This is a genomic window from Roseibium sp. SCP14 (assembly GCF_040329475.1).
GTDB lineage: Bacteria > Pseudomonadota > Alphaproteobacteria > Rhizobiales > Stappiaceae > Roseibium.
Window position 1 is genome coordinate 228261 of sequence record NZ_JBDZYH010000001.1, and the last position, 115343, is coordinate 343603.

Here is a 115343-nt window from a genome sequence, read left to right on the forward strand (position 1 = left end):
AGCTGGATATCCTGAGTACAAACCGGCACTTGAAAACCGTTTTGCAGGCCAAAGGCTACGACGTGAAACTTCGCGAATATGCCGGTGCACACGACTACCTTGTCTGGCAGGGAGCTTTGTCGGACGGCCTGATTTCATTGTTTGGCGGCTCAGACAAAACAACCCCAAAGGACTGAAATCTCAGGAAAGTCGAGAGTTTGAAAACATCAGGAAATCTCAAGTATCGACCACCACCCGACAAGACGAGATTGCACCAAAAACAAAAGAATCAACCAAGACACAACTTTCAACCTGCTTGAGCTATTGATGCAAAATGAGATACACTCAACCATTCCCCTAGGGGAGATTGAGCATGTATTTCGCAGTTATACTTGTAATCCTTGTGTTGGGTTCGGTGGCATTTCACCTGCTAAGCCCATGGTGGATGACGCCGATTGCATCGAACTGGGGCTACATTGACGACACACTCGTCATCACCTTCTGGATCACGGGTGCAGTCTTTGCGGCAGTGACGCTGTTCATGGCCTATTGCCTCTTCCGCTTCCGGCACAAGGAAGGCTCGAAGGCGGCTTACGAGCCGGAAAACAAAAAGCTGGAAATCTGGCTGACCGCTGCAACGACCGTCGGCGTTGCGGCGTTGCTGGCGCCGGGGCTTTACGTCTGGTCCCAGTTCATCAACGTCCCGGACGATGCCGGCGAGATCGAAGTCGTCGGCCTGCAATGGCAATGGAACTTCCGGTTGCCGGGTGAAGATGGTGTCCTTGGCACTTCGGACACCCATCTGATCACGGCTGAGAATCCACTTGGTCTCAATCCGGATGACCCCAACAGTGCGGATGACGTCATCATCGAGGCTGACGACCTGCATCTCGAGATTGGAAAGCCAGTCAAGATCCTGCTGCGGTCGATTGATGTCCTGCATGACTTCTATGTTCCTGAATTCAGGGCGAAAATGGACCTCATTCCGGGAACCGTGACCTATTTCTGGATCACGCCGACAAGAACCGGGGAGTTCGAAATCCTGTGTGCCGAGCTTTGCGGTGTCGGTCACGCCTTCATGCGCGGACTCGTACTGGTCGACACAACAGACGATTATCAAACCTGGCTGGAGGAGCAGTCTACTTTTTCGGAATTGGCTGGGTACTCCGGCATCAAGACAGCCTCCAGGTCCAGGCCCTGAGAATATAGAAAACGACGCAGACAAAAGGAAAAGAAAACTGGAAGTTCCGGCGGGTTCTGCCAACCGGCGCTTCGCGAAACAAGGAGAGCGCAATGGTCGAGTTCACGCCCAAGGCAGCTGGTGCTGTTCCACCCGCGGAGGTCCCTGACGTTGAGCTTTACCATCCGAAAAGCTGGTGGACGAAATACGTCTTCTCGCAGGATGCCAAGATTATTGCCATTCAGTATTCCGGCACGGCAATATTGATCGGCCTCGTTGCGCTTGTTCTGTCCTGGCTTATGCGCCTTCAGCTCGGATTTCCCGACACGTTCTCCTTCATCACCGTAGAAGCCTATTACCAGTTCATCACCATGCACGGCATGATCATGGTGATCTACCTGCTCACAGCGCTTTTTCTGGGCGGTTTCGGGAACTACCTGATCCCGCTCATGATCGGCGCACGCGACATGGCTTTTCCATACGTCAACATGCTGAGCTTCTGGATCTACCTGCTTGCCGTGCTGGTGCTGGTCGCCAGCTTTTTCGCGCCGGGAGGTCCGACCGGAGCCGGATGGACGCTCTATCCACCGCAAGCGATCTTGTCGGGTACACCCGGTGGCCAGGAGGCCGGCATTCTGCTTATGCTGTCGTCGCTCGTGCTGTTCATTATCGGCTTCACCATGGGCGGCCTCAACTACGCGGTCACAGTTCTGCAATGCCGCACGCGCGGTATGACCTTGATGCGCATGCCCCTGACGATCTGGGGCATATTCACCGCTACCGTCATGGCGCTTTTGGCGTTCCCTGCCCTGTTCGTCGCCGGTGTCATGATGCTGTTCGACCGCCTCGTCGGCAGCAGTTTCTTCATGCCGGCACTCGTTGAGCTGGGAGAGCGGCTTGAATATGGCGGCGGCAGCCCGATCCTGTTCCAGCATCTGTTCTGGTTCTTTGGTCATCCGGAAGTCTACATCGTCGCCCTTCCGGCCTTCGGGATCGTCTCGGACCTGATCAGTGTTCATGCGCGCAAGAACATCTTCGGCTACCGGATGATGGTGTGGGCTATCGTGATTATCGGTGCGCTCAGCTTCATCGTGTGGGCACATCACATGTATGTCAGCGGCATGAACCCCTGGTTCGGTTTCTTCTTTGCAACGACCACGCTGATCATCGCCATACCCACAGCCATCAAGGTCTATAACTGGGTATTGACCCTCTGGCGTGGCGACATCCATTTCACCCTGCCCATGTTGTTTGCACTGGCCTTCATCGTCACCTTCCTCAATGGCGGGCTGAGCGGGCTCTTCCTCGGCAACGTGGTTGTCGACGTCCCGCTTTCGGACACCATGTTCGTGGTCGCGCATTTTCACATGGTGATGGGCGTTGCCCCCATCATGGTGATTTTTGGCGCGATCTATCACTGGTATCCGAAGATCACGGGAAGAATGCTGAACGAAACGATGGGACGGATCCATTTCTGGGTCACTTTCGTCGGGTCGTACGCGATCTTTTTCCCGATGCATTACGTCGGACTGGTGGGCGTGCCGCGCCGGTACAATGAACTGGGAGACCTGTTGTTCGTACCGCCATCGATCGCCGATCTGAACGCGTTCATTTCGATTGCGGCCCTGATTGTCGGCGCCGCACAGATGGTTTTCCTGTTCAATCTGCTGTGGAGCCTGCGTCACGGCGAAGAGGCCGGTGGCAATCCCTGGCGGGCGGCGTCCCTTGAATGGCAGACACCCGTGACCCCGCCGGAACATGGCAATTGGGGCAAATCTCTGCCTGTGGTGTACCGCTGGGCCTACGATTACAGCGTCCCCGGTGCCAAGGAAGACTTTATTGCGCAGAACGACCCGTGGCCTGAGGAACCTGCGAGGGCTCCGGCATGAGCGTCATCCTGAGCTTTATCTTTCTTGTCCTGTGCATTGCCGGCTGGTGGCTGGCCCGGCATCATCTGTTGTCCAAACCCTGGCTGGAACATGGCATTCCGGCAAGCGCCAGCGAGGGAGCGGCCCCGGGCAACAGGACCGCGAAAGTCGGACTCGGCGTATTCCTGGCTGTTGTCGGCGCCCTGTTTGCTCTGCTCGCCAGCGCTTATTTCGAACGAATGGGACTGCCCGACTGGCGCGATTTCCCACTACCTCGCCTGTTATGGGTGAATACCGGAATGCTGATCGCCTGCAGTGCTGCCCTGCACTGCGCCCTGATCGACGCCCGGAACGGAGCCTTGAGACCGGCAAGGAGCGGCCTCGTGATTGCGTCTCTTGCCGGTGTTGCCTTTGTTTTCGGTCAACTGGCGGTCTGGTTGCAGCTTGTTTCCGTCGGACTTGGTGTTGCCGCCAATCCCGCCGTCACCTTTTTCTATTTGCTGACGGGTCTGCACGGGCTGCACATCCTGGGCGGTCTGGTCGCATTGGCATTTGCGGTTTCAAGCGCCTTTCACAGCACCGATCCGCGCTCATTCACACCCAGACTGGAACTTTGCACGATCTATTGGCACTTCCTGCTGGCCATCTGGCTGGCAATTCTGGTCGTGATTGCAGGCTGGGCGGAAGAGATCGTCGTGACATGCAGCCAACTATTCAGCTGAGGGACCGGTTCAATGACTGATATGCCGCACACGAATGCAGCGCCGGAACGGCCGGCAGGCCTGAGCGGTATCACGACTGACTGGGCGTCCGACCAGACAGCCTTCAAAAACGTCTCCTGGGGAAAGGCCATGATGTGGATCTTCCTCCTGAGCGACACGTTCGTGTTCGGCAGTTTCCTTGTGGCCTACATGACGGCCAGAATGTCGACCGTCGTCCCATGGCCCAATCCCAGCGAGGTTTTCGCCCTTCATATCGGCGGCGTGGAAATGCCGCTACTGCTGATCGCGATCATGACCTTTGTCCTGATTTCAAGCAGCGGTACCATGGCCATGGCGGTGAACTTCGCCTATCGCCGGGACCGGAAGAAAACAGCGCTGCTCATGCTTGCGACTGCGGCGCTCGGAGCGCTCTTCGTCGGGATGCAGGCATTCGAATGGGCAACACTGATATCACAAGGTGTCCGCCCGTGGACGAACCCTTGGGGTGCTTCGCAATTCGGCGCCTCCTTTTTCATGATCACCGGTTTTCACGGAACCCATGTCACCTTCGGCGTGATCTTTCTCCTGATTGTCGTGCGAAAGGTCTTGCGGGGCGACTATGACTCCGGCAAACCCGGTTTCTTCACCAGTCGCAAGGGACGTTACGAATGCGTCGAGATCATGGGCCTTTACTGGCACTTCGTCGATCTGGTGTGGGTGTTCATCTTCGCATTCTTCTATCTTTGGTAGGGGGAACCAATGACACATTCAGAAGCTCAGACGCATGCATCAACACAACAGGTTCAAACCGATGAGGCGGACACGGACATGCATGTCGAAGGTCAGCAACATCCGATCAGGGTTTATCTTGTTGTCTGGGGGTGGCTCTTCGTACTGAGCCTGGCTTCCTATCTGGTCGATTATGCCGGACTGGAGGGTTATCTCCGATGGACCCTGATCCTGATTTTCATGCTGTTGAAGGCCGGACTTATCATTGCGTATTTCATGCACATGGCGTGGGAACGCCTGGCCTTCTCCTATGCGATCATACTGCCGCCAGCCGCCCTGCTCGTCTTCGTCTGGATCATGGCGATGGAGTCCGATTACACGCTGCTGACGCGGACGATCTTCTTTGCCACGGGAGAATGAAATTACGCCGTCATGTGTCCAAATCTTTTTCGCAAGATCGCTGCGGCGGGTCATCTGCGCACGTCAAGACGCATTGAAGGGGCGATCATCCCTGACCGCCCCCAAAGGGACCGGCGTCATTGATCTGGTTATGTAAACCGGCCCCAAAACCTGTAAGCCTGATCAAGCCTCTGTAGTGCATCCTCCTGTTGCCGGCTCAAACTACGTTCTTGCCTAACAAGAGGTTCAATCCGGGCATTGATGGCATTCTGCCGTTTCTCTGCGTATCTTTTCAACATTTTACACCTCCAAGTTTATGTATCCTTGAAGATAATTTGGTTATTTTTCTTGCATTTTTTAGATCACTTACTTTAAATTACATAAGTTTAATCTGGTATTCATAAACAAGTTACATTCCCTCACCTAACCATGCACAAACTTCCGGAAACGACCTCCGCAGAACGAAAAAACGCCTGCGATCTCATAGACCGCAGGCGCTTGTCAGACCCTGTGAGGTTTGAATGAGAACCTCAGTGCCCGGAGGTATCGATTACCTTGCGATACACATGCCATGTCGCGTGCGCGAGGATCGGCAGAACCACGGCAAGACCGAGCAGCAGTGGCAGAGACCCCAGAACCAGACCACCGGCAACAATTGCGCCCCAGGCCAGCATGGGAACCGGGTTCATCAGACAGGCCATGACAGATGTCTTCACGGCCACATAGGCTCCAACATCCTGATCAAGCAGCAATGGAAGAGAAATAACCGACGTCACGAGTGCCGCCAACGCGAACAGGAACCCAACAGCATTACCGACAATGATCAGCGCCCAACCATTTTGCGAGGTCAAGACATCCGCAAGGAAGGGGCCAAGCGCTTCGGGAGGCGTGGCACTGTAGATCCCCACATAAAGCATTTGCGCAACAAACAGCCAGGCAAGAAAGAGCACAATCAACATGCCACCGACGACGGCAATAGCCGGCAAAGCCGGCGTTTTCCAAACTGTCAGAGCGTGCTTCCAGGACGTGTCCATCTTCAGCTCACGCCTTCGACTGATCTCGTAGAACCCCAGCGCAGCAAACGGCCCGATCAATGCAAATCCGGTGACCAACGGATAAATCAATTGCAGATAATTCTGGCCGAACGCCCATCTGAACAAAATAAAACCGACAATCGGATAGATCACGCACAAGAAGACGTAGTGAGATGGCTTCTCCATGAAGTCATCAACACCCATCCTGAGCGCGTCGATAATATCCTGAATGTCCACGTGCCGGATCTTGATATGCTCGGCGGTGTCGTGAACGTCGGCAAATACATGAAAATGAGCCATAGTTTTCCCTCCAACGTCGGTCGGAACGGGTAGCGGCTGCGGGCGCTGCACTTTGTCGAACCTCTCGACCCCACGCCGCGACCTGTATCAAATAACTATACGCTGAAATGACGAGCTTGTCGCGCGAACAAGCAATAAACTCTAAACACTCATCAATAACCATCTCGTCAATCGACAATTAAATTATATGAATTCCTTACTACTTTGCTTTGCTCAAGTGTTTTTGAGTTGAATTTTCCAGACAATCGATAATTGTGAAACCAGATTCAACTAATCGTTTACGGAAGGCGTTGCCGCTCTCCAGCCAAGAGGAGAAGCGAAACCGCCACACAGCCCGGGCACGACGACACTCACGAGAAGAGCCTCGCCGCGAATTTTCAACAGCGCCGGACGGACACAACCGACAACGAGCTCATCGCGATCCGATCTGTTCCACAGAGATGTCCCGATCGAAGAAACGCTGAGCGTTCCTGAAAGCAATTTTTTCGGCCACCGGTCGCGGCAGCCGCGAAAGCCAGAGACGGTTGCTCGCCATGATCCGGGAATAGTTGTCCCACTGACTGTTGATCCAGGTGTCGCTGCCGATCATCAGCCGGTCCTGAAAGTCGAATATGATTTCCAGCCATTGCGGGTCGAGGTTTTCTCCATCTCCCAGAATGTCATGCTCGCGCAAGGATGTATCGGCGAGCAGTGCCGGAAACTCCTCCATCAAGGCATAAACGCGGTCAGCAGGCGTGCTCAACCCCGCATGCGCCCAGATGATCTTGACTTGCGGATCAAGACCGTAGAGCCAACGGACAGGTTCCGGTCCGGAATGAACATGGAGATAGATATCCCGCTCCCTGGCCATTTCGATGATCTTGCGGAACAGTGGCTCGTCCGCCGTATCCAGCCGGTGAATATGAAATTCGCCAATTCCCTGATGCGGATAAGTTTTTAGACGCCCCGTCAGGTAGTCTTCCATACCCTTCATCTTGGTCCAGTTCGATGAACCTGCGGCACCGTGATAGGGGCGCAACTCCGGAACAATGCGGTTTGGAGCATATTCCCAAAGTCTGATCGTGCCCTCGTCCGGCGTGGAGGACACCAGTGCCATTGCAACGCCGTTCAAGTCCATAAGTTCGACAACGCTTTGCACCGGATATTGATCCCAGGCTGGTTCCTTGTAGTGCATATGAGCGTCAAACAGCGGCAGGTCGTTTACCGCATCTCCAATCGGAGCCCCGGCCTCATCAGCGTGACCTGCATCAATTGAAAGCTGTGTTCCGAATAACAAGCACAAGACTGAGACGACCTTGAACATCGCTGTAGCTTTCAACTGTCCCTCCTTCTGCCTCCACGACGACACGCTTGCGGCCCTTTAGGGATCTTAAACTCGAGGGTCCGGCGACTTCCACCCGAGATCATCCTTTTGGATGTTGACACTCCGGCGGCTTGCCACAAGTTCCACACCCTCTCTCCCACCGGCCATACATGTTACACTTCCCGCCAAACGGGAGGAGGCAAGGCGATGAACGCTGGAGAACTGACCATCCTTGTCGGCACCACCAAGGGCGCCTTTCTGATTTCGGGCAAACAGGACAGATCGGGCTGGGAAGTCAGCGGCCCGCATTGCGATGGCTGGCCGATCAACCATGTGATCGGCGATGCCGCCTCAGGAAAGATCTGGGCCGGCGGCGGCGGGGACTGGCATGGCGCAGGTGTCTGGCGCTGCAAAGACGGCGGCGAGAACTGGAAACTCACCAGACTGACCAAAGGTTCCATGGATGACTGGGCGGCAAACGACCCGGATTTCGCCGCGCTGATCGGCTGGAGTGCACAGCCCTTGCCCCATGGCGACGCATTCTCGCAAATCTGGTCACTCGGATGCTCGAACGGCAGACTTTATGCGGGAACAAAACCTGCAAGGCTCCTGGCAAGTAGTGATGACGGCGAGAGCTTCTCGCATGTCGAGAGCCTGAACAACCACCCTTCCGCGGAAAGCTGGAACCCCGGCGCTGCAGGACTGGTGCTGCACACGATTGTCTTCGACCCCGAAAATTCCGAAAAAATCTGGCTCGGCATTTCCGCTGCGGGCGTCTTTGCCACGGAAGACGGCGGAAAGACCTGGGAAAGGCGCAACCGACTGTCAAATGCGGCTGCCTGCGAGGGACACGATCACCCGGCTGCACCGCGGGACGGTGAAACCGGCCATTGCGTCCACAACATGATGCGCGCTCCGGGCAACGGCGATCTGCTTTATCAACAGAACCACCACGGCGTCTGGCGCTCTGCAGACGGTGGACGAAGCTGGGACGACATCAATGACGGACTGCCCTCTACCTTCGGCTTTCCGATCCGCGTGCATCCGAGAGATCCGGATACGATCTGGACACTGCCACTCAACAGCGACGCAGGTGGACGATACCCGCCGGACGCAGCGGCAGCGGTCTGGAAATCATCGGATGGCGGTCAATCCTGGCAGGCAAAGCGTGAGGGACTTCCGCAAAAGGCCTGTTTCTTCACGGTCTTGCGCCAAGCGATGGCGGGTGATGACAGGGATCCGGCCGGACTCTACTTCGGCACAAACTCTGGTTCGGTCTTCGCCAGCCTGGATGAAGGCGAAAGCTGGAAGGAGATCGCCAGTCACCTGCCGACAGTGCTGTCGGTTGAGGTCATGGACAGGGAGTAAGGCGTGCCGCCAATTGCCGGGAGCAGGTTAAACCGATGTCCGTGGTTGCCCTCCGGAAAACTGGTGACAATCAATCAACTTACACTTATACAGTCATTATGCAGTCAATTTTCGAAAGATCGTATGCAGCATGACCGACTGGTGTCCGAACCTCTCTGAAAGCAACGCGCCGCGCTATATCGCCATTGCCGATTGTCTTGAGGATGATATTTCATCAGGCCGCCTGAGTGCGGGCGACAGACTTCCGGCACAGCGGCAACTTGCCGGTCAACTGGGCCTGGACTTCACGACGGTCGCACGCGGATATGCCGAAGCACGCCGACGTGGCATCATTTCCTCTCAGGTCGGCAGCGGGACATTCGTCACCAAACCGGGAGCTTCAAACGAGGCTGCACCGACAGGCGATCCAAGGCGCGCCTGCGTTCCGGATTTTTCCATGAACCTGCCCCCGGAACCCGCAGACCCGGCCCTGACCGCTAAGATGCAGGAAGGCGTCGCCAGCCTTTCTGCCGATCTCGTTTCGCTTCTGCGCTACCAGACCTTTGACACATCGGACCTGGACCTGCATGCCGCCCGGCTTTGGCTGGAAGGGGTTGACCTCGCACCAGAACCGGAAACGATCCTGTTTTCACCCGGCGCACAAGCCGCGCTGGTGAACGCTCTCGCCGCACTCACCTCTCCGGGCGACAAGGTCGCGTGCGAGGAAATCACTTATCCCGGCATCCGGTCGATCTGTGCCCAGTTAAATCTGCAGCTGACTGGACTGCCAATGGACGAAGACGGCATCGATCCGGACGCGTTTTCCACCGCCTGCCAGTCGGGAGATCTCAAGGCTCTTTATGTCAATCCGACGCTGCACAACCCAACTGCGCGAACGATCCCCTATCAGCGCCGCAAAGACCTCGCGACAATAGCGCAGCGTTACGGTGTTCCCATCCTTGAAGACGATGCCTATGGCCAGTTGAGCAGGAAAGCCCCTTTGCCTTTTGCGGCAATCGCTCCCGATGTTACGTGGTATATCGGCTCTCTTTCCAAATGCCTTGGCGCCGGCCTACGGCTCGCCCATGTCCTTGCTCCGAACAAGGGGGCGGCCTGGCAGTTCTCGCGCGCGGTACGCACATCGCAGGTCATGACCTCCCCGCTTTCCATCGCTCTTGCGACGCACTGGATCGAAGACGGCACGGCTCACGAGCTCCTCAACCGCATCCGGGTGGAAAGCTCCAATCGTCAGACCCTCGCTGCCAAATACCTCAAAAACCAGGAATTTTCGACTGATCCGGACGGTTTTCACATCTGGCTGCACCTACCCGAGGGCTGGAACAGATCCACCTTTGTCGCCCAAACGAGAAGCCTGCAGATCGGAGTTGTCGAGAGCGACGCCTTCACTGTCAAGGGTGAGGTACCCGAAGCGGTCCGCCTGAGCCTGGGAGGCCCCATTTCTCGCGATCAACTGGCAAATTCACTTGACGTCATCGCCCACACGCTGAACGCATCTCCGCTACGGGCCTCGGCATATTTCTAAGGCACCAAGACCAGAACAGCCAATTTGCCGCAGACAAATTTCTTGATTTGATCGTACGGTTCCATATTTTGACTGCAATCACTTCCTATCATTTTAGAAATGACAGGAACGCAAAACACCTGAGAAAGGGTGCGCCATGAGCACGACGCATGATTGGCCCAAACTCCCGCCAATCCAGACCGGCATCAGAGGCCGGTGCCCAAGATGCGGAGAAGGCAAGATATTTGACGGCTTCCTGACCCTGAAGAAGGGATGCAGCAATTGCGGCCTCGACTTCAGCTTCGCCGACCCGGCCGACGGCCCTGCATTCTTCGTCATCTGCTTTGGCTGTATTCCGGCGGTTGCTTTTGCAATCTGGCTCGAGGTTGCCTTTACGGCGCCCTATTGGGTTCACCTTGTCACAACCCTGCCCCTGATCCTGCTGACCTGCATACCCATGCTGCGGCCCCTCAAGGGCTGGCTTGTCTCAAGTCAGTACTTTTACAAGGCGGAAGAAGGCAGGCTGGAAACACCAGACACGGATACCTCAGAAAATCAGACCTGACTCCCGGGTGCCCCAACCTGGCACAGATCTGATCGTCACCTGAGGCGGGCGGTGCTATCGGACGGGCGATACGCCGCCCTTTCTTTTGCGGCCACGTCCGCGCCACCGTTTCCTATCTTTCACAAGCCGAGCGGCAGCCCCTTGAAAGGCTTGATTTCTTTGAGCGCAAAGTTGGTGGTCATGGTCTTGATACCGGGCAGCCTGCGCAAGATATTCATCGAAAACTCCGCATAGGAATCAAGATCCCGGCAGACGACCATCAGCATGAAATCGGCTCCACCCGAGACCGAATGACACGAGATAACCTCAGGAAGCTCCTGCACCTGCCGCTCAAACCGGGTCGCATCCTCTTCTGAATGATTGTCGATCTGGATGGTGACATAAACCAGAACACCCAGGCCGATCTGCCGTCGATCCAGATTGGCGCTGTATCCCTGGATCACCCCTTCTTCCTCAAGTTGCCGGACGCGGCGCCAGCAGGGCGACGCCGACATGGAAACAGCCTCAGCCAGCGCAGAATTGGTTATGCGCCCGTCCGACTGTAATCTTTCCAAAATCCTGACATCTTCCCGCATCAACTCCTTCATCGGTAACCTCTTTCAAAATTCTACCAGAATTAGATAGATTTCACCTGAAAACCATCAAACTTCAAGAGGATTAGACAACACCTTTCCAACGAACGCAGGCAATTTTGGTTCGAATTTTCAATTGATCTGAATGAAGAGACCCGTAAATGAGCCTGCAAGGAAAAGGTGACCTGAAAGTCGCCATCGTGATTGATCCGTCCCTGCCCGCCGGCCAACTGGCCAACACCGTCGCCACAATCGGAATTGGTCTCGGCGCCGGACAACCGGGGTTCGGCAATGTCAAACTCTGCGATCGACCCGGCATTGCCTTTTTGACAAGCGCGGACCGGCCAGTTCCTGTCCTGCAGGCAGCGGAAGAGAAAATGCAGGACCTGATGGCGAAAGCTCACATATCGAAACCGGACGCGGGTGAGCTAATCCTCTTCCCATCATTCGCGCGGCTTCTGCATGACTTCAACAACTACAGGAATGCGATCCCGATGCGCGATCTCACCGAAGAAAAGATTGACGGCATAGGGCTGTTCGGCCCGACCAAATGGGTTAATTCGCTGACCGGCAGCCTGAAGCTGCTGCGCTAAACCGCCCTCACCCAAACCGCCGTGTCATGGAAGGCCGCACCGCCATAAGGTGCGACCGGGTCAGCGCCTGTAAGCGTGTTGATACCGCGATCATCTTCGAAGGCATCGTTGGGCCAGATCCCCTCGGAGATGACGGTGCCGGGGGCCACGGTTGCAACATGGCGCGCATGCAGTGTCACCACACCGCGCCTGTTACCCATCTTCACCTTTGCACCATCCTCAATGCCGTAGCGCGTAGCCTCTTCCGGGCGCAACCAGACTTCCGGGCGACCTTCCTTCTTCTTCGAACTTTCCGTTTCGGCAAAAGAGGAGTTGAGGAATGACCGCGCCGGCGCCGTCACCAGCCGGAACGGATGCTGCTCATCTGCGAGCTCGATGCTGTCCCACTGGTCGGGAAGTTCCGGCATCTCTTCAGAAGGTCCGAACACCGTATCGCCATCGGGCTTGTTGGGTGCGTCAGAGCGCCCCCAATCCGGCCTGAAATGGAATTTTCCGTCCGCATGACCAAAGCCGTTCAGATAATGGGACGTCTCGAAATCAGGCTGAATGTCGCGCCATTTGTTCGCCTCCAGCTCCGCCAGCGTTCCGAACCCGGAATTCTTCAGCATCCAGTCGATATGATCGCGCGCGCTCATATCGAACCCTCCATGAGAATTCGATTCAAGACGTCTTGCGATCTCATTGATTACAAATATATTTTCCTTCGGCCCTTCAGGCGGCTCCACGGCCTTTGGTCCCAGAAGAAAATACTGGTGACCGCCACCTTTGTAGATATCGTCATGCTCCAGAAACTGGGTTGCCGGCAGGACAATATCGGCCATCTTGGCGGTGTCGGTCATGAACTGTTCGTGGACGACGGTGAACAGGTCCTCGCGGGCAAATCCCTGCCGAACGAGTTCCTGCTCGGGGGCGACCGACATCGGGTTGGTGTTCTGGATCAGCATGGCCTTCACGGGAGGGCCGCCAAGAAGCGCCGCTTCGTCACCGGTCAGGATCCGCCCGATCAGGCTCTGGTCAAGCGCACGCCTGGAAACATCTTTCAGTGAAGACGCTTCTATCATTTCCTTGTTGAACTTGAAGAGACCGCCGTTGTTGTGGAACGCGCCACCGCCTTCGTATTTGTAACTGCCGATGATCGCCGCAATGGAACATGCCGCATGCATGCCGACCGCACCATTCCGGGACCGGGTGAAGCCGTAACCAAGACGGAAAAAGGTCTTTTTGACCTCACCAATGAGCTTTGCCACCTCCTCGATCTGCGACACGTTCAGTCCGGTGATGCCGGCTGCCCATTCAGGCGTGCGCGCCAAAAGATGAGCCTCAAGCTCCTTCGGGCAATCGGTATATTTTTCAAGGTAGTCCCAGTCCGCGTAACCGTCGCGGAAGAGAACATGCATGATGGCACAAGCGAGCGCCGCGTCAGTGCCCGGCTTCAGGATCAGGCCGATATCGGCCTGTTTCATCGTCTCGGTCTCGTAAACATCGACAACAATGATCCTGGCACCGCGTTTCTTTCTGGCGGCGATTGCGTGGGTCATCACGTTGACCTGGGTGGCGACCGGGTTGGTGCCCCAGATGATCACCTGGTCCGACTTGGCCATTTCACGCGGATCGGGACCGGTCAGGCTTCCCGTACCGGCAACATATCCGGTCCAGGCCATGTTGGTGCAGAAGCTGTCGAACTGGCGCGAATATCCCTTGGCATGCCTTAGCCGGTGAATGCTGTCACGCTGCACCAGTCCCATGGTACCGGCGTAGTAATATGGCCAGATGCTCTCCGCCCCGAACTCCGCCTCCGCTTCCTGAAACTTTTCCGCAATCAGATCAAGCGCAGCATCCCAGGTAATTTCCTCAAACGTTGCCTCCCCTTTGGGGCCGACACGCCGCAAAGGCTTCAGCAGGCGTTCCGGGTGGTAAAGCCGCTCGGGATATCGCGCGACCTTGGCACAGATGACCCCCGCTGTGTAGTCATTGTCCTTCGCACCATTCAGGCGGCGAACGTCGCCGTGAGGGTAAAAATGTACCTCGAGCGCGCAGGATGACGGGCAATCGTGCGGACAGGCTGAAAAGGTACTTTTTGGCGGCTGCTGGTTCATTACGGTCCATTCTGCAGACTGGCTATTGTCATGCCTTATGAAGACCAAAAAGAGGCGCCGTCAAGCGCCTCTCGGTAAACTCCGGTTTCCCATGGATTTTTCAGCTGCCGCTGCACGGGGATCTGCTACCCGGGCGTCCACCGGCTTGAGGGCCCCGCCCCCTCCCCGGACCTCGACCGGCGCCAGGCGGCGGCCGTCCTCCCGGGTGGAGACGCGGTGGGTGTCCACCCTGTGATTGGATGAGATGAACAATTGCAGCACTGTTGTCGCTCATGGCGGTAAAGTCGATAGTGGGATGATTGTCCTCTGCATCAAGTTCCGCGCGTCGCCCACGTCCCTTCAAGCGAAGGAAGCTGCGGTCCGGGCTGCCCATCCAGCAGCGCGGAATGAAGGGAAAAGTGTCGGTCAGCACGTAATGATAGGTGCCATTCGGGTATTCGGGCGTCACGGCAAATCGGCCATTGCACTGGTCCAGATCACCCGCGCCCGCAACGTAGGTCCAATCCTGCGTGAACTTGCCGTCATACCGGCCACCGGGACCGCTTGGCCGGTTGCCATTCTTGACGCGATAGCTGCTCTTCAGCTTTTTCATGGCCGATTTTCCGCCAGGATCCGAATAGCCATACTGGCCATAGATCGGGAAGCCATCAGCTGCATATCCGATCATAGCCGGTACGGATTTGCCTCCGCTCGAAGCCACAACGCCCGTCGGGATGCCATGGTAGTGATAGGTTCCGTCCGGCTGCACATGGGCGTTGTAGCGATCGAGGCCAAGCTTGCACGCCCCACCCATCGCTTCATAGTTCCAGCCTGACCGGCGGTCGTTCTGCCAGAACTCCGCGGTTCCAGGATCCATCACCACGCCGTTGATGGCGATCCCGAACACGCCCCCCCGCGCCCTGGTCGCCTGGCTGTTCTTTCGCGGGTTGAGCGGAACTTTCAGGTTGTAGTTTTTCTTTGAGATGGCGCTGGGGTTGTTACGGTTGGGGAATTGTCCGGGGGGTTTTATCGGGTAGCCGTTTGCACGGATGCGCCGGGTGTTGCCGTTCACGGTGATATCGGCTGACGCCTCGGCCTGCGGTATCAGCAGATCCCAGATCTCTTCGCTTAAATGCTCATGTTCAACTGGATGTTCGCCGCTGAGCGGCGCAGAACTGTCATGCGCGACTGCGGGTGAGGCAATCAGCAGCCCCGCGAGCGCAACAAAGTAACGCATTCTCCATCTCCCAAATCAACACCCCGACACCGCCACTATCGCTTACGGAAAGTCAGAATGCTGTCGCCGTTTCGTGTGAAAATGTAACGACCTGTAACGGGAAAAGAATACAGGAAATAAGAAGAGCCGGCCCTGCGGGACCGGCTCTAATGACATCAATTGCCGTGCAATTTAGCCAACGAGTTCGGTTCCGGAGAACCAGAACGCGATTTCTTCAGCAGCAGTTTCCGGAGCGTCGGAACCGTGAACGGAGTTTTCGCCGATGGACAGAGCGAATTCCTTACGGATGGTGCCGTCAGCAGCTTCAGCCGGGTTGGTTGCGCCCATGACTTCACGGTTCTTTGCAATCGCGTCTTCGCCTTCCAGGACCTGAACAACGGTCGGGCCGGAAGACATGAATTCGGTCAGTTCGCCGAAGAACGGACGTTCCTTGTGAACAGCGTAGAATGCTTCTGCTTCGCGCAGGGACATCCACACGCGTCTGGAAGCAACAACACGCAGGCCGGCTTCTTCCAGCTTAGCGGTGATGGCACCGGTCAGGTTGCGCTTGGTTGCGTCCGGCTTGATCATGGAAAACGTGCGTTCAATCGCCATGGTTTCATCTTTCTGTTTTAGAAGCGGCCGGCGGGTTGCCAGTCCGTAATTCACAAAATTTCGCGGCCTTAATAACGGGGCACCGCTGCGCCTGCAAGAGGGCGCGCGCATGACATTTCCATGTCGCCTTCCCGCAAAAGCTGAATTGGCGCTGGTAAAACACGGTAAGATGAATAAATTTCGGCAGACAGACTTGGAAATACCTGTCTAGACAGGCGGGCATTCCCGTTGAGGAAAGATACATTGACCGCAATCTTTGCACTGTTTCCACCACTTCTTTTCAACGCGGTGACAGCGGTCTGGCTAATCCTTGCAGCCGCACCGACTGACGCGTTGGCACAGGCGGATGGTCAGAACAGTCCTTCCCTGGAGCAGCGCCTTGCCGGCCTGACTTCCGAAGAACGCGAAGAACTCTTCGTCTTCGTTGCGGGAAATGCTCTCTTCACGCTCTACCATGAAGGCGGGCACATGCTGGTCAGCGAGCTGGAGCTTCCGGTTCTCGCCCAGGAAGAAGATGCGGTCGACAATCTGGCAACGCTGTCGATGCTGGCAACCGATACCGACGACATGGATGTGTTGCTCACCAATGCCATGATCGGCTGGTTTCTGATTGCCGAGGAAAATTACGAAGATCTGATCTTCTACGATGAGCATGACCTCGATCAGCAACGCGGGTTTCGGATGCTGTGTCTCATGGTCGGCGCCGACGAAGATGCCTTTCTGGAGCTTGCGAAGGATCTTGGCCTGCCTGAGGAACGCATAGAGACCTGCGCCTTCGACTACGAGCAATCGGCCGACTCCTGGGAATACGTCACCGATCCCTTTGTCCGTGACAGCGATACGCCCGGTGGCCGGATCAAAGTGGTTCACGACGAGGCACCTGCCGATCTGGAACCCATGGCCTTGTTCCTGAAGGAAAGCAGGCTGATGGAGCAAGTCGCGGATGAACTCGATACCCTTTATGATTTGCCTGAAATGGTCACATTCCGTGCGGCGGCCTGTGACATGGAAAACGCCTTCTGGGATCCGGATACGCGCGAAGTCACCTTATGTCATGAACTGCTCGGCGGATTTGCGGAAATCTATCTTGAAATTCTGACAGGCGACGATTGAGCCGCCTTGCGGTAGGCGCCAGGCGTAACTCCAAAGCGTTTCTGAAATTCCTTGTAGAAATTCGAGCGGGTGAGAAATCCCACCTGTTCCTGAATGCTTGCTACCGGGGCATCCGTCGTCGATAGAAACCTCGCCGCCTCGGTCAATCGTATCTGGTTGACGAACTGGCTGACATTCTCTTCGGTCTGCTGGTTTATTGCGCGGGACAGGTCCCGGTCCGGAACCCCGACCCGGCGCGCCAATCGCGTCAGAGTTAAGCCAGGGTCCTTGTAGAGTTCCTTGTCGACCAGAAGGGTACGGGCCTGCTCGACCAGGTTCCGCTGGTTTTCCAGATCCTCCTCCGTCGCGATTTCCTGTTTGCTTGCAGGGCTCAAATGCCCCTTCAACGAGACAATCACGAGCGCAAACGCGACCAGCAGGAACAACAGGCTCGCAACGGAGATCGTTTTTGCTGCAGCATCGGTCATCTCATGTGCAAACAAAAGCGCGATAACCGCATCGATCACCAAGGTCGAAACCAGGACGAAAACGGCGAGACCCGACAATTTTCGCAAGATGGCGTGAAGATTTGTCGGAGCCTCGGAATACTGGTCCGGTCCGAGCCGCCATTGGCGAAAAAGAAGAGCTGCATACGCAGCGAAGCTTGCAGCAATCAGGATGTCGATAAAGCCGACAAAGCCGACCGGCAGGAACATTACTCCAGTCAAGGCCAGAGCGATGGCGCCATTGAGAATGATCAACCGATGGGCCTGCTTTTCCGGCATGGTCATGGCTGCAAAGGAAAGGTAAGCGGCCGGGGCAATCCAGACCGGAAGAACACGCTGGATAGCCAGATATTCCAGACTGCCGATTGCAAAACGCATACCGACAAGAATTGCCTCAATGGCCATCAGACAGAAAAGCACCAAAAACACCTGCCGGGACAACAACGGCAAGCGCTTCCACAAGAACACCGCCAGACCGAGGCAGAAGAATATGGCGGCAAGCAAAAAGGAAACGGGAATACTGATCATTTCAGTCCGAACTGGAAAACATGCTGTCTTTCCTGTCCTTTATCACGTTTGAGGACAGAAGTGAGAGCTCTGCCTCATTGCCAAATCAACAGCAGCATTCGCATCTCAGGACAGGTCCACGAACATTCTGGAGCATGCCTATGCCATATTGTAACAACTCTCTTCGAAACAAATTTCTCGGTTTCGTCGCTTCCGTTCTCTTGTCTGCAGCGCCGGCCTTGATCATCGGTGTTGTCCCGGCGCTGGCAGATGGTGCTGAAATTGAACGTTTCGGTCCGGGCGTCACCAAGCTGACGGTGGCAGATGAGAGGAGCGACCGACAGCTTGCCGGTGACATCTGGTATCCAACCCCTACTCCGAAGAAGTTCAGTCGCGCCGATAAAAGCAAAGTCTGGCAGATGGCTCTTGCTGATCCCGATGGCGAGCCGGCTGACGGTTCCTACCCGCTGCTGGTCGTGTCGCACGGGATGTATGGCAACACCTTCAATCAAGCCTGGCTCGGATCCGAACTCGCAAGACGCGGATTTGTCGTGGCAATGATCAACCACCCGGGAACAAGCTCGTTCCTGCGGGCCCCGGATCAGGCGCGTGAATTGTGGGAGCGCCCAAACGACCTTTCGCGATTGATCACCTATCTGATCGAAGACAGCCCTTTCAAGGATCGAATAGACAGCTCCCGGATTTATGCAGCCGGACACTCACTTGGCGGCTTTACCGTGATGCTGCTTGCGGGAGCTGAATTCGACACCAAACTCTACAGGTCTTCCTGCGATTTAGAAAAAGACGCGCCTCTCGCTTGCGAAGTGCTTTCGGGCTGGTCGGTCGCTGAGACGAAAAGCGACCAGAAAGAGATGGAGACCTCGCGCAAGGACCCGCGCGTATTGAAAGTCGTCAGCCTGGATCTTGGTGGCACGCCGGTTCTTTCCCGTGAAAGCCTGGCCTCGCTCGACATTCCGGTTCTTGTGCTCGGTTCGGAGCGCGCCGACATGTTGAATCAGGACGTTGAATCCAGAGCTCTCTCCGATGCGCTACCCAGCGACAAGGTTCGTCACATGGAACTGTCCGATGCCGGGCATTTTGATTTCATGGGCGTTTGCAAACCTGAAGGATACGAGATCCTGAAGGTCCATGAACCTGGTGACGAAATCGTCTGCATCAAGGGAACCTCGGAGAGAGAGCGCCAGCACCAGATCATTCTGAAAGAAGTTCTGAGTTTTCTAACTCCCTGACCTTCCCGGCTGTGGCAAACTGCGTGCAGCTTTGCCACAGCTTCACGATCGAACGTGGTTTGGCTCCGCTTTCCGCTTGCATCCTGAGTTCGGGTTCGCCAAACATCCGCTCATGTTACAGATTTCAGATCTCACCTATCGGATCGGGGACCGCCTCCTGATCGACAAAGCAAGCGTGACCCTGCCGGGCAAGGCCAAGACGGGGCTTGTCGGGCGAAACGGTGCCGGCAAATCAACGCTTTTCAAGATCATTACCGGCGATCTGGCCACCGAGACAGGCTCGGTGCAGATCCCGAAGCGTGCACGCATCGGCCAGGTTGCCCAGGAAGCACCGGGCACCGAAGACACCTTGATGGAAGTGGTTCTCGCCGCGGACAAGGAACGCAGCCGTCTTCTGGCGGAAGCCGAAACCGAAACCGACCCGGACCGGATCGCCGAAATACACACTCGACTGGCTGACATCAGCGCTCACACGGCAGAAGCCCGCGCGGGCGCCATCCTCTCCGGTCTCGGCTTCGATGCGGCAGCTCAGCAGCGGCCCTGCTCGTCGTTTTCCGGTGGCTGGCGCATGCGCGTTGCGCTTGCAGCAGTGCTCTTTTCCGAACCGGATCTTCTGTTGCTTGACGAGCCCACAAACTATCTCGACCTGGAAGGCACGTTGTGGCTTGAGAACTACGTCGCGCGTTATCCGCATCAGGTACTGCTGATCTCGCACGACCGCGATCTTCTCAACAATGCCGTCGACAGTATCGTGCACCTGGATCGCGGTAAGCTCACGTACTATTCAGGCGGGTATGACAGTTTCGACCGGCAACGGCGCGAAGCCATGATCCTGGCTGAAAAAGCCCGGGAAAAGCAGGACGCCCAGCGCAAGCACATGCAGGCTTTCGTCGACCGGTTCCGGTACAAGGCCAGCAAGGCGCGCCAGGCACAATCCCGGTTAAAGATGCTGGAGAAAATGCAGCCGATTGCCGCGCTTACCGAAGAAAGCGGCAAACCTATTCATTTTCCCGACCCGGAAAACCAGCTGGCACCGCCGATCATCAAGCTGGAAGGCGTTTCAACCGGATATGGCGATACCAAGATCCTGTCCCGGATCAACCTGAACATCGACACCGATGACCGGATTGCTCTTCTTGGAGCCAACGGTAACGGCAAGTCGACATTTGCCAAGTTGATTTCCGATCGTCTGGGAGCCATGGATGGCACCATCACCAAGGCGACAAAGCTGAAGATTGCGTTTTTCGCGCAACATCAGCTGGACGAACTGAAACCTGCAGAGAGCGCTGTCGCGCATGTGCGAGCACTCATGCCGGAAGCCCCGGAAGCAAAGGTGCGAGCCAGAGTTGCCCGCTTCGGCTTGCCGACCGATCGCATGGAAACGCCGGCAAAGGATCTGTCCGGTGGCGAGAAAGCACGATTGCTGTTGGGTCTGGCCACTTTTGAAGGTCCACATCTTCTGATCCTCGACGAACCGACAAACCACCTGGATATCGACAGCCGGGAAGCACTGGTCATGGCACTCAACGACTATCAGGGCGCAGTTGTGCTCATCAGCCATGACCGGCATCTGGTGGAGGCATGCGCCGACAGGCTCTGGTTGGTCGCCGAGGGCAGGGTCGAGCCCTATGATGGAGATATGGAGGATTACCGGCGCCTGATCCTGCAAGGACCCGATGCCGCTCAGAAGGCCAGGGAACGCGCCGCTGCGGCCGAAACTGAAAAGGCCTCAGCCCAGGTCAAGCGCCGGGAAGCTGCCCAAAAGCGCAGCCAGCTGAAACCGCTGAAGCAGAAAATCGATGCGGCCGAAAAGGAAATGACGCGCTTGCAGGACAAGATCGGCAAACTGGATGAAGCGCTGGCGGACCCGGAGTTTTTCGTCAAGGAACCGGAGCGGGCAACCAAGTTCGCCAAGGAACGCGCCTACTGCGAAAAGAAACTGGTGAAGACGGAAGAGGAATGGCTGGAGCTTTCGGCCGAATTTGAGGAAGCCAGTTGATGGCCACCATTACGACGCTCGGTTTCGACGCGGATGACACGCTCTGGCACAACGAGCGGGTCTTCCGGCTGACCGAAGAACGCTTTGCCGGCCTTCTCAGCAACTATACCGACAAGGACCGGTTGAACGAGCGGCTCCTGTCGGCCGAGCGGCGCAATGTGCTCCACTATGGATATGGCGTAAAGGGCTTTACGCTGTCCATGATCGAGACAGCCATCGAAGTGACCGGCGGACAGGTCCATGCGGATGTCATCGCCGAAATTCTCGAAGCCGGACGGGACATGCTCAACCATCCCGTCGAGCCCCTTCCCTATGTCGAAGAGACACTCAAGGCGGTGAAGGACGATTACCGGCTTGTTCTGATCACCAAGGGAGATCTGTTCGACCAGGAAAGAAAGATCACTGCCTCAGGTCTGGACATTCACTTCGACGGCATTGAAATCGTCTCGGAAAAATCTGTAGCCACTTACGAAACCCTGTTTGCTCGCCATGGCAGCGGTCCCCTTGAAGCGATGATGATCGGCAATTCGCTGAAGTCCGATATTCTTCCCGCCCTGGAAGCTGGTGCGTTCGGTGCTCACGTCCCCTACGACTTCACCTGGGCCCTTGAACAAGCAGAAGATCCATTCGGCGCTGACCGGTTTCACCGTCTCGATCACATCGGCAAGGTGCCGCATTTGCTTGCCAGATTGAAGTAACGCGGAAAAGTCGGTTTTCACCGGAATTGAATAAATTCTGACGGGTTGTGCCAAGGAAACATTCGGTTTCCTGGATCACACTAATATCTCCTTCGCGGTCAGACGCGTTGTCGATGAGATGTGGTTCAAGCCAAATATTCGCACGTGCCCAAAGGTCAAAACATGCCCCTCGCCAAATCCGTTGTCCTGTGTCTCGGAACTGCCGCATTCGTTCTGGTTCCGCCAATGTCGGCAGACATGAACGACCATCCATTTTCCGTCGACCAGGCATTTGCGAAAAACGGCAATGGCAATGGCAACGGTGGAGGCAACGGCAATGGCGGAGGCAACGGAGGCGGCAACGGTAACGGAGCCGGCAACTCCGGCGGTAAAGGAAATGGCTCCAACGCGAGCAACTCTTCGCCGAAAAACAACTCGAACAAAGGTGGAAACCTCTTCAAGAACTGGGGAGGAAACAAGCAGGCGAAACCCGGAAACGGAATAAACAATTTTTTGAATTCGGTGTTCGGCAACAACAAGGCAGCGACCTCCACTCGATCAAAGCATCACCATAACGCTTCCGCCACATCGAGAGCCAACTCTCACCGGCTTCCAAAGTCCGAAAGAGCAACACTGGCCTCCGTATCTGCGGTTCCAGAAGTCTGCCCAGGTTCGAAACAAAAGAACCTCAACGCGAAACTTGCCCGCTTGAACTCCTTAAAGCGGAACTACCGCGCTTACCTGAATTCCAACGACCCCAAGCTGGCAAGTGTGAAGGAATATATCGAAGCTTCGCTTGCCTATGAGCAGTTCTCGGAAGAGTTTGCAAAAACCGAAGAAAGTCTGGCGATCGCGAAAGCAGCTCTCAAAGAGATCCTGAACGATATCGTTGTGCACGATGATTTTTCCTACGATGATCTTACTTCGGAAGACTTGGAAGCGCGTCTTGCAGATCTGGAGGAAACCGACACCTCAGGATTTACGGAAGATCAGCTGGCGGCATTGGAAGCTGAAAAGCTTGCGCTCGGTGAAGCATTGGGAAGCGGAGATTTCAACTCATTCAAGGACGCTGAAGTCGCACTTCAAGAACAACAAAGTGAATTCGACACTCTTGCTGGATCAATCTCCGATGAGAGCCTCACCCACGCACTCGTCGACATGGCCAATGAAAACCGTATTCGGCAATACGGCGACGAATATGTAGATGAGGAAATGCTGGATTGGGCAAAGCAGGTTCTCGGGGTCGGCGACTACTATGGCAAAATCGATGAAATTCGCGAGGCGAGTGAAATTGCGGAAGATGACGGGGAAGACCCCACAGATGACAGCGACACAGACGAAGACATCGCGGGTGATACCTCAGATCCAGACACTGACGAACTCCGTCTGACACAAGCACCTGAGTAAATCCCAAGGAATTCGGTGTTCAGGAATCGCTTTCTACCGGCCCGCCCTGCTTCACCCAGTCGTTGTATCCATCTTTCAAATGGGCGGCTTCAAATCCCATTTCTTTCAGTGTCGCCACGGTCAGTGCTGAGCGCCAGCCTGAAGCACAATGAAAAACGAAGCGTCTGTCTTCGGCGAAAATTTCCTTGAAATACGGGCTTTCCGGATCAATCCAGAATTCGGCCATGCCGCGCGGGCAATGGAAGCTGCCAGGGATGAATCCGGATCTTTGACGCTCGCGGATATCCCTGAGATCGACAAACTGGACGCGGGGATCTTCAATAAGTGCAATCGCATCCGCCGTTTCGATCTCCTCGATCCTGGCGCGCGCCCCGGCAACCAGTTCCGCGGAAGATGTTTTCAGTTTTTTCATAGGTTCCTCCCCCTTCCGGATCAGGCAAAATCAGGCTTTGCGCTCCCAGCCTCCCGCCGGGGTCTGCTGCCAGTAGGCGATTTCGAAGTCTTCGGACTTGGCCTCCTTCCAGCGTTGCCGCGCTTCCAGAACCGCTTCCTGGTCATTGCCGTCGAACATGTAGATGGCTCTTTTGTATCCACCAAGCGGCGGAGGCACCGCCCTGTCGACAAGAAAGCGGACATCGGCTTCGTTCGGATTGTCCTGCTCCGGCGTCAGATAGATCGGTTGATGTTCGGCATAGCCGTCGGCTTTTGTGCCATGAGGCAGAAAGCTGTCGTCGGCAAACGTCCACAGATGTGCGTCCAACGCATTGCAGCGTTCCACAGTTCCGGTCTGCACCACCACTTTCCAGTCGCGTTCAAGGCATTTGTGCAGCAATTGAGGCAACGCAGTTTCAAGCGGCTTGTGCAAAAGGTGATAGAAAACAACTTCAACGCTCATTGTCGCTCCCTGCGCGTCGTCCCGATCCTGTTTCCCCCTCGTCTTGCCGAAAGGTTTTCCAGAGGTGCCGCCCAAAAGTGATGCCCATGTGCAACAGCGATACGGACAAATTCATTTTGCCGCAAAGCCAACATAGACAGGCCACAAGACTCGTATCATTAACCCTTCGCAAATGTCGATTGACTAGGCTTCGTTCCAGGGGACGATCCAAGGATCATTTATTCGTGGCTGGTGAACGGTATCCCGACCCAGTCCAAACGGGGAAACTTGTATGCTTGCACGTGTAGTTGTGTTCTGTGCACTGGTTGGGGTTGTTGCTGGTGCAACGCTTGGTATGGGACTTCTGGTCGAACCGGCCACTGCCTGTCAGGCTTACAAAACCTGCTGAGAAATCCGGACAGAATTCAAAAAAAACCCGCCAATCTGGCGGGTTTTTCTTTTTTTCTTTAGCTTCCCGGCGGCAGCGCCCCATCAAGCTTCGTAGTGATCGGCAACAAGCTGGTTGAGCAGACGAACACCGTAACCCGATGCCCAACTCTGGCAAATATCGTCTTTCGGCGCGCCGAATGCGGTTCCGGCAATATCCAGATGCGCCCACGGCACATCGTTGGCAAAACGCTGAAGGAACTGGGCGGCCGTGATGGAGCCGGCCCAGCGACCACCGGTGTTTTTCACATCTGCATTGGGCGTGTCGATGATCTTGTCATACTCCTTGGACAGAGGCAGACGCCAAAGCGGTTCTCCGCTCGACTTGGCTGAAGCCAGCAGATTTTCGGCAAGCTCGTCATTGTTCGAAAAGAGACCGGCATTGAGGTTACCCAGCGCGATCAACACCGCACCGGTCAAGGTCGCAAGGTCAATCATGATGGCGGGCTTGTACTTTTCCTGCGTGTACCAAAGCGCATCTGCCAGAACGAGACGGCCTTCGGCATCGGTGTTGAGGATCTCGATCGTCGTTCCGGACATGGCTGTGACGATATCACCCGGCCGCTGTGCGTTGCCGTCCGGCATGTTTTCGACCAGACCGATCACACCAACGACGTTGGCCTTGGCCTTCCTGCCTGCAATGGCGTGCATGGCACCAACAACCGCAGCAGCACCACCCATGTCGCCTTTCATTTCTTCCATTCCCGCGGCCGGTTTGATGGAAATGCCGCCGGTGTCAAAGACAACGCCCTTGCCGACCAGTGCGACCGGGGCAGCCCCTTTCTTGCCACCGTTCCAGCGCATGACGGCCAAACGCGGCGGGCGTACCGATCCTTGAGCCACGCCGAGCAAGGCCGCCATTTTCAGTTTTTTCATTTCCTTCTCGCCGAGGACTTCAACTTCCACACCGAGCTTCTCCAGCTCCTGCGCCTTTTTGGCAAACTCCACAGGGCCCAGAACGTTGGCAGGTTCGTTCACGAGGTTTCGGGCCACGATCACGCCATCAGCCACAGCTTCCGACACGGTCCAGGCCTTCCTTGCTGCCTTTGGATCGGCAACCTTCAAGGTCAGTTTCAGGTCCTTTGAATTTGCGTCGTCTTTTGGCTTTGTCTTGTAATTGTCAAAGGCATAAGCCCGCAGCTTGGCCCCCATGGCAAATTCAGCCGTTGCAGCCTCCGGCAACTCCGTTCCTTCCGGAGCTTCAAGAAGAACCGCCGCCGCATCTGTCTTCGCCTTCTGCAATTCGGCGAAGACAGCACCACCAAAGGCCCGCCAATCGTCCTGGGTGAGGTCTTCCGATTTGCCCAGTCCAAATACGATTAGTCTATCAACCGTCAATCCGGCAGGAGCCACGAGGTCCAGACTGGTTTTCTTCTTGCCGGAAAATCCCGCGATGTCAGCGGCCCGTTTCAAGCCCCCCTCAAGCCCCGACGCAAATTCATTGGCAATCGTTCCCAGGTTGAGGTCCTCACCGGCCAGAATTACGGCCACGCCTCCTTTCGGGGCCTCGGCTTTTGAAAAGGAAATTTTCGCAAGTTTTGTCATTCTTCGGTCCTTGTCGGTTTCCAAATTTTTTAAGCAGACGGTTGAGCGGAGAGGCCGCACATCTCTAGGCATGCCTATTTGCCGCCAAATCATGGGGTTTCAACAGCTTTTCGGCAAGAGAGGCGAAAATTAATGTATATTAACCATTCTTATTCATGGGCCATTCACCACATTACGTGTTATTCGGTCCTGGGCTGAATTTTCGTCTAATTGTAAGGGTCTCTTTCCGGCACAGCCATGAAAACGCTCGAACGTTATATAATTCGCCGGACCGCCTATGCATTCACCCTTACGATTGCAGCTATGACAGGCGTCGTTTGGGCAACCCAGGCGCTTCGTCAGCTCGACCTTGTGACGTCGAAAGGGCAAACGATTGTCCAATTCATCGGCATCACCATGCTTGCCCTGCCCTTTCTGATCGTAATCGTAGCGCCGTTCGCGCTGATGATCGCGCTGATCCTGGTTTTGAATTCCCTGTCCGGCGACAGCGAACTGATCGTGATCGATGCCAGCGGTGGCTCCCGCTTTCTTGTTCTCAAGCCGGTCATGCTGTTTTCTGTTATCGTTATGATTCTCACCGGCAGCATGTCACTTTATTTCGCCCCCATGGGCCTGGCCCAATTGAGAACCGAAATTACTCGTGTCCGAGCCGACCTTGTTGCCAACATTGTCAAACCCGGGCGCTTCATTAACGTTGAAAACGGCCTGACGTTTCACATCAGGAACAGGTCCGGTAAAGGCACGCTTGACGGTTTGCTCCTTCATGACACTCGTGATGAAGAGACGGCCTTTACCTATCAGGCCGATACCGGGCAGATCGTCGAGGCGGCGGACCGTACACTCCTTGTCATGCAGAACGGCACGATCCAGCGTCGTCCGAAACAGGAAGGTGACATCTCGATCGTCCGCTTCCAGTCGTATGCCTTCGATCTGTCCAATCTTATTCCGGAAGCGGGCGAACCGGTGTTCAAGGCGAGCGAGAGAACAACCGCCAACTTGATGTCACCCGGCCGCAATGATGCCTATGCTCTCAAGAATCCGGACAAGTTGACCGCGGAACTGCATGAGCGCTTCAGTCAGCCACTTTACTGTATTGCATTCGGACTAATCGTCTTTGCGTTTCTCGGCAAGGCACGGACGACCCGTCAGGGGCGCGGCCTCGCGGTTGTCGGGGCAATCGGCGCCTGCGTCCTCTTGAGAACGAGTGGTTTTGGCGTGACCGCAATTTCGGGAGGTGTCACTGCAATTCTGGTTCTGCTTTATGCAGTTCCGATCCTCGGTTCCGTACTTGCCCTTGTTTCGATCTTCCGTGAACAGGGCGGCGAGCAACCGAAGTGGATGAGCGAACTTCAGCTGTCTCTTCAAGACCGCATTGAAGCGGTTGGCAACTGGTTGAACAACAGGCGTGCCGGAGGAGTTTCATGATCCTCGGACGTACGCTGTCACTCTATTTTTCCGGCAGATTTCTGAAGGCAATCCTCGGCCTCTTCCTGTTTGCCGCGGTGCTTATCTATCTGTTTGACGTACTTGAACTCGTACGGCGTGGTGGCGATCGTGAAGGGTTTTCGGTACTTCGCGTCGCGTTGATTTCTGCGCTGCGAGTACCGCTACTTCTTGAACAGGTGATCCCTTTCACGGTTTTGTTCGGTTCGATAGCAGCATTCGTTACCCTGAGCCGGGCGCTGGAACTGGTTGTTACCCGGGCCTCGGGCATTTCCGTCTGGCAGTTTTCAATGCCAGCCATCGTTGTCGGACTTGTGCTCGGGGTTCTGTCTATCACGGTCTACAATCCGGCAGCCGTCTGGTTTCAGCACAAGTCGGACGAAGTCGCCTCCGGTCTCTTCGGAACGGAGCAGAGTTTTCTTCTGCAAGCTTCCAATGACGTTTGGGTGCGTCAGGACGGGCTTGATGGTGAATCTGTGTTGCTGGCCAAACAGCTGCTCGACGGCGGCACCCGCCTTCTCGGCGTGACGGTTTTCACTTTCGACAAGGACGGTACGTTCCGTGAACGCATCGAGGCGGCAGAGGCGACCCTTGGAGATGAAATCTGGTATCTGGACGATGCGATCGTCTATACGACGGAACAAGATCCACAACCTTATGGCCGATATCAGGTAAGCACTTTTTTGACCGCGACCGAAGTTCGCGAAAGCATCGGCTCACCCGAATCAATTTCATTCTGGAACCTGCCGCGGTTCATCGAATTGGCGAGAAACGCCGGATTGCCTGCGTATCGGTACAATTTGCAGTATCAGACTCTGCTCGCGCGACCGCTTCTTTTGGTCGCGATGATTTTGATTGCAGCGGCAGTTTCCCTTAAAGTTTCGAGGTTTGGCGGATTGGGAAGTATGATTCTGGGTGGAATCCTGTCCGGGTTCGTGCTTTACGTTCTAACCGAGCTTGCCAAGGACTTTGGAGGCGCGGGTATCGTCCCCCCCTTGGTGGCTGCGTGGGCCCCTGGAATTTTTGGAGTACTCATGGGTTTGACAATTCTCTTGCATCAGGAAGACGGTTAAGGGCTATGTCTTTTCCGGTTTCCCTGAACACAGAGATTTGGGCCAATAAGGGCAAGCTACTGGCGGCGGCAAGCGTTTTTGCCATCGCGGTCTCCCTTTGCCATGACGCTACCTCGCTGGCGGTAGCGCAAGACCTGACGAGCGACCTTGCTGCCGGAGTGGATCCGAACGCAAACCTGTTGCTTGAGTCCAACGAGATCACTTATGACTTCGATAATGACCTGATCGTTGCGACCGGCAATGTTCAGGTTTACTACGACGGCAACACAGTTCAGGCTCACGAAATAGTCTTCGACCGCAAAAGTGGTCAGCTGACCGCTCGCGGCAACGTCATCTTGATCGAAGCGGACGGAAATGTGGCCCGCACATCGGAAATGACGCTCTCGGAAGACTTTTCCGAAGGTTTTGCCAGAGCGCTCCAGATCGATACGACGAAACGCACGCGTTTCCTGGCTGAAGAAGCCCGGCGTGAAGGCAACAACGTCACAAGCATCGAAAACGGCATCTACACGGTTTACACGAAACCGACTATTCCTCCGAACAGGCCGCCGCTCTGGCGTGTCCGTGCCGAGAAGATCATTCACAACCAGCAGGAAAAGATCATCCGGTTTGAGAATGCCTCTTTCGAGGTCTACGGGAAGCCGATCGCCTACCTGCCCTATCTGAGCATGCCGGACCCGACAATTAAGCGGAAGTCAGGCTTTCTCATTCCAAGCGGTCTCGTGAATGACAAGCTCGGATATGGGGTCACTGTTCCTTATTATTGGGCGCTCAATCCGCATTACGATCTGACGACCGCTCTGACGCCACTGACCAAGCAGGGCTTGTTTGGCGATGTTCAGTACCGTCACCGGTTCGCACCCGGTCAGGTTACAGTATCCGCTGCGGGTCTTTTCCAGGCACAGCCGAGCCAGTTTACGACGTCCCGGGCGGATGAACGCTGGCGTGGAGCGATCAATTCGACAGGTTCCTTGAGCCTTGCAAGAGACTGGACGCTGGGTTGGAATGTCACCTACAAGAGCGACCGTCAGTTTTTCGGTGATTATTCATTCGCCAGCTTCGGTGACAATGGTGAGACTTCCGAAATCTACCTGGAAGGAAAAACTGATCGTAACGCCTTGTCTGTGAAGGCTTACGCCTACCAGCTTTCGCAGGAAGACTACACCGACAGTCAGTTCAACGCTGACGGATTTTCGCCGGTCGGCAGCTCGCTGCAAGACAAGCAACCTCTCGTATTGCCTGTCATCGACTATGATTACGTATTTGCCGATCCTGTTCTGGCTGGTGAACTTGCTCTTACGGCGAATTTTACCTCCCTCACCCGGGACGAAACAGACGCGTTTTCGATTAATGGCGGCTCGACTGCAAGGTTCCGCGGCGTGGATGGAACGTTCTCACGCCTCTCGCTGAAAGGGAACTGGCGCCGGACATTCATCGATCCGCTGGGTCAGTCGTTCACGCCATTTGCTTACATGCGCGGTGACTTGTTCTTCCTTGCCTCTCCCGATGCCGATGTAACCGCATTGTCAGGCGAGAGTTTCGTCGGCAGGGCAATGCCGGCCGTCGGTATGGAATACCGTTATCCCTTCATCGCAACATTCGATGGCGGCAACCAGATTCTTGAGCCGGTCGCGCAGATTGTAGCCCGCCCGGACGAGCAACGGATCGGCGAACTGCCCAACGATGACGCACAGAGCATCGTGTTCGACACAACAACACTGTTCGATTATGACAAGTTTTCCGGGTTCGACCGCGTTGAAGGCGGCACGCGTCTCAATCTCGGCCTGAACTACAAGCTACAGCTCGACAGCGGCTATTACCTGAGCGGATTGTTCGGCAGGTCCTACCACTTGGCCGGAGAGAATTCCTATGCCGTTCCCGATATTCTCGGCGCTACGCAGGATTCGGGCTTGGCTTCGGATCTTTCCGACTATGTCGGCAGCCTTTACCTGGACACGCAGTATGGCGTGAAGGTCGGGGCACAGGCACGGTTCGACAAGGACGACTTTTCCTTTAACCGCGTCCAAGCGCAGGCAAGCGCAATTTACGGGCCTGTTGTGTCGTCCCTCGCCTATGCATTTCTGAACGCTCAGCCTGATGTTGGTATCGATGCACCACGCGAAGAACTTCTCGGGTCGGCAAGTTTGAGACTTGAAGAAAACTGGCGTGTTTTCGGTTCCATGCGTTACGACCTGGAGAACCACAACCTCGTTCAGGACGGTGTTGGCATCGGCTACGATGACGAAGGCTTCTCATTGTCGGTCTCCTATGCTGAAGACCGGAGCCGGAATGACGGCGACAGTGTCAATCGCACTCTCTATTTCCGAATCGGCCTGAGAACCATCGGCAATACCCAGGTCTCGAGTGGTGTTCTGAACTAAATCAAGTTTTTGTGCTCATGAGGCTTGCTTCAAGTCATCATACCGCCATGAATTCGGGCAACATGCCTTTGAAACTTTGAATTTGCTGCCGTGATATGCGAAACATCATGGCACAACAAAACTAAACTTCGGTTCGGCCTCGGGCCAGCACGGATGGTTATTCAATGCGACTTCGTTTCGTTTCGATATTCCTTGGCCTTGCCTTAATCGTGGCTGCGCCGTTTTCAACACCGGCGAATGCTGCGATCAAGGTCATCGTCAACGACACTCCGATCACCGATTACGACATCAGTCAGCGCTCGCGGCTGATCACGATGACACAGCGCAAGTCCGGCGCTGCTGCCAAGCGCCAGGCGGAAGAAGAGTTGATTGATGATCAGATCAAACTCGCTGAGGCTGAGCGTGTCGGTGTAGAGGTCAGCCAGTCGGAAGTCGACAGCGCCTACAACAACATTGCACGTAACGTGAAAATGTCGCCGTCGCAGCTGTCAAAGGCACTGCGCAGCGGAGGCGTAAAACCGGAAACCCTGAAGTCGCGCCTGAAAGCACAACTTGCCTGGAACCAGGTGCTTCGCCGCCGTTTCAGCGGGCGGATTGAAGTCAATGAATCCGACATTATCGCTGCCCTGCAGAAGACTGATGAGGCCGACCGGCAGAAATCCGTCGAATACGACCTGAAGCGCATCATCGTCGTCGTTCCGAAAAACTCTTCTGGCGGTTTCAAATCCAAGCGCAAGCAGGAAAGCAACAAGATCCGCTCCACCTTCAATGGCTGCGAAAACATGGGCAATGTCCTCGGGCAGTACAGTGAAGTGGTGGTTCGTCCGATCGGTCGCCGCCTTGAAACCGAATTGCCGGGCAATATGCGCGATGAGATTCAGTCTCTCGGAGCGGGCAAGCTGACAAAACCATCGGCGACCGAAGTCGGCTATGAAATGATCGCCATTTGTGGCAAGCGGGAAATCGCTTCCGATATCGCCGTGCGCACAGAGTTGGAAAACGAGCTGAGGGCGAAAGAAGGTGAAAGCCAGTCTCGCCGTTATCTGATGGATATCCGCCGGCGCGCAACCATCATTTATCGTTGAGCCGTCATGGGGGCCGCTCGAACTCCGATCGCCGTCAGCATGGGGGAGCCTGCTGGCATCGGTCCCGACCTTGCGCTGCTTGCCTGGTCCAATCGAAAGTCGCTTGGCCTGCCGCCTTTCTATGTTCGAGGCGACCAGCATCTTCTTGTGGAACGTGCAGCTAGACTCAGGCTGAACCCACGTGTCGAGGCTTCCTCTCCCGAAGATGCGAGTGGACAATTCTCCAAGGCCCTGCCTGTGGTGCAGACCGGTCCTGCTCTCGAGGACCGCCCCGGCGAAGAACATCCGGACACTGCCCAGTCCGTCGTCGCCTCGATCGAAGCCTGTGTCGAGGATGTTGCCAAAGGTGCTGCGGGCGGTCTGGTGACCAACCCGATCAACAAGGCTGCTCTCTACAAAACCGGGTTCAGCTTTCCAGGACACACGGAGTTTCTGGGTAACCTTGCAGGCAAGCATTGGCCGCAGAAAACATCCAGACCTGTCATGATGATTGCCGGACCGGAATTGATGGTTGTACCGACGACTATTCATATTCCACTCAAGGATGTACCGCAGGCGTTAACCGAAGACCTAATTGTGGAAACAGCTGAAATTACCGCGACGGATCTCAAGAACCGGTTCGGTTACAGCAATCCAAGGCTGGCCTTGTGCGGTCTCAATCCGCATGCCGGTGAAAACGGCACGATGGGAACCGAGGACAGGGATATCATCGCCCCGGCAATCAAGCGGCTGACCGAGATGGGCATTGCCGCGACCGGTCCGCATCCGGCCGACACGTTGTTTCATCCGCCAGCAAGAACACAATACGACTGTGTTATCGGCATGTACCATGACCAGGTTCTGGTTCCTGCCAAGACGATCGGTTTTGACGACAGCGTGAATGTGACTTTGGGCCTTCCCTTTGTTCGAACCTCACCAGACCATGGAACCGCCTACAGCCTTGCGGGAACGGGAGAAGTCCGCATCGACAGTTTCGCAGCGGCAATTCGCATGGCATACGCGCTGGCCAATCCAGACCAGTTCTAATCGCGGTTTTACTTCAAATGGCACAAATCGACACCTTGCCCCCTTTGCGAGAAGTGATCGCAACGCACGGCCTGAATGCCAAGAAGTCATTGGGGCAGAACTTTCTCCTGGACCTTAATCTGACTTCACGCATCGCCCGGTCTGCAGGCAGTCTGGAAGATTGCACCGTGCTCGAAATCGGGCCGGGTCCTGGCGGCTTGACCAGAGCGCTTCTTGCCGCCGGTGCGAAAAAGGTGGTGGCAATCGAAAAGGACAATCGCTGCCTGCCGGCACTTCAAGAAATCTCGGCCCACTATCCAGGGCGGCTGGAAGTCATCGAAGGCGATGCTTTGAAACTCGATCCCGTCGCGTTGACAGGCGGCGACAAGGTTAGAATTGCGGCAAATCTTCCTTACAATGTGGGAACCCAACTCTTGCTCAACTGGATCACAACGCCGGAATGGCCACCTTTCTGGTCGTCATTGACGTTGATGTTCCAGAAGGAAGTTGGAGAACGGATTACCGCGGAGCAAGGATCCAAGGCTTATGGTCGTTTGGGAGTTCTGGCAGGCTGGCGGTGCAAGGGTGGCATCTTGTTCGATATCAGTCCGAAGGCCTTTACCCCACCGCCGAAGGTAACCTCCGCAGTTGTTCATCTGACACCGAACGACAATCCCCTTCCCTGCGATCTGAAGGCATTGGAAAGAGTGACCGCAGCCGCATTCGGCCAGCGCCGCAAGATGCTGCGTGCCAGCCTCAAGACACTGTCTCCAAACGCTGAAGATCTTATCGCTCAAGCCGGGATTAAGCCGACAGCACGCGCCGAAGAAATCGATGTCGCCGGTTTCGTTGGGTTGGCGACAACATTCAAATCTGCCGACGCCTTTTAAGGAAACTGACTTTCCGCCGGCTCTCCTTCTCTCTTTCCGTTTCTCCTGGCCGCGACCTACCATGTTCAGGGTCATCCAAACCGAGATCCCGGAGCATCCAGCAAGGTAATGCCGTGTGATCTGCGGACAGAAAGAGCCTTGCGGGAGCGATCTGTCCAGCTGGCCGAGCCAGACCTGGGCCGGATACTGCGGAACCCGCGCCCGGTTGAAGTCCTCACAGCTGTTGGCAGAAATTCTGCAAGGTCAACCATGCAAATATGCAGTCAACAGCTCGGTTTCCCTTCTTGGGCTGCTAAAAACCGGACAGGCGATAGGCGTTCTGCCGGACTGGATCGGTGACAGCGAAGGCCTGATCCGCCTTTCGAAAGCGCCATTGGCGACGAACCAGTCCTGGCTCAGTTTTCACGAACGGCTTCGGCACCATCCCCGTCTTTCACAGATCAAGGATCGGATTGCCGGAATTTACAAAAAGCGCTATGCCGACGGACAAATCCTGCGATTACCCTGAAGCCGGACCCGGCCAATTGCGCAACAAACGCCCTTGTTGAGAGCGTTCTCCATCTCGGCACGCCGCTGGGTTGGACCTCGATCGACATGGTTTTGAGACCGACCCTGCTTTATCGCAGATCGATTTGTAGCGGGCCCTAATTGCCGAAGAGGTTCAGTGCCGTGATACCTTCCAATTGCCAGGTCAGGCATCGGACTGAACCACCCAACTTGCACACTTTTTTGGCTGGAACTGGAAAGACCGCCTTGCTTGTATTGGCGCGAATGACCGCAAGGGCGGCGTCGCTGGCGGTATCGCCAAAATGCGGCATATAAATGTTGTTGGCCGTGACGGTTGCGTTGACATTGACCCCGCATGCGCTGCCCTCGTCATCGAGATCCCAGGCGGTTTCCACTTCGACAATCCTGATCCCTGGAAACGCTGCTTCCAGCTCTTCCAGAACCATGCTGCGCATCGGCTCGTCATAGTAATTGACGATAATCGTGTCTTCTTCGGCAAACATGACCATGCCGTCGCTGTGCGCCATGATTTCCTCGTCCGGCGGCAGAATGGCCACTTCCTTGGCATTCAGCAGCTTTTTCAGAACTGCCTTGCCTTCCTCACGGCTCAGGTCGTTGTCCTCCAGAAACCGATCCGTAGTGACAACTCGCCCGGCAAAATTGTCAACAATATTGCCGCCATCGAGGAGGTAGTCGGTCTTTGGGAATGTGACCCCGTGTTCAGCCATCAGGGCGTTGAAGCCGTCCTGCATGAAATCGGCTTCTCTCTGATCATCCTCGAACGTTGCAGGTGTATAGCGGAATTGAACCGGAGCAGCGGGATTGATTGTCGTATAGTCCCGCATCCAGATGTGAGGCAAATAGGCTTCCACCAGAATGTCATCGGGAACCTTGCCCTCAAAATACGGCCGCGTTGCTTCATCAACGAAAATCCGGACGTCGTCATGACCCATGACCACATTCGCATAGGCGATGTCGAAATCGACGATGTCCTGAAAAATTGCCTGATAGAGGGGATCTTCGCGGGCGTCGTCAATCGACGGCGCTGCTATGACGATCAGATGTTGCCCGGTATCAGCAACAGACTTTGCTGCAGCGAGCTCTCCGAATAATGGCGATGCAGCAATAGAACTGCCAATGCCGACGCTTCCAACTGCAGATGCCAACACAAGACCAAATGACAACTTCAAGGCTTTACTAGTCACGCTCTTTCTCTCTCATCTGCGAAACATTTTGCTTACCCCGATCACTACCATTCAAACGTTACTCAAAACACTTGGGAACACACCGTTGAGCAAAGATTTCTTTGCTTTCTCCAACCTGATTACTTGACGCAGCAAGTTCTAGGCCCAGCGAACGAGGCCGATGACGGCAGATGCGGCATAGAAAAATTGCAGCGAAAGAAACGCCCAGCGTTTGTCCAGAAGACCCCAGGCCGCAAATAAGCCGGCAGAAGCCAGCAACAGTGTGAAACCAAGGATTTCATTGCCGGTGTTTGAGGCGATCAACAGCGCATAGGCGATTGCCAATGCAGACCCGGTCACTTCAAATAAGGTTATCAACTTGCTTTGGCTCATAAGCTCAACCGACCTCTCAAGACACGGTGCACATGTCCCATGCACTTCTTTTCCGATTGAATGCCATCTGTTACAACATGACACAAATGGCAATTTTTCAAATATTGATCGAAAGTTGTCATGTCTTGTTGTTGAGGATATGAGCGTGAAACGATTGGACGTTGAAGCCCTGCGTGCCTTGTGCACTGTCGCTGATCAGGGCGGTGTAACCCGCGCGGCAGAGGTCTTGTCTCTGTCTCAATCTGCCATCAGCCACAAGATCAAGCGCTTGGAGGCAAATATCGGCTGTCAACTGCTGACAAGGCGCGCAGGAGCTCCCCTGCTCACCGACGATGGCGAACAGTTGCTTACCTATGCGCGTCGCATATGCGTGTTGCATGACGAGGCGGTGCTCAATCTGAGCAAGATGCCTCTGTCAGGCAGAATACGTCTCGGCATGACGGAAGATATCACCAGCAGCGATCTGTCGCGCATGCTGGGACGATTTACGCGCCGGCATCCGGATGTGGCGGTACGAACCAATGTCCGTCAAAGCCTGGTGCTTCAGCAGGAGCTTGATACAGGCAGGATCGATATTGCCGTGATGCAGCTTTTCGCCGATGAGGTACAGCCGTCCGACACGGTACTTTTCCGCGACAACCTGCATTGGGTAAAAGGCTCCGACACGGAGTTGACCTTCAACTCTCCCGTCCCGTTTCTCGCTTATGATGACGATTGTTTTTACAAGAACTGGGCATTGGAACTGGCTGAAGTTCCGCCCCCCGGTCTTGAAACGGTTCTCCAATGCGCAAGTTCTGCCGGAATTGCGTCTGCCGTGCGCGCAGGCCTCGGTGTTGCGCTGCTTCCAGGCCGTTACCTGACCGAAGAAATGCAGATTGTTGATGACCTGTTCCCGGCGACAGCAGACCTTGCCTATGTCTTGAGAATTGGCGCCGCTTCGCGCTCAACACCTGTTCTTTCACTTGCCCGGGAGATATCCGACGGTGTCAGCCTTCACGCCGTGTTGCAGGTGGCCTGAATGCATGACGGCTTTGGACAAAGAAGCCGGGAAAGTCGAATTGCCACGATAGCTTCAGTCGGTATCACCGAGATCGGACTTCAGATCATCGACCATGCCCTGAATGAGCGGCCCGATTTTCGGAGACCGGAACTGTTTCAGACGTTCTGCCTTCAGGATCGCCCGGACATTCTGGTACGCACGCTCCAGATCATCATTGACCACGACATAGTCATATTCAGACCAATGCCGCATTTCCCCGACCGCGGTTTTCATGCGCTTGGCAATGACTTCATCGGCGTCTTCTGCACGCCGGTTCAAACGCGATTTCATCTCGGCAATCGATGGCGGCAGAATGAAGATGGAGACCACATCGGAGCGCATCTTCTCGTAGAGCTGGAACGTGCCCTGAATATCAATGTCGAACAGGATGTCCCGTCCGTTTTCGATAGCATCTTCAACCGGACCGCGCGGCGTTGCGTAGTAATTGCCATGCACTTCGGCCCATTCAAGCAGTTCGTCATGCTCTCGCATCTGTTCGAAGCGCTTGGCATCGAGGAAATGATAGTGAACTCCGTCCACTTCACTGGAGCGACGCTGACGGGTGGTAACGGAAATCGACAGCGCCAGGTTCTCTTCCTGGTCCAGAAGAAGCCGCGCAATTGTTGACTTGCCGGCGCCTGACGGCGACGACAACACAAGCATCAGCCCGCGCCGTTGCTGTTCGGCCTGATCTGCACTGACGGTGGTGCCGGTAGGAGCTCCCGAAGGCGCGTCGGTCATTGTGGCTTACTCCAGATTTTGTATCTGCTCACGCATTTGATCGATAACGGCCTTCAAGTCCAGCCCGATTGCCGTCAGATCCACGTCATTGGATTTCGAGCACAAGGTATTTGCTTCCCTGTTGAACTCCTGAGCCAGGAAGTCCAGACGCCGGCCAATAGCTCCGCCGGTGTCCATCAGTTCGCGGACAGCAGCCACATGCGCGTGGAGCCTGTCCAGCTCTTCGCGGATATCGGCCTTGGTCGCCAGGAAAACCGCTTCCTGATGCAATCTCTGCGGATCGAGTTGCCCGTCGGAAGCGTCCATGAGCTCCGCGACCTGTTTTTTCAAACGAGCCTTGATTGCCTCGGGCTTGCGGGCGGGAAGATCTTCTGCGGCCTGAGTCAGTTCGGCGATCTTGTCGATCTGACCGCGCACGACGTTTCCAATCGCCTGCCCTTCCGTATGACGCATATCGACCAGATCGATCAGGGCACCGTCAAGGGATGTCAATAGTGCTTTGTGAAGAGCCGCCTGGACTTCTTCGTCTTCTTCAGGCTCTTTCAGCTCGAACACACCCTTTTGAGCCAGAATGCCATCAAGCGACGGCGGAGCCAGATCCGGCACACGGTTCTTCAAAAGGTCGATCGTCGACAGAACTGCTTCCAACGCGGATTCGTTGACCTGCAGCTGCTGTTCAGACTGATCCCGTTGCATGGCGAGGCCGATCGAAACATTACCGCGGCGTAGAAGCTTGCTGCAACGTTCCCGGATCCTGGGTTCAAGTGTCTCAAGACCTGTGGGAATGCGGATCCTCAGATCCAGCGACTTGCCGTTGACGGATCTGAGTTCCCAGGTCCAGCGAACCGGTCCGGCCTCTCCCAACGCGCGCGCAAATCCTGTCATGCTGGCAAGTGCCATTTGCCCCTCCGGAACTTTGCTGATCTACCCGCGCCGATTGTCCCGGGTGTATCAGTTTGATGTGGTCGGCTTCGCTTCCTGGTTTTTCTCCGCTTCGCGGCGTTCCCGCTCAATGCGACGCCACTTGCGAACGTTTTCCTGATGCTGCTCGTATGTTTCAGCGAAGATATGACCGCCGGTCCCGTCAGCAACAAAGAACAGGTCCTGAGTTCGCGACGGATTGGCGACAGCCTCCATCGCCGCTCGTCCCGGATTACCAATCGGCCCGGGTGGCAGACCGTCAATCTGATATGTGTTGTACTTGTTCTCGGCCTTGAGTTCGGACTGCTTGATCGCAGAACGGTCCTTCAGCCAGGCTTCGCCGCCATAAAGACCGTAGAGTATGGTCGGATCCGACTGGAGGCGCATGTTCTTGTTCAACCGGTTGACGAATACACCTGCAACCCGCGGGCGCTCGTCGGCAAGCGCAGTTTCCTTTTCAACGATCGATGCCAGGATCACGAGTTCTTCCGGTGTGCCGACCGGCAGGCCTTCCGTGCGACGTCCCCAGATTTCCGCCAGCAGCTTCTCCTGCGCGCCCTTCATCTGGTTCAGAACTTCCTGGCGGCTGGTGCCACGGGCGAAGGTATAGGTTTCAGGCAACAATGCACCTTCCACCGGCACTTCCGTGATTTCACCGACCAGAACCGGATGCTCCCGCACTCTTTCGATGATCTGAGCAGTGGTCCAGCCTTCCGGAATCGTGACCGAATGCGTGACAGCCTTACCCTCGACAAGATCCGTCATGATCTCTTGCATGGATACGCCGGGGGCAAAGGCATACTCGCCAGCCTTCAGCCTGGTGGCATTTTTGTAGAAACGAATGCCCAGATTGAAGACCCATTCGTCGAACATACTGTCGTTTATGACACCCTTGCCGGCCAGCCGGTCCGTGATGCCGGACAGTCCTGCCCCTGAGGAAATGACTACGGTCGCCTCTTGCTGAAGCGGACCGGCCTCCTCGAACTTCTGTTTGCCGAAATAAAGGGCTGCGCCGAGCGCTGCCAGTCCGAACACGGCCAGCGTAATGACCATGTTGATCAGGATGACCAGCGGATTGCGAACGTGGCGGGATCTTTGTGGCGGTGCAGGCGCCGGCTCCGGCTGCAAGGCTTCACGCGGGCTTTTGGGCTTAATGCGCATATTGGGTCGCACCTCCAAGATTGAACCTTGGCATCAATGGCCTGGCTCAAGCGGGCAAGTTGTCACAATCAAAGTCTCAAGCCGGAAATGAATCGTCCCCGGCTTGAGAGAACTTGAATGGGTTATGCGGCAACTTTGCGGAAGACGAGCGACGCGTTGGTGCCGCCGAAACCAAAGGAGTTGGACAGTGCAACGTTGATGTCCATGCTCTTTGGCTTGTGCGGAACCAGGTCGATCTCGGTCTCGACGGATGGATTGTCGAGGTTGATTGTCGGCGGCGCCATGCCGTCCCGAATTGCCAATACAGAGAAGATCGCTTCAACAGCGCCTGCTGCACCCAGCAGATGGCCGATAGAGGACTTGGTGGAAGACATCGTCAGCTTGGACGCATGCTCTCCTGCCAGTCTTGTAACCGCGCCGAGTTCGATCTCGTCACCCAATGGCGTCGAAGTGCCGTGAGCGTTGACGTAGTCGATATCGGCCGGAGTGATGTTTGCACGCTTCAGGGCAGCTTCCATGCAGCGGTAAGCTCCGTCACCGTCCGAAGAAGGCGCGGTTATATGGAATGCATCGCCAGACAGGCCATAGCCGATGACTTCAGCGTAGATGTTGGCACCACGGCGAACCGCATGCTCATATTCTTCAAGGACAACAACACCGGCGCCCTCGCCCATTACGAAGCCATCGCGAGCTTCGTCGTAGGGACGCGAGCCTCTTTCCGGCGCATCGTTAAATCCTGTGGACAATGCGCGGCAGGCGGCAAAACCTGCAAGGGCAAGACGGCACACGGGAGATTCAGCCCCACCAGCAACCATGACATCGGCATCGCCGAATGCAATCAGCCGGGAGGCATCGCCAATGGCATGGGCACCCGTGGAACATGCCGTCACTACGGCGTGGTTCGGTCCCTTCAATCCATGACGGATCGAAACGTAACCACCGGCCAGGTTGATCAGACGCCCGGGAATAAAGAACGGGCTGATACGCCGCGGGCCTTTTTCGGCCAGCAGATGTGCGCCCTGTTCGATGCCCTGGAGACCACCGATCCCCGAACCGATCAGCACGCCCGAACGGGTCTGCTGCTCGTAAGTTTCCGCCTTGTAGCCGGAATCGGCCATCGCCTGATCGGCAGCGGCCATCGCATAGACGATGAAATCATCGACCTTGCGCTGCTCTTTCACGTCCATCCAGTCGTCCGGATTGAACGCTCCTTCTTCGGCGGAATCGCGCGGGATCTGACAGGCGATCTGGCAGGCCAGATCGTCAACTTTGAAATTCGTGACCTTGTTGGCCCCGCTCTTTCCTTCGAGGATCTTCTTCCAAGAGACATCGGCGCTACCACCAAGTGGTGACACCATGCCTAGCCCAGTTACGACAACTCGCCTCATACACCCGCACTTACGTTTGAAGGGCCTGGCGGGGAAACCGCCCCGCCGGCCCGAACATCAAAAAACTCAGATAAGGACGTGACCGACCTTACTTGTTGGCTTCCAGGAACTTAACAGCATCGCCAACAGTCAGGATGGTTTCAGCTGCGGTATCCGGGATTTCTACGCCGAATTCTTCTTCAAATGCCATGACCAGCTCAACGGTGTCGAGGCTGTCTGCACCCAGATCGTCAATGAAGCTTGCGCCTTCCACAACCTTCTCAGCATCGACACCGAGGTGTTCAACGACGATTTTCTTTACCCGATCCGCGATATCGCTCATCTTTCACTTCCTTAGTTTTCGTCTATTCATCTCGCGAAACTGCCCCAGACCGGATTGCTAACAAGCGGCGGCGCGAAATCGCTGTCTTCAAGATGTCGTCGTGCACCCCAGCCTGACAATCGGGCCCGGCTGCACAATTCGTAACAATCGGCGGGTTGGTAACACACTTTGTTGACCATTACCAGCCGGTCCAGACCGCATCACAACAGCCCGGATTCTTTTCGCCTACTCGGCGAAACTCTCTTTTAAATCATAGCCATGCCGCCGTTGACGTGCAGAGTCTGCCCCGTCACGTACGCAGCTTCGTCGCTTGCAAGATAAAGCGCGGCGGAAGCGATCTCGGCAGAAGTGCCCAAGCGGCCCGCCGGAACGCTCGTCAAAATTGATTCTTTTTGCTTGTCATTCAGCGCATCGGTCATCGCCGTTTCAATGAAACCCGGCGCGATTGTGTTGACCGTGATGTTGCGGCTGGCAACTTCCCTCGCAAGCGACTTGTACATGCCGATCATACCAGCCTTGGCCGCGGCATAATTGACCTGGCCCGGATTACCCGTAACACCGACAACGGACGTAATGCCGATGATACGGCCGGAGCGCCGCTTCATCATGCCCTTGATCGCTGCGCGGCAGAGGTGGAAGCCCGATGTCAGGTTGACCTCGAGCACCTGGTCCCATTCTTCATCCTTCATACGCATGAAGATGTTGTCGCGAGTGATGCCGGCGTTGTTCACCAGAATATCGACCGATCCCATTTTTTCTTCTGCGGCCGGAAGCAGCGCGTTGACTGCCTCTCGGTCGGAAAGGTTTGCAGGAGTGACAAATGCCCGCTCGCCGAGATCCGCAGCAAGCGCTTCCAGCTTTTCGGCCCGCGTGCCGGACAGAGATACCGTCGCGCCCTGCGCATGCAATGCACGGGCAATAGCCTCGCCGATGCCGCCGGTCGCGCCGGTGACGAGTGCGTTTTTCCCTTCCAAGCTGAACATTTGGGGTCCTTCCCTCGTTATTTTCGGCCTTTTTCCAAGGCCATGATCAATTGCTGGCAATAAGGTGCGTTATCCGGAAATCTTTTCAAGAAGAGCATCGATGTCTTCTGGCGTATTCACTGCCAGACCGGCGGATTCCCTGCTGATCCGCTTGACCATGCCCGTGAGGACCTTGCCGGTCCCGACCTCGACAAAGGTGTCAACGCCATTTCCTGCAAGCCAGGTGATGCTTTCGCGCCATCGCACGGTTCCAGTTACCTGTTCAACGAGACGATCGCGAATTTCGGCCGGATCAGTGATTGGCGCAGCCAGGACGTTGGCAACAAGCGGAACGACCGGCTCGTTGATCTCTGCGCTTGCCAGAGCCTCTGCCATGGCATCAGCGGCGGGCGCCATAAGAGAACAATGGAACGGTGCGCTGACCGGCAGCATGACCGCGCGGCGCGCGCCCTTTGCCTTGGCGATTTCGACTGCCCGCTCAACAGCGGCAAGATGCCCGGAGACGACCACCTGCCCCGGGGCATTGTCATTTGCGGCCTGGCAGACTTCGCCCTGAGAAGCTTCCCTGGCGATTTCGACAGCAACGTCGAAGTCGAGCCCGAGAAGTGCAGCCATCGCTCCCTGCCCGACCGGCACCGCATTTTGCATGGCGTCGCCACGCACCCGAAGGAGACGGGCAGCGGTCTCGATTTTCAGACTACCGGCCGCCGCCAGCGCAGAATATTCGCCAAGCGAGTGTCCGGCGACAAAGGATGCGCTCGACTTTAGGTCCAGCCCCTTTGCTTCCAGCACGCGCATGGTTGCAAGGCTGACAGCCATCAGCGCCGGCTGGGCATTTGCCGTCAGCGTCAGATCATCTTCCGGGCCGTTCCACATCACGTCGGAAAGCTTTTGCCCCAGAGCCTCATCCACTTCATCGAAGACAGCCTTTGCTTCGGGGAAAGTCTCGGCAAGGACCTTGCCCATCCCAACGCTCTGGCTCCCCTGACCCGGGAATGTGAAAGCTATAGTCATCTGGAAAACGCCTCCGTGACACGTGCGCGGGCCGCACGCATCAGCGGCTGGCCTACGACTTTTAGAGAAAGCGGTGTTTCAGGCCCTGACCGGGACTGAAGATCGAACTTGGCGCGAGGCTATGATACGCCTTTGACCGTACTGTCAAGGCCCAGCAGTCAATCATTTTGAAAAATGAGCCTCTTTTCGAAGATTTCCCGGTGGCGCCGGATCACCAAAGCTGCTTTAACCGCCGACCTGCCCGGCCAGCTGAACTGCGGCACATCATGGCTCTTTATATCGTCGTCCGATCGTTTTTCCGTGAAAAATCCGTCTGGGACTGCGGCTTTGTCCTTGCATTTTCACAAAATCAGAGTATAGAGCGCGCTTCATCCGGGATTTGGCCGGGGGCTGAACGGAAGGGCATTTGCCAGGATCAATTCAAAAGGATCCGACTTCCCGTGTTCCCGCTCTCGTTAGATTTCTCGTGCCTTTCCGGGGTTACGAGGAGGCTTTGCGCCGGCGCCCGTGTTGTTAACCCGAAGAAAGGCTTGTTTCCATGCCTCTTTACGAGCACGTATTCCTGGCACGCCAGGACGTTTCGACCCAGCAGGTCGAACAACTCGTCGAACAGTTCAAGGGCCTCATCGAAGGCGCTGGTGGTACTGTCGGCAAAGTGGAAAGCTGGGGACTTCGTACCCTTGCATACCGCATCAAGAAGAACCGTAAGGCTCACTACACACTGATGAACATCGACGCACCGCATGCAGCTGTTGCCGAGATGGAGCGTCAGATGGGCCTGAACGAAGACGTTCTGCGCTTCATGACCTTCCGCGTTGACGAGCTGGACGAAGAGCAGTCCGCAATGATGCAGAAGCGTGACCGTGACGACCGCCGTGGCGGTGGACGTGGCGAACGCCCGGGTGGCGGCCGTCCTCCGCGCCGGGCTGAAGGGGAGTAAGAATAATGGTTGATATTGCACAGCTTCCGAGCCGTCGTCCGTTCTTCCGTCGCCGGAAGACCTGCCCGTTCTCCGGTTCCAACGCACCGAAGATCGATTACAAGGACATCCGTCTGCTGCAGCGCTACATCTCCGAGCGCGGCAAGATCGTACCGAGCCGCATCACCGCGGTTTCCGCGAAGAAGCAGCGTGAGCTGGCCCGCGCAATCAAGCGTGCCCGTCTGCTCGGCCTGCTGCCGTTCGTGATCAGCTAAGCGACTCTCTTCAAGAGAGCCCTTCTCCCGGGTCCGCCCGGGAGATCCGTATTGGGACCGCGGACATACGGTCTCTAACCACCAAGAGGTGGGACAGTAGGAGAAATAAAATGCAAGTTATCCTTCTTGAGCGTATCGCCAGACTCGGCCAGATGGGCGACACCGTCAAAGTACGTGACGGCTATGCCCGTAACTTCCTGCTGCCGCAAGGCAAGGCGCTGCGTGCCAACAAGGCGAACCTGGAGCGTTTCGAGCGTGAACGCGCTCAGCTCGAGGCACGCAACCTGGAGCGTAAGAGTGAAGCTGAAGCTGTCGCATCCAAGCTGGACGGCGAAGCGCTGGTCATGATCCGCTCTGCTGGCGAAACCGGTCAGCTCTACGGTTCCGTTTCCACCCGCGACATCGCAGAAGGTCTGACGGAAGCAGGCTTCACTGTTGCCCGCAGCCAGGTTGAACTGCGCACTCCGATCAAGACGATCGGCCTGCACAGCGTTCTCATCCAGCTGCATCCGGAAGTCGAAGTTTCCATCTCTGTCAACGTTGCTCGTTCTGAAGACGAAGCAGTCCGTCAGGCAGCTGGTGAAGACCTCACTACTCCGGAACAGGACGTCTTCGAATTTGAAGAAGACGAAGAAGCTGAAGGCGAAGAAGAAGGCACCGAAGAAGGTGCTGAAGCTTCCGAAGAAGCTCCGGCTGAAGAAGAAGCCTAAGAGCTTCAACCTCTTCAACCGCTCGATTCGAACGGCGCTGCTTGCAGCGCCGTTTTTCTTTTGCCGGCTTCTTCCTTTCCGACTTTCGATGATGGCTTCAACCGGAGCGTTCAGAGCTTGCGGCAAGGCCTTGATTCAGCTTACTAAATCATTAACCATCCATTAATCTTTACGAAAAAATATTTGTTTTCAATAACTAAGAGCTATCTCCCTGAGTCTCCAAACGGCTTTTGAGTCAAGCGGGATTCGATTCTTTCCCCGCTGATCTGTGAATGTCGGTGGGAATCGATTTCTGCCCAGTTTGATCCTTGAGCCCTCCCTCAACTGGGAGTATTCCGAATGAACTTGGGTCATCGGGGGAAGATATGAAGGGCACTTTGCAGAAGGTCGAAACGGAAGAAGACGTCCAGCGCCTGGCTCCGCATAATGCGGAGGCTGAACGGCAGCTTCTGGGCGCGATTCTGGTGAACAACGAGACGTTCTACCGGGTTTCCGACTTTCTCGAGCCACATCATTTTTTCGTTCCGCCGCATCAGGACATCTACGAGAAGATCAGCCACCTGATCCGGGCCGGCAAAACCGCGTCACCGATCACATTGAAGACCTTTTACCCGGCCGATGCCAAGATCGCCGACCTTTCAGCGACGCAGTTCCTGCTGCGCCTGGCCGGTGACGCGGCGTCGATTATCAACGCCGAGGACTATGGCCGCACGATTTATGACCTTGCCATTCGCCGCAATCTGATCCGTATCGGCGAAGACATGGTCAACATCGCCTTCGACGCGCCGATCGACGTGCCGCCGACTCAGCAGATCGACGATGCGGAACGCCGCCTGTTCGAACTGGCCGAAACCGGCCGGAGCGAAGGTGGCTTCGTCTCCTTCGGCGATGCCTTGAGCGAAACAATCGAGATGGCGCACGCTGCGTGGAACCGCGAAGGCGCCCTGTCCGGTATTTCAACAGGTCTGCGCGATCTAGACCGACTGATGGGCGGTCTGCAGCATTCAGACTTGATCGTTCTCGCGGGCCGACCGGCGATGGGCAAGACGTCACTTGCCACAAACATCGCCTACAACATTGCTCAAGCCTACAAGGCGGAAGAACAGCCGGACGGCTCTCTCAAGACAACCAATGGCGGCGTCGTCGGCTTCTTCTCACTGGAAATGTCGGCCGAACAGCTGGCAACGCGTATTATTTCCGAGCAGGCGGAGATTTCCTCTTCCAAGATCCGTCGAGGCGATATTTCCGAAGCCGAATTTGAAAAACTTGCCGCTTGCGCGCAGCTCATGCAGTCGACACCACTCCATGTGGATCAGACGGGTGGTATTTCCATTGCGTCTCTCGTTGCCAAGGCCCGCCGCCTGAAACGCCAGCGCGGTCTTGACCTTCTGGTGGTCGACTATATTCAGCTGCTGTCCGGCTCAGCCAAGAATTCCGGCAACCGCGTGCAGGAAATCACCGAGATTACGACCGGCTTGAAAGCACTCGCGAAAGAACTCATGGTTCCGATCATCGCCTTGTCACAGCTTTCGCGTCAGGTGGAATCTCGTGACGACAAGCGCCCGATGATGTCGGACCTTCGTGAATCCGGTTCTATCGAGCAGGATGCCGACGTGATCCTGTTCGTTTACCGCGAAGAATACTATCTTTCCAAAACCGAGCCTGAAATCGGATCACCAGAGTATGCGGCCTGGGAAGCAAAACACGAAGCTGCAAAGGGCAAGGCAGAAGTGATCATCGCCAAGCAGCGCCACGGTCCGACAGGTACCGCCAACCTTCACTTCGAAGGCCAATACACCCGCTTTTCCGATCTGGCCGAGGACGATCACCTGCCGGAACGGTACGAGTAGTTTTTCGGCTATCCAAACAGCGCCGCCCGCAATATACAGTCACAAACCGGCTGCGTCCCTCAATGGTCGCGGCCACGTTCATACTCGGGATTGGCAGAGGCCAGGTCCGATGCGATAAGCTCCGCATCGAATCCAGGAAAATGCGTTTCAGACCGGAGCATCACACTGATCGTGTCGTCGTCGTTTAGAAATCCCCACCCATCAGATCTGTACGGTGGACGTCTGACCATCGACCTTGACGCGATTGCGGACAATTGGGCGTTTCTGAACAATAAGCTGGGCACGGGCACGGAATGTGCGGCGGCACTCAAGGCGGATGCCTACGGGACAGGTCAAGAGAAAGCAGGACAGGCCCTCTTCGATGCGGGCTGCAAAACGTTTTTTGTTGCCGTTCCAACCGAAGCGCTCGAGCTTCGCAAGACGCTTCCTCAGGCTGCTATCTACGCGCTCGATGGATTGTTTCCCGGAACGGCCGACCATTTCATCAACAACGAAATCCGCCCTGTCCTTGGTTCTCTGGAAGAACTTCTTGAATGGGCAGAGATCTGCAAGTCAGCCGGCAAGTCCCACGATGCCGCCGTTCATGTCGATACCGGCATCCACCGGCTCGGGCTGTCACCGGCGGAGTTTGCTGCCGCGATGAACAATCCGGACCTCCTGGGACCGTTCAGGCCCTCCCTGATCATGAGCCACCTTGCCTGCGGGTCGACACCTGACCATCCGATGAACCGGCAACAGTTGGACCTGTTCACAAAACTCACGGCTCCCCATTCCGAAATTCCAAGATCGCTTGCCAATTCAGCGGGTGTGTTAATGGGGTCGGAATACCATTTTGACCTGGTGAGGCCGGGCATCGCGCTTTACGGCGGACAGGCGATTGAGACCGCTTCCAATCCGATGAAACCCGTTGCCAAGGTCGAAGCCCGCATCATGATCGTGCGCGATGTTCCGGAGGGCGACACAATCGGATACGGCGCAAGACAGACCGCACGGAAGCCGCTGAAGAATGCAGTGGTGGCGGCCGGATACGCAGACGGGCTTTTGCGACGGGCCAGCGCGACCGACGAGCGCTTGGGCGGTTTCGGCATCATCGAAGGTCACAAGGTTCCGATACTCGGGCGAATATCGATGGACATGATCACGCTGGACGTCACGGATGTACCCGAAGAACTGCTTCAACGCGGCGCGTTTGTGGAAATGTTGGGACCGAATGTTGCAGCCGCGGATATTGCGGCTTATGCGGAAACCATCGACTACGAGTATCTGACAAGTCTCGGCCGGCGCTTCGAACGCGTCTACGGCCCTCTTACCTGATCGGAGCAGCATTCCATGGCGCGGCGGTCCACTTCATTTGTCTGCCAGTCTTGTGGCGCAATCACAGCCAAATGGGTGGGACGGTGCGAGTCCTGCGGCGAGTGGAATACGATCGTTGAAGAACAGACCGGCGGCGGCATAGGCGGAGGCCCAGGCCGCGCGAGCCGCAGCAAGGGCCGTGTCGTTCCTCTCGTCGGGCTTTCCGGCGACACCAAGGAAGCGCCCCGCATCCAGACCAATGTTGCCGAACTCGACCGTGTTACAGGTGGCGGTTTCGTGCGCGGCTCTGCCCTTCTTGTCGGCGGTGATCCCGGCATCGGCAAATCGACGCTACTCATTCAGGCCGCCGCGCAGCTTGCCCATCTCGGCCACAAGACCGTCTACATTTCGGGCGAGGAAGCCATTGGTCAGGTTCGTTTGCGCGCCGAAAGGCTCGGACTGGCAGACGCTCCCGTTGCCCTTGCTGCGGAGACGAGCGTGGAAGACATTCTGGCGACCCTGGAAGCGGACAAGGCTCCGGCCATGCTGATCCTGGATTCGGTCCAGACGCTCTGGACCGACCAGGCGGATTCGCCTCCCGGAACCGTCACGCAGGTACGCGCCTCCGCGCAGGCCATGGTGCGCTATGCCAAGAAGAACGGCACCACGCTCGTGCTTGTCGGCCACGTGACCAAGGACGGCCAGATTGCCGGACCACGCGTGGTCGAGCACATGGTGGATGCCGTGCTTTACTTTGAAGGCGACGGCGCTCACCAGTATCGAATCCTGCGTTCGGTCAAGAACCGTTTCGGCGCCACCGACGAGATCGGCGTCTTCGAGATGACCGGCAAGGGGCTTGTGGAGGTCTCCAACCCCTCCGCCCTCTTCCTCGGCGACAGGACGACATCGGCGCCAGGGGCCGCTGTGTTTGCAGGCCTTGAGGGCTCCCGCCCTCTGCTCATTGAAATTCAGGCCCTTGTCGCTCAATCCACGCTTGGCACACCGCGCAGGGCCGTGATCGGCTGGGACAGCGCACGCCTGTCTATGATCCTCGCCGTGCTGGAGGCACGTTGCGGAGTGCGCTTCTCGCAGCATGATGTTTACCTGAATGTGGCAGGCGGACTGAAGATCAACGAACCTGGAGCCGACCTTGCGGTATCAGCGGCCTTGATCTCCTCGCTCAGCGGACTTGCCCTTCCGGCAAATTGCGTCTATTTCGGCGAGGTCAGCCTGTCCGGGGCCATTAGGCCAGTGGCTCAAGCCCAGTCCAGGTTGAAAGAGGCGGAGAAACTTGGTTTCGATCAGGCATATTGTCCGGAAGGAAACCTCAAGGACGGTACCGCATCGACATTCAAAGCCACCGGATTGCCGGAACTTGGGGACTTTGTTGCCAAACTCTCGGCGCAGGCTGGTGCTTCAGTGGGTGCTTGAAGCAAGATGCGCCTGGGTTCGAACTAAAGATTTCAGCGCTTTTGGGCGCCAGACAGAGGATTTTTCAAGAACATGCCGATTACGTTGCTGGACGGACTGCTCTTGGCCATCATGTTCATTTCGGCAATCCTTGCAATGATCCGAGGGTTTGTCCGGGAAGTTCTTTCCATCGTCTCCTGGGTTGCCGCTGCCGCCGCGGCCTTCTTGCTCTATGAGCGCGTACTTCCATACGCAAAGCAATATATCTCTCACGACCTTGTCGCCGTGGGCGCTTCGGCCGCAGCCGTTTTTCTGGTCACCCTGGTCATCGTCAGCTACATTACCATGAGAATTTCCGATTTCGTGCTGGACAGCCGGATCGGGGCGCTCGATCGGACGCTTGGTTTCGTCTTCGGCGCAGTGCGCGGTTTGCTTCTGGTCGTTGTGGCGATGATGTTCTTCAACTGGTTTGTTCAGCCGGAACAGCAACCTCAATGGGTTTTGAATGCCAAATCCAGGCCAATCCTGCTATCAATAGGCGAGCGGCTGGTTGCAGTGCTTCCGGAAGATCCGGAAAAGGCCATTCTCGACAGGATCCGCAACAACAACCTTACAGGTGGCAGCAACGCCAGCGCGCCGGCAGAAGAGCCGACATACAGCGATTCCGAACGTCAGGGCCTTGAGCAGCTGACGTCCGACAACAACTGACGCCAGGCATTGGCGCAGCCCCTTGAATCCTGAACATCTGTCGGCCAGATGGCGGCAACGGCGATGTTCTTACATCTTCGATCGATCAACACATCTGTTTGCAGGCGCTTCCGCAGGTTAGCAGGTTGATCTCAAGACCAGGGCCGGTTTCAGCCGGCCAGAAAAAGGAGTGTTCGCCATGACTGGCGGAACCGAGGTGCATGAGCCGTTTGATTGGGATGCGGACACCCTGCGCGAAGAATGCGGCGTGTTTGGTATTCTGGGGCACGAGGACGCAAGCGCACTGACGGCTCTCGGGCTGCATGCGTTGCAGCATCGCGGCCAGGAGGCTGCAGGCATCGTCACCTTCGACAATGACCAGTTTCGTGCGGAGCGGCACCTGGGTCTTGTGGGAGACCATTTCTCGGATGCAGATACAATTGGCCGCCTGACAGGCAGGGCTGCTGTCGGCCACGTGCGCTATTCGACGACCGGCGAAACAATCCTGCGGAACGTACAGCCACTCTTTGCTGAACTGGATGGCGGCGGTATTGCCGTGTGCCACAACGGCAATTTCACAAACGCCCTCACCTTGCGCCACCAACTGATCCGCGACGGTGCGATCTGTCAGTCGACTTCCGACTCCGAAGTTGTTCTGCAGCTCGTTGCCCGGTCCCGCAAGGGCAAGATCGTGGACCGTTTCATCGATGCCATCACCCAGATGGAAGGCGCCTACTCGCTGGTTGCGCTGACTTCGAAGAAGCTGATCGGTGCCCGCGATCCGCGCGGTATTCGTCCGCTGGTTCTCGGTGATCTGAACGGTGCCCCGATCCTCGCCTCTGAAACTTGTGCACTCGACATCATTGGTGCGAAATTCATCCGTGAAGTAGAGAACGGCGAAGTCATCGTCTGCACCTCGACCGGCATCCAGTCCTACTTCCCGTTCGGCAAGCAGCCGGCTCGCCCCTGTATCTTCGAATACATCTATTTCTCCCGTCCTGACTCCATCGTGGGTGGCCGCAGCGTCTATGACGTACGCCGCGAGATGGGCAAGCAACTCGCCCGTGAGACCCATGTCGATGCAGATGTGATCGTTCCGGTTCCCGACAGCGGCGTACCTGCGGCCATCGGCTACAGCCAGGAATGCAACATTCCGTTCGAACTGGGAATCATCAGGAATCACTATGTCGGGCGAACCTTCATCGAGCCGACGCAGCAGATCCGCGCGCTCGGCGTCAAAATGAAACACTCGGCCAACCGGTCGCAGATCGAAGGAAAGCGCGTCGTCCTTGTCGACGACAGCCTTGTGCGCGGCACCACTTCCGTAAAGATCGTCCAGATGATCCGCGAAGCCGGTGCCAAGGAAGTGCACTTCCGCCTGGCGAGCCCGCCAATCAAGTATTCCGACTACTACGGCATCGACACGCCGGTGCGCGAGAAACTCCTTGCAGCGAAATACAGCCTGGAGGAAATGCGCTCCTACATCGGGGCCGACAGTCTGGCGTTTCTGTCCGTGGACGGCATGTACAAGTCCATGGGATATGAGGGCCGCGACAACGAAAACCCGCAATTTACCGATCATGGATTTACCGGCGACTATCCGACGCCACTGACGGACCTGTCTGAAGATCAGGATTTCGTCAGCGCACCGCGTCTGGTGGAGGTTGGCTAAAGCGCTCTCAGAGACCCAAGATGCAAAAAGATTTTGAAGGCCGGGTCGCCCTTGTGACCGGCGCCTCCCGTGGTATTGGCTACCAGATCGCAAAACAGCTCGGTAAGCGCGGTGCACATGTCATCGCCCTCGCCCGCACTGTCGGCGGCCTGGAAGAACTGGATGACGAGGTCACCGCAGCTGGCGGCCAGACCACGCTTGTGCCGCTCGACCTGACTGACTTCGACGCGTTGGACAGATTGGGTGCAGCCATATTCGAACGCTGGAAGAAACTCGACATACTGGTCGGCAACGCCGGTATGCTGGGCGTGCTGTCGCCCCTCGGGCATATCAGCCCAAAGGATTTCGAGAAGGTCATGGCTGTCAACGTGACGGCAAACTGGCGCCTGATCCGGTCGCTGGATCCCCTGTTGCGCCAATCCGATGCCGGACGAGCGCTCTTCCTGACTTCCGTTCAGGCGCAAACCTGCACGGCCTTCTGGGGTCTCCAATCGGTCAGCAAGGCAGCTGTCGAAGCCATGGCAAGAACGTGGGCGCAAGAAAGCCTTCAGACCTCGATGAAGATCAACCTTGCCGATCCCGGCCCGACTCGCACAGGATTGCGGGCAAAGGCGATGCCTGGAGAGGTAGCTGAAAATCTCCCGTCGCCCGAGACAATTGCAGCTGATCTCGTTGAGCTGACCAAACCGGACGTTCTGGAAACCGGCAAGCTCTACGACCGCTGCAGCCGGGAGTGGATGACCTACTAGGGGCCCGCATCACTTCGGATCGTCACCTCCGGATTGCGGGCACGCAAACACGGAACAAGGCGAAATCGATGCGCAGCAATATCAAGGCAATCGCCTGGGACTTTGACGGGGTGCTCAATCGAAACGTCGTTGATGGCCGTTTTGTCTGGTCAGATACGATCGAGGAAGATCTCGGCATTCCCGCCCAAGCCTTTCAGGATGGCGTGTTCGACAGCCGTTTCATCGACGTGATTGCCGGAAAACGCGATCTTCTGGAGCATGTCCAGTCATGGCTGGATCTGAACCACAGCAGCATCGATGCCGGGGCTGTTCTGGACTACTGGTTCGTTAAGGACGACCTGTCAGACCCGCTCACGGGCGGCATCATGGACAGGTTGAACCGTCTCGGCATTGTCCAGGTTATCGCAACCAATAACGAACACCGCCGCGCCACCTATATCGAACGAGATGCCGGGTACAGTGACAGAGTAAGCGAGGTCTTTGCGGCGGGAAGAATGGGACTGGTAAAACCGGCCCCGGAGTTCTTCGCTCATGTGAGCGACTCGTTGCGCCTGCCTCCGCAGAACATCCTCCTGATCGATGACAGTGAAGCAAACACGAGAGCTGCGGCCGCTCTGGGATGGGACACGTTTCACTTCACCGATGAAAGCCGTGAGCACCTTGCACCTTACCTCGGTCTTTGACACCCTCGCACGGGCTCTTTTCAACGGCCAGGGAGGACATTTCATGAAGCTCGGCGCATTTTCCGTCAGCCTGACGGTCAAGGACATTGAAAAATCGATAGAATTCTACAAAGGTCTCGGCTTTTCCGATCTGGGAGGCTCCGGGTCCGACAAGTGGGCGATCCTGAAAAACGGAGAGACCGTCATCGGCCTCTTTGAAGGCATGTTCGACAAGAACATGCTGACTTTCAATCCCGGTTGGGATCAAGGTGCCCAGAAGCTTGACGATTTTGAAGATATCCGGGAGCTGCAGAAAAAACTGAAAGCGAAGGGCTACACCTTCGTTTCAGAAGCAGACGAGAGTACCACCGGTCCGGCAAGTTTCATGCTGACGGATCCGGACGGTAACCCGATTTTGGTCGATCAGCATGTATGATCGTTCGAAAAATTTCTGCTGAAAACAAGCACCTTGTCTCGGATACCATTGCGAATTTCGACCAGGGTTTTTATGCTTAGCCGGTCGGGGGTTTCAGGTGCAGGGTGGCGCCAGAAAACTCAAAGGCATAACGCCCATGGTCGGCACGACCGATAAAGATTTGAAAATTGTCTTCAGGGACGCAGACCTGCCCCAGACGGTCGTGGTTGACGCTGTCCTGCCCTTCTCTTCGTCCGTTGTTACGGCGAGAGAGCTGATTGCAGAACGCGTGCGCGCCGAATGCGACAATCGTTTGCCAGTCAGGATGGCGTCTCGCCTGCTCGGGCTCGACGCTTTGAGCGAGGCTGAGCAAGCGAGATTCCGGGCACTTCTGGACACCGCTGCCGAATCCGTGGCCCCTCAAATCCAGCGCGCGCTTGAGTCTTTTGAGACCAACGGCTTCCTTTTGCTTGTTGATGAAACCCAGGTCGAGGACCTGGAGGAAGAAGTGCATCTGACTTCCGGTAGCGTGGTGACCTTCGTTCAACTCACTCCGTTGGTTGGCGGCTGAATGCAGCCCTCCCATCGCTCAACCGAGCCGTTTTTTCCGTGCCTGACCATCGACAATCGGGCACTCCGAGATAGCTATAATCAAGAGTACAAATATGCCTCATGCTGAATTCGACAACCAATTCAATGATGTCGACTACGATGCGCTCATGCAAACGGTCGTGTCCGAAATGGAGGCGGCGCGCAAAAGCCAAAACCAGGACTTCTCGCCTCAGCATAGCGCGACATGGGAGAACTTCACCAAAGCATCGTCCGATACGCGCATCGCCTTTGCCAGGTTCCTGTATGAGCGGCTGATAAGCGACATCTATCCGGCAGAAAAACTCGCGCAGCTACCAGAGGATTATGATTTCCGCGAGGAACTGTTCTTTTCCGAAGTGCTGAAGTGGAATGAACCCATCCCCATCGATGAACTGATCGGTTGGGCCTACCACATCTTCAAACTGCACAGAGACAATGAAGCGGCAGAAACCGACGACAATTTCGTGCTCTGCGATGTGCCCTTCGTGCGTATTTTCAGAATCGTCAACAGGCAATCAAAGAGCCATACTCCATCCGAACAATCCCTGTCATGGCTCCTGGACATTCTCTATTTCGCTCAAGACAGCGATGAAGACTATTTCAAGCGACACCAGCTCGATTGCGGGCCGGAATTTGATCCCGTGGCAGAACGCATAACCACGCTGCTTGTCGCCAGCACGGGTCTCAGAGAAGAAGAGCTGCCTTTCCGCGGAAACCTTCTCGGTGACTGGTACTTGAACCGGATAGACGATTTCGGTCCTCACCTGCTCAACGACCTGCGCAGTGCAGACCGCAGCACGGCCCCGACCTGCAATCGGCTCATCCGGCATGCCGCGAGCGCGAAAGGAAGCAAACCAACCAAAAAATTCACCGCTGCGACCGGAAAGCTGCTCGAAGCGACAGGTGCCGACCAATTTGCTGAACTGCTGTGCCGCTGGCTGCATCTGGCATTGAAGGCCAAGGCAAAGGATGCTGACGAGCCGGTCTTCACTGAAGACAATAGCAACCTTATCAAGGGGCTGGTGTGGATGTGCTCGGATCTGCAAGACCCGGCCACGGTGAACCTGATTGCAGATCTTTCGGTCAGGGCCATGAAGACCCAACCCGGCGCGGGCGCGGCCTCGCAGGCAATTGCAAATGCCTGCCTTTCCTATCTGGCCGAGGCGAAAGGGGCTGTCGCGACGACACGACTGGCCCAGCTCACCACGGCCATCAAGCAAAAAAGCATGCGCAAGAAGATCGAGGATATCGTCGCCGCCAAGGCAGTCGAAGCCGGCCTCACACCTCTGCAATTGCGAGAACGCTCCCTTGCCGATTTCGGGCTGGTTGAAGGCAGCAAGACTGTTCCGTTCGCGGATTACAGCCTGCGCATATCAGTGCCCGGTCCTGGTGAGGTGACGCAAACCTGGCTGAAGCCGGACGGTACACCACAGAAATCCAAGCCAAGCGCCGTTACCAGCGATGCCGATTTGAAGACGCACTACAAGATGGTAAAGGGCGATCTGGATGCGATGAAGAAGTCGCTTTCTGCCCAGAGAGACCTGATGGATCGGCTCTTTGCGGAGGAACTCAGCTGGCCACTCGCCGACATTGAGCAGTTTTATATTCACCACGGCCTTGTCTGCGTGCTGACGCGCAAACTCATCTGGGACTTGAAGACCGGCTCGACGACGACCTCTGCAATATATCACGAAGGTACGTGGCAGGACGTGACCGGCCGCGAGGTTTCGACAGAATCTGGAACGACGGTACGGCTATGGCATCCTGTCGACTACGATATCACGGACAGGGAAGCCTGGCAGAAGCGCCTTGAGGTCCTTGGCATCGCCCAGCCGTTCAAACAGGCCCACCGGGAAGTCTATACCCTTACGGATGCAGAACGCGAAACCAGCGTCTATTCGAACCGCATGGCAGCCCACATTGTCAAACAGCATCAGCTGTCCAGCCTGATGGCGAAGCGCAACTGGGCCTACAAGCTTCTGGGCAGTTTCACCTATTCCGACCGCTCCCAGTTCACCACACGGGACTTTTCCACTTCGCCATTGAAAGCGGAGTTCCTGATGCACGCCGACGAGTCCACGGAAGATTTTTTGAACGATGCCGGCATGTTCACTTATGTGGCGACAGATCAGCTGCGCTTTTTCGGCACGGAAGGCGAACCGGTTCCGCTGGAAGGCGTACCCGCCAGGCTGTTTTCCGAAACCATGCGCGATGCGGATTTGTTTGTCGGCGTTGCAAGCGTTGGCAACGATCCTGCGTGGTACGATCAGGGCCCAACGCCGGAGGCACGCGAATACTGGGATTCATTTGCCTTTGGGGATCTGGACTCGTTCGCGGAGACCCGGAAGCGCACTCTCGAAAGCCTACTGCCCCGCTTGAAAATTGGCAAAGTAGCCAGGGTCGAGGGCAATTTCCTGCACGTTCAGGGCAAACTCAACACCTACAGGATCCACCTGAAGTCTTCGAATATCCAGATGGACCCCGGCAACCGCTTCCTCTGCATCATAAAGGCGCCAGAGACCAAAGGGAGCAAAGTACCGCTGCCATTCGAGGGGGATACGAGACTGTCTGTGATCCTGTCGAAGGCGATCATGCTTGCAGCCGATGACAAGATTACGGCACCTGATATCGTCAGTCAGCTGACCCAATAATGCTCAACCGGACAGGACGCGTCCGTGTCCTGTCCGGCGGCGTTCACAGTCAGGCCGTTTCAAATGGTGCGAATGAGCTTTCGGCAATGTCCTTGATATCGTCGAAGACGCCAGGAGCGCCAACGACGACGCGCGCGCCATGGTAAAGCGCGTGATTGATGTCCTGCTCCAGGATCTCGCCGCCGGCTTCTTTGGTGATCAACATGCCTGCCAGGCAATCCCAGGCATTCATGTGGGACTCCACATATCCGATCAACCGGCCTGCTGCGGCATAGGCCAACATCAGCCCGCCGGAAGCATTGCGGAAGAATACCCCACCCTTGGAAACCAGCGCACCGACGGCATTGACCGCATCGGTCACAGCGGTGCGTCCGTTGAAACCAACGCCGACTGAACCGTTTTTCAGGCTCTGGCTGTCGGAGGCCTTGATCGGCTTGCCATTCAAGAATGCACCGTGCCCGGCAGCTGCGGTAAACGTTTCCCTGGAAACCGGGTCGTGGATAACACCGACGATAACCTGTCCCTGGTGAACGCACGCGATGATCACGCACCATTGCGGAATGCCCGCAACAAAATTGGCCGTGCCGTCGATCGGGTCAGTCACCCAGGTATAGCCCGAGGACCCTTCCTCCATGCCATGTTCTTCGCCAAGAATACCGTCTTCCGGATATTGCTCGGCGAGTTCCTTGCGAATGAGCGTTTCCACGTTCTGATCGGCTTCGGAGACAAGGTCCTGGTGGCCCTTCTGCGTGATTGTCAGAGTGTCCAGTTTTTGAAAATACTCCAGACCGAGTTCACCGGCCTTTTGAGCCAGTTCTTCCGCGAAAGCGAGCCGTTCGGAAACCATAAATCATCTCCTCTAGGGACAGAAACAGCGCAGTCGATATGGGCTGGGAGCAGGCATACTTCCAGTCGCAGCCCTCTATCGACCGGAAATCGGTTATTGAATCTTGCGTTTTTTCTTTACCGCATAGGGGTTTTCACCCTTTCGGTAGGTCAAGCGAATTGGCGTACCCTGAATATTGAAGGTCTCGCGCAACGAGTTGACGAGATAGCGCGTATAGCTTTCAGGCAACTGCTCCGGACGGGAGCAAAAAGCCACAAAATGCGGTGGCCTGGTCTTGGGCTGTGTCATGTACCGCAAGCGAACCCTGCGACCGGCAACGGCCGGTGGCGGATGGTTCACCGTCACCCGATCAAGCCAGCGGTTCAGTTTCGAAGTGGACACACGCGAATTCCAGGCCTCATACGCCGTGAAGATGCTCCCGACCAGACGGTCGATTCCCTGCCCCTGAATGCCGGACAGAGTCGCAATCTGTACCCCACGGATCTGATTGAAATAGCGCTCGTTGGCGTCGCGGATTTTCTTCCACGCCGCTTCCCTGTCCTCAATCAGGTCCCACTTGTTGATCGCGATGACAAGTGCCCGGCCCTCGCGTGCAACCAGGTCGATGATCTGCAGGTCCTGCTTCTCGAAGGACATAGTGGCATCCAGCGTCACCACGACAACTTCGGCAAACTTGATGGCGCGCAAGGCATCGGCGACGGAAAGCTTTTCCAGTTTCTCCTGAACGCGAGCCTTCTTGCGGATACCGGCCGTGTCAAAAAGCTTGATATGGCGGTCACGCCACTCCCAGTCGACTGAAATGGAATCGCGTGTGATCCCGGCCTCGGGGCCGGTCAGCATCCGGTCCTCACCCAGCATCTTGTTGATGAGAGTCGACTTTCCGGCATTGGGTCGACCGACGATGGCAACCCGCAGCGGACGTTCTTTCGTACCCGCCGGGTCTTCCTCGTCAACGATTTCACCATCCTCGTCGACATCGACATTGGTGATGGCTTCTTCACGCCTGGCCTCTTCCTCTTCGTCAACACGGTCAACGTGAGGCTTCAGGGCGTCGTAAAGGTCTGCAAGGCCTTCGCCATGCTCAGCGGAAATCGCAATCGGATCGCCAAGCCCGAGTGAATAGGATTCGTAAAGTCCGCTTTCTCCCGCCCGCCCCTCTGCCTTGTTGGCAAGAAGGATGACCGGACGAGTGGTCTTGCGCGCCACTTCGGCAAAATGAGCGTCGAGCGGAGTTACGCCGGCGCGAGCGTCGATGATGAACAACACGGCATCGGCGGTTTCAATGGCTTCCTCTGTCTGTCGGCGCATGCGGCCTTCCAGAGTGCTCTTGTCCGCTTCCTCCAGTCCTGCAGTGTCGACGATCGTAAAGCGCAGATCGCCAAGACGTGCCTCACCGGGGCGTCTGTCGCGCGTTACACCGGGAGTATCGTCAACCAGCGCCAGCCGCTTTCCGACCAGGCGATTGAACAAGGTGGACTTGCCGACATTCGGCCGTCCGATAATGGCGACAGTTGCGCCCACGGCAGTTACTCCTGACAGGCAGGCCAGCCTGCGGCCTGTCCTTGATAGCTATGACAAAGTCTCGTCAGGCAGAGCCAGAAGCACCTGCCTGACGAGACGGATTTGTCCGCATTAATAATGTGATTGAGCAACATTATCCAACCGGATTGAGCGCACCTGCGTCTCAATCCGATGGATGCTGCTCCAGGTCCCCGACCTAGTTGAACGCTGCAACACCGTCGTTACCGGCAAGGACAACAACGCGCCCGCCAGCAACAATTGGTGTCACGAAGACATCCGTGTTGGTCCGCTCCGTCATCATGATCTTGCCGGAAGCGGCATCGACCATTGCGATCTGGCCATCGCTGGAAAAAGCGACAAGCGTACCATTGGCCAAAATCGGTCCGGCCCAATTGCGGCGGCGCTTCTTTTTCTCCGGACGCGGCAGCGAAGTTGCCCAAAGCGTTTCGCCGTTCTTCTGATCCAGCGCGACCATGCGGTCATCCAGATCTACCATGAAGACTGCGCTGCCCGAAACAACAGGCGTGTGAACACTGCCCAGATCCTGCTCCCAGCGGCGCTGACCTGTACGCGTGTCTACGGCCACGGTGCGTCCTGCCACGCCAGTGGCATAAACCGTGTTGCCCGCGACAACAGGGCTGGCTGATACATCAGCAAGGCCGGATAGTGCAAGTGTTCTGAAACCTCGCGATACTCCATCAATCCATTCCGGCTCGCCGGTCTTGATATTGATGGCCATGATTTCACCGGAGGAGAACGGGACAATCACACGATTTCCGGAAATAGCCGGATTGGCGGCAGACAACAGCCCTGCCGTTTCCTCAATGCCTGCATAGGTCCAGGCAATCGAACCGTCGGACTGAGACAGGGCGTAGACTTCGTTCGACTGAGACACGACAAAAACATGTCCCGAACCAGCCACGGGAGCTCCGCGTGCCGGTGTGTCGATATCCGCTTTCCAGATAACGCGGCCGGATCCTGCCTCAAGGGCTGCAACTTCGCGGTAGCTGGTCGCTGCGTAGACCACTCCATCGGAGACGGTCACACCGCCTCCCGGGCCAATGTCACGCTCACCTTCAGGGCGCAGGTTCTGGGTCCACTGGCGGGCGCCTCCGGTCGACAGCGCGACGACTTCACCATTGGGCTTATATACATAAATCCGGCTGCCATCGCTCACAGGCCGCGCTGAAACACGCAGCGCAGCTGATGTGAGACCCCGCCCGGTAGAACCTACCTGAGACCGCCAGGCCCTGTTGCCGGAAACCGAAACCGCGACATTTCCAGGGTCGTTCGTCAACCCGCCGCCAGCTGTCGGCCAGGTTTGCCCGCCGGTTGCCGGTCCAACCTTGGCCGTATAACCAAGCGCTTCCGTTGCAGGATCAGCTCCATCAAACACCGGCTGACGCTCACCCGGCAACGTCTTTTCGTTGCCAAAAGGGTTCACGTTGCTGGCGAACTCACTTACCGATCCGCACCCGGTCAAGACCAAAGACAACGCGAGGACCCCAAACATGCCTCGCGCGCCGGGAGAAACTGTCGCAAAAATCACTGATTGCTTCCTTCGCCATCTGTCGCCGCTCCGCCTTCGCCGGCGCGAATTACATCAGCCAGCAGCGTCACTCTGCGGCTAACGTCTACCGGTGTCTGCTGGTCTTCTTCCAGCGCGGTAATCCACTTTTGGGCGGTCGCGGTGTCACCGTTTTTCCACGCGCTCAGTGCAAGAAGTTCACGCGCGGCCGCCCGAAACGGACCTGTGTCCCCGGTCAGCCTTTCAACCCGGTCTGCCACTGCGGTGTAGTCTTCAAGGTCCACAGCGAGATAGCCCGCGCGCAACGCCGCGACATCGCGCAATGCGTCCATCTGGCTGCTGTCATTGGAAAGGGCGTCAAATTCTGCAAGCGCCTCAGCACCTTTGCCGGCATTTGCCAGGTCCGTTGCCTGGCGCAACTTTGCCAGAGCCGGATAGCCACCGATAGAACCTTCAAGCTCACCATATATGGCTGCCGCTTCCTGGTAGTTCTGGTCTTCGGACAGGCGAACCGCTTCAAAGAACCTGTCACCGGCGCTTTGAGACTGCTGTTCCTGCCAATAGAGCCAACCGCGATAACCACCCGTGCCAATCACGATCAAAACCGCAACGCCGATTACCCATGGACCGAAACGATCCCAAAGCCGACGGTATTTCTCCTGGCGGATGTCTTCATCGACTTCACGAAAAATGTCAGACATGCGTGTCTTGTTCCTGCATTCACTCTATCGTTCCGGCACCGGGGCCGGATCGTCACCCCTGTTTGAGTGGCGCACATTATCCATTTGATACGTATCGGGCAATTCCCTGATCGGGCTTAAAGCCACCCTTCGTGGCGCAAGTGGGGCAAACACACACGAAAAGACACAAAACCGGGGGATTTTTGCCCCATATCGTCGTTTACCCTACCGGCACACCGATCAAAAGCACGTGCAGCTTCCAGACGAACAAACCGTAAAGGACCAGTCCGGCCAGAATCACCCCGATATCCGAGTACTTTCCCGGCACCGCCGCGGCACTTGCCGTCTGCGACATTTCCGGCCCTCGTCGCTTTACCGAAATACGATCTGCGATTGCCCATACAAAAAAGCCGCCAAACAACAACACCGATGCCAGATCACCATTTACGAGCAAATGCGAAAAGGCCCAGAGCTTGATTGCAACCAGCATCGGATGTTTCAGCGCGCGCCGGATCTTGCAAGGCACATAGGCGGCGACAAGAAAGATGAACACCGGCACCATCAACAGCATGGTGACATGGCGCAACCAGAAAGGAGGATCGTAAACGAGCGGAGGGCCTTCGGCGCGGGCAGCACCATACCCGTAGATTATCAGAACGAGGCCGACCACTGACACCAGTGTAAAGAAGCCCTTGTAACCGTTTTCACCGAGTTTTTCAGCCAGTGATCCGCGTACGGCCGAAAACATCGGCAGAGTGTGGATACCCAAAAACAAAATCAGTCCGGCAATCAACAAAGCCATGCATGCTCTCCCTCTCCCCGCCCACAAACCGAACAGGCGGCTTGCAGACGTTGCGGCCCTCTCATCTCAACCGCTTCGGGAACATAGGAGGCGTTCAAGTCACCTGCAACAGCTGTATTCAACGCCATCAAAAGCGCGTGCCCTGAAGACATCACACTTCGGCTTTCAGTGAACCACCGACACGTAGAACGCTGGAAAATATGATGATTTCTTAACCGTGAAAGATCTCGGTCAATTCGTCGTTGCGCAGTTCTTGCAGGTCCCACGCAACTCTATTGTCGTTCTGGACAACTGAAATCCGCGCGACTCGGTCCAACTTTTCAGCAGGCCGATCGCTTCATCCGGGGTGAACTCGTTGACGTCGCCGCATTTCTCGCAAATCGCGAAAGCTGCGGTGCCATGCCCCGAGCACCCCTTGTGACTGCATGCGACAAAAGCGTTCAGACTTTCGAGGCGGTGCACCATTCCATATTCGACCAGTTTGTCGAGCGCCCGATACACCTGCAATGGTGCCCGAAAGCCGTTTTCCCGCAACAAGTCGAGAATCGCATAGGCCGTCAGCGGCCCTCCTGCATTCGACAGGGAACCAAACACCAGAGCCTGGTTTTTCGTCAATTCAGGATGCGGTGCATGGGCTGTCACGAACGGTCTCCTCGTATCTTTGCTCTATTCCTTCTCACAAGAATCCCCCCGGGGACAAGACTGACAATAAAAAGCACCATCGCGGCAACCACGATGGAAGGGCCCGAAGGCGTGTCGTAGTTCAATGACGAATAGAGACCTGCAACCACGGACGCTGCTCCGGCAACTGCCGCTAAAACGGCCATCTGCTCGGGTGTCGCCGACAGCCTTCGCGCTGCCGCCGCAGGAATGATCAGCAAGGCAGTGATAAGCAGGGCGCCGATGATCTTCAGGGAAATGGCAATGACCACAGCCGTCAGAAGCATGAAGATCAGTTCTGCCCGCTCCGGTTTCAGTCCCTCTCCTGCTGCCAGGTCCGGGCTGACGGTCGCGGCGAACAGTCGGCGCCAGACCAGCACCAGCACGGCCAGAACAAGTCCGCCTCCAACATAGATCATCGCGATATCCAGTTTGGTGACTGCCAGAATGTCACCGAACAGCAATCCGAGAAGATCCACACGTACCCAGGTCATGAACGCAAGGCTGACCAGACCAAGCGCAAGGGCCGAGTGGGAAAGCAGACCCAGAATTGCATCGGACGACAACGTATCGCTGCGGCGCAAGGACAACAGCATCACGGCAATCACGACGGAAACCGCACCGACGGCCAGCGTGGTGTTGACTTCGAGCAGCAACGACAGCGCGACACCAAGCAGTGCGGCATGGGAAAGCGTGTCGCCGAAATAGGCCATTCGCCGCCAGATAATGAAGCATCCCAGGGGACCTGCCACAACCGCGACGCCAACACCTGCGACCAGCGCACGGGTAAAGAAATCATCGAGCATCGGTTATTCCAGTATTTTCCGGCCAGTACTTGCCGGTTCATCTTCATGGGCGTGATGATGGTGTTCTCCCGGACACTCTGAGCAAATCGTTCCGTCGGCATGACGAACCTGACCATCAGGCAGATGAACATGGTCGTGATGGTGTTCGTAGACCGCGAGCCCGGCTCCTGCGCGTGCGCCAAACAGCGCATGATATTGATCGCTCTTGCTCACATCCGAGGGTGTTCCGCGGCAACACACATGCCCGTTCAGACAGATCACCTGGTCGGCGGCAGCCATCACAACGTGCAGATCGTGCGAGATCATCAATATGCCGCAGCCCAGGGAATTACGGATTTCGGAAATCAGGTCGTAGATCGCGATCTCACCCGCATAATCCACGCCCTGCACAGGCTCATCCAACACCAAAAGGTCTGGGGACCTGGCAATCGCGCGTGCGAGCATCACGCGCTGCATTTCACCACCGGACAAGGTTCGCATTTCTGAATTGAGCAACCGCTCGGCACCTGTTTGCGCCAAAGCCTGACGGCATTCAGCATCCGACAACGGGTTTGTCAGCCTCAAAAACCTGCCAACGCTGAGTGGCAAGGTCCAGTCAATCGTGAGTTTTTGAGGGACATATCCGACCTTCAATCCCCTGCGGCGAAACGCGCTGCCTTCAGATGGCTTCAATATTCCAAGCGCCATCTTCGCGGTTGTCGACTTACCCGATCCATTCGGCCCGATGAGCGTAACGATCTCACGTTCGGAAACAGACAGGTCGACACCCCGCACAAGCCAGTCGCCCCCTTTGCGGACCCCTGCCCGGTCCAATCGAACCAGCTGGTTTTTCGAAGCTGTCATTATTGAAGTAACCTGTCCTGCTGTGCCGTGGCGCCAATTTCTGGCGTTACATTATTACACAAGTGGCCGTCAAGCCTACTGCTTGCAACATGATTCAGCGATGTTTAACAGTCCCAAAGCATTAGTGGTTGCAGTAATCTTTCAATCTCACCTCTGAACTCAGGATCGGTCCGATGATTTTTCCGTGCATTCTATCTGGTGGTGTAGGTTCCAGACTGTGGCCACTTTCCCGGACCGACAGGCCAAAACAGTTCCTGCCGCTGTTTGACGGTATGAGCCTTTTTCAGAAAACCTGCAAAAGGGTCGAGCAATCGGGCTTCCGTGCACCGATCGTGATCGGCGGCAACAATCACAGGTTCCTCATCGGGGAACAGCTCTCCGAGCTCGGCATCGAAGCCAACTCCATTGTGCTGGAACCTGTCGGCAGGAACACGGCTGCGCCGGCTCTCATGGCCGCCCTGATCGCTGCGGAAGCGGACTCTGACGCCCTGATCCTCCTGCTGCCTTCGGATCATCTCATCGGCAAGGAAGACGTTTTTCTGGATGTCGTCCGGTCCGCAGAAGCCGCGGCGCGCGGCGGAGACATCGTGACCTTCGGCATCACCCCGACCGAACCGAATACCGGCTATGGATACATCAAGGTCGCTGCCGGTGAAGCGCCCGTCCGAAAGGTAGACGCATTTGTCGAAAAGCCTGACCTCGCAAGGGCACAAGCCTTTGTCGGCGACGGCGGCTATGTGTGGAATGCGGGCATTTTTCTCTATAGCGCGAAAGCCATGATCGACGCTTTCAAGAAACATCAGCCCAAACTCTATCAGGACATCGTTGCTGTCATGGAGTCCCGTCACAGCGACCTGGACTTTACAAGGCTCGACACGGCAGGATTTGAGCGTTTGGAGAATATTTCCATCGACTATGCCATCATGGAAAAGGCGCAGAATGTGGTTTGTGCTCCGATGGCCCCGGACTGGGACGACCTGGGCTCCTGGTCGGCCATCTGGACGGTTCTGGACAAGGATGAAAATGGCAACTCCGGTCTGGGCGACGCGCGTTTCCTGGGCAGCAAGGATTGCCTTGCCTACGCGGAACAGGGACTGGTTTCCGTCATCGGCCTCCAGGATGTCATGGTCATTGCGACAGGCGACAGCGTTCTGGTTGCACACAAGGACAGGACCCAGGACGTCAAGACGATTGTCGAGCAGCTGAAGTCGGAAGGCCGCGACGAAGTCGACCGGCATCCACGTGCCTACAAACCCTGGGGATATACCGAACGTATCAACGCTGGTGATCGTTTTGCGGTCCAGTCCATGATGATCAAACCCGGCAAACGCCTCAGCCTGCAAAGCCATTTACATAGGGCGGAGCATTGGGTGGTCGTATCCGGAACGGTGGAAATCACCATCAACGGCGAGAAAAGTCTGCTGACCGAAAATCAGTCAGCCTACGTCCCGCTTGGAGCGCAGCACACGTTGCACAATCCAGGAAAAATTCCGGTTCGGATGATTGAAGTGCAGTCCGGAACCTATCTCGACGAAGACGACATTCTTCGCCACGCGGACACATCACAATAAGACAAACGGACACCCCAAAGATGTGACACATCCTTGCCTTCCATCAGGAATTCCGGCAAGACTTGGCGCACATCACAGCCTTTGGTCCATTGAATTACCGCGATGCGCGCAACGATCAGGAACAAGTTTATGCACCACGTCTTTATCTGCGACTACGTCCGGACTCCCATTGGCCGGTTCGGCGGCATGCTTTCTTCCGTGCGCGCAGACGATTTGGGTGCGATTCCGATCGAGGCTCTGATGGAACGCAATCCCGACACCGACTGGACAGAGGTAGATGATGTCTTTTTCGGATGCGCCAATCAGGCAGGTGAAGACAATCGGAATGTCGCGCGAATGTCTTCCTTGCTCGCCGGTTTGCCCGATACCGTTCCGGGACTGACACTCAACCGCCTTTGCGGATCTGGCATGGACGCTGTGATTACTGCCGCAAGAGCGATCAAGAGCGGTGAGATGGATCTGGCGATCGCGGGAGGCGTTGAAAGCATGTCACGTGCGCCCTTCGTCATGCCCAAGGCTGAAGCTGCCTATTCCCGGAGCGCTGAGATTTTCGACACGACAATCGGATGGCGCTTTGTAAACCCGCTGATGAAGAGCCAGTACGGCATAGATTCCATGCCGGAAACGGCGGAAAATGTTGCTGAAGATTTCTCCATTTCGCGTGAGGACCAGGACGCGTTTGCGCTCAGAAGCCAACAACGGGCAGCCGTTGCGCAAGATTCCGGGCGTCTGGCAGAAGAAATCGTGCCCGTCATGATCCCCAAGCGAAAAGGGGACCCGATGCTGGTCGACAAGGATGAACATCCACGTGCCGGAACAACGCTGGAATCTCTCGCCGGCCTCAAGACGCCCTTCCGGGAAAGCGGCTCGGTAACCGCAGGCAATGCATCCGGTGTCAATGACGGCGCTGCCGCTCTGCTGATTGCGTCAGAGGCGGCGGTCGAAAAGCACAATCTGAAGCCGATTGCCCGAATTGTGGGAGGTGCGACTGCCGGGGTCCCTCCCAGGATTATGGGTATTGGCCCTGCTCCAGCCACGCGCAAACTCTGTGCCCGCCTTGGGGTCGCCGTTTCGGAGTTCGACGTCATTGAATTGAACGAAGCGTTCGCGGCTCAGGCGGTTGCGGTGATGCGCGACCTTGGCCTTGCTGAAGACAGCGAAAACATCAACCCCAATGGCGGCGCAATCGCTCTTGGTCATCCGCTGGGAATGTCGGGAGCCCGGATTACCGGTTCTGCGGCACTCGAGCTGAAAAAACGTGGCGGAAAACTTGCCCTTGCAACCATGTGCATCGGCGTCGGCCAGGGCATCTCTGTGGCTCTGGCCTCGGTTTAAGATCTATAGGTGGGGACCGGCGGAAGGTGATGTAAGACCCTGGAACCGGTCCTTCGTGTCCGGGAAGCTGACAGGGTCGAAACTGGCCCTGCGCAGAGGCAAACTTTCGTCAGAAGACGCAAGAGTGTCGTCTTTTGCCTGTTGAGACATTTTTCGCTCAACTTCCTGCAATCGTTCGGCAAGCCGTTCGAACAGCATCGTCGGCATTCGCAAAGTCGCGACATAAAGCGAAACCGCCTCGTCCGAGACTTCTCGCCAACTGACCTGCTTGATTTCTCGATAGGCCCCTTGCGCCAGTTTTTGCAACTCAACGGCATCCTCAACCACAGGGCGCACAATCTTTACCGTTTGCTGCGGGTTATGGGACACCAACACCGCGGCGAGAACGGAAAAGAGCGCAAATACAATGACGTGCAAGTTTCTGACAAGAAAGCGCATCACAACCCCGAGTACAGGTTAACAATTCGTTAATCCATTTACGGTGGTATTCGATACACTGCGGGCATGCAAGCGCCACTCTTCAGTTTTAAGTTGTATTTTATCTAGTATGGTTAACGATCACACGTTCCTCCCAGGCCTCGAATGAAGACTTCTTCATTTAAGACATTCACCGCCATCTGGGGTTCTCATCACATGAATTGCTAAAATTTTAACTGCCCGGTTACGCCGGCTTTAGCGTCCCTTGCGGTATTCATCAGCTATCTGGATTGGAGAACGGCGTGACTGACAAGACCGGAGACATGAAGCTATCAGCGACGGGATTTTTGCTTCTCGTTCTCGCAGCGACGATGCTTCTCTTTGCAGACACTGGTCCGCATCACGCGAGCAGTATCAGCTCGAATGCCATTTATCGCGGGTTCGTTGAATGAGCGAATGCGCTGAAATTTCCACTTTACTACCGGCAAAGCCCGTTCAGCGCGGGGAGCGCCTCTTACTGACCGCTGTCACCGGAAGAGCCTGAAGACCTTTTTTCCACTCGATACGGGACGGCTTTCCGGGCGTTCCACCTCCCCTGCCACTGTCGCCAAGCAACATGATGGCAGACCCGATAACCACGGAACCAAGCGTGATCACCAGGCCGAATCCCAACATCAGGACCGGGAGCACGGGATCTTCCGCGTTCACCACGAGAGTTCGCAGATTTCCTATGTTGGCCCAGAAAATGCCGGCAAGTACGAGCACGGCAACCGCAACCCCGGCGATTCCGTTGATCAGCAACAGTCTGAACAAAGGGTCCTTTGGCAATTTCATCAAAAGGAGCTCCTTCTTTTCATTCGACAATTAGCTCGACGAGCGATCCGTTACATGCCCGTTCCCTGGGAAGCCCAGGCTTTTCTAGGTCGGTCCGACAATTGGTAAAATAGAGCAGTCACGAGCCAACTGACAGGGCTTACACTCTATTTACCCTTCCCAGTTTTTGTGCGGCGCACCCTTGATTACTTCCGAAATGATATATATTAGACCGATATATCGAGCCAACATATGCAGCTTCCCGCGATTTGTTTTGGTGTTCTGACCAGAACCACAACCTGCAGGAAGCCCGCCACGCCGGGAGGACGCTCCCGTGCACGGAGAAGCAAATGAGCGTACGCAGCTTGTGCCTTGCGATACTGTCCTTCGGGGATGCGACCGGTTATGAGATCCGGAAGGAGTCCACTGACGGTCGGTTCAGCTATTTCGAAGACGCGAGCTTCGGCTCCATCTATCCGGCGCTTGCCAGGCTGGAGTCGGAAGGTCTCGTGACTGTCCGGGAAGAGCCACAGGCCGGAAAGCCTGCAAGGAAGGTCTATTCGATAACCGAAGCGGGCCGGTCCGAATTCATCAGTTCGCTGTGCGAACCGCAGGCGAAGGACACCTTCAAATCCCCCTTTCTTCTGATCGCACTGAACGCAGCCCAGCTGCCGCCTGACGTCATCCGGCGCGCGCTGGAGCGGCGCAAGGCGCAGCTTCAGGAAGAACTACGGCTTTTGACCGAATGCAGCCAGCAAAAGGAAGAGTGCCGTCACCCGGGTTCCAGCTGGACGCAGAATTACGGCATTGCCTGCATGAATTTTACCCTCGCCTATCTGGAAGAGCACGGTGAGGCCTTGATCAAGATTGCTGAAGACGCCGCCAAGCCCGTTGCCACGGCGGCCGAGTAAGCCTGAGTTTCGGAGTAACGAAAGAATGCACGTGAAGTTTTCATATATTTTGGCGGCAGGCCTTGCCGCAGGTATCGGCATCTGGATGTCAAGTGGGACCGTCGTTGTCGGTGGTGTCGGCAACGGTGAAAACGCTACGCCGCCACCGGCAGATCGAGTTGCAGAAGGGACAGACAGTATCTTCCGCGTGAAGGTTCTGGAACTGACGGCGCAAGACCGGCAGGCCGTTCTCGAGGTTCGTGGACGGACCGAAGCCGAAGCCAAGGTGGCTGTGCGGTCCGAAACGACGGACGATGTCGTCAGACGCCCTGTACGCGAAGGTGCCCGCGTTTCTGCCGGCGACATTCTTTGTGAGCTGGACGCCGGCACCCGTGAGGCCCGTATCCTTGAAGCAAAGGCGGCACTCGCCCAGGCGGAACTCGATCACACTGCGGCAACGCAGCTTGCGACCAAGGGCTTCACCGCCCAGACACGCGCGGCCGCCACACAGGCTTTGCTCGACGCGGCAAAAGCCCGCGTAGAAGAAGCTGAGCTCGAACTGGAACGGACAATCATCCGATCGCCGATTGACGGTGTTATCGAAAGCCCGATGGCGGAAGTCGGCGCACAGCTTTCCAATGGCAGCATTTGCGCAACCGTCGTGAATTCGGACCCGATGATCGCAATCGGCCAGGTCTCGGAACTCAATATCGGCCAGATTTCTCTCGACATGCCGGCCGATGTGCAGCTGGTGACGGGCGAAACGCTGCAAGGCAAGGTTCGCTACGTCTCTCCGTCCGCAAACCCCGATACCCGGACCTTCCGCGTCGAGGTGGAGCTGCCGAATCCGGATGGCCGCGCACGTGATGGCGTCACGGCGGTCACACGCCTGCCGTTGCCGGTTGAAAAGGCACACAAGATTTCGCCTGCCGTCCTGACCTTGAATGACGACGGTCAAGTCGGAATCCGTGCCGTCAAGGAAAACAACAAGACTGCCTTTTACCCGGTGAAGGTTCTGGGTGGAGAAAACGACGGTCTCTGGGTTGGCGGACTTCCCGAAAAGGTCTCCGTCATTGTTGTGGGCCAGGAATATGTCGGCGACGGCGAAACCGTGGAACCCGTTCTTGAAACCGCTGAGGTCAGCCAATGATAAACATGCTCGAAGGCGTCCTGCGGCGTCCCAAGACGGTATTCGTGCTTATGCTGGCGCTGCTGGTCGCCGGGGTTTTCAGCTATATCAACATTCCAAAGGAAGACAGCCCGGACATCGACGTTCCGGTGTTCTATGTCTCCATTGCACAACAGGGCATTTCTCCTGAAGACGCCGAGCGCCTGCTCATCCGACCGATGGAAACGGAGTTGCGCGGTCTCGACGGGTTGAAGGAAATCACCGCGATTGCCTCGGAAGGTCACGCGGGCATCGTCCTTGAATTCGACATTTCGTTCGACAAGGACGAGGCGCTTGCCGATGTTCGCGACAAGGTGGATGCGGCCAAGGGTGAACTTCCTGCCGATGCAGAAGAACCGACGATCACGGAAACCAACTTCGCACTCGTTCCGACCATCACGATTGCGCTTTCCGGAAACGTTCCCGAACGCACGCTCTACCAGCATGCACGGCGTCTGAAGGACCAGGTCGAGGCCATCGACACCGTTCGCTCCGCGGACCTTAAAGGGCATCGTGAGGAACTGCTTGAAGTCCTGATCGATTCCGAAAAGCTCGAGTCCTACGCCATCACCCAGCAGGAATTGCTGACGTCGCTTGCCAACAACAACCAGCTGGTTCCGGCCGGTTATATCGACGGCGGTCAGGGCCGGTTCAACGTCAAGGTTCCCGGCCTTGTCGAGAACGCGCTTGATGTCTACTCCCTGCCGATCAAGCAATCCGGCGAAGGGGTTGTCACCCTTAGCGACGTCGCGGAAATCCGCCGCACGTTCAAGGATGCGGACAGCTACACGCGTGTGAACGGCAAACCGGCCATCGCTCTGGACGTCACCAAGCGTATCGGTACCAACATCATCGAGAACAACCTTGCCATTCGCGCGGTTGTTGACGAGGCGTCCAAGGACTGGCCGGAGACGATCCAGGTCGATTACATGATCGACATGTCGTCCAACATCTTCGAGGTTCTGGGATCGCTTCAGTCTTCGATCATGACGGCAATCTTCCTGGTGATGATCCTGGTTCTGGCAGCACTTGGGCTTCGCTCAGCCCTGCTGGTCGGTCTTGCCATTCCAACCTCGTTCATGGTCGGCTTCCTGATCCTTTCAGGCATGGGCTACACGGTGAACATCATGGTGATGTTCGGTCTCGTGCTGACCGTCGGTATGCTCGTCGATGGCGCAATCGTCATGGTCGAATATGCCGACCGCAAGGTGCATGAGGGCATGGAGGACCGCGAGGCTTACATTCGCGCCGCCAAACTGATGTTCTGGCCGATCGTCTCCTCGACCGCGACCACGCTTGTTGCATTCCTGCCCATGCTGTTGTGGCCGGGTGTTGCCGGCGAGTTCATGAGCTACCTGCCGATCATGGTCATCATCGTCCTGACGGCCGCGCTGCTGACCGCCATGGTATTCCTGCCGGTGACCGGTGGCATCTTTGCCGTGACAACTCATTTCCTTGAGCGGAATGCAGCTGGCGTGTTGGCACTGATGTTCGGGGTCATGGGCGGCATTGCTGCTCTGGTCATGTCAGGCGCACAACCGGGATCTCCTGAGTTCGGTGCGAGTCTGGCCGCGTCTCCGCTTGCGATCCCGGCAGCGGTTCTTGCGTTTGCCGTCGTTGGCATCGCGTCGTTCATGGTATTGCGCCCGTTTGTACGCTGGCGCCGGGAACGTGCCGCCAAACAGGTTGAAGCTGAAAACCAGAAGCCGACCAAGCGCTATCGTTCGGTGACCTTCGTGTCGCTGGTGTTCGAAATGGCGGCGGTTGCCTTTGCGGCGTATTTCGCCTTCTTCCTGGCAACAAGTCGTCCGGCTATCATAACCGACACGATCGGTTCGGTATTCGGTTACCTGTCCGGACTTGCTGCACCGCTGGCAGTGTTCGCGCACCCGATCGCGCTTGACGTTGGTTTCTACCTCACGATCATCGGCTTGAGCATTGTGGCCGTCTGGGCGGCCTACAAGACGATTTCACCGCTTGTGCATCTGCTGGAGCATGTTTTCGACGGAATGCGCAAGGCGCTCGGATTCGGCACCAGAAACGGTGGAGCCAAAAGCGACAAGCCGGAAGAGCTTCAGTTCGATGCGGGTACAGTCGGCGGGTTCACTGGTCTGTATGTGCGTCACCTGAAATTGCTGGCGGGCAATCCGATCGGCAATATTCTGACGGTCGTTGTGGTTCTCGGGGCCTGCGGCCTGATCTTTACTTCGTTTGCGTCGAACCCTACGGGTGTCGAGTTCTTCGTTGATGAGGAACCGGATCAGGCCGTGGTCATGGTTTCCGCGCGCGGTAACATGTCTGCTGCCGAGTCGCTTGCCATCGTTGAGCAGGTCGAGGAGGAAGTTCTCCAGGTTGCCGGTATCCAGAATGTCATTACCTCTGCCTTTCCTCCGGGAGGCGGCAGCGGCCCGCAGTTCATTGGTGGGGTCCAGGACAAGCCGGGTGACGTGATCGGTGAAATGTCGCTGGAACTGGCAAAATATTGCTGCCGCCGCAAGGCGGTCGATATCTTCGCCGAAATCCGCGACCGAACCGCTGACATTCCGGGCATCAAGGTTGAAACCCGGAAGATCGAAGGTGGTCCGCCAACCGGCAAGGACATTCAGCTGGAGGTCAAGTCGACAGACTATGACACCATGGTGGCACAGGTTGCGCGTATCCGGACCCATCTGGACCAGATGGAAAACCTGCTTGACCAGGAAGACGGACGTCCCCTGCCCGGCATCGAATGGCAGATTACCATCGACCGCGAACAGGCCGGCCGCTATCAGGCTGGAATCGGTTCCGTCGGTAATATGGTTCAGCTTGTCACCAACGGCGTCCTGATCGGCAAGTATCGTCCGACGGACTCCGAAGACGAAGTCGACATCCGCGTCCGATTGCCAGCGGATGAGCGTACGCTCGACCGGTTCGACCAGCTGCGCTTGCAGACACCTCTTGGCCTGGTGCCGATTGCCAACTTCATCGACCGGTCACCGGAACCGAAAGTATCGTCGATCACACGACGCGACGGTCTCTATTCGATGATGGTGAAAGCAACTGTCGACCAGAGTGCGACGGACGAAAACGGCAAGCCGGTCACGGTCGATGCCAAGGTGCAGGAACTGAACGAATGGCTGGATGCTCAGACCTTCCCTGACAATGTCTTCCTGCAGTTCCGTGGTGCCGATGAGGACCAGAAGGAATCGGGCGAATTCCTGATGAAGGCGATGGTCGCCTCCCTGTTCCTGATGTTCCTGATCCTGCTGACCCAGTTCAACTCCTTCTACCAGACGTTCCTGACCCTCTCGACGGTCGTCATGTCTGTGATGGGTGTTCTTCTGGGCATGATGCTGACGGGGCAAAAGTTCTCGATCATCATGACGGGCACCGGGGTTGTGGCGCTTGCGGGTATCGTGGTGAACAACGCCATCGTTCTGATCGATACCTATAACCGCTTCCGCCACGATGGTTTCGAACCGCTGGATGCAATCCTGAAGACGTCCGGTCAGCGTATCCGTCCGATCCTGCTGACAACGGTTACGACGATCGTCGGACTTGTTCCGATGGCAACCGCCGTCAACCTGGACTTCTTTACCCAGACCGTTGCAGTGGGTGGTATCACCGCGATCTGGTGGATCCAGCTGTCCACGGCGGTGATTTCCGGCCTCGCTTTCTCCACGATCCTGACGCTGGTCATGATCCCGGTCATGATTGCGGTCCCGAGCACGTGGGTCAGAGCCTTCTGGGCGGTCTGGAACTGGTCGACCGGGAAGAAGGCAGAGACTGTCGCCGCCACTTCGTCAGGCGGCGGTGAAGGCGAAGAGCCGAATGTGGAACAGGATGTGGAATGGACCGATCCGGAGCAGGAAAAGGAACGTCCCGCTGCGAAGGTCGTTTCCATGCCGAAGCCCGCTCCGCCCAAGGTTCCGCAACAGGAGGAACTGCCGCACGCGGCGGAGTAGAACGTCTACATTCTGATTGAAGATCCGAAAGGGCTGCGCGTTGCGCAGCCCTTTTCCTATTTGCGAATTGAGTGCGGTTCCGCAACAATCCATCTTGCAAGATTTCTTGCAAAGCGACACTCTTCCCACTCGTTTGGAAGAGATCGATATGGACCATCGTCAATTCATTGCCGGTTTATCGGCAAAGGACCGTGCCGACCTGACAGCAAAGTCCGACAGCAAGGGGCTTCTTGCCCTCGGCTTTCACTTTGGCGGCATTCTTGTCTGCGGCGGCATGATTGCTTACGGCATTCCGGGCTGGCCGCTGCTCATGGTGCTTCAGGGCATCTTGATCATGTTCTTGTTCACTCTGCTTCACGAAACCATCCACCGCACGGCCTTCAAGACGGTCTGGATCAACGACTGGGTAGCAAGGATCTGCGGCTTCTTGATCCTGCTGCCTTCGAACTGGTTCAGGTACTTTCATTTTGCCCACCACAGGCACACGCAGGACCCGGACCACGATCCGGAACTTGCAGGCGGCAAACCTGATAACTGGTGGCAGTACATTGTTTATGTGAGCGGCGTTCCGACCTGGGCGAGTGAGATAAGCACATTGATTGCCAATGCCATGGGACGTTGCCGCGACGGCTTTGTTCCCTCCTCCGGACACAAGAAAGTTCGGCATGAAGCAATTGTCTCTCTGGCGGTGTACTGTGCGCTTGTGTTCGTCTCAGTCGCTGTCCGGTCCGATCTTCTGCTTTACGTCTGGATCCTTCCCTGCCTCCTCGGTCAACCTTTCCTGCGGCTTTACCTGCTTGCCGAACACGGGCGATGCCCGTTTGTCGCCAACATGCTGGAAAACAGCCGGACGACCGCTACCAATGCCTTGGTGCGAAGACTTGCCTGGAATATGCCGTATCATGCGGAGCACCACAGCTATCCGGCCGTTCCATTCTTCAAACTACCCGCATTGCACAAGCTCATCGAAAGCCACCTGACTTCCACCTCGGACGGCTACCGGCAGTTTCACAAGGACTATGTCACCGGCTTTTCCGAGCACAACACACCGCATTCCAAACCAGGCGCTTAGTTCCGAACCCTGCGGCAAAAAACAGTTTCGTCGAAAGAACGCCGGCGAGGATCGAAACATCTTGCCAATCGACATCAAACACACATATAGTTGCTTTATACAACTATATGGAATTAAAACGATGCCTGCCTCCCCTGTCCTCGTCAACGATATCCGCGCAGCTTCCCGGCAGCTGGTGCGTGAACTCGGGTTTCTGGACAAAACGATCGCCGGAACGGATTTGTCCGCTTCGGGCGTGCACGCTGTTCTCGAAATTGGCCTCAATCCCGGTCTGACCGCAAAGGAACTTGCCGCCAAGCTCAAACTTGAGAAATCGACGATCAGCCGGCTTCTGAAGTCACTGGAAAATCGGGGTGAAATCGAACAGACCAGATCGGATACCGATGGCAGGGCCTTTGGTTTGAGCCTGACAGAGACTGGAAGAAAAACCCTGGAGGCCATCGACCGGTTTGGCGACGACCAGGTGCATGGGGCACTCTCGCGGATCAAGGGAAGCAATGCAAAATCCGTTGCTGACACGCTTGCCGCCTACGCAGTCGCACTTTCACCGGACCAGGACACCACCGCCGGCAAGGGGCATCAATACGATATTGTCGAAGGCTACCAGACTGGCATGATCGGAGATGTCGCAGCACTTCACGCCCGTACACACGGGCCGATCATTGGCATGGGTCCGACTTTTGAAAGCGTGGTTTCAAGCGCGATGGCGGAATTCATGCCCCGGATCGGCAAACCTGTTAACAACAGCTGGTGCGTGGTTGAGGATGGCGAGATCATTGGCTCCATCAGTATCGATGGCGAGGATCTTGGAAACAACATAGCGCATTTGCGCTGGTTCATCCTTTCCGAGCGGCTCCGAGGCCTTGGACTTGGCCGAGATCTTCTGCTGAAGGCTCTTGCACACTGCGATGGCCACGGCTTTGATGAAATACACTTGTGGACCCTGAAAGGCCTTGATGCCGCCCGCGTCCTCTATGAAAGAAACGGCTTTGAGCTGGCTGACGAATATGTCGGAGATCAATGGGGCAAGGCCGTAACCGAACAGATGTACATTCGCCGCAAACCTTGATGGCACAAGGTTCACGGTCCCCAGAGTGCGGGATCCTGCCAGGGGGCCGGAACCACCAGTCTTCCGTTCAGTTGTGCGCTGTGTTCATTCAGCTGCAGGGACTGCCATGCATCCTTCCATTCTTCCGGCAAAGGATACGGCGCGGTTATGCCGGTCTCCGGCCTGAAACCGATGCGGCCATAATAGGACGGGTCACCCAGGACCAGAACGCGGCGTGCACCCAGCTCTTTGCAATGCTCAAATCCGCTGCGAACAAGACTGCTTCCAATTCCCTGTTTCTGATGGTCCGGGAGCACGCAAAGCGGTCCAAGCAGCGAAACAAGCAATGAATGTCCATCAACCGTGCACATCGTGAAAACGATATGTCCCACGATGTCACCGTTGACGATTGCGACCTGGGAAAAGGTGCCGTCTTCACTTTCAACAAGGCAGCGAACCAGAGGGATCAAATCCTCGTCTGGAAAAGCGACTCGATAAAGAGGTTCCAGGACCGGCAGATCGGAATTGACGCATGCTCGCAACTTGTGTTTCCCGCTCACGTCTCATCTCGTTTTCGATCGATGCCCGGCCCTGAAACGACTATGCCCGTAACGCTGTTATTCAGTCAATTTTCGCCTGTAGCACTGGCTTCATGCGGGGCCAGACGCAATTCGCCAGGCTTGACCATCAGGCCTTTGTGATCGAATTGCCACCGTCGCACAGCATGGCAGCTCCGGTCACAAAGGAACCGGCGTCAGACAGCAAGAACATCGCAGCCCTGGCTATTTCTTCCGGTTGGGCCATGCGCTTGAGCGCATGCAATCCGGCAATATACTCATGAAAGGCAGGATCATCTCCGGCCATCTCGGTCTTTGTTCCGCCAGGCAAAAGTGCATTCACTCTGATGTTCTCTGCCCCATGTTCCACGGCGAGCACCTGCGTCAACCCGATCAATCCGGCCTTGGCTGCTGCATACGCCGCCATTCCCGGCAAGCCGATTGTGTGACCGACAAATGTCGACGTGAACACGATCGAGCCACCACCGACGGTTCTCATTGCCGGTACTTGATATTTTGCCGCCAGAAAGGCGCTGGTGAGGTTGGTTGCGACCACATGGTTCCAGGTGTCGAGGTTCATTTCCGAAACAGGCCCCATGTCTCCGAGGGTCCCGGCATTGTTGAAGGCACCGTCCAGCCCGCCGAAGGTCTCGATCGCAACGTCGACCGAGGCTTTCGAGAATTCCGGATCGGTCACATCACCGGCAAAGATCGCGATCCGGTTGGCAGCCTCCGGCAACGAGGCTCTGACTTCTTCCAGCCGCTCCTTTCTTCGAGCCGCAAGCACAAGATTTGCACCCGCTTCGGCGAAAAGCTTCGCAGCTGCTGCGCCAATTCCACTGCTGGCTCCGGTAATCAGAATGGTTTTTCCGTGTAACATCTCAGGCTCCTCATTTGATTGAGGATGCCTATTTGAAGCAGATTTCCGCGTTCAGAAACCCGATTTGCGAGCAATGACCCACAATTTCAACCACCGTGATCCTTGTCCCGGTCGGCGATGTTGTCGAGATCGGTATCGCATTCGTCACCGTCGCCGCCCAGCGCAAGATTCTCATCGGCAAGAACAAGTTTGCGGTGCGCCTGCCACGAAAAAGGAATGGTCAGCAGGTAAAAAACCGCCCCACCGGCCATCATGCGGAAGGGGTAGCTAACGGTCAGAGCAACAACGAGAACCGCAAACACGAACAATGGCAAAACGTAGTCCCTGCGAACACGGGTTCCGAGCGTTTTTCCGGAATAGGTCGGCAGCCGGCTGATCAACAGATAGGCAATGCCGATCGTGTAAACGGCAACGAAAGCCGCTTCTGCAAACCAGTGCGGGAAGAGGCCGAGAAAATCCAGATAAAGCGGCAAAAGCACCGTCAATGCCCCGGCGGGAGCCGGAACACCGGTGAAGAACCGGGAGGCCCAGGCCGGCTTGTTCGGATCGTCCAGTGCAACATTGAACCGAGCCAGTCTAAGTGCTGCCGAAATTGCGAAAATCAGCGCTGCGATCCAACCGAGATTGCCCGCGTCCTTGAGAATCCAGAGATAGAGCATCAAGGCCGGGGTCACACCGAAATTGACGAAATCGGACAACGAATCCAGCTCTGCGCCGAAACGGGATGTCCCCTTCAGCATCCGGGCAACCCGGCCGTCCAGTCCATCCAGAACGGCTGCCAGCAACACGGCTCCGACAGCAAACTCCCAACGCCCTTCGAAGGCCATGCGCACCGCGGTCAGTCCCGAACAAAGCGCCAGAAGGGTCACCATGTTCGGCAGTATCAGACGCAGCGGAACACGCCTGAAACGGGGTGTCTGCTGCATATTGCTGTTGTCGGTATCCGGCATCTGGTTCACGCGTAACCTCAGCTCACACGCGTCAGGACTTGACCGGCCGCTTCAGCCTGCTTGAGATCGGCCAGCACCGTCTCGCCCGCGATCATTGTTTGCCCAAGCGCGACTTTCGGCTGCGTGCCGACCGGGAAATACACATCCAGGCGCGAGCCGAACCGGATCAGGCCAAACCTGTCGCCAGCGGAGATGGATTCCCCTTCGCGCACGAAACAGACGATACGGCGCGCCACGAGCCCTGCGATCTGGACCACACCGATCTGTGTGTCGCCTGTGTCGATCACGAGGCCGTTGCGCTCGTTGTCGTCGCTTGCCTTGTCGAGTTCGGCATTCAGGAATTTGCCGGCCCTGTAGGCCACGCGCATGATCCTCCCGCTGACCGGAGCACGGTTCACGTGGCAATTGAACACATTCATGAAGATCGAAACCCGCATCAGCGGTTCGCTGCCCAGTTCCAGTTCTTCCGGCGGACGTGCCAGCCCGACATGGCTGACGACACCATCGGCTGGAGAGATTACCAGTCCCTCCGCCACAGGGGTCACTCTTTTCGGGTCCCGGAAAAAATAGCAGACCCAACCGGTGAAAAACAGGCCGATCCAGAACAGAGGGTCAATGAACCAGCCGACGACCAGCGTTGCTACCAACGCTATGGCAATAAACGGCCAGCCTTCCCTGTGGATCGGGACCATGGCTTTGGTGACTGAATCTACAATTGACATCAAAATCTTCCGATTTCAGATCAGGTGCGATCTAAATTTCTTGCCGGCGATATGAGGCCCTGAAATTGCCGAACGCCGGATATGCACCTGATGCGCTTATCTTTCCCACCGCTTCTAGAGGCTTTTTCAATCAATGAGAACCGGCTTTTAAGGAAAATCATGTCTATTGACGCTGTCTTTCCCCTAACTTCGAAGCTCCGGGCAAACGGTAGTCTGTTTCCCAGTAGGCAGGCCTTCCGTATTTGGAAAGAAGAAAGTCCACAAATGTTGTGATTTTTGGCGGGATAAACTTTGCAGGCGGATAGACTGCATAGATGTTTCCTGTCCGGGCAATCGGATAATCCGGCATGACTTCCACAAGCCGGCCGTCTCTGAGATCCTCCCAGACATGCGCCAGGGACTTCACGGTCAGCCCCAGTCCGAAAATGGCGGCGTCATAGGCAAAGTCTCCGCTGTCCCCCGAAATCACCGGATTGGTGATGTGATAGGCGATCTCACCTTCCGGTCCCTGGAAATACCAGACTGGCATCGGTTCGAACCCGATGCAGTCGTGAGACCGCAAATCGTCGGGTGACTTCGGCATTCCCTTGCTCGCGATGTACTCGGGACTGGCGCACAATACCCTTTGATTTCCGCCCAGCTTGCGCGCGATCAGGCTGGAATCAGGTAAAGGCGCGCCGCGGATCGCCATGTCGTAACCCTCGTCGACGAGATCCACGATGCGGTCCGTCATGTCCACATCCAATCTCAACTCGGGATAAAGCTGCCGATATTCCAACAGGTAAGGAAGAATGTGCTTTCGCCCGAAAAAAACGTTCAGCGAGATCCTCAGAGTGCCTCGCGGGGTATCTTCGGCAGCGTCAATCAGGGCCTTCGCGCGGTCCATTTCTCCCAGGGCATTGCAGGCATGGCGCAGGAAGACCTGACCTGCCTCCGTCAAGCCCGTCCGCCGGGTGGTTCTGGCAACGAGCTGAGATCCCAGTTCCTTTTCCAGATTGCTCAACCGGCTGCTTGCCGCCGACGGTGACAGACCGAATTCCCTGCCCGCGGCGGAGAGGCTGCCCAACTCGGCCACTCTTTTGAAAAACTTGAGATCGTCCAGACGCATTATTCGAAACTTTCGAAAGATATCTTCGAGATTAGCCCAATTCTTCGAAAGAACTCAATATGAGATAACCGGCTCACAGATTGAAAGGAGCCGAGCATGATGCATACAGGAGACATTTTTGAGCAACGCGCCCGAGCCGCCCGTCACCGTGAATTGCGTGCCCTGGCACGCGCCTTATCGAGTTTCCTTTTCCGTCCGCTTTCTGGTCGAAACACAGGACAAATCCGCACAAGCCGCGTTTTGCACCCGGTCAACGATCAAAGAGCAAGGGATAGAGACCACGCAGCTTGAGTTCACTCTGGAAAGAACCAGGCTGACGAAACCGGCGACACGTTGCCGACGACGAGCTCGATAAACAATTTGTAAGCTTATTTTGCAAATTCGCATCTTGCCTTGAGAAGAGACGCCTGCGAGAAACACGCTGTTCTCAGGGCGGGGTGAAATTCCCCACCGGCGGTAAGCAGCAAGTGCTGCGAGCCCGCGAGCGCCTTCCAGTCAGGAAGGGTCATGCAGACCAGGTGCAACTCCTGGGCCGACGGTCATAGTCCGGATGAAAGAGAAACTGCGGCCAAGCCAACTCAAGGGTGGTTCGGTGTGCATGTGATCGCCTTGGGTGACGTGTCACTAACTACGGAGACCGAAATGACACACACCCGCTACGCCTTTATCAAAGCCGGCTGGCACTCGGACATTGTTGACCAGGCGCTTGAAGGTTTTCAGCAGGTAATCCCGCCCGACAATATCGACGTGTTCGACGTTCCCGGTGCATTCGAAATGCCTCTTGCTGCCCGCGACCTGGCGCAAACCGGCAAATATGCTGCGATTGCAGCTGCAGCGCTTGTCGTTGACGGTGGCATTTACCGGCATGACTTTGTTGCCCAGGCTGTCGTCAACGGCCTGATGCAGGCCGGTCTTGATACGGGCGTGCCGGTACTTTCTGTTTCCCTGACGCCTCATCACTTCCAGGAAACCGATCACCACAAAAAAATCTATCGGGAACACTTCGTTCTCAAGGGCCGTGAAGCTGCGGAAGCCGCACTGCGCATCGGCGAGTTCCGCACCCGGATCAAAGCCTGATCAGGGATAGCGAAGGAGGGTCTCCCCTCCTTCGCCCGATCATCACTTTGCCGGCACGTAATCCGCGGTCTGACCGCGTGTAACGATGCCAAGATCGTCGTTCTCCCTGGCCGCACGCAAACGCTCTTCGGCTTCGTCAGCTTCGCGCTGACGGGCCCACATGGAGGCATACAGCCCGCCCTTGCTCAAGAGTTCCGTGTGCTTGCCGCGTTCCGCAATTTCCCCGGCTTCCAGAACGATAATCTGGTCCGCATTGACGACGGTCGACAGGCGGTGCGCGATCACAAGTGTGGTCCGGTTCTGAGAGACTTCGTCGAGCGCCGACTGGATCTCACGCTCCGTATGTGTGTCGAGCGCGGACGTAGCCTCATCCAGAATGAGGATTGGCGGTGATTTCAGGATGGTTCGGGCAATCGCGACACGCTGTTTCTCGCCACCCGAGAGCTTCAACCCACGCTCACCGACCTCGGACGCGTAGCCTTGAGGCAATCTTTCGATGAAATCATGGATCTGCGCCATACGAGCGGCTTCGACAACCTCCTCATCGGTCGCCCCAGGCCGGCCGTAGCGAATGTTGTAGGCGATAGTATCGTTGAACAGCACCGTATCTTGCGGAACCATACCGATGGCGTGACGCACGCTTTCCTGAGTAACGTCGCGGACGTCCTGTCCGTCGATTTCAACCGATCCGCCAGTGACATCGTAAAACCGGAAAAGCAGTCTGGAAATGGTGGACTTGCCCGCCCCGGAAGGTCCGACGATCGCAATGGTTTTGCCTGCCGGAACCTCGAAGTCGATGCCCTTCAGGATCGGTCTATCCGGATCATAGTGAAAGCGCACGTCCTTGAAGGCAATCTTGCCTTCAACGGCTTTCAGAGGCGCCGCGTCCGGCTTGTCCTTGATCTCTGCGGGCACGAGCAGCAGGTCGAACATGGACTCGATATCTGCCAATCCCTGCCGGATTTCCCGGTAAAGGAAGCCGATGAAATTCAGCGGGATCGAGATCTGCATTAACAGCGCATTGATGAGAACGAAGTCACCAATATTCTGCTCACCCGTCATGACGGCACGGGCGGAAAGCGCCATACAGGCCGCCATACCAATTCCCAGGATCACCGCCTGCCCCAGGTTCAGCCACGCCAGCGATGTCCACGTTTTGGTTGCTGCCTCCTCGTATCTGGCCATTGAAACATCGAAGCGTTCGGCTTCCATCTTTTCATTGCCGAAATACTTGACCGTTTCGAAATTCAGCAGGCTGTCGATGGCCTTGGAATTGGCGTCCGTATCACTGTCGTTCATCTCGCGGCGGATGGCGATGCGCCAGTTCGACGTTTTGATCGTGAACCAGACATAGGCAACGATCATCACCGCGACGATAACGACGTAGAAGAAGCCGAACTGATACCAGATGACAGCGGCCATAAGGGCAAATTCCAGCACAGTCGGAATTCCGTTCAGGATCGTGAAGCGGACAATGGATTCAATGCCTTTGACACCGCGCTCGATCACCCGGCTGAGTCCGCCGGTGCGACGAGCAAGATGAAATCGCAACGACAATTCGTGCAGATGCTGGAAGGTCAAAAACGCAAGCTGGCGGACGGCATGCTGACCGACCCTGGCAAACAGGGCATCGCGTAACTGACTGAAGGCGACAGCCATGACGCGTGCTGCGTTGTAGGCGAGCACCAGCATGACGGGGGCAACCAGAAATGCCGGCAGGTTCGCGACTTCTCCGGTCAGGGCATCCGTTGCCCAGGCGAAAAAATAGGGTGAAAGCACAGTGACGATTTTCGCGATCACCAGCGCAAAAATAGCCAGAAGAACCCTGTTTTTCAGATCCGGACGATCCGACGGCCAGATGTAGGGCCAAAGGTTCGCCAGTGTCGTGAGCGTATTGCCCTCGTCGGCACTAACGGTCTTTCGCACTTCCGCCTGGTTGGACTGGCTGCCTGAAGCCGCAGCCGATGGCTTTTGCGGCGAGGTGGCTGAATGATCGGACAATACTGTTCTCCAGGCCGCCGGCGGCAGCCATCTATTTGTTATCTTGTTTCGAATTCCGGTGTTGTGTTTGCAGGCAACGGGTCGGCATTCAGGGATTTCAGGTGGTTCCAGAACTCCTGCGAACAACGCTCAGCTTTGTTGAGAACTTCCCGATTCAAGAGGTAATGGCAATTGCGCCCCCGCGCGTCGCAAATCAGAAGACCGGCTTCTTTCAGAACCTGCAGATGCTGAGAAACTGTCGATTGTGCGAGCGGCAAGTGATTGACGATTTCACCGCAGCAAGCCTCTTCCTGAGTTGCAAGCTGCTTGATGATAGCCAGTCGAGCCGGATGCCCCAGAGCGCGAAAGATCGCCGCGAGCTCTTCGCACCCTTCCAGACATTCCTTCGACTTCGCGCAATCTCCTGCATCCGGAGACCTCGTCTCGCTCATCGGACTCCTCCCTCAATCGCATCACCTTATCTCATCGGTGATATGCGATGAATTGACGAAAATACAAGTAGGAAATGAGCACGAGCGCCGTCGTTGACATCCATCGTCATAGGCTTTAGTTGCATTTGATATTAACTCTCGCCGATTCCGTCGATTTGATTTCTCAGATCGCTTTCAATTTTTTAGGGGATTTTCAATGCGCAGAATGAATCTGTTTGCGACCACTATTCTTGCAAATGCAATTATTTTTCCGCAAATTGCATATTCTGCATCCGATACGTTTACGGTGAATGTCGGAGATGCGACGGTTCAATCCATTGGCTTTGCAGCGCCTAGGAATGGATGGGCTTCTGCCAGTAATCCTGGCAGCAATATTTTCAACTATGTCGCGATCAACTTCACCGCCGACACGACGGGAAGCTACACTTTTGGCCAAAGTGCTGCTCCGGTAGATACGGTCATGGCGGTTTATTACGACAATTCCTTTGACCTGAATGCGCTCGTTGATCCCGACACGTTCAACGATGATGGTGGCGGGACAACTACCTGCGGGTATGTAGGCTTTTGCCCAGAAGTCACGGCAACGCTCACGGCGGGTCAGACCAACACTCTGGTTATTTCGACATACGCCAACGGAGCTTCGCTCGATCTTCCTCTTTCCTTTTTCTCCAACGGAATAGGTTCAATCAGTTTCGTGGTTGCACCTTCTTCCTCTTCGTCCGCTTTCGAGCCGGTTTCCGAAATCGGGTTCTCGAAGGAAATGGCTAAGGTGATGGATGCCTTGAATGGAGGAAGCGGTAGCGTTTCAACCGATTTAAGCACTGCTCTATCGAGCCTGTCGGGCCTTTCTGAATCTGAACGTACTGAAGCTTTGAAACGCGTTTCGCCGAATGCGAGCATTGCATTCGCGCAAGCAACTTCTCAGACCCTGCAACGCAACGGCGTAAGGATCAGTGATCGCCTATCGACTGTTCGAGCCGCTAACGGCGCTACGATTTCGGCTTCGCGCTCGTCAATCAGTTCGCAGACCGGGCTTGCGTACTCCAGTGACATCTCCAGCACCTCCAGGGAAGTCGACAAAAGCTATGAAGCACTGACAAACGGCGATGAAGCCCTTGTTGCAACCAACGACGCTCCTTCAAACGGCTTCAGCTTGCGGCCAAACAGCCTTTGGGGCCAGTTCTACGGTTTCAAGACCTTTCAGGATGCAGACGACGGGTTCGCCGGGTACGAAAGTTCAGGCCACAGTTACCTGGTAGGCTATGATATCGCTCCTGTAGCCAATGCGATCGTCGGCATCGCTGGCGGCTATTCCAAGACCTATGTCGATATGGCGGACTATCGGGATGGAGACACCTCCAACATCGACAGCTACCAGGTATCGCTCTACGGATCGTATGATTTCGGCAACAACTGGGTTGCCGACGGTATTTTCTCCTACGTCCGGCATCAGTACGACTCCCGTCGCGGCACGACGCTCGATACGGCAACGGCCGATTTCGGCGCCAACCAATTCGGCATTCGCTTCGATGTCAGCAAAGCTTTTGCATTTGGGAATGGATTTGCAGTTCTGCCCAAAGCTGGGCTGGCCTGGTCTGGTCTTTACCAGGAAAGCTATGAGGAAAGTGGCAGTTCACTTGCACAATCCGTGGACGCGAGCGACACACAACGCTTCAGGTCAAACGTTTCGGTAGAGGTTCAAAAGCTGGTCGCCGTTTCTGATGAGCTCGCGATCATACCGAGCGCCCGCCTCGGCTGGTCTCACGACTTTCTGACAGAGGGCACGGACGTGTCGGCCCGCTTTGTCGGTGGAGGCGATGGCTTCATCTCGACCGGACAAGCTTTAACGGCCGATACTTTGCAGGTCCGGGCCGGCCTGGAAATTGTTCGAAACGATCAACTCCATGTCGACCTGGGTGCAAATGGCGCATTCGCAACGGGGTTCCAGGATTATGGCGGGCAGTTGCGCGTTTCGTGGAACTTCTGAACCGTCAGCGCTCACCTCAATTTTTCCAGCTACGCGCTTGGTTCCTCGCGCTACGCACCGCTGAGCTGAATACGAAAAGACTGATTGCAGGCCTGCAATCAGTCTTTTCGTTTTGGCCCTAGAGCTGTTTTCAGCCCTTTTGCTCTTTGTCCGCGTCAGGTTTCGGCCAATTCAGATCACCTTCCGGTGTCAGGAACACTTGCCCCGGGTAGATGAGGTCCGGATCGCGGATCTGATCCTGGTTCGCCTGATAGATCGTGGTGTAGCGCACACCATCACCGTAAAGACGCCGGGAAATGCGCCAGAGATTGTCACCCTTGCGAATGATCACAACGGGAAGCGCCTTTTGAACCGCAGCCTCCTGACTGCTTCCACTGCCGCTTGCACCGGTTGCGACAACCTTGGTCAACACGACCTGCTGGTCCTGTTCCTTTTCAAAGGTCACCGCCGCACGAGCATCGACTTTGCTGCCGTCCTTGGAGAGCAGATCAGCTCGAACTTCGACATTGCCTTCAGCAACGTTTTTGTTTCCCTGAACAAGCCACTTGCCGCTGGCATTGATCTGAGCCTCACCCTGGAACTCTTCACCGACGTAAACGCGGACGGATGATCCCGGCTCTCCGGTTCCGGCGACATAGACCTTGTCTTTTTCCGATTCCACCGCCTCAACCGTAACCGTCGCTCCGGACGGTTTTGATACGACTGACGCGTCCGGGTTGCTCTGATCGGTGTCTGCCGTAGTCGCTGCAATCTGAGCATTGGTGTCACCAACGTCAGAGGTCGCAGCCTGCGACCCTTCAGTCGGTGCTGCAGGAGCGTCGTTCGCAGAAGCGGATTGCGTTGATTGGGATTGAGACGTGGTCGCCGAGCCGATATCAGCATCGGAAGGTGCCGCTGCGACTTGATCACCCGAACCCCCATTGGTGGCAGTGGCGGCGCTGTCAGCGGCTGTATCGTCTTGCTTGGATGCCGATACGTCTTTCGGCAATGACGCTACCTGGGTTTCAGCTCCGCCCTTCTCCTCCTGGGCTGACGTGTCGCCCGCCTGTTTCGTTCCGGTCACGTCTGCAGACTTGCCGTCGGAAGAAGCATCCGTTTTGGCTGCGACAACTGTTTCGCTTTGATCTGCAGTCTGGCCGCCCGTTTGCGCAACGACTTTTTCGGTATCCGGTTTCTGCAGGATATCCGAGGGCCCTTCCGGAGAGTTCAGGACGACAAGAGGTTGCTCCTTTCCGTCTTCGGGGACCGAGACAGCCAACCGCTGCCCGGATTGCTCAATCGACTTGCCTTTGTCGTCATGCACTTCAAGACCTACGTCGTAGTCGCCCGGCTTCAAAGGCTCTTCCAGGATGATCGTCCACTCGCCTGCTTCGTTGGCGATGCTCTTGCCGACCACCTCACCATTTGCCGTCAAGGCAACGATGGCTCCGGCTTCCGAACGACCGGCCACAACGGTTTCGCCGGTCGGCTCAACCCCGACAACGTCGAAGCTGGGGCCCTTAACCGCCGCATCAGCAGCTGTCGCCTCATCGGTTTGGTTCGAGGTAACCTGGGAAGTCGCGCTTTCTGCCTGATTGTCAGAAGGCTTTGCAGTCTCAGCTGTCTTGTTCTGCGTTTCCTCGGCCACCTTGGCGGGGGCCGATTGCGTTTCTTCGGCGGTCTGGAATGGAAGTCGTCCTGTATCCCGGTAGACATAGCCCGTTGCCAGCGCGGCCAGTCCCACGGGCACCGCCACGATCAAAGTCCAGATCAATGTCTGCTTATTCATTGTTCATCCCAACCAGAAAGCCGGCAATCCCTGGCTGGCATTTCTGTATCTCTTCGGTCCGTGCATTGCAGCAATCCGGGTTATTCCCCTGTGCCGTCACAATTTCTTTATTCGGCCCCATGCATAGCTCTTCTTTGAGGGCTCGGCAAGAAAACCTGCTTGTGAACCAAGGTCTTTCAAACAGAATGCTTGACCTGCGGACGGTCACAATGCACATCTTGCGTTATGAATACGGTTTCACAAAATCAGCTCAAAAGCGTCTGTGTTTACTGTGGCTCTAGCTTCGGCTCAGATCCATCTCACGAAGCAGCGGCGACGCGTCTCGGCCAGCTCATAGCAGAAGCCGGCCTGCGTCTCGTTTACGGCGGTGGCTCTGTCGGCCTTATGGGTACAGTTGCCAATTCCGCTCTGGAATCGGGCGGCGATGTTACAGGCATTATTCCACACTTCCTGGAAAAACGGGAAGTCATGCTCGACACCCTGGAAGACCTTGTCGTCACCAAGGACATGCATGAACGCAAACATCTGATGTTTCAAAAGTCCGACGCGTTCATCGCGCTGCCGGGCGGTATCGGAACATTGGAAGAAGCGGTCGAGATGATGACTTGGGCACAGCTTGGCCAGCACAAAAAGCCGGTTCTGCTGGCAAACATCCACGGCTTCTGGTCACCATTGCTCGAATTGTTCGATCACATGCGGGCACAAGGCTATATCCGGCCGGAAACCGAAGTCCCGTATCTGGTAGCAAATCAAATTGAAGACATCCTGCCGATGCTGTCACAGGCAGTATCGGGTGCCTCGCCCAAGCCGCCTGGCGACTTTGCTTCCATGTCTGACCTCTAGCGCGCTCAAAATCGAAAGCAAAATGGTTGAAGCACGGCCCGTTGCTAAAAAACATGGGTCGTGAAAACCAGAACCGCGGTTCAGTGTCGGAGATGCGATACTTTTTCACCAGGAAGGCGCTTTACCTTACGTTATGCAAATAACGATAGGCTCACGCAATGTCGTTGGATGTAAAATGTTCCGCGCATCGATTTGAAGTCTCTTGAATTGGATAGTAACGTCGCCAAAAGAAACCGCAGTTACAGGCAGCTCCATGCAAACAACTCTCCTGGTTGAAGACGCTTCGTTTTTTGAAAAGGCGATCGTCAAGAAATTGCATGAAGTCGGCAGGCACCAAATCATGGTTGCGCGCAACTATGATGAAGCGGAAAAGTGCCTGAATCTGCCGATTGGAGAGCCGGACCTGGCCCTCGTCGACCTGACTTTGCCGGATGCTGCGAACGGCGAGATTGTTGATTTGTGCGCCAAGTGGGACATTCCCACAATTGTGTTCACCAGCCGCTTTGACCCTAAAACCCGCAGCAAAATGCTTGGCAAAGGGGTCATCGACTATGTGTTGAAGGACTCTCCCGGCAGCCTCGACTATGTAGCCAAGCTTATCAGGAAACTCGCACAGAACCCCGATATCGGGATCCTTGTGGTCGATGACGCCACGGTTGAAAGGGAGGCGATTTCGCAAATCGTTTCAAAGCACCTCTACAAGGTGTATCAAGCCTCCTCAACTGACGACGCCTTGAAATGCCTCAAGGACAACAAGGACATCAAACTTGTTCTGGCGGACTACTTCATGCCGGGCAAGGACGGTTTTGCGTTCTTGAAAACCATCCGGCGTCACCACAGTTCGGAAGAAGTCGGTGTAATAGGCATGTCTTCCTATGCCAATTCCGACAACCGGGTCAGGTTTCTGAAGTACGGCGCCGCAGATTTCGTCGACAAGAATTGCTCCCCGGAGGAGTTACTGCTCAGAATTTCGCAGAACCTGGACTACATTTACCGGATCGAGGAACTCAACAACCTTGCAATGAGGGACTCGCTGACTGGTCTCTACAATCGCCGCTTCCTTCTGAATGAAGTTTCCAACGAGGTGAAATCCTGGACCTCCTCGCCAGACAGCAAGCACTGGCTCGCTTTGCTTGACCTCGATTCCTTCAAGGGGATCAATGACAGTCTGGGGCATGACTTTGGCGATGCCGTTCTGAAAAGTTTCGCCAAGCACCTGACCGTGCTTGCCGGTGAAATGGATATTGTTGCCCGGCTGGGAGGTGACGAGTTCTGCGTGGTGTTCTGCAATCGAAGCGAAGACGACGTCGTGCGCAGTCTGGAAGACCTTCTGCAAACCATACAGGCCTCCCCCGTTTCCCACAGTGGCGAAAACCAGAAGATCAAGGCAAGTATCGGTCTTGCGCCCTTGCTTGGAGGCAATCTTGCTCAAGCTCTGAAGGAAGCAGATCTACGTCTCTATTCCGCAAAGCGCACTGGCCGGGGGCAATTGGTGTCCGGCGATTGATATTGCGTGCAGCTGCCGGCCGACAGGTCAGGCCGCCGGCCGGTAACGTCTCCAGCTGTCATAGGTGAAAATCACCAGCGCGCCCCAGATCATCACAAAAGTCATCAATCTGGTCTGATCCAACGGTTCACCCCAGATGTAAACGGCCATGACAAAATGCATAGACGGGGCGATGTACTGCATCAATCCGATCATGAAGAGCGGCAGGCGGCGTGCTGCGGACGAGAAACAGATGAGCGGCAGGGCCGTAACGATGCCCGTGCCGATCAAGGCGATCAGGACCGGAGGGTCGTTAAGCACAAGCGCGTCATTTCCCCAACTCAGACTCAATAGCACATAGCCCGAGGCCAACGGGAACAGCAGAACGGTTTCAACGAACAGGCCCGGAGTGGCCTTTACCGGCGTTACCTTTCGGACATAGCCATAGCCGGCGAAGGAAAACGCCAGAACCAGCGAAACCCAGGGCAACCCACCGGCAAGCACGGCCTGGAGGAGAACCGCAACTGTTGCGATTGCAACGGCAATTCCCTGCCCCAGCGACAACCGCTCATGCAGCACCACGAGCCCAACCAGAATGCTGACGAGGGGATTGATGAAGTACCCGAGCGAAATATCGAGAACATGGTTGTTCGCAATCGCCCAGACAAAGACGAGCCAATTGACCGCAATGAATGCGGCCGAAGTCATCAAGCCCTTCAACACACTTGGCTGGTGGAAGACATCGACGACTTCCTGCCAGCGTCCGCGCAGGTAAAGAAACAGGCCGACGAACAAGACGGACCACAGGATCCGGTGCGACACGACCAGATCAGCCGGGACTGTATCGGTCAGCTTGTAATAAGCCGGAAAAAAGCCCCACATGCCGTAGGCGGCCAAGCCAAACAGAATTCCCTGACGGAACTCAGCATGCGCTTCGGCATTGGAAACCGACTGCGACATGGAACAAGCCTTTCTGGCGCTATCAGGCTGAAGCCGCCTCGGCTTTCAGCAGCGCAAATGTGATGGAGTCGACCAGTGCCTGGAAGGAGGCGTCGACAATATTGGAGGATACTCCGATCGTAAACCAGCGACGATGAGATTTGGTATCGTGGCTTTCGATCAGAACACGCGTTACTGCGCCCGTACCACCGTTGAGAATTCTCACCTTATAGTCGATCAGTTCCAGCCCTTCAATTGCCGACTGATATTTGCCAAGGTCCTTGCGAAGCGCCATGTCGAGGGCGTTGACCGGGCCATTTCCCTCCGCAACCGACATCCGTGTTTCGCCATCGATGTCCACTTTGACAACCGCCTCGGACACCGTGATCAGGTCGCCGATCGCATTGAAGCGTCGCTCGACCATGACCCGGAACGAATTGACATCGAAGTAACGCGGAACTTCACCCAGCTCGCGGCGTGCCATCAGTTCGAATGAGGCGTCCGCCGCCTCATAGGCATAGCCTTCGGATTCCCGATCCTTTACCAGTGCCAACAATCTGTCGAGCCGTGGGTCGGCCTTGTCGACCTCGATACCGAGGCGTGACAACTCACCCAGAAGATTGCTCTTTCCCGCCTGATCGGACACGAGGACCCGGCGCTGATTGCCGACACTTTCAGGCGTGACATGTTCGTATGTCTTCGGATCTTTCAGGATCGCGGAGGCATGAATTCCGGCCTTGGTCGCGAATGCGGTCTCGCCGACATAAGGCGCCTGCCTGTCCGGCGAGCGGTTCAGTATTTCATCAAAAGCATGAGAAATCGCAGTGAGATCCTTCAGCTGCTCGTCGGAAACACCGATCTCGAACCGGTCCGAAAATGCGGATTTCAGCTTCAGGGTCGGGATCAGCGTGATCAGGTTGGCGTTGCCGCAGCGCTCTCCCAATCCATTCAGGGTCCCCTGGATCTGACGCACACCTGCATCAATTGCTGCCAGTGAATTGGCGACGGCCTGGCCTGTGTCGTCATGGGTATGTATGCCCAGATGAGAGCCGGGCACCACTTCCTGCACCTTGGTGACGATATCGTAGATCTCATCTGGCAGGGTTCCTCCATTGGTGTCGCAAAGGACTATCCACCGGGCACCTGCCTGATACGCGGTCCGGGCGCAATCGAGCGCATATTCAGGATTTGCCTTGAACCCGTCGAAGAAATGCTCGCAATCGATCATCGCTTCCTTGCCGGCCGCGACCGTCGTTTCGACGGTATCGCGGATCGATTCCAGGTTCTCTTCATTGGTACAGCCTAGCGCTATCTCGACATGATAGTCCCAGGTCTTGGCAACGAAACAGCATGCGGAAGACCTGCAGGAAATGATCTGCTGCAGCCCCGGATCGTTGGCTGCGGACCTGCCTGCCCGCTTGGTCATGCCAAAGGCCGTGAATGTCGCGGTTTCTGTGCGTGCTTCGGTGAAAAACTCCGTGTCCGTCGGGTTCGCCCCGGGGTATCCCCCCTCGACATAGTCAATCCCCAGGCGCTCCAGCAACTCAGCGATGACGATCTTTTCGTTCAGCGAAAAGTCGATCCCGCTGGTCTGCGCGCCATCCCGGAGCGTTGTGTCGTACAGATAGAGGCGTTCCTTGCTCATGCGTCTTTCCTACCTAGCGCCTTAGCTGGGCTTAGTCGTTGTCTGGTTTGCCGGACCGAACGGGCGGCCAGGTTTCGGTGTCGTGGTCCGGATGCTGATTGGAAACGACCGACGCCAGAAATACGGCGGTCTCGCTGTCCTCTTCCGTTCGCCTTGCCGGAATTTCCGACATCTTGTCCGTGAACGGCAGTTTGCCTTCCACACCGTACTGAATGACCGGGTCGATCATGGCCGGATTGTCGAACGCACCAATGGCGATCGCCGTGTCGTCATCCGGGGCCTCGTAGGTCAGCGGCGTCCCGCAATCTGCGCAAAACCCCCGGGCAACGTGGTTTGAACTCTGGAAGCGCTTCGGCTCCCCCCGGGTCCAGACAAGCCTGGTATCACCGCGAATTCCCACGAGCGGTGCGTAAAGAGCGCCGAATGCTTTCTGACACATGCGGCAATGGCAAATCGAGGCCGTGCCGAGTTCTCCTTCGACGCGAAAACGCACGGCTCCGCATTGGCACCCGCCTGTGTGAATTTCCTGATCCGACATTTCGCGTCCTCCCCTCGCTCCCTGGTCTAGAGGCTGCAGCACGTCCCATGTTCCCGACATCCGGCAAAGAGCTTTCCTTCTCTGCCGGACGAAGAACGATCATTTAGCTGTGCTGCAGCTTGTTTCATCAACGCTTGAGCTCCCAAGTCGTAATCCGCTCGCCGGTTTCTGAATCTTTTGAATCCTTTAGAAGTATTCCTTGAGAAGTCAGTTCAGCACGGATTTCATCAGCTTGAGCCCAGTCCTTGGCTTTGAGAGCTTCAAGGCGGCGATTGATGGCTGCCTCGACATCGCCCTCGTCAACACCGGAAAGGTCCGCGACGACCGGATGCAGCCCGAGGAGCGCCGCCGTTGCAGAATAGACGGGCAAGCGTGCCGGGTCCTTGACCGCTTCGACCGCAAGCGCATGAAGAGCCTGGATGGCGCCAGCCGTGTTGAGGTCGTCCTTCAGCGCTTCAACCACTTCGCTTGACGGCTCCGCATCCGTTTCGACCGGCTCCGGCCACTTGGCCAACAGGTTTTCCGCCTCTTCCAGCTTGCGCCTGGAGAAATCGATCGGCTCCCGGTAGTTGGTCATCAACATGGCCATCCGCAGCACCTCGCCCGGCCACTTTCGGTCGCCGAAACTCTCCTTTTCCAGAAGCTCCTGAATGGTGAAGAAGTTGCCCTCGGACTTGGACATCTTCTTGCCTTCAACCTGCAGAAAGCCGTTGTGAAGCCAGTAGTTGGCCATAGTGGATGTGCCGTGGGCGCAGCGGGATTGGGCGATCTCGTTTTCATGGTGCGGAAAGATCAGGTCCAATCCTCCACCATGAATGTCGAATACCTTGCCCAGATGGTGCTCGCTCATGACGGAACACTCGATGTGCCAGCCCGGGCGACCGCGTCCCCAAGGGCTTTCCCAGCCCGGCTCCTCGTCGGAAGACAGCTTCCAGAGAACGAAGTCTCCGGGGTTCTTCTTGTGATCTTCAACCGCGATGCGGGCACCAGCCTTCTGTTCGTCGAGCTTGCGCTTCGACAACCCGCCATAGTCGGGCATGGAAACCGTGTCGAAAAGAACTTCACCACCCGCAACGTAGGCGTGCCCCTTCTCGATCAAGACCTTGATCATCTCGATCATGCCTTCGATATGCTGGGTCGCCCTCGGCTCGTGGCTCGGCTCAAGCACACCAAGAGCCTCGATGTCCTTATGAAACTGATCCGCGGTCTTCTGTGTCACTTTCGCGATGGCATCGTTGAGCGGCAGGTCCGGATAGTCCCTCAGCGCACGCGCGTTGATCTTGTCATCCACATCCGTGATGTTACGCACATAGGTCACATGCTCCTGCCCATAGAGATGGCTCAAAAGGCGATAAAGCACATCAAAGACGATCACCGGGCGGGCGTTGCCGATATGTGCAAAGTCATAAACTGTCGGTCCGCAGACATAGAGGCGCACATTCTCATCATCGATCGCGCGAAAAACTTCCTTCTCGCGTGTCAATGTATTGGTGAACTTCAAACCCTTGTTCGTGCCGGATTTCTCAGTCTCAGCGGCGCTCATGTCAAACGGTCTCCTGGCCGGCTGGCCGGGCGATCCGTCTCAATGGAAATTTTGCCAAGAGGGAACGGCCACAGCCAGCGGTGTCGCTAGCTGCAAATAATGGTGATCGAAATGATGTTCCGTGTGGCCGTCATCATGGCCGCTTTATGGACCGGAAAATGGAATGCGGTCAAGGCTGCAATTGTTCCGAGTGACTGAAAGTCCGAAAGCGTTGCGTTTGCGCGGGGCATTGCATGCATTACACTTGCCGTGCTGGGAATCATCTGGGGGGATTTTCGCATGAGGAAGTTTCGATCGATCGGTTTTACATATGCGGTTGCTGTCTTGCTCTGCTTGACGGGACCGTCGGCCGTCACAGGTCTGCAGTCTGCAATTGCACAAACGGCAACGGCCGAAAGCAGTGAAGTCCAACCCGGTTCCGAGGCAGTCTATGCCGAACCTCAAACGCTCATCGGACAAGCAATTAAGGCGTCAATGCCTCCCAATGTCCCACAGGGACTGGAACGCTATTACGGCCAACGCGCCTTTGCCCCAATCTGGTTCGATGAAAGTGGATTGAGAGAGAATGCGCATTTGGCGATCGCTGCCATGGCCGAAGCCAACGACCATGCTCTCAATCCCAGCAATTATGGGCCGCTGCGACTTGTTCAACTCTCGGAAACCGCCCAGTCCCCGGAAGAATGGGCGCAATTCGATCTGGAACTTTCCCTTCAGTTCCTTCGATATGCGACGCATCTTTCGTCCGGACGTGTGCAGCCGAACAAGATCAACAAGGCCCTCAATCTTTTCCCGAACCGCCCCGCGCCTGAAATGCTGTTTGAAAACGCCGAGCTGTCGACTGACTTCAGCGCTTTCCTGGAAGGACTTGCACCTCGCTCGGACAATTACGCCCGTCTGAAGAGGCGGTTGGCGCAATACAGAGCCAAAGCTGCCGAAGGCGGGTTCACGATTGTTCCGGAAGGCGAAGTTCTGAAACCCGACATGCCCGATCCGAGGATCGCGGTTTTGCGTGAACGGCTGATCGAGGAAGACGTTCCAGGCGCTGCTGATCACACCGGAGACGCTTACGACGGAACGCTTGTGGAGGCCGTCAAGGTCTTTCAGGAATACCATGGTCTCGAAACCGACGGGGTGATCGGCAAGAACACGCTCGCGCGGCTGAACATGCCAATCGAGGAAAAGCTCATCCAGATGGAGCTCAACATGGAGCGCCGGCGCTGGATGCGTGACAATCTTGGCGATTTCTACGTATTCGTGAACCTTGCCGATCAGAACCTGAAGGTCGTGCGCAACGGCAAGACCATTCACACGACCCGTGTTGTCGTCGGAAAGCCGTATCATGCAACGCCGGTCTTTTCCGATCAGATGGAATACGTGGAAATCAATCCCTACTGGAATGTGCCCTACTCCATCGCGACGAAGGAATATCTGCCGAAGTTGAAGGGCAATCCGTCGGCGCTCAGCAGCCAGAACATCCGGATCTTTCAGGACGGCAACGAGATCGCCGCAACGCAAATTGCCTGGAACAGCTATTCGGGAAAGAACTTTCCGTTCCGCTTGCGTCAGGACCCTGGAAAGCGCAATGCCCTGGGCCGGATCAAGTTTATGTTCCCGAACGAATTCAACATCTATATTCACGACACTCCGTCGAAATCGTTGTTTGCACGCTCGGAGCGCGCGTTCAGTCACGGATGCATTCGCGTCTCTGATCCGTTCGCGCTGGCTGACGTTCTGCTGGAGCATCTGAACCCAGCTCCCGGACAATGGGAACAGATCCGCGACAGCGGCGACCGGAAGGTCATCAAGCCAAAGGTTCCTATCGAAGTGCACCTCACCTATCTGACCGCCTGGATGAACAAGGACGGTTCAACACACTTCAGAAAGGACATCTACGGGCGGGACGAGGTGCTTCTGAAAGCCCTCAGAACGGCGATGACAGAAAACCTATAGGTACATATCTATCTGTAACATATAGCTTTTCCAGCTCGTTTAGATAACTGAACGTTAGCTGAACGCAACGCTCAGCATGGGTTCAAGGCGCCAACCGTAATCTCCAGGCAGTCGATACGGATTGCCATCAGGAGAGCCCCATGTTGAACCGCATTTTTGTACTTATCTTTCTCGCCATCGTTCTTGGGGGCCCGTTTGCAGCACTCATTGCCATCACTGATGGAACCAAGGCTTTCGGCCAGGAAATGCAGCAAAAAAGCGTGTGCCTGTTAACCGGAACCGGATGCGGCAACGGAAATATCATTGTCACAGTCGCCAGCCGGATATAAATGAGACTTAAAAGCTGAGGTCAGGGCTCAAGCTTGCAGTTTCCGGGTTAGTTTGGCAAGGTTTCCAAATGGACTATAAAGCGCTTGAAGACAAAGCAGAATCCGCAGCGGAATTCTTGAAGATGATGGCATCCGCGCCGCGCCTTCTGCTGATGTGCCTCGTGCTTGAAGAGGAGCGCTGCGTCAGCGAGCTTGCCGAAGCGACCGGAATGCGCATGCCGACTGTATCGCAGCAACTTGCGTTGTTACGTGCCCAGGGGCTTGTTTCGACCCGGCGTGAAGGCACCACGATCTACTATCGTCTCGCCAGCGAACCGGTCAAAGACATCATGGCCATGCTCTACAAGCATTTTTGTGCCGGCGAGGATCTGCCGGTCGCAAAGCATCTGGAAACACTGGACGCGGAGTAGATCTCCGCGCCTCTCACAGTCAATCCGCCCGGCAAGTCCGGCATTCGGAATATCTTCCGGCTATTCCTCGACATAATCACCGCATTTGGGCGGCGGCTGGTCGCCCCAGGGCATGAGCGGCACGGTCGATGTCGAGTTCTTGGGGCTGCCTTCGATCAACTTGTCTGAATAGACGAGATAGACGAGAACATTGCGCTTGGCATCGCAACCGCGCACGATCTGCATTTTCTTGAACATGAATGACCGGCGTTGCCGGAACATTTCTTCGCCCTGCTCGAATTTCTCCTTGATCGTGACAGGACCGACCTGGCGGCAGGCCAGAGAGACATCCGAGACTTCTTCTGCCACGCCCAGCCAACCGGACACTCCGCCCTTCTCCGGCACGGTGAAATGGCAGGAAACGCCTTCCACAAGCGGATCGTCAATCGCGTATGTCGCCAGCTTGTGGTCCGGCGTCAGAAATTTCCATACGGTCGATTTCTTGAAGATCAGATCGGGTTCGTCTGCCGACAGAGCGACCCCAACCCCTTGCAGGGTCAAAACCAGGGTCAGTGCGGCGGCGGTTAGAAAACGCATAAGGTCAAGGCCTCTTGGAGTGTTTGAAACGAGTGACATGTGGGGCATGACGGTTTAGCGATCAAGCAACCGGTCAAACAAAACGCGCGCCGAATTGGCGCGCGCTTTGGTTTTCAGGTCAAAAGTTCTGCGACGACGGTTTCTATCGAACCTCTTCCAAAACCTTTTCATCATCGGCCTGGGTGTCGTCACCTTCTTCCGAAGATGCCTCCTCCGGTTCATCGTCGTCATTTTCAACGATGTCATCGGCTGAAAGATCGAGAGCTTCGTCTTCGTCCTCTTCCTCCGCATCGCCATCGATCGGCATTCCGAGAGACGCGGCGAAATCGCTGTCGGAGACCAGATCACTGATCTCGTTCGAGATCTCCTGATCTTCATCTTCCGCCTCTGCGACTTCCAGTTCCGCGTCGTCCTGCGGCATTTCCTCGGAAGCCTGTGGCTCCTCGTCTCCCTGATTGGAGACCTCTTCAAGCGGGGCACTCGCCGCAACAATACCGGCCAGCGCGTCCAGCAGATCAGCACACCGCTCACGAGTCCAGACCTGGGGCTGGTCGAGTCCCAGCGCCTCGTCATAGGCACGTGCTACGTTGAATGGGAGATGGAACTCGAAGTCCACTTTTGACCTGAACTGGGGAGCAAGAGCGTCTCCAACCGCGTTGAACGTATCTTTCAAGCCGAGACTTTGCTCAACACAGGCGGCCGCTGCATCCCGCAGCGTTGTTACAAAGTCCCTCGTCATCTCGATGGCCGTCGTGACTGCCGGTATGCCAACAACGGACTGCCCTTTTCCAGGCATCAGAGCATTCGGCCGGAATGCGGAAATGCGATCCAGTGCGCGAGGCCAATCGGCCAGATGCGCATCGCCGCAATAAGGTGCCGTTGTGCTCTGGACCAGATCGCCGGCAAAAATCACGGAGCTGTCCGGCACCCAAACAACAAGGTCTCCCATTGTGTGACCGCGCCCGAGATGCATCAGCCGGACTTCCCGACCACCCAGATCAATGGTCATGGAAGATGCAATTGTCATGGTTGGAGCGCAGACCGCCGGAATTGCGGACAAGTCGGCAAAGAGCGTTCTGAAGCGCTCCCTCGAAACGTGAATATCTTCAATGCCCCGCGTTTCAATCATTCGGCGGGTAAGGTCGGATGAGATCACTTCACCAGGTTCAAAAGTCCAGGAGCCGAGCGTGTTTTCGGCATGAAAATGGGTCAGGACCACCTGCTTCACGGGCTTGTCGGTGATATCCCGGATTTTCTTGAGCACTTTATCGGCATGGGAAGGCGTCGCCTGACCATCCACAATGAGGATACCTCGCTCACCAACGATCACGCCCGTGTTCGAACAACCGTCGGCGCTGTAGGCATAACAACCACGCCCCAGCTCCTCGAATCGTTCGTTCTCTCCCGGCACGGCCTCGGAGGTGTTTAAGATCTCAACCATAGCGGCCTCGCTTTCGCGCAAGCTCCCAGCTTGCTTTTGGCGGTCTATCCTGACCGGTTTCACGCCAACATCCTGTTGGCGACAGCGTCTCAGCTTCCATCGGTGATTCGCAAACGCACCGTCTGCAATTCATTAACTATTGCTTCCTTATCAACAGATAGGTCGTCAATTTTCGCGAGTAGACGACTTCTCGCTGACAAGCTCTCTGATAATCTTGATTGTTCACATGTCCATTTTCTCAAGCAGCACATGTCATCTTTCAAGAGAATTTCAGTAAGCTATACTTGTTAGACTTAGAAAATGGCCGGATCACGGCAACTTTCATTTGCGTCCCATACCGGACCTACGAATCCTTCGAGGCAAGACGTCACTCATGTCGAAAGACCCAGATTCCCAGCCCCTTCAAACGCTTACGTCTAAAGACGACAGAATGGTCCTGAAGCTGAACCAGTTTCTGCCATACAGGCTTGTTCACCTGGCGGAAACAGTCAGTCGCTCTTTTTCACAAATCTATGCAGACCAATATGGAATCGGAATTCCCGAATGGCGATTGATTGCAACGCTCGGCGAGCACGAAGCCATGACCGCGCGAGACATCGGAACGGCGACGTCGATGCACAAAACCAAGGTGAGCCGCGCCGTTACCGCCTTGGAAGCCAGAGGCTTTGTCATGCGGGAGAAAAATCCAGAAGACCTGAGGGAACAGGTGCTGAAACTGACCCCGGAGGGCAGCGCGGTTTATTCGGAACTGGTTCCGAAGGCTCTCGCCTACAGCAAGGAACTGGAGGATGCGCTCACGGAAGAACAGGAAAAAGCTCTTTCGGAAATTTTCGAGCGACTGCACAAGGCCGCCAGCAACTTTCGACCAGACTGAACCTACGCGTGGAATATGCGGGGCATTAACCTAACGTCAGAGCTTTCATTGCTAAGGATGAAGCCAACAGCGATAGTACAAACACCGGCTGATTGCCGGAGCGGCGTGGGGCATACGCTGTGGGGGTTGAGTGATGAGGCTTCGCAGGTCCGGCAAGTCTGTCAGTATTTTGCGCACCGTCGGTGTGTGCGCCTTGGTCTTGCTGCCGGCAGCAACGGCGCAGGCCGCCAGCTGCTCCGCCCTCAAATCCGAACTCCGCAAGCTTGAATCCGGTGCCGGTTCGCAGTCTCCTGCCGAAAAAAAATGGTCAACTGCCAAGAAACAACAGCAGAAGGCCATTTCCGCTGCGGTGCGCGACGCAAAATATTTCAACTGTTCGACCGCCAATTCCCCCAAGTGTCAGGGTCTTAACGGCAAGATCAAACGCATGAAGTCCAATCTCGCCGCGATCGAGCGTCAGTTGGCCAAAGCAGGCGGTGGATCGACCAGGAACACCAAGCGGATTCGCCAGGTCAGACGCGCGATCGAAAAGCAGAAATGCAATTCGCCCTCTCAATCTCGTCAGGCAAAAGCAAACAATGGCGAAGCGGAAGAGAAACCCCAGTCATTCTTTCAGCGCCTGTTCACGCCTCAACAAAATGTCGAGCAAGTTGCTGCCAGAACGGGTGACCGGGAAATCGCAACCGTTCGCTCCAGATCTACGAGCGGCAGCCGACGGTTGAAAATCCCTTCAGGAGGCACCTTCAGAACTGTATGCGTTCGAACCTGTGACGGTTACTTCTTTCCGGTCAGCTTCAAGGCGGGCAAAAATCAGTTCGTAAATGATGAAGCCCGTTGCTCTGAAATCTGTCCGGCAGCGCCGACCGAACTCTACGTCTACAGAAATCCGGGCGGTGACCAGTCGCAAATGATGTCGCTCGCCGGAAACGTCTATTCCGAGCAACCCTTTGCCTACCGCTACAAGTCGGAATATGTCGAAGGGTGCAGCTGCCGCCTGACCCGGCAATCAAGGAAGCGTTCGGCCTGGTCTGAGCTGAGCACAGCATCCGGAGATCGGGTATTCTTTTCAGATATCAGCGCGGGGCTTCCCCGAAGCTCGCTACAGCCAAGTCGAGGCGGCACTTTTCAGGAGGAAAGCAATACCCCTTCGCCGCTTTCCAGAACGCCGCTGCATAAAGCGCAACTTCCGTTTTTTGCTGATCCGGACACACTGTTGAATCTTGAAAAAGGTTTCGATGTCACAGCAGCATTGAGCCTGGTGTCCAGTCGGCTCGGTCAGGAGCATGACGGCATCAAGCAAGAGCGTTTGTCCGAAGAGGGCCTTCCGCTGCTTACGACCCGTGCACTCAAGAAATCGGGCGACGTGGAAGCTGCTTCCACGTCGCCCGTCTTCAAACAGGATGGTCAGGGGTTTCGCCCTGCGCCATCCCGCGAAACTCCGGTCAGGGTAGTCGGTCCAGAATTTTTTGTCGCCCAATAAGGGGCAGCAAGGCTTTCATGTCCGGTCCGTGATCCATCCCGGTCAATACCCGGCGCAGGGGCATGAACAGTCCGCGTCCCTTTCGGCCTGTTTCCGACTTGAGCGCGGAGGTCCAGGCGCCCCAGGTTTCCGTCGTAACGTCACCATCCGGCAAAAAGTCACGCGCCTGTGAGACGAATTCCCGATCTTCATCTTCGATGCGCCCGTCAACCGGACCGGCGATCACCTGCCAATAGCCGTCCGCATCTGTGACGGTCTCGCAATTGCCACGAACCGTTTCCCAGAACTCAGCCCCTGCAGTAATTCCCTGCTCCTCGAGACGGTCCTTGACGGCGTCAAAGGACAGTTCATGAACCAGACGTGCGTTCAGAGTTTTCAGTTCTTCCGGATCAAACTTCGCGGACGATTTCGAAACGCTTGTCAGATCGAATTTTTCGACCAGCGCAGCCATCGTCGGCACCGGTTCGACGGCTTGACTTGTACCGGTCAGAACCGCCAGCGATGCAACGGACATCGGCTCAAGCCCGGCTTCCCGCAAGGAGCCGATGGACAGAGCGCCCTTGCGTTTGGACAACCCTTCCCCATCTCGCGTGGTCAGGAGATTGTGGTGACCAAAGATAGGAGCCTTCGCACCGAGCGCTTCGAAAATCGCGATTTGCACACCGGTGTTGGCCACATGATCCTCACCCCGGATCACGTGGGTTACGCCCATGTCAATGTCGTCAACAATCGATGGCAGTGTGTAGAGGTAGGTGCCGTCAGCTCGAATGAGCACCGGATCAGACAGCGAGGCCAGATCGACAGCCTGATCGCCCCGGCACAGATCCGTCCACGTCACATCCGTTCTTTTGGTTTCGAAGGGATCGCCATCGTGATTTGGCAGCACGAACCGCCAATGGGCTTTACGGCCCTCAGCTTCGAATGCAGCACGCTCTTCCGCAGTTTGTTTGAGTCCTGCGCGGTCATAGACCGGCGGTCGGCCCAACGCGCGCTGGCGTGAGCGGCGGCGCTCCAGTTCTTCGGGCGTTTCGTAACACGGATAAAGAAGACCGGCGTCCTTCAGCTTCTGCGCAGCCGCGTCATAGCTTGCAACGCGCGCCGACTGACGTTCGATAACGTCCGGTTCAATGCCGAGCCAGCGCAGGTCGCGTTCAATCGACTCGGCATATTCTTGTTTCGAGCGCTCCAGATCAGTGTCGTCAAAACGCAAGATGAACCGCCCGCCCGACTTTTGTGCAAAAAGCCAGTTGTAAAGTGCAGGACGGCTGTTGCCGATGTGAATGTGGCCGGTCGGCGACGGCGCAAAGCGAACAGTAACAATCATTCGGTTGAGTTAGCCGGGGATCGACCGCGCGGCAACCCCAAACTGCGCACAAGCCAAAGTTTGTTTTCAGGCTCGATACCCACGGGCTGTCAGCATCAGAACTCCACTGAACAACAGACAATATGCGCCCATCGTCAGCACCTGGACATCAAAGGACACGCCCAGGTCGATCAGCCAGCCAACAAGACCCGGTCCGGCGGCCGAGGCAAAGACCATGAACGCAAAGGCGACCGCACGGATCGCGCCCATATACCTCGTGCCATAAACCTCTGGCCACAGGGCCCCTACCAGTGTCCCGTTGAACCCATTGGAAATGCCGACCAGTGCCATGAAAACGAAAGCGGCAAATTGCGCATGATTCGTCGCCAGGACCAGGCATCCCAGGGACAAGGGCAGGATCGCGAACGGCAGCAGATGCCGAGCCGAGAAACGGTCAATCAGGGGACCGATCACGAGCGAAGCGCATACGACCCCTGCCGCCATGACGACGAACCCGCTGGCGAAAACCTCCAGGGACCAGCCACGCAATTCCACCAGATACACCTGGTGAAAGAAGATTGCCGTTCCGATGAAAGCCGGAGCATTGACGCCGAGCGACACCAGCCAGAAACGCGGGTCCCGTAGGACTTCCCCTCTCGTCCATTGACGACCCTCGGTCTTTTCCGCCGCCACTTCGGTCGCACTTGGCACCCGATCCTTTGCCAGCAGTGTCAACAGAACGGGCATAGCGACAACAATCAACACCAGTGCCGAAATGTTCCAGGCGCCGCGCCAGCCATATGCCGCGCCGAGCGTTACGAAAGCCAGAGGGAACAAAGCTTCTGCGGTTGGGAACCCCAAAATCGCAATCGAAACCGCCCTTCCCCGTTGCGCGGAGAACCAGCGCCCTGCGGCGGTCAGCGAGGTGTGTCCCATCATGCCCTGACCGCACAATCGAAGGCCGTAAAAGGTTATGGCAATCATCCAGACAGAAAACGTGTTGGCCATGGCAAGGCAGAAGAGCGCTAGGCCGAACATGACCACGGCTGCAATCCGCTGGACCGGAAAATGGTCCAGACTTCGGCCGACATAAGGCAATGTCAAAGCACTGCCGAGCGTTGCCAGCATATAAAGCATCCCCAGCTCACCATGACTGAGGCCGAACTCCGCCCGAAGGTCACCGGCGGATAGCGAAATGAAAAAGGTTTGGCCAAAGCCGGAAAAAACCGACAGCAGATAGCTGGCGGTAAGCCAGCGCGCGTTTTCGCGCAAGAATACAAAATAACTCATGCGGACGAAGCCGTTTACCCGGAACGGGAATGGAGAGGAAACGGCTCCGCGACAGCGTCAGGAACGATCCCGGAACCGGTTTGTGATGGGATATCGGCGGTCCTTGCCGAAATTGCGCTCTGTAATTTTCACGCCTGGAGGTGCCTGCCGGCGTTTGTATTCGGCAATATATAGAAGATGTTCGATCCTGTGAATCAATGTTCTGTCATGACCGCGTTTTTCAATATCGCTGACAGACATTTCTTCTTCGACAAGGCACCTCAGAATATCGTCGAGCACGTCATAGGGCGGCAAAGAGTCCTGGTCGGTCTGGTTTTCGCGCAACTCTGCCGTCGGGACCTTGGTGATGATGTTCGAAGGGATCACTTCGCCTGTTGGTCCGAGCAGGCCTTCGGGTTTGTTGGCATTTCGCCATGCGGCCAGATGATAGACCTGCGTCTTGTAGAGATCTTTGATCGGGTTGAAGCCGCCGTTCATATCTCCGTAGAGCGTGGCGTAACCGACTGACATCTCGGACTTGTTTCCGGTGGTCATAACCATGCGGCCGAACTTGTTGGAGACCGCCATCAGGATCACACCACGCGCACGCGATTGCAGGTTCTCCTCTGTCGTGTCTTCCTTTGTTCCTTCGAACAGCTTGCCAAGCGCACTGGCGAAGCCTTCAACCGGCTCGGCAATAGGAACCGTGTCATAGCGAATGCCAAGCGCATCAGCACATTCGGCCGCATCCTTGATGCTTTCCTGGGACGTATAGCGGTAAGGCAGCATGATCGCGTGCACTTTGTCTGCGCCCAGGGCGTCGACAGCCATCGCGGCACAAATGGCAGAATCGATGCCACCTGAAAGACCGAGTACCACACCGGGGAAACCGTTCTTGTTGACGTAGTCGCCAAGTCCCATGACACAGGCACGCCAGTTGGCTTCGTCCAGATCCGGTAGCTTGGCGACCTTTCCGTTTTCGCAGACCCAGGTGTCTCCGTCCCGCTTCCAGTCGCTGAGGCCGAGGGCGGTTTCGAATTGAGGCAGCTGGAATGCCAACGTCCGGTCCGACTGCAGCGCGAAAGAGCCGCCATCGAAAACCAGCTCGTCCTGACCGCCCAACTGGTTGCAGTAGACGAGCGGCAGGCCTGTTTGCACGACCCTGGAGACAACCACCTGCAGCCGTTCCTCCGCACGGTTTTCCCAGTACGGCGAGCCATTCGGCACGAGAAGCAGTTCGGCGCCTGTTTCCTCAAGGCACTCGCAGACTTCATCGTTCCAGATGTCTTCGCAGATCGGCAGCCCTATGCGCACGCCCCGGAAATCGACAGGACCAGGCAACGGGCCAGCTGCAAACACCCGCTTTTCGTCAAAAACACTGTAGTTGGGCAAATCATACTTGTAACGGATGGAACGAATTTCGCCCTGATCAAGCAGCAAAACCGCGTTATGGACCTCTCCGCTGTCTCCCTTCCACGGCGTTCCGATCACGAGACCCGGGCCCCCATCTGCGGTCTCGGCGGCAAGTTTTTGAGTAGCTTCCATACAGCGGCGGACGAAGGCCGGCTTCAGAACGAGGTCCTCTGGAAGATACCCTGAGAGAACAAGTTCGGAGGTCAGAACCAGGTCCGCCCCCTTCCCTGCGGCCTCCTGCCGTGCCTTGCGGACAAGCTCCGCATTTCCGGCGACGTCGCCAACGGTCGGATTAAGCTGCGCTACAGCCAGTCTGAAACGATCAGTTATCATGGAAGCAGAACCTGGAAATGTCATCGCCCCATGATGTAGCGGCATGACATGGATGTTGCAATCGCACAAATCGACGACAGCCGGCCCAAAAGACTGTCCCCCGGTGACAATCCTCAAATTTGATGACTTTGCTTAAAGCAGAGCCAGTGCGCTTTCTTCAGTGTCCGGTTCTGCGGAACTGTGATCCGGCATCATGCTGGAGACATCGGTTATGTTCAGCTTGCGAACCGTTGTCGGTTGCCCCGGCCCCATGATGCCCTTTGACCGGCCCTGCAGCTCCTGACGTTCCAGAACTTCACCGATATGGCGGTAAAGGATAGCTGGAGCTATGGGCTTGGCAACAAATCCATGAATGCCGATTTCAATGGCCTCGAGAATGGTGGCCCGCTTGGCATGCGCCGTCACGACCAGAACAGGCGTCGTGCTGATCACGAGATCCCGGTCACCGCGCAGGATCCTGAGAAACTCGTTGCCACCGAACGGGCTCATGACCCAGTCGCACAATACGATATCAGGCTTCCGATCGACCACGAATTCGAGCGCCTCCGCACCGTCGCTCGCTTCATAGACCGAGCGGATGCCGAACCCGGACAGGACGGACCGCAAGATCGTACGCATATGTGGATTGTCTTCCGCAATCAGGCAGGAAACCTTCGAAAGATCCCACTTCTGGCGCAACGCTCCAACTCCTCCGTCAAATTGCCTATGGTTTTGACATAGGCAAGGAGCGTTAAACGAGGCTTACCAGACGTCCGGATTTTGAAGAAAATCGGACTGAAAAAGCAAAAAGGGCGGCAAAAGCCGCCCTTTAAGTTAACGCAGCGTAAGTGCGTTCAATTTTTACGCGCTGGCGGCAATCGGTTCTGCCTGACGTCCATCGCGCTCTTTCTTCAGATTTTCAGCAATCAGGAAAGCCAGCTCCAATGCCTGGTCCGCATTAAGACGCGGGTCACAATGCGTGTGGTAGCGGTCCCCGAGCTGCTCGGCCGTCAGAGCACGTGCACCGCCGGTGCACTCAGTGACGTTCCGGCCGGTCATCTCGACATGAATGCCGCCTGCATGGGTGCCTTCTGCGCGGTGAACCGCGAAGAACGCTTCGACTTCCTTCAGGATCCGATCGAACGGACGGGTCTTGTAGCCGCCTGCAGTGATCGTGTTGCCGTGCATCGGGTCACAGGACCAGACAACGCTCTTTCCTTCGCGCTCGACAGCGCGCACCAGCTGCGGCAGGTGATCGAAGACCTTGTCTGCACCAAAGCGTGCAATCAGGGTCAGGCGTCCGGGCTCATTGTCCGGATTGAGCGCGTCGATCAGCTCAAGCAGGCCATCCGGCGAAAGCGACGGACCGCATTTCAGCCCGATGGGGTTCTTGATGCCGCGGAAGAATTCCACATGCGCATGGTCCGGCTGGCGCGTACGGTCGCCGATCCAGATCATGTGACCGGATGTTGCGTACCAGTCTCCGGAAGTGGAATCGACACGTGTCAGCGCCTCTTCATACCCCAGAAGAAGAGCTTCGTGACTGGTGAAGAAATCGGTGGACCGCAGCTGCGGTACGCTGTCGGCATCGACGCCGCAGGCACGCATGAAGTTCAGCGCTTCGGTGATCCGGTCGGCCAGTTCCTTGTAACGGTGACCTTGAGGACTGTCGGTGATGAAACCGAGCATCCACTGATGCACCTGATCGAGGTTCGCGAAACCACCTTGAGCGAAAGCACGCAGCAGGTTCAGCGTGGCGGCTGACTGGCGGTAGGCCATGGCCATGCGGTTCGGATCCGGGATCCGGCTGTCCGAAGTGAAATTGATGTCATTGATGATGTCGCCACGGTAGCTCGGCAGCTCGACATCATCCTTCTTCTCGATGTTGGACGAGCGAGGCTTTGCAAACTGGCCTGCAATACGGCCAACCTTCACGACAGGCTGGCTGGCTGCGTATGTCAGAACAACCGCCATCTGCAGGAACACCCGGAAAAAATCACGAATGTGATCCGGATGATGCTCTGCGAAACTTTCTGCGCAGTCGCCTCCCTGAAGGAGGAAACCGTTTCCGGCCGCAACGTCGGCAAGCTGAGCTTTCAGCGCGCGTGCTTCACCTGCAAAAACCAGCGGCGGATAAGTTGCAAGGCGCTGCTCAACACTCGCCAAAGCCTCTTGATCCGGGTATTCCGGCACCTGCAAGATCGGTTTCGATCTCCAGCTGTCCGGGCTCCACTTCTCCGCCATTCTTCCTACTCCTACTGGACCCGCAAATTCATTTTACATCGCTAGCTGCGCGGTCCGCGACATTTTCGTTCGTTTCCGCCTGCGCGATTAGAGCAAACGTGCGGCCTTATACACGCCAATTGCTGGCAATGCCACAGGTCATTCTTCCAAATATTCCCTCAGCGAAGGATCGCATTTGCCGTCATCCGCTTCGGTAAGGAATATGGTGCTTGACGCTGATCATGGCACCAACTGTCAAAGCATAAGATGCTGCCAAACAAATGACAGGAATTTTCTATGCCTATGCAAGGATTGGAGCACAGCCACAAGCCGAAAGACATTGCCTCCAGACTGGCGACCGGCCCCGACGCCAGTTACCTGAGGGATTGGATCTATGGCGGAATTGACGGCGCAGTGACCACTTTCGCAATTGTCGCGGGATCTGTCGGCGCCTCCCTTTCTCCCAAGGTTATCCTGATCCTCGGCGTCGCCAACCTTCTGGCAGACGGTTTTTCCATGGCAGCCGCCAATTATAGCGGCTCAAAATCGGAAAACGAGGACTTTGCCCGCCTCAAGGCGGTTGAAGAAAAGCACATCAGATTTGAACCAACAGGTGAAGCGGAGGAAATCCGCCAGATATTCAAATCCAAGGGCTTTCACGGCGACGACCTTGAAACACTTGTCCGCCTGATCACGTCGAACAAGGCCGCATGGATCGATACGATGATGCAAGGGGAATACGGTATGTCCGACGCCGGCAGAGCCCCCTTGAAAGCGGCGTTCTATACTTTCGCGGCGTTTCTGTTGTTCGGTGCCGTACCCCTGTTTCCGTTTGTTTTTTCCCTTCCTTCCAGCGCGATTTTGGCAACGGCGCTCACAGCCATCGCCTTCTTCGCCATCGGTTCTTTCCGGTCGATCTGGTCACAAAGGAGCTGGATTTCCTGCGGAGTGGAAACAACAGCCATCGGCATGGCAGCTGCCGGAATCGCCTATCTTGCCGGCCACGGGCTGCAGTCTCTTCTTACCTGAACGGAAGCCCGGATAAGCAGGAACGCTGCTATTTCTGCTCGATGTAAGAGATACCGAAAGCTGCCAGTTTACCGTCGATCAGGTCTGCAAGTTCTGATTCCAGTTCGATCCTGCGCGGATAGTGAGGCCGTTCCCGGTCCGTCAGAACCGGAACGTGCCAGCCATCCGTCGTTTCAAGAAAATGGTCGATCCCCGGTTCTCCCCACACCTGGAAGAAGCCGGCCAGCACGCAGTCGAGGTAGCTCTGCAGGATCGGATGTGTCTCAGAACCCCAGCGGTGGTGCTCCGGTGACGCCTTGAAGAGAAACAGTTCGTCCGGTCCCTGCCTGCCTTCGGCTTCGCAACGAAATGCAGGCCCGATTTTTTCCACCTTGCGATATCGCTTCTCGCGCTGTTCCAACGCCCCCAACCGCTCCCGGGGTTCGGTTGCCAGCACGCCCCAGATTTCCGTTCCATTGTCCTCGCGCACGCTTAGTGCGCACCGGCCCTGACCATCGCTTCCTGTCCCGCAGACACGCCATTCTCGCACCCATCCATGCAGCTTTCCGGGGGTCACCTGCGTATCTGCTGGAACAGTGTCAACATTGACGAGGGAGCCGTAACCAAAATAAGTGATCGTCATTAGGCGCAGATCTTGATTCTGTAGATTTGACGTATTGAAACCCGGGAGTTGCCATGATTGTCCCTTCCCTCTCACAACAAGACGTCTCACTCTTGCGGGAGGACACTCCCGGTGTAAGCCAGGTGGTGCACTTTAACAATGCCGGAACCGGTCTTGTGCCAACACCGGTGCTGGATGCGGTGAAAAATCACCTCGATCTGGAAGCACGGCTGGGCGGCTATGAGGCTGCTGCAGCTGCCAAGTCCGAAATGGATGCCTTCTATAGCGCTCTTGGAGCACTCATTGGCTGCAAGCCTCATGAAATTGCCTATATCGAGAACGCCACCCGCGCCTGGGACATGGCTTTTTACGGGATCGACTTCCGCGACGGCGACCGCATCGTGACCGGTCGGGCGGAATATGTTTCAAACTATGTAGCCTTCCTGCAGATGAAACGCCGCAAAGGCATTGAAATTGATATCGTTGAGGATGACGAAAGCGGGCAGATCGACCTCAAGGCGCTGAAGGCGGCAATCACGCCCAGAACACGCCTGGTGGCGCTGACGCACGTTCCCACATTCTCTGGACTGATCAATCCGGCAGAGGATGTCGGCGAAATCGCGCGCGCGGCCGGTGTGCTCTATCTGCTGGACGCCTGTCAGTCAGCAGGACAGATACCGGTAAATGTGAATGACATCGGATGTCACATTCTGTCCGGAACGGGCCGCAAATATTTGCGCGGTCCGCGCGGAACCGGTTTTCTTTATGTCAGCGATGCGGTTCTGGATCAGCTCGATCCGCCTTTCATCGATCTCCAGTCGGCAAACTGGATAGACGAGAATTCCTATGAGCTTGTGCCACACGCGCAAAGATTTGAAACCTGGGAACGATATGTTGCCGGCCAGATCGGCCTTGGTGTTGCGGTAACCTACGCCATCGGGTTCGGAATGGAGCGGATCGGTAACCGGGTCTGCGCGCTCGGTGCGCAAATGCGATCCGAACTTTCCGGTCTTTCCAGGATCGCTTTGCATGACAAGGGTGCCCGCAAGGGCGGGATCGTCACTTTCACCGTCGAAGGTGAGCGTCCGGAGCAAACCAAGGACCGCCTGGCCGCCGCCCGGATAAACGTGTCGATCAGCAATGCGGCATCCGCTCGTATCGATCTGCCACACCGTGGTCTGGATGCCGTCGTGCGCGCCTCTCTTCATGCGTTCAATACTGAAGAAGAAATTGAACTGTTTGTTAAGGCTCTCGGCAGATTGAACTAGATTTCGGCTCGCGTCTGACCTGACAAGAACACGGTGTTAAGTCTCCCGGGCTTACCACCGTTTTGTTTTTTGCAGAAATGGGCGGCACCTTTGCGCGGCAAAAAGAGAAGTGAAACGAACGCAACCGGTCCGGACGTGATCGGACCGGGTACCGGCCGTAGGATTACCTTTTGGGTCTACGGACTTGCTGCTCTCCTCATCGTCCTTTCCACCGCCTCATTGACATTCATAGCGTATATGGCCTGGCGCGAAGGAGATAGACGCGCACTTGAAAGCGAGCAGCTGCGCCTTGCCAGGACACTGAACGATGTGCACCGCGAGGTCGCACGCGACCAGATTTCCATGGCTCAATGGGACAAGACATTCGAAGCCGTCCAGAAACCTCTCGATGAGGTCTTCATCGAGAAGGAGCTGGTGGAAGGGATCTGGGAAGAGTTCGGCCTGGAAAGAACCTTCATTGTCGGAACCAGCGGGAACCTGATCGCACAGGCGATCGAAGACGAAGCACATTTCGGTTTCCGTCAACTGCCGCCGACACATCCGATACGGCGTCTCGCCGAAAGGTCGCGCAGCGCTTTCAAAAATAGACAGAATTCTTCAACCTCGGCCTTTGCGCAGTGGTACATGCCGCAATCCTCGTTGCTGGATATCGCCGTTTTCGACTTTGCGATTATCGACGGAACACACGCATTTCTGAGCGCTGTGCCGATCCTGCCCGACGAAGGACAGGTTTCTCTGGATCATGAGTATCCCGCGATCCTGGTCAATGCGATCTATTTCAACGATGACTGGACGACGGAACTCAACGAGCAACTTTCCTTCGGTGACTTTCGTTTCTATCAAGGTGCGCCGGAGCGCGAACATCCGACAAATCATCTTGTGAGATCCGAGGACGGAACAATCTTCGGCTACTTCCGTTGGGACCACGCCAAGCCGGGACGGGAAATCTGGATCACAGCACTTCCCCTGGTCATCCTTATGACCGCAATCATTGCCGTTGTTGCTTTCGCTGCGGCCAACAAGATCAGCCGACTATCAGCCTCCCTGGAGGAAAGCGAACGAAAGAACCGTCATTTTGCCCGCCACGACCCGCTTACCGGCCTTCCGAACCGACATCACTTCTACGATTGTCTTTCATATTGCCTGGACAATCTGCCGGACAAAAGGTTCGCGATTCTTGCCTGCGACCTGGACAGATTCAAACCGGTGAACGACACCTATGGTCACGAGGTCGGCGACAGAGTTCTTTGCTGCATAAGTGATCGGCTTCGGACGGCTGTCGGCAAATCCGGAACGGTCAGCCGGGTCGGCGGCGACGAATTCCTTGTTCTATTGACCAAGTTTGACGACCCCTTTGAACTGAACAGGCTTGCAGAGCAACTTCAGATCGCCGCTTCAAGGCCCATCGACACCGGCGACGGAACTGAAGTGATGATCGGTATCAGCATTGGAATTGCAACAGCTCCTGATTGTGGATCAAGTGAACGGGAGCTCATTCGAATGGCGGACATGGCTCTTTATCGTGCCAAGGAAAACGGACGCAATGCTTTCGAGTTTGCCGAAGTTCCGGGCTCCCGGCCGGAACAAACAGGTACAGCGGCCACTTGAATATGAACACAACAAGGTCACCACGTTGAACCACCAACCGTCGCGAAATTTATAGTTTCCAACTTGCTAATTTGCGCCCTCCAAAACAATCACTTCACGTTTTGTAATAAAAATACAATCCATTAAGCTATCCACCTTTATTATTGCCGCAACAATACTTTCTTGACCCGGATATTGATTCGATCAACTACACGAGAATTCAACTTGAACGATAAGAAACAGGGATATATTGACGAAAACGCGAAAAAACCGCGGCAACATATCTCCCGCCTTGCGTTTCTACTTGCCGGACTTCTGATCGCCGTTACTTCCGTTTCATTGGTGTTTGTCGGTTTCATCGCGTCTCGAGCCTCAACCCAGCAAGCCGTTGCCAACGAGAAACGGCTGTTTCGCAGTACGCTTTCGGACAGACTTCGGGCAATCGTTCGCGACCAGGTCGAACTGACGTCTTCAGACGTCTCAGTGCAAAATCTGGTCCGTGAATTCGATCCCGACTTCGTCCGAAAGAGTTTCGACGATCTCTGGTCAGAACACCATCTCAGCAAGGTTATGCTGATATCGGGAGGCGATAAGGTTCTCGCCGAAACTTTTGAGGACTATACGCACATCATCCAGCGACCTGTGAATGAGACGCCCGGGCTGGAGATTGTCGTTGATAAACTCAGAGACATGTACCGGAGAAACCGTGTCCGCGTTCCGGGCGGGTTTGGTCATCGGTCGCTACGCGGCATTGATCAGAGCGAATATGCGATCATGGGTTTTCTTCAGATCGATGGGAAACCCGCTCTATTCGGTGCCATGCCTGTCATACCCGACAATCATGAAGTCACGCTGCCGGACGGGCCGCCAACGATATTACTTTCAGCCAGATACATTGAAGACAAGTTGCTCAAACGACTGAATCGTCAATTGAAATTTGCTTCCCTCACGTTTGTGAACGGACCGGGCGAACGGGAGATTGGCCCCTTTCACCCGGTTTTGGATCAGTCTGGCGAACCGATCGGCATCTTCCAATGGGACAGCAAGACGATCAGCACATCGATCTGGCCAACGATTATCCCGGTCATCGCGGTGTTGAGCATCGCGCTTGCAGCGCTTGCTTTCGGAATTGCCTGGAGAAT

At 56.1% G+C, this 115343-nt stretch carries 106 protein-coding genes and 1 riboswitch (2 of these 107 cut by a window edge); of the genes, 56 read left to right on the forward strand and 50 right to left on the reverse strand.

All coding sequences use genetic code 11. The features are described 5' to 3' along the window. The 6 genes from ABLQ08_RS01060 to ABLQ08_RS01085 all read left to right on the forward strand — a co-directional run. Window positions 1-176 carry the 3' end of an enterochelin esterase domain-containing protein gene (locus ABLQ08_RS01060; RefSeq protein ID WP_352938433.1) on the forward strand. Its footprint begins 1489 nt before the window's first position, so 176 of the gene's 1665 nt are visible here — the last part of the coding sequence; its start codon lies beyond the left edge, outside the window; the stop codon is at window positions 174-176. 176 nt (window positions 177-352) lie between these two features. Continuing rightward, window positions 353-1180 carry a cytochrome c oxidase subunit II gene (locus tag ABLQ08_RS01065; protein ID WP_352938436.1) on the forward strand — a complete coding sequence of 276 codons (828 nt, stop codon included), beginning with the start codon at window positions 353-355 and terminating at the stop codon, window positions 1178-1180. Between the two features lie 92 nt (window positions 1181-1272). Beyond that, a complete protein-coding gene (locus tag ABLQ08_RS01070) occupies window positions 1273-3048 on the forward strand; it encodes a cbb3-type cytochrome c oxidase subunit I (RefSeq protein WP_352938437.1) in 1776 nt (591 codons plus the stop codon). Further along, window positions 3045-3749, forward strand: coding sequence for a cytochrome c oxidase subunit 3 (locus ABLQ08_RS01075; protein ID WP_352938439.1), 705 nt, complete (start codon window positions 3045-3047; stop codon window positions 3747-3749). Before ABLQ08_RS01070 ends, ABLQ08_RS01075 begins: the two co-directional genes overlap by 4 nt. A gap of 12 nt (window positions 3750-3761) precedes the next feature. Next, window positions 3762-4478 carry a heme-copper oxidase subunit III family protein gene (locus ABLQ08_RS01080; protein WP_417714881.1) on the forward strand — a complete coding sequence of 239 codons (717 nt, stop codon included), beginning with the start codon at window positions 3762-3764 and terminating at the stop codon, window positions 4476-4478. A 9-nt stretch (window positions 4479-4487) separates the two neighbouring features. Further along, window positions 4488-4877 carry a cytochrome C oxidase subunit IV family protein gene (locus ABLQ08_RS01085; protein WP_417714882.1) on the forward strand — a complete coding sequence of 130 codons (390 nt, stop codon included), beginning with the start codon at window positions 4488-4490 and terminating at the stop codon, window positions 4875-4877. Between the two features lie 509 nt (window positions 4878-5386). On the opposite strand, the gene ABLQ08_RS01090 is transcribed toward ABLQ08_RS01085, so the two are convergent. Further along, the gene (locus tag ABLQ08_RS01090; protein WP_352938441.1) at window positions 5387-6190 is read right to left on the reverse strand and encodes a DUF2189 domain-containing protein; all 804 of its coding nucleotides are present in this window, start codon (window positions 6188-6190) and stop codon (window positions 5387-5389) included. 412 nt (window positions 6191-6602) lie between these two features. Further along, window positions 6603-7508: an amidohydrolase family protein gene (locus tag ABLQ08_RS01095; RefSeq protein WP_352938444.1), complete on the reverse strand. Its 906-nt coding sequence runs from the start codon at window positions 7506-7508 to the stop codon at window positions 6603-6605. Window positions 7509-7700: 192 nt separating this feature from the next. On the opposite strand from ABLQ08_RS01095, the gene ABLQ08_RS01100 reads away from it, so the two are divergent. The 3 genes from ABLQ08_RS01100 to ABLQ08_RS01110 all read left to right on the forward strand — a co-directional run bounded on the left by ABLQ08_RS01100 (window position 7701) and on the right by ABLQ08_RS01110 (window position 10927). After that, window positions 7701-8861, forward strand: coding sequence for a WD40/YVTN/BNR-like repeat-containing protein (locus tag ABLQ08_RS01100; RefSeq protein WP_352938446.1), 1161 nt, complete (start codon window positions 7701-7703; stop codon window positions 8859-8861). Between the two features lie 130 nt (window positions 8862-8991). Continuing rightward, complete coding sequence (locus ABLQ08_RS01105; protein ID WP_352938448.1) at window positions 8992-10383, forward strand: PLP-dependent aminotransferase family protein; 1392 nt, start codon at window positions 8992-8994, stop codon at window positions 10381-10383. A gap of 136 nt (window positions 10384-10519) precedes the next feature. Beyond that, entirely contained in the window at window positions 10520-10927 is a 408-nt protein-coding gene (locus tag ABLQ08_RS01110) for a DUF983 domain-containing protein (RefSeq protein WP_352938451.1), read from the forward strand. Between the two features lie 119 nt (window positions 10928-11046). On the opposite strand, the gene ABLQ08_RS01115 is transcribed toward ABLQ08_RS01110, so the two are convergent. Next, window positions 11047-11514, reverse strand: coding sequence for an Lrp/AsnC family transcriptional regulator (locus tag ABLQ08_RS01115; RefSeq protein WP_352938453.1), 468 nt, complete (start codon window positions 11512-11514; stop codon window positions 11047-11049). Window positions 11515-11660: 146 nt separating this feature from the next. Here ABLQ08_RS01115 and ABLQ08_RS01120 point away from each other — a divergent pair, with 146 nt between their 5' ends. Then, a complete protein-coding gene (locus tag ABLQ08_RS01120; RefSeq protein ID WP_352938455.1) occupies window positions 11661-12092 on the forward strand; it encodes a DUF2000 domain-containing protein in 432 nt (143 codons plus the stop codon). On the opposite strand, the gene ABLQ08_RS01125 is transcribed toward ABLQ08_RS01120, so the two are convergent. The 3 genes from ABLQ08_RS01125 to ndk all read right to left on the reverse strand — a co-directional run bounded on the left by ABLQ08_RS01125 (window position 12089) and on the right by ndk (window position 15998). Next, a complete protein-coding gene (locus ABLQ08_RS01125) occupies window positions 12089-14188 on the reverse strand; it encodes a molybdopterin-containing oxidoreductase family protein (protein WP_352938457.1) in 2100 nt (699 codons plus the stop codon). The genes ABLQ08_RS01120 and ABLQ08_RS01125 overlap by 4 nt on opposite strands. Before the next feature lie 100 nt (window positions 14189-14288). Beyond that, entirely contained in the window at window positions 14289-15404 is a 1116-nt protein-coding gene (locus tag ABLQ08_RS01130) for a YHYH protein (RefSeq protein WP_352938460.1), read from the reverse strand. 171 nt (window positions 15405-15575) lie between these two features. Further along, a complete protein-coding gene (gene ndk, locus ABLQ08_RS01135) occupies window positions 15576-15998 on the reverse strand; it encodes a nucleoside-diphosphate kinase (RefSeq protein WP_352938463.1) in 423 nt (140 codons plus the stop codon). 243 nt (window positions 15999-16241) lie between these two features. On the opposite strand from ndk, the gene ABLQ08_RS01140 reads away from it, so the two are divergent. Further along, a complete protein-coding gene (locus tag ABLQ08_RS01140; RefSeq protein WP_352938466.1) occupies window positions 16242-17111 on the forward strand; it encodes a DUF4344 domain-containing metallopeptidase in 870 nt (289 codons plus the stop codon). Here the strand turns inward: ABLQ08_RS01140 and ABLQ08_RS01145 are convergent. Continuing rightward, complete coding sequence (locus ABLQ08_RS01145; RefSeq protein WP_352938468.1) at window positions 17081-18124, reverse strand: helix-turn-helix domain-containing protein; 1044 nt, start codon at window positions 18122-18124, stop codon at window positions 17081-17083. The two genes, ABLQ08_RS01140 and ABLQ08_RS01145, sit on opposite strands and share 31 nt — an antisense overlap. Before the next feature lie 140 nt (window positions 18125-18264). Here ABLQ08_RS01145 and ABLQ08_RS01150 point away from each other — a divergent pair, with 140 nt between their 5' ends. From ABLQ08_RS01150 to ABLQ08_RS01165, 4 genes are all read left to right on the forward strand, one after another. Then, window positions 18265-19353 carry an alpha/beta hydrolase family protein gene (locus tag ABLQ08_RS01150; protein ID WP_352938471.1) on the forward strand — a complete coding sequence of 363 codons (1089 nt, stop codon included), beginning with the start codon at window positions 18265-18267 and terminating at the stop codon, window positions 19351-19353. A 112-nt stretch (window positions 19354-19465) separates the two neighbouring features. Beyond that, entirely contained in the window at window positions 19466-21352 is a 1887-nt protein-coding gene (locus ABLQ08_RS01155) for an ABC-F family ATP-binding cassette domain-containing protein (protein ID WP_352938474.1), read from the forward strand. Then, a complete protein-coding gene (locus ABLQ08_RS01160; protein ID WP_352938477.1) occupies window positions 21352-22050 on the forward strand; it encodes an HAD family hydrolase in 699 nt (232 codons plus the stop codon). Before ABLQ08_RS01155 ends, ABLQ08_RS01160 begins: the two co-directional genes overlap by 1 nt. Before the next feature lie 162 nt (window positions 22051-22212). Then, the gene (locus ABLQ08_RS01165) at window positions 22213-23436 is read left to right on the forward strand and encodes a hypothetical protein (protein ID WP_352938480.1); all 1224 of its coding nucleotides are present in this window, start codon (window positions 22213-22215) and stop codon (window positions 23434-23436) included. Window positions 23437-23455: 19 nt separating this feature from the next. Here ABLQ08_RS01165 and ABLQ08_RS01170 read toward each other — a convergent pair whose 3' ends face one another. The 3 genes from ABLQ08_RS01170 to ABLQ08_RS01180 form a co-directional block, all read right to left on the reverse strand. Next, the gene (locus tag ABLQ08_RS01170; RefSeq protein WP_352938483.1) at window positions 23456-23848 is read right to left on the reverse strand and encodes a rhodanese-like domain-containing protein; all 393 of its coding nucleotides are present in this window, start codon (window positions 23846-23848) and stop codon (window positions 23456-23458) included. 30 nt (window positions 23849-23878) lie between these two features. After that, on the reverse strand, window positions 23879-24331 hold the full coding sequence (locus tag ABLQ08_RS01175; RefSeq protein ID WP_352938486.1) for a DNA polymerase III subunit chi: 453 nt from the start codon (window positions 24329-24331) through the stop codon (window positions 23879-23881). A gap of 471 nt (window positions 24332-24802) precedes the next feature. Beyond that, window positions 24803-26302: a leucyl aminopeptidase gene (locus ABLQ08_RS01180; protein ID WP_352938489.1), complete on the reverse strand. Its 1500-nt coding sequence runs from the start codon at window positions 26300-26302 to the stop codon at window positions 24803-24805. 237 nt (window positions 26303-26539) lie between these two features. On the opposite strand from ABLQ08_RS01180, the gene lptF reads away from it, so the two are divergent. The 7 genes from lptF to ABLQ08_RS01215 all read left to right on the forward strand — a co-directional run bounded on the left by lptF (window position 26540) and on the right by ABLQ08_RS01215 (window position 34687). Continuing rightward, the gene (gene lptF, locus ABLQ08_RS01185) at window positions 26540-27727 is read left to right on the forward strand and encodes an LPS export ABC transporter permease LptF (protein ID WP_352938492.1); all 1188 of its coding nucleotides are present in this window, start codon (window positions 26540-26542) and stop codon (window positions 27725-27727) included. Further along, on the forward strand, window positions 27724-28818 hold the full coding sequence (gene lptG / locus ABLQ08_RS01190; RefSeq protein WP_352938495.1) for an LPS export ABC transporter permease LptG: 1095 nt from the start codon (window positions 27724-27726) through the stop codon (window positions 28816-28818). Before lptF ends, lptG begins: the two co-directional genes overlap by 4 nt. A gap of 5 nt (window positions 28819-28823) precedes the next feature. Further along, a complete protein-coding gene (locus tag ABLQ08_RS01195) occupies window positions 28824-31199 on the forward strand; it encodes an LPS-assembly protein LptD (protein WP_352938498.1) in 2376 nt (791 codons plus the stop codon). 164 nt (window positions 31200-31363) lie between these two features. Further along, window positions 31364-32284 carry a peptidylprolyl isomerase gene (locus ABLQ08_RS01200; protein WP_352938501.1) on the forward strand — a complete coding sequence of 307 codons (921 nt, stop codon included), beginning with the start codon at window positions 31364-31366 and terminating at the stop codon, window positions 32282-32284. Between the two features lie 6 nt (window positions 32285-32290). After that, window positions 32291-33310 carry a 4-hydroxythreonine-4-phosphate dehydrogenase PdxA gene (gene pdxA, locus ABLQ08_RS01205; protein ID WP_352938504.1) on the forward strand — a complete coding sequence of 340 codons (1020 nt, stop codon included), beginning with the start codon at window positions 32291-32293 and terminating at the stop codon, window positions 33308-33310. A 17-nt stretch (window positions 33311-33327) separates the two neighbouring features. Then, the gene (rsmA, locus tag ABLQ08_RS01210; protein WP_352938507.1) at window positions 33328-34179 is read left to right on the forward strand and encodes a 16S rRNA (adenine(1518)-N(6)/adenine(1519)-N(6))-dimethyltransferase RsmA; all 852 of its coding nucleotides are present in this window, start codon (window positions 33328-33330) and stop codon (window positions 34177-34179) included. A 115-nt stretch (window positions 34180-34294) separates the two neighbouring features. Beyond that, window positions 34295-34687: a hypothetical protein gene (locus ABLQ08_RS01215; protein WP_352938510.1), complete on the forward strand. Its 393-nt coding sequence runs from the start codon at window positions 34295-34297 to the stop codon at window positions 34685-34687. 136 nt (window positions 34688-34823) lie between these two features. On the opposite strand, the gene ABLQ08_RS01220 is transcribed toward ABLQ08_RS01215, so the two are convergent. Together ABLQ08_RS01220 and ABLQ08_RS01225 are read right to left on the reverse strand one after the other, a co-directional pair. Continuing rightward, window positions 34824-35891 carry an agmatine deiminase family protein gene (locus ABLQ08_RS01220; RefSeq protein ID WP_352938513.1) on the reverse strand — a complete coding sequence of 356 codons (1068 nt, stop codon included), beginning with the start codon at window positions 35889-35891 and terminating at the stop codon, window positions 34824-34826. A gap of 138 nt (window positions 35892-36029) precedes the next feature. Further along, window positions 36030-36248 carry a hypothetical protein gene (locus ABLQ08_RS01225; protein ID WP_352938516.1) on the reverse strand — a complete coding sequence of 73 codons (219 nt, stop codon included), beginning with the start codon at window positions 36246-36248 and terminating at the stop codon, window positions 36030-36032. A 154-nt stretch (window positions 36249-36402) separates the two neighbouring features. Here ABLQ08_RS01225 and ABLQ08_RS01230 point away from each other — a divergent pair, with 154 nt between their 5' ends. After that, window positions 36403-37281 (forward strand): LysR family transcriptional regulator, encoded by an 879-nt coding sequence (locus tag ABLQ08_RS01230; protein ID WP_352938519.1) that lies wholly within the window; start codon window positions 36403-36405, stop codon window positions 37279-37281. A 54-nt stretch (window positions 37282-37335) separates the two neighbouring features. Here the strand turns inward: ABLQ08_RS01230 and gmk are convergent, their stop codons facing one another. The 7 genes from gmk to fabD all read right to left on the reverse strand — a co-directional run bounded on the left by gmk (window position 37336) and on the right by fabD (window position 43832). Next, window positions 37336-38043, reverse strand: a complete 708-nt coding sequence (gmk, locus tag ABLQ08_RS01235; RefSeq protein ID WP_352938522.1) for a guanylate kinase — start codon at window positions 38041-38043, stop codon at window positions 37336-37338. A gap of 6 nt (window positions 38044-38049) precedes the next feature. After that, window positions 38050-38943: a YicC/YloC family endoribonuclease gene (locus tag ABLQ08_RS01240; protein ID WP_352938525.1), complete on the reverse strand. Its 894-nt coding sequence runs from the start codon at window positions 38941-38943 to the stop codon at window positions 38050-38052. A 51-nt stretch (window positions 38944-38994) separates the two neighbouring features. Further along, on the reverse strand, window positions 38995-40125 hold the full coding sequence (gene mltG / locus ABLQ08_RS01245; protein ID WP_352938528.1) for an endolytic transglycosylase MltG: 1131 nt from the start codon (window positions 40123-40125) through the stop codon (window positions 38995-38997). Window positions 40126-40247: 122 nt separating this feature from the next. Then, window positions 40248-41513, reverse strand: a complete 1266-nt coding sequence (fabF, locus tag ABLQ08_RS01250) for a beta-ketoacyl-ACP synthase II (protein ID WP_352938531.1) — start codon at window positions 41511-41513, stop codon at window positions 40248-40250. 88 nt (window positions 41514-41601) lie between these two features. After that, entirely contained in the window at window positions 41602-41835 is a 234-nt protein-coding gene (locus ABLQ08_RS01255; RefSeq protein WP_008194310.1) for an acyl carrier protein, read from the reverse strand. Window positions 41836-42080: 245 nt separating this feature from the next. Beyond that, a complete protein-coding gene (gene fabG / locus ABLQ08_RS01260) occupies window positions 42081-42818 on the reverse strand; it encodes a 3-oxoacyl-[acyl-carrier-protein] reductase (RefSeq protein WP_352938535.1) in 738 nt (245 codons plus the stop codon). Between the two features lie 69 nt (window positions 42819-42887). Continuing rightward, a complete protein-coding gene (gene fabD / locus ABLQ08_RS01265) occupies window positions 42888-43832 on the reverse strand; it encodes an ACP S-malonyltransferase (RefSeq protein ID WP_352938538.1) in 945 nt (314 codons plus the stop codon). A 538-nt stretch (window positions 43833-44370) separates the two neighbouring features. Between fabD and rpsF the strand changes: the two genes are divergently transcribed. From rpsF to ABLQ08_RS01320, 11 genes are all read left to right on the forward strand, one after another. Next, window positions 44371-44772, forward strand: coding sequence for a 30S ribosomal protein S6 (gene rpsF, locus ABLQ08_RS01270; RefSeq protein WP_352938541.1), 402 nt, complete (start codon window positions 44371-44373; stop codon window positions 44770-44772). Between the two features lie 5 nt (window positions 44773-44777). After that, window positions 44778-45026, forward strand: coding sequence for a 30S ribosomal protein S18 (rpsR, locus tag ABLQ08_RS01275; RefSeq protein ID WP_029066450.1), 249 nt, complete (start codon window positions 44778-44780; stop codon window positions 45024-45026). 110 nt (window positions 45027-45136) lie between these two features. Beyond that, window positions 45137-45736 (forward strand): 50S ribosomal protein L9, encoded by a 600-nt coding sequence (rplI, locus tag ABLQ08_RS01280; protein WP_352938546.1) that lies wholly within the window; start codon window positions 45137-45139, stop codon window positions 45734-45736. A gap of 365 nt (window positions 45737-46101) precedes the next feature. Next, window positions 46102-47586 (forward strand): replicative DNA helicase, encoded by a 1485-nt coding sequence (locus ABLQ08_RS01285; protein ID WP_352938549.1) that lies wholly within the window; start codon window positions 46102-46104, stop codon window positions 47584-47586. A gap of 171 nt (window positions 47587-47757) precedes the next feature. Further along, window positions 47758-48900 (forward strand): alanine racemase, encoded by a 1143-nt coding sequence (gene alr, locus ABLQ08_RS01290; RefSeq protein WP_352938551.1) that lies wholly within the window; start codon window positions 47758-47760, stop codon window positions 48898-48900. Between the two features lie 15 nt (window positions 48901-48915). Next, window positions 48916-50310: a DNA repair protein RadA gene (gene radA, locus ABLQ08_RS01295; RefSeq protein ID WP_352938554.1), complete on the forward strand. Its 1395-nt coding sequence runs from the start codon at window positions 48916-48918 to the stop codon at window positions 50308-50310. 72 nt (window positions 50311-50382) lie between these two features. Next, window positions 50383-50997 carry a CvpA family protein gene (locus tag ABLQ08_RS01300; RefSeq protein ID WP_352938557.1) on the forward strand — a complete coding sequence of 205 codons (615 nt, stop codon included), beginning with the start codon at window positions 50383-50385 and terminating at the stop codon, window positions 50995-50997. 178 nt (window positions 50998-51175) lie between these two features. Then, a complete protein-coding gene (purF, locus tag ABLQ08_RS01305) occupies window positions 51176-52648 on the forward strand; it encodes an amidophosphoribosyltransferase (protein WP_352938560.1) in 1473 nt (490 codons plus the stop codon). 20 nt (window positions 52649-52668) lie between these two features. After that, on the forward strand, window positions 52669-53397 hold the full coding sequence (locus ABLQ08_RS01310) for an SDR family NAD(P)-dependent oxidoreductase (protein WP_352938562.1): 729 nt from the start codon (window positions 52669-52671) through the stop codon (window positions 53395-53397). A gap of 68 nt (window positions 53398-53465) precedes the next feature. Further along, the gene (locus ABLQ08_RS01315; protein ID WP_352938565.1) at window positions 53466-54080 is read left to right on the forward strand and encodes an HAD family hydrolase; all 615 of its coding nucleotides are present in this window, start codon (window positions 53466-53468) and stop codon (window positions 54078-54080) included. A 43-nt stretch (window positions 54081-54123) separates the two neighbouring features. Then, window positions 54124-54495 carry a VOC family protein gene (locus ABLQ08_RS01320; RefSeq protein WP_352938568.1) on the forward strand — a complete coding sequence of 124 codons (372 nt, stop codon included), beginning with the start codon at window positions 54124-54126 and terminating at the stop codon, window positions 54493-54495. Between the two features lie 76 nt (window positions 54496-54571). Here ABLQ08_RS01320 and ABLQ08_RS01325 read toward each other — a convergent pair whose 3' ends face one another. Beyond that, a complete protein-coding gene (locus ABLQ08_RS01325) occupies window positions 54572-54988 on the reverse strand; it encodes a hypothetical protein (RefSeq protein ID WP_352938569.1) in 417 nt (138 codons plus the stop codon). Window positions 54989-55139: 151 nt separating this feature from the next. Here ABLQ08_RS01325 and ABLQ08_RS01330 point away from each other — a divergent pair, with 151 nt between their 5' ends. After that, complete coding sequence (locus ABLQ08_RS01330) at window positions 55140-57716, forward strand: DUF4132 domain-containing protein (RefSeq protein ID WP_352938572.1); 2577 nt, start codon at window positions 55140-55142, stop codon at window positions 57714-57716. A gap of 49 nt (window positions 57717-57765) precedes the next feature. Here ABLQ08_RS01330 and ABLQ08_RS01335 read toward each other — a convergent pair whose 3' ends face one another. The 8 genes from ABLQ08_RS01335 to ABLQ08_RS01370 all read right to left on the reverse strand — a co-directional run bounded on the left by ABLQ08_RS01335 (window position 57766) and on the right by ABLQ08_RS01370 (window position 65403). Then, window positions 57766-58563, reverse strand: coding sequence for an inositol monophosphatase family protein (locus ABLQ08_RS01335; RefSeq protein WP_352938575.1), 798 nt, complete (start codon window positions 58561-58563; stop codon window positions 57766-57768). 93 nt (window positions 58564-58656) lie between these two features. After that, window positions 58657-60084 carry a ribosome biogenesis GTPase Der gene (gene der / locus ABLQ08_RS01340; RefSeq protein ID WP_352938577.1) on the reverse strand — a complete coding sequence of 476 codons (1428 nt, stop codon included), beginning with the start codon at window positions 60082-60084 and terminating at the stop codon, window positions 58657-58659. 196 nt (window positions 60085-60280) lie between these two features. Beyond that, window positions 60281-61633, reverse strand: a complete 1353-nt coding sequence (locus ABLQ08_RS01345) for a PQQ-binding-like beta-propeller repeat protein (RefSeq protein ID WP_352938580.1) — start codon at window positions 61631-61633, stop codon at window positions 60281-60283. Then, window positions 61630-62313, reverse strand: a complete 684-nt coding sequence (locus ABLQ08_RS01350) for a tetratricopeptide repeat protein (protein ID WP_352938583.1) — start codon at window positions 62311-62313, stop codon at window positions 61630-61632. The genes ABLQ08_RS01345 and ABLQ08_RS01350 overlap by 4 nt, the downstream gene beginning before the upstream one ends. 199 nt (window positions 62314-62512) lie before the next feature. Next, window positions 62513-63094: an NnrU family protein gene (locus ABLQ08_RS01355; RefSeq protein ID WP_352938586.1), complete on the reverse strand. Its 582-nt coding sequence runs from the start codon at window positions 63092-63094 to the stop codon at window positions 62513-62515. A gap of 231 nt (window positions 63095-63325) precedes the next feature. Next, window positions 63326-63736 carry a Fur family transcriptional regulator gene (locus ABLQ08_RS01360; RefSeq protein ID WP_352938589.1) on the reverse strand — a complete coding sequence of 137 codons (411 nt, stop codon included), beginning with the start codon at window positions 63734-63736 and terminating at the stop codon, window positions 63326-63328. Then, window positions 63733-64560, reverse strand: coding sequence for a metal ABC transporter permease (locus ABLQ08_RS01365; protein ID WP_352938591.1), 828 nt, complete (start codon window positions 64558-64560; stop codon window positions 63733-63735). The genes ABLQ08_RS01360 and ABLQ08_RS01365 overlap by 4 nt, the downstream gene beginning before the upstream one ends. Window positions 64561-64563: 3 nt before the next feature. Further along, the gene (locus ABLQ08_RS01370) at window positions 64564-65403 is read right to left on the reverse strand and encodes a metal ABC transporter ATP-binding protein (RefSeq protein WP_352938593.1); all 840 of its coding nucleotides are present in this window, start codon (window positions 65401-65403) and stop codon (window positions 64564-64566) included. Between the two features lie 173 nt (window positions 65404-65576). On the opposite strand from ABLQ08_RS01370, the gene ABLQ08_RS01375 reads away from it, so the two are divergent. Further along, window positions 65577-66974, forward strand: a complete 1398-nt coding sequence (locus tag ABLQ08_RS01375; protein ID WP_352938595.1) for a mannose-1-phosphate guanylyltransferase/mannose-6-phosphate isomerase — start codon at window positions 65577-65579, stop codon at window positions 66972-66974. 129 nt (window positions 66975-67103) lie between these two features. Continuing rightward, the gene (gene pcaF, locus ABLQ08_RS01380) at window positions 67104-68309 is read left to right on the forward strand and encodes a 3-oxoadipyl-CoA thiolase (protein ID WP_352938598.1); all 1206 of its coding nucleotides are present in this window, start codon (window positions 67104-67106) and stop codon (window positions 68307-68309) included. 3 nt (window positions 68310-68312) lie between these two features. Here pcaF and ABLQ08_RS01385 read toward each other — a convergent pair whose 3' ends face one another. Further along, window positions 68313-68747, reverse strand: coding sequence for a hypothetical protein (locus tag ABLQ08_RS01385; protein ID WP_352938600.1), 435 nt, complete (start codon window positions 68745-68747; stop codon window positions 68313-68315). Window positions 68748-69028: 281 nt separating this feature from the next. On the opposite strand from ABLQ08_RS01385, the gene ABLQ08_RS01390 reads away from it, so the two are divergent. Beyond that, complete coding sequence (locus ABLQ08_RS01390) at window positions 69029-69178, forward strand: hypothetical protein (RefSeq protein ID WP_352938603.1); 150 nt, start codon at window positions 69029-69031, stop codon at window positions 69176-69178. A 43-nt stretch (window positions 69179-69221) separates the two neighbouring features. Here ABLQ08_RS01390 and ABLQ08_RS01395 read toward each other — a convergent pair whose 3' ends face one another. After that, entirely contained in the window at window positions 69222-69560 is a 339-nt protein-coding gene (locus ABLQ08_RS01395; protein ID WP_352938605.1) for a hypothetical protein, read from the reverse strand. Window positions 69561-69889: 329 nt separating this feature from the next. Here ABLQ08_RS01395 and ABLQ08_RS01400 point away from each other — a divergent pair, with 329 nt between their 5' ends. The 5 genes from ABLQ08_RS01400 to ABLQ08_RS01420 all read left to right on the forward strand — a co-directional run bounded on the left by ABLQ08_RS01400 (window position 69890) and on the right by ABLQ08_RS01420 (window position 77682). Next, window positions 69890-70450 (forward strand): helix-turn-helix transcriptional regulator, encoded by a 561-nt coding sequence (locus tag ABLQ08_RS01400; RefSeq protein ID WP_352938607.1) that lies wholly within the window; start codon window positions 69890-69892, stop codon window positions 70448-70450. A gap of 25 nt (window positions 70451-70475) precedes the next feature. Beyond that, window positions 70476-71579 (forward strand): efflux RND transporter periplasmic adaptor subunit, encoded by a 1104-nt coding sequence (locus ABLQ08_RS01405; RefSeq protein ID WP_352938609.1) that lies wholly within the window; start codon window positions 70476-70478, stop codon window positions 71577-71579. Continuing rightward, on the forward strand, window positions 71576-75541 hold the full coding sequence (locus ABLQ08_RS01410; RefSeq protein WP_352938611.1) for an efflux RND transporter permease subunit: 3966 nt from the start codon (window positions 71576-71578) through the stop codon (window positions 75539-75541). Before ABLQ08_RS01405 ends, ABLQ08_RS01410 begins: the two co-directional genes overlap by 4 nt. A 148-nt stretch (window positions 75542-75689) precedes the next feature. Then, window positions 75690-76613 (forward strand): fatty acid desaturase family protein, encoded by a 924-nt coding sequence (locus tag ABLQ08_RS01415; protein WP_352938613.1) that lies wholly within the window; start codon window positions 75690-75692, stop codon window positions 76611-76613. A 121-nt stretch (window positions 76614-76734) separates the two neighbouring features. Then, the gene (locus ABLQ08_RS01420) at window positions 76735-77682 is read left to right on the forward strand and encodes a bifunctional helix-turn-helix transcriptional regulator/GNAT family N-acetyltransferase (protein WP_352938615.1); all 948 of its coding nucleotides are present in this window, start codon (window positions 76735-76737) and stop codon (window positions 77680-77682) included. Between the two features lie 11 nt (window positions 77683-77693). On the opposite strand, the gene ABLQ08_RS01425 is transcribed toward ABLQ08_RS01420, so the two are convergent. The 5 genes from ABLQ08_RS01425 to ABLQ08_RS01445 form a co-directional block, all read right to left on the reverse strand. Next, window positions 77694-78221: a GNAT family N-acetyltransferase gene (locus ABLQ08_RS01425; RefSeq protein WP_352938617.1), complete on the reverse strand. Its 528-nt coding sequence runs from the start codon at window positions 78219-78221 to the stop codon at window positions 77694-77696. Window positions 78222-78348: 127 nt separating this feature from the next. Beyond that, on the reverse strand, window positions 78349-79098 hold the full coding sequence (locus tag ABLQ08_RS01430; RefSeq protein WP_352938619.1) for an SDR family oxidoreductase: 750 nt from the start codon (window positions 79096-79098) through the stop codon (window positions 78349-78351). Window positions 79099-79184: 86 nt separating this feature from the next. After that, the gene (locus ABLQ08_RS01435; RefSeq protein WP_352940494.1) at window positions 79185-80048 is read right to left on the reverse strand and encodes a CDP-alcohol phosphatidyltransferase family protein; all 864 of its coding nucleotides are present in this window, start codon (window positions 80046-80048) and stop codon (window positions 79185-79187) included. Between the two features lie 17 nt (window positions 80049-80065). After that, window positions 80066-80770, reverse strand: a complete 705-nt coding sequence (locus tag ABLQ08_RS01440) for a phosphatidylserine decarboxylase (protein ID WP_352938620.1) — start codon at window positions 80768-80770, stop codon at window positions 80066-80068. 163 nt (window positions 80771-80933) lie between these two features. Then, window positions 80934-81878, reverse strand: a complete 945-nt coding sequence (locus ABLQ08_RS01445; RefSeq protein ID WP_352938623.1) for a LysR family transcriptional regulator — start codon at window positions 81876-81878, stop codon at window positions 80934-80936. A 419-nt stretch (window positions 81879-82297) separates the two neighbouring features. Next, a riboswitch (FMN riboswitch) is annotated at window positions 82298-82445 on the forward strand. Window positions 82446-82520: 75 nt separating this feature from the next. Between ABLQ08_RS01445 and ABLQ08_RS01450 the strand changes: the two genes are divergently transcribed. Next, entirely contained in the window at window positions 82521-82955 is a 435-nt protein-coding gene (locus tag ABLQ08_RS01450) for a 6,7-dimethyl-8-ribityllumazine synthase (protein ID WP_352938625.1), read from the forward strand. 42 nt (window positions 82956-82997) lie between these two features. Here ABLQ08_RS01450 and ABLQ08_RS01455 read toward each other — a convergent pair whose 3' ends face one another. Together ABLQ08_RS01455 and ABLQ08_RS01460 are read right to left on the reverse strand one after the other, a co-directional pair. Beyond that, on the reverse strand, window positions 82998-84881 hold the full coding sequence (locus tag ABLQ08_RS01455; RefSeq protein WP_352940495.1) for an ABCB family ABC transporter ATP-binding protein/permease: 1884 nt from the start codon (window positions 84879-84881) through the stop codon (window positions 82998-83000). A gap of 113 nt (window positions 84882-84994) precedes the next feature. Then, window positions 84995-85387 (reverse strand): ArsR/SmtB family transcription factor, encoded by a 393-nt coding sequence (locus ABLQ08_RS01460; RefSeq protein ID WP_352938627.1) that lies wholly within the window; start codon window positions 85385-85387, stop codon window positions 84995-84997. 196 nt (window positions 85388-85583) lie between these two features. On the opposite strand from ABLQ08_RS01460, the gene ABLQ08_RS01465 reads away from it, so the two are divergent. Continuing rightward, a complete protein-coding gene (locus tag ABLQ08_RS01465) occupies window positions 85584-87374 on the forward strand; it encodes an autotransporter outer membrane beta-barrel domain-containing protein (protein WP_352938629.1) in 1791 nt (596 codons plus the stop codon). A gap of 130 nt (window positions 87375-87504) precedes the next feature. Here the strand turns inward: ABLQ08_RS01465 and ABLQ08_RS01470 are convergent, their stop codons facing one another. Continuing rightward, window positions 87505-89142, reverse strand: a complete 1638-nt coding sequence (locus ABLQ08_RS01470; RefSeq protein ID WP_352938631.1) for a LysM peptidoglycan-binding domain-containing protein — start codon at window positions 89140-89142, stop codon at window positions 87505-87507. A 225-nt stretch (window positions 89143-89367) separates the two neighbouring features. On the opposite strand from ABLQ08_RS01470, the gene ABLQ08_RS01475 reads away from it, so the two are divergent. Continuing rightward, window positions 89368-89985, forward strand: a complete 618-nt coding sequence (locus ABLQ08_RS01475; protein ID WP_352938633.1) for a TIGR00730 family Rossman fold protein — start codon at window positions 89368-89370, stop codon at window positions 89983-89985. 253 nt (window positions 89986-90238) lie between these two features. Further along, on the forward strand, window positions 90239-91492 hold the full coding sequence (locus ABLQ08_RS01480) for a GGDEF domain-containing response regulator (RefSeq protein ID WP_352938635.1): 1254 nt from the start codon (window positions 90239-90241) through the stop codon (window positions 91490-91492). A 27-nt stretch (window positions 91493-91519) separates the two neighbouring features. Here ABLQ08_RS01480 and rarD read toward each other — a convergent pair whose 3' ends face one another. The 4 genes from rarD to cysS form a co-directional block, all read right to left on the reverse strand. Further along, the gene (gene rarD / locus ABLQ08_RS01485) at window positions 91520-92431 is read right to left on the reverse strand and encodes an EamA family transporter RarD (protein ID WP_352938637.1); all 912 of its coding nucleotides are present in this window, start codon (window positions 92429-92431) and stop codon (window positions 91520-91522) included. A 22-nt stretch (window positions 92432-92453) separates the two neighbouring features. Further along, window positions 92454-94055, reverse strand: coding sequence for a citramalate synthase (cimA, locus tag ABLQ08_RS01490; protein ID WP_352938640.1), 1602 nt, complete (start codon window positions 94053-94055; stop codon window positions 92454-92456). A gap of 31 nt (window positions 94056-94086) precedes the next feature. Next, window positions 94087-94593 (reverse strand): GFA family protein, encoded by a 507-nt coding sequence (locus ABLQ08_RS01495; RefSeq protein ID WP_352938643.1) that lies wholly within the window; start codon window positions 94591-94593, stop codon window positions 94087-94089. 127 nt (window positions 94594-94720) lie between these two features. After that, complete coding sequence (gene cysS, locus ABLQ08_RS01500; RefSeq protein WP_352938646.1) at window positions 94721-96136, reverse strand: cysteine--tRNA ligase; 1416 nt, start codon at window positions 96134-96136, stop codon at window positions 94721-94723. A 279-nt stretch (window positions 96137-96415) separates the two neighbouring features. Here cysS and ABLQ08_RS01505 point away from each other — a divergent pair, with 279 nt between their 5' ends. The 3 genes from ABLQ08_RS01505 to ABLQ08_RS01515 all read left to right on the forward strand — a co-directional run bounded on the left by ABLQ08_RS01505 (window position 96416) and on the right by ABLQ08_RS01515 (window position 98825). Next, a complete protein-coding gene (locus ABLQ08_RS01505; protein WP_352938649.1) occupies window positions 96416-98086 on the forward strand; it encodes a L,D-transpeptidase family protein in 1671 nt (556 codons plus the stop codon). 140 nt (window positions 98087-98226) lie between these two features. Continuing rightward, on the forward strand, window positions 98227-98415 hold the full coding sequence (locus ABLQ08_RS01510) for a sugar transporter (RefSeq protein ID WP_352938651.1): 189 nt from the start codon (window positions 98227-98229) through the stop codon (window positions 98413-98415). Window positions 98416-98483: 68 nt separating this feature from the next. Beyond that, window positions 98484-98825 (forward strand): ArsR/SmtB family transcription factor, encoded by a 342-nt coding sequence (locus ABLQ08_RS01515; protein WP_352938653.1) that lies wholly within the window; start codon window positions 98484-98486, stop codon window positions 98823-98825. Between the two features lie 60 nt (window positions 98826-98885). Here the strand turns inward: ABLQ08_RS01515 and ABLQ08_RS01520 are convergent, their stop codons facing one another. Further along, window positions 98886-99401: a CreA family protein gene (locus ABLQ08_RS01520; protein WP_352938655.1), complete on the reverse strand. Its 516-nt coding sequence runs from the start codon at window positions 99399-99401 to the stop codon at window positions 98886-98888. A gap of 142 nt (window positions 99402-99543) precedes the next feature. Beyond that, a complete protein-coding gene (locus ABLQ08_RS01525; protein WP_352938657.1) occupies window positions 99544-100842 on the reverse strand; it encodes an MBL fold metallo-hydrolase in 1299 nt (432 codons plus the stop codon). Window positions 100843-101215: 373 nt separating this feature from the next. Here ABLQ08_RS01525 and ABLQ08_RS01530 point away from each other — a divergent pair, with 373 nt between their 5' ends. Next, a complete protein-coding gene (locus ABLQ08_RS01530; protein ID WP_352938659.1) occupies window positions 101216-101716 on the forward strand; it encodes a MarR family winged helix-turn-helix transcriptional regulator in 501 nt (166 codons plus the stop codon). Window positions 101717-101849: 133 nt separating this feature from the next. Next, window positions 101850-103196: a DUF2865 domain-containing protein gene (locus tag ABLQ08_RS01535; protein ID WP_352938661.1), complete on the forward strand. Its 1347-nt coding sequence runs from the start codon at window positions 101850-101852 to the stop codon at window positions 103194-103196. Here ABLQ08_RS01535 and gltX read toward each other — a convergent pair. From gltX to ABLQ08_RS01560, 5 genes are all read right to left on the reverse strand, one after another. Continuing rightward, the gene (gene gltX, locus ABLQ08_RS01540) at window positions 103159-104520 is read right to left on the reverse strand and encodes a glutamate--tRNA ligase (protein ID WP_352938664.1); all 1362 of its coding nucleotides are present in this window, start codon (window positions 104518-104520) and stop codon (window positions 103159-103161) included. The genes ABLQ08_RS01535 and gltX overlap by 38 nt on opposite strands. A 66-nt stretch (window positions 104521-104586) precedes the next feature. Then, window positions 104587-105789 carry an MFS transporter gene (locus ABLQ08_RS01545; RefSeq protein ID WP_352938666.1) on the reverse strand — a complete coding sequence of 401 codons (1203 nt, stop codon included), beginning with the start codon at window positions 105787-105789 and terminating at the stop codon, window positions 104587-104589. Window positions 105790-105846: 57 nt separating this feature from the next. Further along, window positions 105847-107514 (reverse strand): NAD+ synthase, encoded by a 1668-nt coding sequence (locus ABLQ08_RS01550; protein ID WP_352938668.1) that lies wholly within the window; start codon window positions 107512-107514, stop codon window positions 105847-105849. Between the two features lie 132 nt (window positions 107515-107646). Continuing rightward, window positions 107647-108192, reverse strand: coding sequence for a response regulator (locus ABLQ08_RS01555; RefSeq protein WP_352938670.1), 546 nt, complete (start codon window positions 108190-108192; stop codon window positions 107647-107649). A gap of 162 nt (window positions 108193-108354) precedes the next feature. Next, the gene (locus ABLQ08_RS01560) at window positions 108355-109737 is read right to left on the reverse strand and encodes a class II 3-deoxy-7-phosphoheptulonate synthase (RefSeq protein WP_352938672.1); all 1383 of its coding nucleotides are present in this window, start codon (window positions 109735-109737) and stop codon (window positions 108355-108357) included. A 276-nt stretch (window positions 109738-110013) separates the two neighbouring features. On the opposite strand from ABLQ08_RS01560, the gene ABLQ08_RS01565 reads away from it, so the two are divergent. Then, window positions 110014-110745, forward strand: a complete 732-nt coding sequence (locus tag ABLQ08_RS01565) for a VIT1/CCC1 transporter family protein (protein ID WP_352938675.1) — start codon at window positions 110014-110016, stop codon at window positions 110743-110745. Between the two features lie 28 nt (window positions 110746-110773). Here the strand turns inward: ABLQ08_RS01565 and ABLQ08_RS01570 are convergent, their stop codons facing one another. Beyond that, window positions 110774-111367, reverse strand: coding sequence for a gamma-glutamylcyclotransferase family protein (locus ABLQ08_RS01570; protein WP_352938678.1), 594 nt, complete (start codon window positions 111365-111367; stop codon window positions 110774-110776). A 53-nt stretch (window positions 111368-111420) separates the two neighbouring features. On the opposite strand from ABLQ08_RS01570, the gene ABLQ08_RS01575 reads away from it, so the two are divergent. The 3 genes from ABLQ08_RS01575 to ABLQ08_RS01585 all read left to right on the forward strand — a co-directional run. Beyond that, on the forward strand, window positions 111421-112614 hold the full coding sequence (locus ABLQ08_RS01575; RefSeq protein WP_352938681.1) for an aminotransferase class V-fold PLP-dependent enzyme: 1194 nt from the start codon (window positions 111421-111423) through the stop codon (window positions 112612-112614). A gap of 90 nt (window positions 112615-112704) precedes the next feature. Continuing rightward, the gene (locus ABLQ08_RS01580; protein WP_352938684.1) at window positions 112705-114222 is read left to right on the forward strand and encodes a sensor domain-containing diguanylate cyclase; all 1518 of its coding nucleotides are present in this window, start codon (window positions 112705-112707) and stop codon (window positions 114220-114222) included. A gap of 204 nt (window positions 114223-114426) precedes the next feature. Then, window positions 114427-115343, forward strand: partial view of a sensor domain-containing diguanylate cyclase gene (locus ABLQ08_RS01585; protein ID WP_352938686.1) — the 5' portion only. The gene runs 619 nt beyond the window's last position; the window shows 917 of its 1536 coding nt (coding positions 1-917); it begins with the start codon at window positions 114427-114429; its stop codon lies off the right edge, out of view.

What these genes read in the sequence shown, in the direction of transcription:
- ABLQ08_RS01195 (WP_352938498.1), top strand. Translation starts at nt 28,824, where the DNA reads ATGTCTTTTCCGGTTTCCCTGAACACAGAGATTTGGGCCAATAAGGGC.
- rsmA (WP_352938507.1), top strand. Translation starts at nt 33,328, where the DNA reads ATGGCACAAATCGACACCTTGCCCCCTTTGCGAGAAGTGATCGCAACG.
- ABLQ08_RS01450 (WP_352938625.1), top strand. Translation starts at nt 82,521, where the DNA reads ATGACACACACCCGCTACGCCTTTATCAAAGCCGGCTGGCACTCGGAC.
- cimA (WP_352938640.1), bottom strand. Translation starts at nt 94,055, where the DNA reads ATGAGCAAGGAACGCCTCTATCTGTACGACACAACGCTCCGGGATGGC.
- ABLQ08_RS01160 (WP_352938477.1), top strand. Translation starts at nt 21,352, where the DNA reads ATGGCCACCATTACGACGCTCGGTTTCGACGCGGATGACACGCTCTGG.
- ABLQ08_RS01505 (WP_352938649.1), top strand. Translation starts at nt 96,416, where the DNA reads ATGAGGAAGTTTCGATCGATCGGTTTTACATATGCGGTTGCTGTCTTG.
- ABLQ08_RS01335 (WP_352938575.1), bottom strand. Translation starts at nt 58,563, where the DNA reads ATGGTTTCCGAACGGCTCGCTTTCGCGGAAGAACTGGCTCAAAAGGCC.
- purF (WP_352938560.1), top strand. Translation starts at nt 51,176, where the DNA reads ATGACTGGCGGAACCGAGGTGCATGAGCCGTTTGATTGGGATGCGGAC.
- ABLQ08_RS01550 (WP_352938668.1), bottom strand. Translation starts at nt 107,514, where the DNA reads ATGATAACTGATCGTTTCAGACTGGCTGTAGCGCAGCTTAATCCGACC.
- ABLQ08_RS01475 (WP_352938633.1), top strand. Translation starts at nt 89,368, where the DNA reads ATGAATACGGTTTCACAAAATCAGCTCAAAAGCGTCTGTGTTTACTGT.
- ABLQ08_RS01200 (WP_352938501.1), top strand. Translation starts at nt 31,364, where the DNA reads ATGCGACTTCGTTTCGTTTCGATATTCCTTGGCCTTGCCTTAATCGTG.
- rarD (WP_352938637.1), bottom strand. Translation starts at nt 92,431, where the DNA reads ATGTCGCAGTCGGTTTCCAATGCCGAAGCGCATGCTGAGTTCCGTCAG.
- ABLQ08_RS01125 (WP_352938457.1), bottom strand. Translation starts at nt 14,188, where the DNA reads ATGAACCAGCAGCCGCCAAAAAGTACCTTTTCAGCCTGTCCGCACGAT.
- ABLQ08_RS01120 (WP_352938455.1), top strand. Translation starts at nt 11,661, where the DNA reads ATGAGCCTGCAAGGAAAAGGTGACCTGAAAGTCGCCATCGTGATTGAT.
- ABLQ08_RS01105 (WP_352938448.1), top strand. Translation starts at nt 8,992, where the DNA reads ATGACCGACTGGTGTCCGAACCTCTCTGAAAGCAACGCGCCGCGCTAT.
- ABLQ08_RS01520 (WP_352938655.1), bottom strand. Translation starts at nt 99,401, where the DNA reads ATGCGTTTTCTAACCGCCGCCGCACTGACCCTGGTTTTGACCCTGCAA.
- ABLQ08_RS01080 (WP_417714881.1), top strand. Translation starts at nt 3,762, where the DNA reads ATGACTGATATGCCGCACACGAATGCAGCGCCGGAACGGCCGGCAGGC.
- pdxA (WP_352938504.1), top strand. Translation starts at nt 32,291, where the DNA reads ATGGGGGCCGCTCGAACTCCGATCGCCGTCAGCATGGGGGAGCCTGCT.
- ABLQ08_RS01415 (WP_352938613.1), top strand. Translation starts at nt 75,690, where the DNA reads ATGGACCATCGTCAATTCATTGCCGGTTTATCGGCAAAGGACCGTGCC.
- ABLQ08_RS01420 (WP_352938615.1), top strand. Translation starts at nt 76,735, where the DNA reads ATGCCTGCCTCCCCTGTCCTCGTCAACGATATCCGCGCAGCTTCCCGG.
- mltG (WP_352938528.1), bottom strand. Translation starts at nt 40,125, where the DNA reads ATGCGCATTAAGCCCAAAAGCCCGCGTGAAGCCTTGCAGCCGGAGCCG.
- ABLQ08_RS01150 (WP_352938471.1), top strand. Translation starts at nt 18,265, where the DNA reads ATGCCATATTGTAACAACTCTCTTCGAAACAAATTTCTCGGTTTCGTC.
- ABLQ08_RS01435 (WP_352940494.1), bottom strand. Translation starts at nt 80,048, where the DNA reads ATGCCGGATACCGACAACAGCAATATGCAGCAGACACCCCGTTTCAGG.
- ABLQ08_RS01570 (WP_352938678.1), bottom strand. Translation starts at nt 111,367, where the DNA reads ATGACGATCACTTATTTTGGTTACGGCTCCCTCGTCAATGTTGACACT.
- ABLQ08_RS01240 (WP_352938525.1), bottom strand. Translation starts at nt 38,943, where the DNA reads ATGGCACTTGCCAGCATGACAGGATTTGCGCGCGCGTTGGGAGAGGCC.
- ABLQ08_RS01090 (WP_352938441.1), bottom strand. Translation starts at nt 6,190, where the DNA reads ATGGCTCATTTTCATGTATTTGCCGACGTTCACGACACCGCCGAGCAT.
- ABLQ08_RS01470 (WP_352938631.1), bottom strand. Translation starts at nt 89,142, where the DNA reads ATGAATAAGCAGACATTGATCTGGACTTTGATCGTGGCGGTGCCCGTG.
- ABLQ08_RS01405 (WP_352938609.1), top strand. Translation starts at nt 70,476, where the DNA reads ATGCACGTGAAGTTTTCATATATTTTGGCGGCAGGCCTTGCCGCAGGT.
- ABLQ08_RS01075 (WP_352938439.1), top strand. Translation starts at nt 3,045, where the DNA reads ATGAGCGTCATCCTGAGCTTTATCTTTCTTGTCCTGTGCATTGCCGGC.
- ABLQ08_RS01560 (WP_352938672.1), bottom strand. Translation starts at nt 109,737, where the DNA reads ATGGCGGAGAAGTGGAGCCCGGACAGCTGGAGATCGAAACCGATCTTG.
- ABLQ08_RS01385 (WP_352938600.1), bottom strand. Translation starts at nt 68,747, where the DNA reads ATGCGCTTTCTTGTCAGAAACTTGCACGTCATTGTATTTGCGCTCTTT.
- ABLQ08_RS01365 (WP_352938591.1), bottom strand. Translation starts at nt 64,560, where the DNA reads ATGCTCGATGATTTCTTTACCCGTGCGCTGGTCGCAGGTGTTGGCGTC.
- gltX (WP_352938664.1), bottom strand. Translation starts at nt 104,520, where the DNA reads ATGATTGTTACTGTTCGCTTTGCGCCGTCGCCGACCGGCCACATTCAC.
- ABLQ08_RS01515 (WP_352938653.1), top strand. Translation starts at nt 98,484, where the DNA reads ATGGACTATAAAGCGCTTGAAGACAAAGCAGAATCCGCAGCGGAATTC.
- ABLQ08_RS01155 (WP_352938474.1), top strand. Translation starts at nt 19,466, where the DNA reads ATGTTACAGATTTCAGATCTCACCTATCGGATCGGGGACCGCCTCCTG.
- ABLQ08_RS01110 (WP_352938451.1), top strand. Translation starts at nt 10,520, where the DNA reads ATGAGCACGACGCATGATTGGCCCAAACTCCCGCCAATCCAGACCGGC.
- ABLQ08_RS01085 (WP_417714882.1), top strand. Translation starts at nt 4,488, where the DNA reads ATGACACATTCAGAAGCTCAGACGCATGCATCAACACAACAGGTTCAA.
- ABLQ08_RS01325 (WP_352938569.1), bottom strand. Translation starts at nt 54,988, where the DNA reads ATGCACTTCTTCCTCCAGGTCCTCGACCTGGGTTTCATCAACAAGCAA.
- ABLQ08_RS01525 (WP_352938657.1), bottom strand. Translation starts at nt 100,842, where the DNA reads ATGGTTGAGATCTTAAACACCTCCGAGGCCGTGCCGGGAGAGAACGAA.
- ABLQ08_RS01180 (WP_352938489.1), bottom strand. Translation starts at nt 26,302, where the DNA reads ATGACAAAACTTGCGAAAATTTCCTTTTCAAAAGCCGAGGCCCCGAAA.
- ABLQ08_RS01565 (WP_352938675.1), top strand. Translation starts at nt 110,014, where the DNA reads ATGCCTATGCAAGGATTGGAGCACAGCCACAAGCCGAAAGACATTGCC.
- ABLQ08_RS01175 (WP_352938486.1), bottom strand. Translation starts at nt 24,331, where the DNA reads ATGAGCGTTGAAGTTGTTTTCTATCACCTTTTGCACAAGCCGCTTGAA.
- ABLQ08_RS01115 (WP_352938453.1), bottom strand. Translation starts at nt 11,514, where the DNA reads ATGAAGGAGTTGATGCGGGAAGATGTCAGGATTTTGGAAAGATTACAG.
- gmk (WP_352938522.1), bottom strand. Translation starts at nt 38,043, where the DNA reads ATGACCGACGCGCCTTCGGGAGCTCCTACCGGCACCACCGTCAGTGCA.
- ABLQ08_RS01410 (WP_352938611.1), top strand. Translation starts at nt 71,576, where the DNA reads ATGATAAACATGCTCGAAGGCGTCCTGCGGCGTCCCAAGACGGTATTC.
- ABLQ08_RS01375 (WP_352938595.1), top strand. Translation starts at nt 65,577, where the DNA reads ATGATTTTTCCGTGCATTCTATCTGGTGGTGTAGGTTCCAGACTGTGG.
- ABLQ08_RS01395 (WP_352938605.1), bottom strand. Translation starts at nt 69,560, where the DNA reads ATGAAATTGCCAAAGGACCCTTTGTTCAGACTGTTGCTGATCAACGGA.
- ABLQ08_RS01170 (WP_352938483.1), bottom strand. Translation starts at nt 23,848, where the DNA reads ATGAAAAAACTGAAAACATCTTCCGCGGAACTGGTTGCCGGGGCGCGC.
- ABLQ08_RS01355 (WP_352938586.1), bottom strand. Translation starts at nt 63,094, where the DNA reads ATGGCTTTGTTGATTGCCGGACTGATTTTGTTTTTGGGTATCCACACT.
- lptG (WP_352938495.1), top strand. Translation starts at nt 27,724, where the DNA reads ATGATCCTCGGACGTACGCTGTCACTCTATTTTTCCGGCAGATTTCTG.
- ABLQ08_RS01330 (WP_352938572.1), top strand. Translation starts at nt 55,140, where the DNA reads ATGCCTCATGCTGAATTCGACAACCAATTCAATGATGTCGACTACGAT.
- ABLQ08_RS01400 (WP_352938607.1), top strand. Translation starts at nt 69,890, where the DNA reads ATGAGCGTACGCAGCTTGTGCCTTGCGATACTGTCCTTCGGGGATGCG.
- ABLQ08_RS01430 (WP_352938619.1), bottom strand. Translation starts at nt 79,098, where the DNA reads ATGTTACACGGAAAAACCATTCTGATTACCGGAGCCAGCAGTGGAATT.
- ABLQ08_RS01445 (WP_352938623.1), bottom strand. Translation starts at nt 81,878, where the DNA reads ATGCGTCTGGACGATCTCAAGTTTTTCAAAAGAGTGGCCGAGTTGGGC.
- ABLQ08_RS01480 (WP_352938635.1), top strand. Translation starts at nt 90,239, where the DNA reads ATGCAAACAACTCTCCTGGTTGAAGACGCTTCGTTTTTTGAAAAGGCG.
- ABLQ08_RS01065 (WP_352938436.1), top strand. Translation starts at nt 353, where the DNA reads ATGTATTTCGCAGTTATACTTGTAATCCTTGTGTTGGGTTCGGTGGCA.
- lptF (WP_352938492.1), top strand. Translation starts at nt 26,540, where the DNA reads ATGAAAACGCTCGAACGTTATATAATTCGCCGGACCGCCTATGCATTC.
- ABLQ08_RS01320 (WP_352938568.1), top strand. Translation starts at nt 54,124, where the DNA reads ATGAAGCTCGGCGCATTTTCCGTCAGCCTGACGGTCAAGGACATTGAA.
- cysS (WP_352938646.1), bottom strand. Translation starts at nt 96,136, where the DNA reads ATGAGCGCCGCTGAGACTGAGAAATCCGGCACGAACAAGGGTTTGAAG.
- rpsF (WP_352938541.1), top strand. Translation starts at nt 44,371, where the DNA reads ATGCCTCTTTACGAGCACGTATTCCTGGCACGCCAGGACGTTTCGACC.
- ABLQ08_RS01315 (WP_352938565.1), top strand. Translation starts at nt 53,466, where the DNA reads ATGCGCAGCAATATCAAGGCAATCGCCTGGGACTTTGACGGGGTGCTC.
- ABLQ08_RS01495 (WP_352938643.1), bottom strand. Translation starts at nt 94,593, where the DNA reads ATGTCGGATCAGGAAATTCACACAGGCGGGTGCCAATGCGGAGCCGTG.
- ABLQ08_RS01130 (WP_352938460.1), bottom strand. Translation starts at nt 15,404, where the DNA reads ATGCGTTACTTTGTTGCGCTCGCGGGGCTGCTGATTGCCTCACCCGCA.
- ABLQ08_RS01145 (WP_352938468.1), bottom strand. Translation starts at nt 18,124, where the DNA reads ATGATCAGTATTCCCGTTTCCTTTTTGCTTGCCGCCATATTCTTCTGC.
- ABLQ08_RS01460 (WP_352938627.1), bottom strand. Translation starts at nt 85,387, where the DNA reads ATGAGCGAGACGAGGTCTCCGGATGCAGGAGATTGCGCGAAGTCGAAG.
- ABLQ08_RS01165 (WP_352938480.1), top strand. Translation starts at nt 22,213, where the DNA reads ATGCCCCTCGCCAAATCCGTTGTCCTGTGTCTCGGAACTGCCGCATTC.
- ABLQ08_RS01300 (WP_352938557.1), top strand. Translation starts at nt 50,383, where the DNA reads ATGCCGATTACGTTGCTGGACGGACTGCTCTTGGCCATCATGTTCATT.
- ABLQ08_RS01285 (WP_352938549.1), top strand. Translation starts at nt 46,102, where the DNA reads ATGAAGGGCACTTTGCAGAAGGTCGAAACGGAAGAAGACGTCCAGCGC.
- ndk (WP_352938463.1), bottom strand. Translation starts at nt 15,998, where the DNA reads ATGGCGATTGAACGCACGTTTTCCATGATCAAGCCGGACGCAACCAAG.
- fabD (WP_352938538.1), bottom strand. Translation starts at nt 43,832, where the DNA reads ATGACTATAGCTTTCACATTCCCGGGTCAGGGGAGCCAGAGCGTTGGG.
- ABLQ08_RS01465 (WP_352938629.1), top strand. Translation starts at nt 85,584, where the DNA reads ATGCGCAGAATGAATCTGTTTGCGACCACTATTCTTGCAAATGCAATT.
- ABLQ08_RS01440 (WP_352938620.1), bottom strand. Translation starts at nt 80,770, where the DNA reads ATGTCAATTGTAGATTCAGTCACCAAAGCCATGGTCCCGATCCACAGG.
- ABLQ08_RS01370 (WP_352938593.1), bottom strand. Translation starts at nt 65,403, where the DNA reads ATGACAGCTTCGAAAAACCAGCTGGTTCGATTGGACCGGGCAGGGGTC.
- ABLQ08_RS01575 (WP_352938681.1), top strand. Translation starts at nt 111,421, where the DNA reads ATGATTGTCCCTTCCCTCTCACAACAAGACGTCTCACTCTTGCGGGAG.
- fabF (WP_352938531.1), bottom strand. Translation starts at nt 41,513, where the DNA reads ATGAGGCGAGTTGTCGTAACTGGGCTAGGCATGGTGTCACCACTTGGT.
- ABLQ08_RS01510 (WP_352938651.1), top strand. Translation starts at nt 98,227, where the DNA reads ATGTTGAACCGCATTTTTGTACTTATCTTTCTCGCCATCGTTCTTGGG.
- ABLQ08_RS01310 (WP_352938562.1), top strand. Translation starts at nt 52,669, where the DNA reads ATGCAAAAAGATTTTGAAGGCCGGGTCGCCCTTGTGACCGGCGCCTCC.
- pcaF (WP_352938598.1), top strand. Translation starts at nt 67,104, where the DNA reads ATGCACCACGTCTTTATCTGCGACTACGTCCGGACTCCCATTGGCCGG.
- rpsR (WP_029066450.1), top strand. Translation starts at nt 44,778, where the DNA reads ATGGTTGATATTGCACAGCTTCCGAGCCGTCGTCCGTTCTTCCGTCGC.
- ABLQ08_RS01545 (WP_352938666.1), bottom strand. Translation starts at nt 105,789, where the DNA reads ATGAGTTATTTTGTATTCTTGCGCGAAAACGCGCGCTGGCTTACCGCC.
- fabG (WP_352938535.1), bottom strand. Translation starts at nt 42,818, where the DNA reads ATGTTCAGCTTGGAAGGGAAAAACGCACTCGTCACCGGCGCGACCGGC.
- ABLQ08_RS01530 (WP_352938659.1), top strand. Translation starts at nt 101,216, where the DNA reads ATGTCGAAAGACCCAGATTCCCAGCCCCTTCAAACGCTTACGTCTAAA.
- ABLQ08_RS01350 (WP_352938583.1), bottom strand. Translation starts at nt 62,313, where the DNA reads ATGTCTGACATTTTTCGTGAAGTCGATGAAGACATCCGCCAGGAGAAA.
- ABLQ08_RS01535 (WP_352938661.1), top strand. Translation starts at nt 101,850, where the DNA reads ATGAGGCTTCGCAGGTCCGGCAAGTCTGTCAGTATTTTGCGCACCGTC.
- rplI (WP_352938546.1), top strand. Translation starts at nt 45,137, where the DNA reads ATGCAAGTTATCCTTCTTGAGCGTATCGCCAGACTCGGCCAGATGGGC.
- ABLQ08_RS01070 (WP_352938437.1), top strand. Translation starts at nt 1,273, where the DNA reads ATGGTCGAGTTCACGCCCAAGGCAGCTGGTGCTGTTCCACCCGCGGAG.
- ABLQ08_RS01230 (WP_352938519.1), top strand. Translation starts at nt 36,403, where the DNA reads ATGAGCGTGAAACGATTGGACGTTGAAGCCCTGCGTGCCTTGTGCACT.
- ABLQ08_RS01100 (WP_352938446.1), top strand. Translation starts at nt 7,701, where the DNA reads ATGAACGCTGGAGAACTGACCATCCTTGTCGGCACCACCAAGGGCGCC.
- radA (WP_352938554.1), top strand. Translation starts at nt 48,916, where the DNA reads ATGGCGCGGCGGTCCACTTCATTTGTCTGCCAGTCTTGTGGCGCAATC.
- ABLQ08_RS01255 (WP_008194310.1), bottom strand. Translation starts at nt 41,835, where the DNA reads ATGAGCGATATCGCGGATCGGGTAAAGAAAATCGTCGTTGAACACCTC.